General features: G+C 61.7%; 98 protein-coding genes, 1 tRNA gene, 1 rRNA gene and 1 pseudogene (1 of these 101 cut by a window edge). 56 read left to right on the forward strand and 45 right to left on the reverse strand.

Annotation, left to right across the window (positions count from 1 at the left end):
• The 7 genes from rrf to I5S59_RS04475 form a co-directional block, all read left to right on the forward strand.
• Positions 1-100, forward strand: a 5S ribosomal RNA gene (gene rrf, locus I5S59_RS04445); the annotation flags it as partial.
• A 128-nt stretch (positions 101-228) separates the two neighbouring features.
• A complete protein-coding gene (gene recC / locus I5S59_RS04450) occupies positions 229-3,708 on the forward strand; it encodes an exodeoxyribonuclease V subunit gamma (protein WP_197875568.1) in 3,480 nt (1,159 codons plus the stop codon).
• Positions 3,705-7,385 (forward strand): exodeoxyribonuclease V subunit beta, encoded by a 3,681-nt coding sequence (recB, locus tag I5S59_RS04455; RefSeq protein ID WP_197875569.1) that lies wholly within the window; start codon positions 3,705-3,707, stop codon positions 7,383-7,385. The genes recC and recB overlap by 4 nt, the downstream gene beginning before the upstream one ends.
• Positions 7,382-9,463: an exodeoxyribonuclease V subunit alpha gene (gene recD / locus I5S59_RS04460; RefSeq protein ID WP_197875570.1), complete on the forward strand. Its 2,082-nt coding sequence runs from the start codon at positions 7,382-7,384 to the stop codon at positions 9,461-9,463. Before recB ends, recD begins: the two co-directional genes overlap by 4 nt.
• Before the next feature lie 193 nt (positions 9,464-9,656).
• Complete coding sequence (locus I5S59_RS04465) at positions 9,657-10,232, forward strand: YfiR family protein (RefSeq protein ID WP_197875571.1); 576 nt, start codon at positions 9,657-9,659, stop codon at positions 10,230-10,232.
• Positions 10,229-11,500 carry a diguanylate cyclase domain-containing protein gene (locus I5S59_RS04470; protein WP_197875572.1) on the forward strand — a complete coding sequence of 424 codons (1,272 nt, stop codon included), beginning with the start codon at positions 10,229-10,231 and terminating at the stop codon, positions 11,498-11,500. Before I5S59_RS04465 ends, I5S59_RS04470 begins: the two co-directional genes overlap by 4 nt.
• Before the next feature lie 3 nt (positions 11,501-11,503).
• Positions 11,504-12,004, forward strand: coding sequence for an OmpA family protein (locus tag I5S59_RS04475; protein ID WP_197875573.1), 501 nt, complete (start codon positions 11,504-11,506; stop codon positions 12,002-12,004).
• Here the strand turns inward: I5S59_RS04475 and I5S59_RS04480 are convergent.
• Positions 12,001-12,948: a LysR family transcriptional regulator gene (locus tag I5S59_RS04480; protein WP_197875574.1), complete on the reverse strand. Its 948-nt coding sequence runs from the start codon at positions 12,946-12,948 to the stop codon at positions 12,001-12,003. The two genes, I5S59_RS04475 and I5S59_RS04480, sit on opposite strands and share 4 nt — an antisense overlap.
• A 137-nt stretch (positions 12,949-13,085) precedes the next feature.
• Here I5S59_RS04480 and I5S59_RS04485 point away from each other — a divergent pair, with 137 nt between their 5' ends.
• Together I5S59_RS04485 and mmsB are read left to right on the forward strand one after the other, a co-directional pair.
• The gene (locus I5S59_RS04485) at positions 13,086-14,612 is read left to right on the forward strand and encodes a CoA-acylating methylmalonate-semialdehyde dehydrogenase (RefSeq protein ID WP_197875575.1); all 1,527 of its coding nucleotides are present in this window, start codon (positions 13,086-13,088) and stop codon (positions 14,610-14,612) included.
• Positions 14,613-14,622: 10 nt separating this feature from the next.
• On the forward strand, positions 14,623-15,510 hold the full coding sequence (mmsB, locus tag I5S59_RS04490) for a 3-hydroxyisobutyrate dehydrogenase (protein WP_197875576.1): 888 nt from the start codon (positions 14,623-14,625) through the stop codon (positions 15,508-15,510).
• A gap of 92 nt (positions 15,511-15,602) precedes the next feature.
• Here mmsB and I5S59_RS04495 read toward each other — a convergent pair whose 3' ends face one another.
• Positions 15,603-16,526: a LysR family transcriptional regulator gene (locus tag I5S59_RS04495; RefSeq protein ID WP_197875577.1), complete on the reverse strand. Its 924-nt coding sequence runs from the start codon at positions 16,524-16,526 to the stop codon at positions 15,603-15,605.
• Between the two features lie 77 nt (positions 16,527-16,603).
• On the opposite strand from I5S59_RS04495, the gene I5S59_RS04500 reads away from it, so the two are divergent.
• Complete coding sequence (locus I5S59_RS04500) at positions 16,604-17,368, forward strand: sulfite exporter TauE/SafE family protein (protein ID WP_197875578.1); 765 nt, start codon at positions 16,604-16,606, stop codon at positions 17,366-17,368.
• On the opposite strand, the gene I5S59_RS04505 is transcribed toward I5S59_RS04500, so the two are convergent.
• The gene (locus tag I5S59_RS04505; RefSeq protein ID WP_197875579.1) at positions 17,358-17,672 is read right to left on the reverse strand and encodes a putative quinol monooxygenase; all 315 of its coding nucleotides are present in this window, start codon (positions 17,670-17,672) and stop codon (positions 17,358-17,360) included. The genes I5S59_RS04500 and I5S59_RS04505 overlap by 11 nt on opposite strands.
• Before the next feature lie 197 nt (positions 17,673-17,869).
• Between I5S59_RS04505 and I5S59_RS04510 the strand changes: the two genes are divergently transcribed.
• From I5S59_RS04510 to ggt, 3 genes are all read left to right on the forward strand, one after another.
• Positions 17,870-18,460 carry an NAD(P)H-dependent oxidoreductase gene (locus tag I5S59_RS04510; RefSeq protein WP_128322878.1) on the forward strand — a complete coding sequence of 197 codons (591 nt, stop codon included), beginning with the start codon at positions 17,870-17,872 and terminating at the stop codon, positions 18,458-18,460.
• A 67-nt stretch (positions 18,461-18,527) separates the two neighbouring features.
• Positions 18,528-19,424: a LysR substrate-binding domain-containing protein gene (locus tag I5S59_RS04515; protein WP_197875580.1), complete on the forward strand. Its 897-nt coding sequence runs from the start codon at positions 18,528-18,530 to the stop codon at positions 19,422-19,424.
• Between the two features lie 123 nt (positions 19,425-19,547).
• On the forward strand, positions 19,548-21,215 hold the full coding sequence (gene ggt, locus I5S59_RS04520) for a gamma-glutamyltransferase (RefSeq protein ID WP_197875581.1): 1,668 nt from the start codon (positions 19,548-19,550) through the stop codon (positions 21,213-21,215).
• 142 nt (positions 21,216-21,357) lie between these two features.
• On the opposite strand, the gene I5S59_RS26645 is transcribed toward ggt, so the two are convergent.
• From I5S59_RS26645 to I5S59_RS04530, 3 genes and pseudogenes are all read right to left on the reverse strand, one after another.
• Positions 21,358-22,221 carry a methyl-accepting chemotaxis protein gene (locus I5S59_RS26645; RefSeq protein ID WP_420066437.1) on the reverse strand — a complete coding sequence of 288 codons (864 nt, stop codon included), beginning with the start codon at positions 22,219-22,221 and terminating at the stop codon, positions 21,358-21,360.
• Positions 22,213-23,277: pseudogene (locus I5S59_RS26650) on the reverse strand (methyl-accepting chemotaxis protein); the annotation flags it as partial. The gene I5S59_RS26645 and the pseudogene I5S59_RS26650, both read right to left, overlap by 9 nt.
• 201 nt (positions 23,278-23,478) lie before the next feature.
• Positions 23,479-24,360: a neutral zinc metallopeptidase gene (locus tag I5S59_RS04530; RefSeq protein WP_197875582.1), complete on the reverse strand. Its 882-nt coding sequence runs from the start codon at positions 24,358-24,360 to the stop codon at positions 23,479-23,481.
• A 200-nt stretch (positions 24,361-24,560) separates the two neighbouring features.
• Here I5S59_RS04530 and pcaH point away from each other — a divergent pair, with 200 nt between their 5' ends.
• Positions 24,561-25,280: a protocatechuate 3,4-dioxygenase subunit beta gene (gene pcaH / locus I5S59_RS04535; RefSeq protein ID WP_197875583.1), complete on the forward strand. Its 720-nt coding sequence runs from the start codon at positions 24,561-24,563 to the stop codon at positions 25,278-25,280.
• 10 nt (positions 25,281-25,290) lie between these two features.
• Positions 25,291-25,896 carry a protocatechuate 3,4-dioxygenase subunit alpha gene (pcaG, locus tag I5S59_RS04540; protein ID WP_197875584.1) on the forward strand — a complete coding sequence of 202 codons (606 nt, stop codon included), beginning with the start codon at positions 25,291-25,293 and terminating at the stop codon, positions 25,894-25,896.
• A gap of 142 nt (positions 25,897-26,038) precedes the next feature.
• Here pcaG and I5S59_RS04545 read toward each other — a convergent pair whose 3' ends face one another.
• Complete coding sequence (locus I5S59_RS04545) at positions 26,039-27,757, reverse strand: FAD-dependent oxidoreductase (protein ID WP_197875585.1); 1,719 nt, start codon at positions 27,755-27,757, stop codon at positions 26,039-26,041.
• Positions 27,758-27,932: 175 nt separating this feature from the next.
• Between I5S59_RS04545 and I5S59_RS04550 the strand changes: the two genes are divergently transcribed.
• The 3 genes from I5S59_RS04550 (at position 27,933) to I5S59_RS04560 (ending at position 30,536) form a co-directional block, all read left to right on the forward strand.
• Complete coding sequence (locus I5S59_RS04550) at positions 27,933-28,709, forward strand: IclR family transcriptional regulator (RefSeq protein ID WP_197875586.1); 777 nt, start codon at positions 27,933-27,935, stop codon at positions 28,707-28,709.
• Between the two features lie 116 nt (positions 28,710-28,825).
• A complete protein-coding gene (locus I5S59_RS04555; protein WP_197875587.1) occupies positions 28,826-29,641 on the forward strand; it encodes a sugar phosphate isomerase/epimerase family protein in 816 nt (271 codons plus the stop codon).
• Between the two features lie 16 nt (positions 29,642-29,657).
• Complete coding sequence (locus tag I5S59_RS04560) at positions 29,658-30,536, forward strand: DMT family transporter (protein ID WP_197875588.1); 879 nt, start codon at positions 29,658-29,660, stop codon at positions 30,534-30,536.
• Here the strand turns inward: I5S59_RS04560 and I5S59_RS04565 are convergent.
• Positions 30,533-31,873, reverse strand: a complete 1,341-nt coding sequence (locus tag I5S59_RS04565) for an MFS transporter (RefSeq protein WP_197875589.1) — start codon at positions 31,871-31,873, stop codon at positions 30,533-30,535. The two genes, I5S59_RS04560 and I5S59_RS04565, sit on opposite strands and share 4 nt — an antisense overlap.
• Before the next feature lie 300 nt (positions 31,874-32,173).
• Between I5S59_RS04565 and quiC the strand changes: the two genes are divergently transcribed.
• A complete protein-coding gene (gene quiC, locus I5S59_RS04570; RefSeq protein ID WP_197875590.1) occupies positions 32,174-34,081 on the forward strand; it encodes a 3-dehydroshikimate dehydratase QuiC in 1,908 nt (635 codons plus the stop codon).
• Between the two features lie 77 nt (positions 34,082-34,158).
• Complete coding sequence (locus I5S59_RS04575; RefSeq protein ID WP_197875591.1) at positions 34,159-34,827, forward strand: TetR/AcrR family transcriptional regulator; 669 nt, start codon at positions 34,159-34,161, stop codon at positions 34,825-34,827.
• 34 nt (positions 34,828-34,861) lie between these two features.
• On the opposite strand, the gene I5S59_RS04580 is transcribed toward I5S59_RS04575, so the two are convergent.
• On the reverse strand, positions 34,862-35,722 hold the full coding sequence (locus tag I5S59_RS04580; protein WP_197875592.1) for a shikimate dehydrogenase: 861 nt from the start codon (positions 35,720-35,722) through the stop codon (positions 34,862-34,864).
• A gap of 159 nt (positions 35,723-35,881) precedes the next feature.
• Between I5S59_RS04580 and I5S59_RS04585 the strand changes: the two genes are divergently transcribed.
• Positions 35,882-37,054, forward strand: coding sequence for an alkaline phosphatase family protein (locus I5S59_RS04585; RefSeq protein WP_197875593.1), 1,173 nt, complete (start codon positions 35,882-35,884; stop codon positions 37,052-37,054).
• Here I5S59_RS04585 and I5S59_RS04590 read toward each other — a convergent pair whose 3' ends face one another.
• From I5S59_RS04590 to I5S59_RS04605, 4 genes are all read right to left on the reverse strand, one after another.
• A complete protein-coding gene (locus I5S59_RS04590; RefSeq protein ID WP_197875594.1) occupies positions 37,055-37,501 on the reverse strand; it encodes a cupin domain-containing protein in 447 nt (148 codons plus the stop codon).
• A gap of 100 nt (positions 37,502-37,601) precedes the next feature.
• Positions 37,602-38,507 (reverse strand): LysR family transcriptional regulator, encoded by a 906-nt coding sequence (locus tag I5S59_RS04595; RefSeq protein WP_197875595.1) that lies wholly within the window; start codon positions 38,505-38,507, stop codon positions 37,602-37,604.
• 70 nt (positions 38,508-38,577) lie between these two features.
• Entirely contained in the window at positions 38,578-39,663 is a 1,086-nt protein-coding gene (gene trmA / locus I5S59_RS04600; protein ID WP_197875596.1) for a tRNA (uridine(54)-C5)-methyltransferase TrmA, read from the reverse strand.
• Positions 39,660-40,955 (reverse strand): NCS2 family permease, encoded by a 1,296-nt coding sequence (locus I5S59_RS04605; protein ID WP_197875597.1) that lies wholly within the window; start codon positions 40,953-40,955, stop codon positions 39,660-39,662. Before I5S59_RS04605 ends, trmA begins: the two co-directional genes overlap by 4 nt.
• Before the next feature lie 228 nt (positions 40,956-41,183).
• Between I5S59_RS04605 and I5S59_RS04610 the strand changes: the two genes are divergently transcribed.
• Positions 41,184-41,732 (forward strand): DJ-1 family glyoxalase III, encoded by a 549-nt coding sequence (locus I5S59_RS04610; protein WP_197875598.1) that lies wholly within the window; start codon positions 41,184-41,186, stop codon positions 41,730-41,732.
• 5 nt (positions 41,733-41,737) lie between these two features.
• Here the strand turns inward: I5S59_RS04610 and I5S59_RS04615 are convergent, their stop codons facing one another.
• Entirely contained in the window at positions 41,738-42,961 is a 1,224-nt protein-coding gene (locus tag I5S59_RS04615; protein WP_197875599.1) for an MFS transporter, read from the reverse strand.
• 357 nt (positions 42,962-43,318) lie between these two features.
• Here I5S59_RS04615 and I5S59_RS04620 point away from each other — a divergent pair, with 357 nt between their 5' ends.
• The 3 genes from I5S59_RS04620 to I5S59_RS04630 are packed head-to-tail and all read left to right on the forward strand — an operon-like array spanning position 43,319 to position 45,937.
• The gene (locus I5S59_RS04620) at positions 43,319-44,758 is read left to right on the forward strand and encodes a cytochrome ubiquinol oxidase subunit I (protein ID WP_128322856.1); all 1,440 of its coding nucleotides are present in this window, start codon (positions 43,319-43,321) and stop codon (positions 44,756-44,758) included.
• Between the two features lie 3 nt (positions 44,759-44,761).
• On the forward strand, positions 44,762-45,769 hold the full coding sequence (gene cydB, locus I5S59_RS04625; RefSeq protein ID WP_197875600.1) for a cytochrome d ubiquinol oxidase subunit II: 1,008 nt from the start codon (positions 44,762-44,764) through the stop codon (positions 45,767-45,769).
• Positions 45,770-45,781: 12 nt separating this feature from the next.
• Entirely contained in the window at positions 45,782-45,937 is a 156-nt protein-coding gene (locus I5S59_RS04630; protein ID WP_197875601.1) for a DUF2474 domain-containing protein, read from the forward strand.
• Between the two features lie 96 nt (positions 45,938-46,033).
• Here the strand turns inward: I5S59_RS04630 and I5S59_RS04635 are convergent, their stop codons facing one another.
• On the reverse strand, positions 46,034-47,158 hold the full coding sequence (locus I5S59_RS04635; protein ID WP_197875602.1) for a methyltransferase: 1,125 nt from the start codon (positions 47,156-47,158) through the stop codon (positions 46,034-46,036).
• Between the two features lie 209 nt (positions 47,159-47,367).
• Here I5S59_RS04635 and I5S59_RS04640 point away from each other — a divergent pair, with 209 nt between their 5' ends.
• Positions 47,368-48,144, forward strand: a complete 777-nt coding sequence (locus I5S59_RS04640; protein WP_197875603.1) for a ferredoxin--NADP reductase — start codon at positions 47,368-47,370, stop codon at positions 48,142-48,144.
• 47 nt (positions 48,145-48,191) lie between these two features.
• Here the strand turns inward: I5S59_RS04640 and mscL are convergent, their stop codons facing one another.
• Positions 48,192-48,605 (reverse strand): large-conductance mechanosensitive channel protein MscL, encoded by a 414-nt coding sequence (gene mscL / locus I5S59_RS04645; protein ID WP_197875604.1) that lies wholly within the window; start codon positions 48,603-48,605, stop codon positions 48,192-48,194.
• Positions 48,606-48,780: 175 nt separating this feature from the next.
• Here mscL and radA point away from each other — a divergent pair, with 175 nt between their 5' ends.
• A complete protein-coding gene (gene radA / locus I5S59_RS04650) occupies positions 48,781-50,148 on the forward strand; it encodes a DNA repair protein RadA (RefSeq protein WP_128322850.1) in 1,368 nt (455 codons plus the stop codon).
• Between the two features lie 71 nt (positions 50,149-50,219).
• Here radA and I5S59_RS04655 read toward each other — a convergent pair whose 3' ends face one another.
• Positions 50,220-51,740: a nucleobase:cation symporter-2 family protein gene (locus I5S59_RS04655; protein WP_197875605.1), complete on the reverse strand. Its 1,521-nt coding sequence runs from the start codon at positions 51,738-51,740 to the stop codon at positions 50,220-50,222.
• Positions 51,741-52,003: 263 nt separating this feature from the next.
• Complete coding sequence (locus I5S59_RS04660; RefSeq protein WP_128322848.1) at positions 52,004-52,369, reverse strand: PilZ domain-containing protein; 366 nt, start codon at positions 52,367-52,369, stop codon at positions 52,004-52,006.
• A 196-nt stretch (positions 52,370-52,565) separates the two neighbouring features.
• On the opposite strand from I5S59_RS04660, the gene I5S59_RS04665 reads away from it, so the two are divergent.
• The 3 genes from I5S59_RS04665 to yjiA all read left to right on the forward strand — a co-directional run bounded on the left by I5S59_RS04665 (position 52,566) and on the right by yjiA (position 55,898).
• On the forward strand, positions 52,566-54,632 hold the full coding sequence (locus tag I5S59_RS04665; RefSeq protein WP_128322847.1) for a carbon starvation CstA family protein: 2,067 nt from the start codon (positions 52,566-52,568) through the stop codon (positions 54,630-54,632).
• Between the two features lie 18 nt (positions 54,633-54,650).
• Entirely contained in the window at positions 54,651-54,848 is a 198-nt protein-coding gene (locus I5S59_RS04670; RefSeq protein WP_028944033.1) for a YbdD/YjiX family protein, read from the forward strand.
• An 84-nt stretch (positions 54,849-54,932) separates the two neighbouring features.
• On the forward strand, positions 54,933-55,898 hold the full coding sequence (yjiA, locus tag I5S59_RS04675) for a GTPase (RefSeq protein ID WP_197875606.1): 966 nt from the start codon (positions 54,933-54,935) through the stop codon (positions 55,896-55,898).
• A 72-nt stretch (positions 55,899-55,970) separates the two neighbouring features.
• On the opposite strand, the gene I5S59_RS04680 is transcribed toward yjiA, so the two are convergent.
• The 3 genes from I5S59_RS04680 to I5S59_RS04690 form a co-directional block, all read right to left on the reverse strand.
• Complete coding sequence (locus I5S59_RS04680) at positions 55,971-56,510, reverse strand: hypothetical protein (RefSeq protein WP_197875607.1); 540 nt, start codon at positions 56,508-56,510, stop codon at positions 55,971-55,973.
• 152 nt (positions 56,511-56,662) lie between these two features.
• Positions 56,663-57,916 (reverse strand): serine hydroxymethyltransferase, encoded by a 1,254-nt coding sequence (gene glyA, locus I5S59_RS04685; protein ID WP_128322844.1) that lies wholly within the window; start codon positions 57,914-57,916, stop codon positions 56,663-56,665.
• Positions 57,917-58,100: 184 nt separating this feature from the next.
• Complete coding sequence (locus I5S59_RS04690) at positions 58,101-61,928, reverse strand: EAL domain-containing protein (protein WP_197875608.1); 3,828 nt, start codon at positions 61,926-61,928, stop codon at positions 58,101-58,103.
• A gap of 267 nt (positions 61,929-62,195) precedes the next feature.
• On the opposite strand from I5S59_RS04690, the gene ettA reads away from it, so the two are divergent.
• Together ettA and gdhA are read left to right on the forward strand one after the other, a co-directional pair.
• A complete protein-coding gene (ettA, locus tag I5S59_RS04695; protein ID WP_128322842.1) occupies positions 62,196-63,860 on the forward strand; it encodes an energy-dependent translational throttle protein EttA in 1,665 nt (554 codons plus the stop codon).
• 245 nt (positions 63,861-64,105) lie between these two features.
• The gene (gdhA, locus tag I5S59_RS04700) at positions 64,106-65,443 is read left to right on the forward strand and encodes an NADP-specific glutamate dehydrogenase (RefSeq protein ID WP_197875609.1); all 1,338 of its coding nucleotides are present in this window, start codon (positions 64,106-64,108) and stop codon (positions 65,441-65,443) included.
• On the opposite strand, the gene I5S59_RS04705 is transcribed toward gdhA, so the two are convergent.
• The 4 genes from I5S59_RS04705 to I5S59_RS04720 all read right to left on the reverse strand — a co-directional run bounded on the left by I5S59_RS04705 (position 65,440) and on the right by I5S59_RS04720 (position 68,895).
• The gene (locus I5S59_RS04705) at positions 65,440-65,937 is read right to left on the reverse strand and encodes a GreA/GreB family elongation factor (protein WP_197875610.1); all 498 of its coding nucleotides are present in this window, start codon (positions 65,935-65,937) and stop codon (positions 65,440-65,442) included. The two genes, gdhA and I5S59_RS04705, sit on opposite strands and share 4 nt — an antisense overlap.
• Positions 65,938-66,003: 66 nt before the next feature.
• On the reverse strand, positions 66,004-66,360 hold the full coding sequence (locus tag I5S59_RS04710; protein ID WP_197875611.1) for a hypothetical protein: 357 nt from the start codon (positions 66,358-66,360) through the stop codon (positions 66,004-66,006).
• Positions 66,361-66,475: 115 nt separating this feature from the next.
• A complete protein-coding gene (locus I5S59_RS04715; RefSeq protein ID WP_197875612.1) occupies positions 66,476-68,329 on the reverse strand; it encodes a DUF4105 domain-containing protein in 1,854 nt (617 codons plus the stop codon).
• 77 nt (positions 68,330-68,406) lie between these two features.
• Positions 68,407-68,895 carry a DUF3015 domain-containing protein gene (locus I5S59_RS04720; protein WP_128322837.1) on the reverse strand — a complete coding sequence of 163 codons (489 nt, stop codon included), beginning with the start codon at positions 68,893-68,895 and terminating at the stop codon, positions 68,407-68,409.
• A 278-nt stretch (positions 68,896-69,173) separates the two neighbouring features.
• On the opposite strand from I5S59_RS04720, the gene I5S59_RS04725 reads away from it, so the two are divergent.
• The 5 genes from I5S59_RS04725 to I5S59_RS04745 all read left to right on the forward strand — a co-directional run bounded on the left by I5S59_RS04725 (position 69,174) and on the right by I5S59_RS04745 (position 73,882).
• A complete protein-coding gene (locus I5S59_RS04725; RefSeq protein ID WP_197875613.1) occupies positions 69,174-71,612 on the forward strand; it encodes a Lon protease family protein in 2,439 nt (812 codons plus the stop codon).
• Between the two features lie 159 nt (positions 71,613-71,771).
• A complete protein-coding gene (locus tag I5S59_RS04730) occupies positions 71,772-72,113 on the forward strand; it encodes a hypothetical protein (protein ID WP_197875614.1) in 342 nt (113 codons plus the stop codon).
• 122 nt (positions 72,114-72,235) lie between these two features.
• Complete coding sequence (locus I5S59_RS04735; RefSeq protein ID WP_038614811.1) at positions 72,236-72,724, forward strand: TIGR00645 family protein; 489 nt, start codon at positions 72,236-72,238, stop codon at positions 72,722-72,724.
• A gap of 148 nt (positions 72,725-72,872) precedes the next feature.
• A complete protein-coding gene (locus I5S59_RS04740; protein ID WP_197875615.1) occupies positions 72,873-73,178 on the forward strand; it encodes a DUF6482 family protein in 306 nt (101 codons plus the stop codon).
• A gap of 86 nt (positions 73,179-73,264) precedes the next feature.
• Entirely contained in the window at positions 73,265-73,882 is a 618-nt protein-coding gene (locus tag I5S59_RS04745) for an FKBP-type peptidyl-prolyl cis-trans isomerase (protein ID WP_128322834.1), read from the forward strand.
• 114 nt (positions 73,883-73,996) lie between these two features.
• On the opposite strand, the gene I5S59_RS04750 is transcribed toward I5S59_RS04745, so the two are convergent.
• The 3 genes from I5S59_RS04750 to I5S59_RS04760 all read right to left on the reverse strand — a co-directional run bounded on the left by I5S59_RS04750 (position 73,997) and on the right by I5S59_RS04760 (position 75,789).
• Entirely contained in the window at positions 73,997-74,245 is a 249-nt protein-coding gene (locus I5S59_RS04750; RefSeq protein ID WP_197875616.1) for a hypothetical protein, read from the reverse strand.
• A 135-nt stretch (positions 74,246-74,380) separates the two neighbouring features.
• Positions 74,381-74,722 (reverse strand): zinc ribbon domain-containing protein YjdM, encoded by a 342-nt coding sequence (locus tag I5S59_RS04755; protein WP_128322832.1) that lies wholly within the window; start codon positions 74,720-74,722, stop codon positions 74,381-74,383.
• Between the two features lie 98 nt (positions 74,723-74,820).
• Positions 74,821-75,789 carry a polyprenyl synthetase family protein gene (locus I5S59_RS04760; RefSeq protein WP_197875617.1) on the reverse strand — a complete coding sequence of 323 codons (969 nt, stop codon included), beginning with the start codon at positions 75,787-75,789 and terminating at the stop codon, positions 74,821-74,823.
• Positions 75,790-76,040: 251 nt separating this feature from the next.
• Between I5S59_RS04760 and rplU the strand changes: the two genes are divergently transcribed.
• From rplU to I5S59_RS04785, 5 genes are all read left to right on the forward strand, one after another.
• Positions 76,041-76,352, forward strand: coding sequence for a 50S ribosomal protein L21 (gene rplU, locus I5S59_RS04765; RefSeq protein WP_038614793.1), 312 nt, complete (start codon positions 76,041-76,043; stop codon positions 76,350-76,352).
• A 31-nt stretch (positions 76,353-76,383) separates the two neighbouring features.
• Complete coding sequence (rpmA, locus tag I5S59_RS04770) at positions 76,384-76,641, forward strand: 50S ribosomal protein L27 (RefSeq protein ID WP_128322830.1); 258 nt, start codon at positions 76,384-76,386, stop codon at positions 76,639-76,641.
• Between the two features lie 193 nt (positions 76,642-76,834).
• Positions 76,835-78,058, forward strand: coding sequence for an Obg family GTPase CgtA (cgtA, locus tag I5S59_RS04775; protein WP_197875618.1), 1,224 nt, complete (start codon positions 76,835-76,837; stop codon positions 78,056-78,058).
• 75 nt (positions 78,059-78,133) lie between these two features.
• Positions 78,134-79,252, forward strand: coding sequence for a glutamate 5-kinase (proB, locus tag I5S59_RS04780; protein WP_128322828.1), 1,119 nt, complete (start codon positions 78,134-78,136; stop codon positions 79,250-79,252).
• Entirely contained in the window at positions 79,249-79,722 is a 474-nt protein-coding gene (locus I5S59_RS04785; protein WP_420066438.1) for a CreA family protein, read from the forward strand. The genes proB and I5S59_RS04785 overlap by 4 nt, the downstream gene beginning before the upstream one ends.
• 112 nt (positions 79,723-79,834) lie before the next feature.
• Here I5S59_RS04785 and mksF read toward each other — a convergent pair whose 3' ends face one another.
• Genes mksF through mksB form a run of 3 tightly spaced genes read right to left on the reverse strand, consistent with a single transcriptional unit; the run spans position 79,835 to position 84,631 of the window.
• The gene (gene mksF / locus I5S59_RS04790; RefSeq protein ID WP_197875619.1) at positions 79,835-82,666 is read right to left on the reverse strand and encodes an Mks condensin complex protein MksF; all 2,832 of its coding nucleotides are present in this window, start codon (positions 82,664-82,666) and stop codon (positions 79,835-79,837) included.
• Entirely contained in the window at positions 82,663-83,364 is a 702-nt protein-coding gene (mksE, locus tag I5S59_RS04795) for an Mks condensin complex protein MksE (protein WP_128322826.1), read from the reverse strand. The genes mksF and mksE overlap by 4 nt, the downstream gene beginning before the upstream one ends.
• Positions 83,354-84,631 (reverse strand): Mks condensin complex protein MksB, encoded by a 1,278-nt coding sequence (mksB, locus tag I5S59_RS04800; RefSeq protein ID WP_197875620.1) that lies wholly within the window; start codon positions 84,629-84,631, stop codon positions 83,354-83,356. Before mksB ends, mksE begins: the two co-directional genes overlap by 11 nt.
• Positions 84,632-84,810: 179 nt before the next feature.
• On the opposite strand from mksB, the gene I5S59_RS04805 reads away from it, so the two are divergent.
• The 4 genes from I5S59_RS04805 (at position 84,811) to I5S59_RS04820 (ending at position 87,416) form a co-directional block, all read left to right on the forward strand.
• The gene (locus I5S59_RS04805; protein ID WP_197875797.1) at positions 84,811-85,602 is read left to right on the forward strand and encodes an energy transducer TonB; all 792 of its coding nucleotides are present in this window, start codon (positions 84,811-84,813) and stop codon (positions 85,600-85,602) included.
• The gene (rimI, locus tag I5S59_RS04810) at positions 85,595-86,047 is read left to right on the forward strand and encodes a ribosomal protein S18-alanine N-acetyltransferase (RefSeq protein WP_128322824.1); all 453 of its coding nucleotides are present in this window, start codon (positions 85,595-85,597) and stop codon (positions 86,045-86,047) included. The genes I5S59_RS04805 and rimI overlap by 8 nt, the downstream gene beginning before the upstream one ends.
• A 47-nt stretch (positions 86,048-86,094) precedes the next feature.
• A complete protein-coding gene (can, locus tag I5S59_RS04815; protein ID WP_128322823.1) occupies positions 86,095-86,730 on the forward strand; it encodes a carbonate dehydratase in 636 nt (211 codons plus the stop codon).
• Positions 86,731-86,801: 71 nt separating this feature from the next.
• The gene (locus tag I5S59_RS04820) at positions 86,802-87,416 is read left to right on the forward strand and encodes a D-Ala-D-Ala carboxypeptidase family metallohydrolase (RefSeq protein WP_197875621.1); all 615 of its coding nucleotides are present in this window, start codon (positions 86,802-86,804) and stop codon (positions 87,414-87,416) included.
• On the opposite strand, the gene I5S59_RS04825 is transcribed toward I5S59_RS04820, so the two are convergent.
• Entirely contained in the window at positions 87,404-88,282 is an 879-nt protein-coding gene (locus tag I5S59_RS04825) for a LysR substrate-binding domain-containing protein (RefSeq protein WP_197875622.1), read from the reverse strand. The genes I5S59_RS04820 and I5S59_RS04825 overlap by 13 nt on opposite strands.
• A 126-nt stretch (positions 88,283-88,408) precedes the next feature.
• Between I5S59_RS04825 and I5S59_RS04830 the strand changes: the two genes are divergently transcribed.
• Positions 88,409-89,026 carry a LysE family translocator gene (locus I5S59_RS04830; protein WP_197875623.1) on the forward strand — a complete coding sequence of 206 codons (618 nt, stop codon included), beginning with the start codon at positions 88,409-88,411 and terminating at the stop codon, positions 89,024-89,026.
• Between the two features lie 62 nt (positions 89,027-89,088).
• On the opposite strand, the gene I5S59_RS04835 is transcribed toward I5S59_RS04830, so the two are convergent.
• Together I5S59_RS04835 and I5S59_RS04840 are read right to left on the reverse strand one after the other, a co-directional pair.
• Positions 89,089-89,165: transfer RNA gene (locus tag I5S59_RS04835), tRNA-Met, on the reverse strand.
• A gap of 124 nt (positions 89,166-89,289) precedes the next feature.
• Positions 89,290-90,234 (reverse strand): FecR family protein, encoded by a 945-nt coding sequence (locus I5S59_RS04840; protein ID WP_197875624.1) that lies wholly within the window; start codon positions 90,232-90,234, stop codon positions 89,290-89,292.
• Between the two features lie 182 nt (positions 90,235-90,416).
• On the opposite strand from I5S59_RS04840, the gene I5S59_RS04845 reads away from it, so the two are divergent.
• The 4 genes from I5S59_RS04845 to I5S59_RS04860 all read left to right on the forward strand — a co-directional run bounded on the left by I5S59_RS04845 (position 90,417) and on the right by I5S59_RS04860 (position 93,973).
• Entirely contained in the window at positions 90,417-91,634 is a 1,218-nt protein-coding gene (locus I5S59_RS04845) for an MFS transporter (RefSeq protein ID WP_197875625.1), read from the forward strand.
• A 77-nt stretch (positions 91,635-91,711) separates the two neighbouring features.
• The gene (locus tag I5S59_RS04850; protein WP_197875802.1) at positions 91,712-91,855 is read left to right on the forward strand and encodes a hypothetical protein; all 144 of its coding nucleotides are present in this window, start codon (positions 91,712-91,714) and stop codon (positions 91,853-91,855) included.
• A gap of 131 nt (positions 91,856-91,986) precedes the next feature.
• Complete coding sequence (locus tag I5S59_RS04855) at positions 91,987-93,144, forward strand: MFS transporter (RefSeq protein ID WP_197875626.1); 1,158 nt, start codon at positions 91,987-91,989, stop codon at positions 93,142-93,144.
• A 73-nt stretch (positions 93,145-93,217) separates the two neighbouring features.
• On the forward strand, positions 93,218-93,973 hold the full coding sequence (locus I5S59_RS04860; RefSeq protein WP_197875627.1) for a FadR/GntR family transcriptional regulator: 756 nt from the start codon (positions 93,218-93,220) through the stop codon (positions 93,971-93,973).
• A gap of 70 nt (positions 93,974-94,043) precedes the next feature.
• On the opposite strand, the gene I5S59_RS04865 is transcribed toward I5S59_RS04860, so the two are convergent.
• Together I5S59_RS04865 and I5S59_RS04870 are read right to left on the reverse strand one after the other, a co-directional pair.
• Positions 94,044-94,892, reverse strand: coding sequence for a phosphatase PAP2 family protein (locus I5S59_RS04865; RefSeq protein WP_197875628.1), 849 nt, complete (start codon positions 94,890-94,892; stop codon positions 94,044-94,046).
• Between the two features lie 2 nt (positions 94,893-94,894).
• Positions 94,895-95,584: a histidine phosphatase family protein gene (locus I5S59_RS04870; RefSeq protein WP_420066435.1), complete on the reverse strand. Its 690-nt coding sequence runs from the start codon at positions 95,582-95,584 to the stop codon at positions 94,895-94,897.
• Positions 95,585-96,156: 572 nt separating this feature from the next.
• On the opposite strand from I5S59_RS04870, the gene I5S59_RS04875 reads away from it, so the two are divergent.
• The 4 genes from I5S59_RS04875 to I5S59_RS04890 all read left to right on the forward strand — a co-directional run bounded on the left by I5S59_RS04875 (position 96,157) and on the right by I5S59_RS04890 (position 100,385).
• A complete protein-coding gene (locus I5S59_RS04875; RefSeq protein ID WP_232239590.1) occupies positions 96,157-98,142 on the forward strand; it encodes a TonB-dependent receptor in 1,986 nt (661 codons plus the stop codon).
• Positions 98,143-98,275: 133 nt separating this feature from the next.
• On the forward strand, positions 98,276-98,845 hold the full coding sequence (locus I5S59_RS04880) for a GNAT family N-acetyltransferase (protein WP_197875631.1): 570 nt from the start codon (positions 98,276-98,278) through the stop codon (positions 98,843-98,845).
• A gap of 77 nt (positions 98,846-98,922) precedes the next feature.
• Entirely contained in the window at positions 98,923-99,792 is an 870-nt protein-coding gene (gene tesB, locus I5S59_RS04885) for an acyl-CoA thioesterase II (protein WP_197875632.1), read from the forward strand.
• The gene (locus I5S59_RS04890; RefSeq protein ID WP_197875633.1) at positions 99,789-100,385 is read left to right on the forward strand and encodes an HAD family hydrolase; all 597 of its coding nucleotides are present in this window, start codon (positions 99,789-99,791) and stop codon (positions 100,383-100,385) included. The genes tesB and I5S59_RS04890 overlap by 4 nt, the downstream gene beginning before the upstream one ends.
• Before the next feature lie 10 nt (positions 100,386-100,395).
• Here I5S59_RS04890 and I5S59_RS04895 read toward each other — a convergent pair whose 3' ends face one another.
• From I5S59_RS04895 to I5S59_RS04925, 7 genes are all read right to left on the reverse strand, one after another.
• Positions 100,396-101,979 carry an aldehyde dehydrogenase (NADP(+)) gene (locus tag I5S59_RS04895; protein ID WP_197875634.1) on the reverse strand — a complete coding sequence of 528 codons (1,584 nt, stop codon included), beginning with the start codon at positions 101,977-101,979 and terminating at the stop codon, positions 100,396-100,398.
• A gap of 106 nt (positions 101,980-102,085) precedes the next feature.
• A complete protein-coding gene (gene garD / locus I5S59_RS04900; protein WP_197875635.1) occupies positions 102,086-103,639 on the reverse strand; it encodes a galactarate dehydratase in 1,554 nt (517 codons plus the stop codon).
• A gap of 69 nt (positions 103,640-103,708) precedes the next feature.
• The gene (locus I5S59_RS04905) at positions 103,709-105,085 is read right to left on the reverse strand and encodes an MFS transporter (RefSeq protein WP_197875636.1); all 1,377 of its coding nucleotides are present in this window, start codon (positions 105,083-105,085) and stop codon (positions 103,709-103,711) included.
• Positions 105,086-105,191: 106 nt separating this feature from the next.
• Complete coding sequence (kdgD, locus tag I5S59_RS04910) at positions 105,192-106,103, reverse strand: 5-dehydro-4-deoxyglucarate dehydratase (RefSeq protein ID WP_128322812.1); 912 nt, start codon at positions 106,101-106,103, stop codon at positions 105,192-105,194.
• A 248-nt stretch (positions 106,104-106,351) separates the two neighbouring features.
• On the reverse strand, positions 106,352-107,782 hold the full coding sequence (locus tag I5S59_RS04915) for an aldehyde dehydrogenase family protein (protein ID WP_197875637.1): 1,431 nt from the start codon (positions 107,780-107,782) through the stop codon (positions 106,352-106,354).
• A 13-nt stretch (positions 107,783-107,795) separates the two neighbouring features.
• A complete protein-coding gene (locus tag I5S59_RS04920) occupies positions 107,796-109,295 on the reverse strand; it encodes a purine-cytosine permease family protein (RefSeq protein WP_128322810.1) in 1,500 nt (499 codons plus the stop codon).
• 93 nt (positions 109,296-109,388) lie between these two features.
• Positions 109,389-109,775 carry a nuclear transport factor 2 family protein gene (locus I5S59_RS04925; protein ID WP_241653151.1) on the reverse strand — a complete coding sequence of 129 codons (387 nt, stop codon included), beginning with the start codon at positions 109,773-109,775 and terminating at the stop codon, positions 109,389-109,391.
• Positions 109,776-110,006: 231 nt separating this feature from the next.
• Between I5S59_RS04925 and metE the strand changes: the two genes are divergently transcribed.
• A complete protein-coding gene (metE, locus tag I5S59_RS04930) occupies positions 110,007-112,295 on the forward strand; it encodes a 5-methyltetrahydropteroyltriglutamate--homocysteine S-methyltransferase (RefSeq protein ID WP_197875638.1) in 2,289 nt (762 codons plus the stop codon).
• Positions 112,296-112,412: 117 nt separating this feature from the next.
• Here the strand turns inward: metE and ychF are convergent, their stop codons facing one another.
• Both ychF and pth read right to left on the reverse strand, forming a co-directional pair.
• The gene (gene ychF / locus I5S59_RS04935; RefSeq protein WP_197875639.1) at positions 112,413-113,513 is read right to left on the reverse strand and encodes a redox-regulated ATPase YchF; all 1,101 of its coding nucleotides are present in this window, start codon (positions 113,511-113,513) and stop codon (positions 112,413-112,415) included.
• 21 nt (positions 113,514-113,534) lie between these two features.
• On the reverse strand, positions 113,535-113,680 hold the 3' end of the coding sequence (pth, locus tag I5S59_RS04940; protein WP_128322799.1) for an aminoacyl-tRNA hydrolase. Its footprint extends 439 nt past the window's final position; only the last 146 of its 585 coding nucleotides appear in the window; its start codon lies beyond the right edge, outside the window; the stop codon is at positions 113,535-113,537.

Raw genomic sequence — 113,680 nt, forward strand, 5'->3', positions numbered from 1 at the left:
CATTGGAACCACCTGATCCCATCCCGAACTCAGCAGTGAAACGATGCATCGCCGATGGTAGTGTGGGGTTTCCCCATGTGAGAGTAGGTCATCGTCAAGATTAAATTCCGAAACCCCTATCTGCGTACGCAGGTAGGGGTTTTGTCTTTCTGGTGTTTACCTCGACCTCATCGCGGGACACCTTCGTGGTAAGGTTTCCCCCAGTTTGCAAGCCGCCAGGGAAGCCCTATGCCACACAGCCGTACTCTTCAGCCAGGATTCATGGTGGTCCATGGCAATCGTCTGGATGAACTGCGCAGTCTGGTGGTGAGCTGGATGCGCCGCTATCCGCTGGCCCCCCTGGAAAATGAAATCGCCCTGGTGCAGAGCAACGGCATCGCCCAGTGGCTCAAGCTGGCTTTGGCTGAAGATCCGGAAGTGGATGACCAGGGCGGCTGCGGTATTGCGGCGGCCGTCGAGGTGCAACTGCCGGGCAGTTTTATGTGGCAGTTGTACCGCCGTGTGCTGGGACGGGATGAGATCCCCGAGACTTCCCTGCTGGACAAAGCGCCACTGACATGGCGACTGATGCGCCTGCTGCCCGAGGTCATCGACAAGCCTCACTTCGAGCCCCTGCAGCGCTTCCTTACCGACGACTCGGACCTGCGCAAGCGCTATCAGCTTGCCGAGCGCCTTGCCGACCTCTTTGACCAGTATCAGGTTTACCGGGCCGACTGGCTCAAGGACTGGGCTGCCGGTCGCCATGTCTTGAACACCGCGCGCGGTGACGCCAAGCCACTGCCCCCCGCCAACTGCTGGCAAGCCGAGCTGTGGCGTGCGCTGTTGCTGGATGTCGGCGAGGCCGGCATGGCGCAGAGCCGCGCCGGCGTACACCAGCGCTTTATCGAGCGCATCAACACCCTCGAGCAAGCCCCGGCCGGGCTCCCTTCGCGAGTAATCGTTTTCGGCATTTCATCGTTACCGGCCCAGGCACTTGAGGCATTGGCCGGCCTGGCCCGCTTCAGCCAGGTGCTGCTGTGTGTGCACAATCCGTGTCGCCATCACTGGGCGGACATCGTCGCCGACAAGGACCTGTTGCGTCACCAGTACAAGCGCCAACAGCGCAAGAAGGGCATGCCCAGCCTGATCGACGCCCAATCCCTGCACCAGCACGCCCATCCGCTGCTGGCTGCCTGGGGCAAGCAGGGCCGTGACTACATCAACCTGCTCGACAGCTACGATGACCCTGCCAGCTACCGCACAGCGTTCAGTGACGGACGTATCGACCTGTTCAGCGACAGCGAGCCGGAGAACCTGCTCAACCAGTTGCAGGACGACATTCTCGAACTTCGGCCATTGGCTGAAACCCGTGAGCGCTGGCCGGCGGTCGACCCGGCCAAGGACCGCTCCGTGCGCTTCCACATTGCCCACAGCCCGCAGCGCGAAGTGGAAATCCTGCATGACCAGTTGCTTGCACGCTTCAGTGCCGATCCGCAGCTGCGCCCCCGTGACGTGATTGTCATGCTGCCGGATATCAATACCTATGCGCCGCATATCCGCGCAGTGTTCGGCCAGTTGGGGCGTGATGATTCGCGCTTCATTCCCTTTACCCTGACGGACCAGGGGCAGCGAGGCCGCGACCCGCTGCTGATTGCGCTGGAACATCTGCTCAAGCTGCCAGACAGCCGTTTTGCGGTCAGCGAGATTCTCGATCTGCTAGACGTTCCGGCCTTGCGCGCACGTTTTGCGATAAAGGAGAGCGACCTGCCGACCCTGCATCGGTGGATCGAAGGTGCCGGCATTCGCTGGGGGCTTAATGCCGAGCAGCGTGCATCCCTGGGGTTACCGGCGGGTCTTGAGCAGAACAGTTGGCGCTTTGGCCTGCGCCGCATGCTGCTCGGTTATGCCGTAGGCGCAGGCGAAGCCTGCGACGGAATCGAACCGTTCGATGAGATTGGCGGTCTGGACGCAGCACTGATCGGTCCGCTGGTCGCACTGCTCGACGCCCTGGAAATCGCCTGCCAGCAGCTCTCCGAAGCGGCAACCGCCGCGCAGTGGGGCGAGCGTCTGCGTGCGCTGCTGCAGGTGTTCTTCCTTGCCGAAACCGAGCACGACGATTACCTCCTGGTGCAGTTGCAGGGCCTGCGTGAAACCTGGCTTGAGACCTGCGAATCGGTTGGCCTTAACGACTTGTTGCCATTGACCGTGGTTCGCGAAGCCTGGTTGGCCGGGCTCGACCAAGGGCGCTTGTCGCAACGCTTCCTGGCCGGCTCGGTCAACTTCTGCACCTTGATGCCCATGCGTGCCATTCCGTTCAAGGTAGTCTGCCTGCTGGGCATGAACGATGGCGACTACCCGCGTGCGCAACCACCATTGGACTTTGACTTGATGGGCAGTGACTACCGCCCGGGCGATCGCTCGCGCCGCGAGGATGATCGCTACCTGTTGCTGGAGGCGCTGCTCTCGGCCCGCGATCAGCTGTATGTCAGCTGGGTCGGCCGCAGTATTCGCGACAACAGTGAACGCCCGGCCTCGGTGCTGATTGGCCAGCTCCGCGACCATCTGGCTGCTGGATGGCAGTTGCACGGTGCCAAGGCAGACGACAAGCGCGATGGAGGCGAACAACTGCTGCACGCGCTGACGGTCGAGCATCCCCTGCAACCCTTCAGTGCCCGCTATTTCCACAAAGGCAGCAATCTGTTCAGCTACGCCCGGGAATGGCGCGCACTGCATGTGCCCGACACCGGGCAGCCCAAGGCCGGCGACGTGCTTGCCGCCTATGCCAGCGATGAAGCGTTGACGCTGAACGTGCTGCAGGACTTTCTGCGCCACCCTGTGCGTCACTTCTTCCGTCAGCGCCTCAATGTATTTTTCGAGTCAGCCGAGGCGCCAGTGGCTGACGAAGAACCCTTTGTGCTCGACGCTTTGCAACGCTACAGCCTCAGCGAGCGGCTGCTGGCCGCTGCCCTGACGGCGCCGGCTGACAGCGGCTTGACCCTGCATGCTCAGGCGCGCCGCTTGCAGGGCTACGGCATGTTGCCGCTGGCCGGATTCGGACAGTGCCTGCAGGAAGAACTGATCGAGCCTTTACCGGATCTGTTACAGCGCCATGACCAGCTGTTGCGGCGATGGCCCACGGTGTTGGACAGTGCCTTGCCGATCCGTTTCGAGTACCGCCAGCTGAGACTGGAAGGCTGGCTCGGGCGGGTTTACCAGGGCGACGATCAGTCGTTGTTGAGCATCACACCGATACCCAATGCCATCAGCAGTGGTCGTTCGCTGAAATGGCACCGACTGACGGCTACCTGGGTCATGCACCTGTCGGCCTGCGCGGTAGGGCTGCCGCTACACAGTGCCGTGGTGGCCACCGACATCACCTTGATGCTGGCTCCTATTGAGCAGGCACGTGCTGCCGAATTGCTTGGCGACCTGCTACTCGCGCGTCAGGCCGGTATGACCGCACCGTTGCCGGTAGCGGTGAAAACCGCTTTTGCCTGGCTGTCCCACAGTGATTCCGACAAGGCGCTTGCCGCTGCCGCCAAGGCCTACGAAGGGGATGGTCAGAACAGTTCTGGCGAGCGTAGCGAAAGCACCGCGCTGGTTCGCCAGTTCAACGATTTCGCCGCCTTGAGCGCCAGCGAAGAATTCGAGGGGTGGTGTGAAGCCTTGTACCGCCCGATGTTCGATGCGCCCTGGCAGACGCTGGGCAATGAGGAAGACGGCCAATGACCCGCACTGTTCCCCTGGCCCTGAGCTTCCCGCTGCACGGCAGTCAGCTGATCGAAGCCAGTGCCGGTACTGGCAAGACCTTTACCATCTCTGCGCTGTACCTGCGCCTGGTGCTCGGCCATGGTGGCGAGCAAGGCTTCGATCGTGAACTGCTGCCCCCTCAGGTGCTGGTGGTCACCTTTACCGATGCCGCTACCAAAGAGCTGCGCGAGCGAATCCGTACCCGCCTGGCGGAAGCGGCGCGGTTCTTTCGCAACGAACTGAGCGAGGCCGATCCGCTCCTGCAGCAGTTGCGTGACGACTACCCGCAAGACCTTTGGCCTGCCTGCGCCAACCGTCTGGATGTGGCGGCACAGTGGATGGACGAAGCGGCTGTTTCGACGATCCACAGTTGGTGCCAACGCATGTTGCGTGAGCACGCTTTCGACAGCGGCAGCCTGTTCACCCAGAGCCTGGAAACAGACCATAGCGAACTGCTGGGCCAGGTAATGCGCGATTACTGGCGGCAGTTCTGCTACAGCATGCAAGGCGAAGCCTTGAGCTGGGTGCGCAGTCACTGGGGCAGCCCTGATGCGCTGTTACCTCGGGTGCGTGCGCTGTTCGGGCGTCAACACATCGAAAACAGCGCCGAAGAACCACAGGCCCTTATCGATGCGGTGTTGCAACAACGTGCCGAACAGCTTCAGCGCCTCAAGGCACCATGGGCGCAGTGGTCTGCCGAGCTGTTGCAGCTTTGCCGCGATGGGCTGGCTGCCAAGCAAGTGGACGGGCGCAAGATGCAGGCCCGCTACTTTGAGCCCTGGTGTGAAAAACTCGCGGCATGGGCTGTCGACCCGCAAGCGCTGGAACTTGATCTGGGCACCGGGTTCACGCGACTGACCCGTGTCGGCATGGCCGAAGCCTGGAAAGGTGAACCACCCAGCCACCCGGCATTGCAGGCCATGGAAACCCTGCGTGACCAGATTCAGGCGTTGCCGACGCCCGATGCTTGCCTGCTCGAGCATGCGGCGGCGTGGGTCGGTGCGCGCTTTGAGCAGGAAAAGCGTCGCCGCGCTGAGATGGGTTTCGACGACATGCTGGTGCGCCTTGATCATGCGCTGCACGGTGACACCGGTGAGCGTCTGGCCGGGTTGATCCGCGAGCAGTTTCCGGTGGCCCTGATCGACGAATTCCAGGACACCGACCCGGTGCAGTACCGCATTTTCCAGCGTATCTATTGCATCGAGGAAAATGTCCGCGACACCGGTCTGTTCATGATCGGCGACCCGAAACAGGCGATCTACGCCTTTCGCGGTGCCGACATTTTTACCTACCTTGGCGCCCGTCGCGCCACGGCCGGGCGATTGCACAGCCTGGATACCAACTACCGTTCCAGTCAGGCCATGGTCAGCGCGGTCAACCATGTGTTCATGCAAGCCGAGTTGCGCGCATCGGGGCGAGGAGCGTTTCTGTTCCGTGACGGCGACGACAACCCGGTGCCCTTTGTCGAAGTCAAGGCCAAAGGCCGTAGTGAGCAACTGCAGGTGGAGGGGCAGCCGCTTGCAGCATTGAATTTCTGGCAGCTGGGCAGTGAAGAGCCGGTCTCGGGTGCGGTTTACCGCCAGCAGCTGGCGGCCAGTTGTGCCAGCCAGATCGTGGCCTTGCTCAATGGCGGGCAGCAGGGACGTAGCGGGTTTGTCCAGGCCGATCAGTCGTTGCGTGGTTGCATGCCGTCGGACATTGCCATCCTGGTTCGTGATGGTCGCGAAGCGCAGTTGATCCGTAGCGAACTGGCCGCCCGCGATGTGCGCAGCGTCTACTTGTCAGACAAGGACTCGGTGTTCGCCGCCCAGGAAGCCCAGGATGTCCTGGCCTGGCTCAAGGCCTGTGCCGAGCCGGATGTCGAGCGCCTGCTCAAGGCGGCATTGGCCAGTATCACCTTGAACCTGCCGCTGTCCGAGCTGGAGCAGTTGAACCAGAACGAGCGGGTATGGGAACGCTGGGTCATGCAGTTCCGCCAGTACCGGCTGATCTGGCGCACTCAAGGTGCGTTGCCGATGCTGCATCGGCTGCTGCATGACTTCGACCTGCCGCAGGTGGTGATGGCACGCAGTGATGGTGAGCGGGTACTGACCAACCTGCTCCACCTGGCTGAACTGCTCCAGCAGGCGGCCACCGAGCTCGATGGCGAACAGGCGCTGATTCGCCATTTGGGCGAGCACCTGGCCAGTGCTGGCCAGGCGGGCGAGGAGCAGATCCTGCGCCTGGAAAGTGATGAGCAACTGGTCAAGGTGGTCACCATTCACAAGTCCAAGGGACTTGAGTACCCGCTGGTGTTCCTGCCGTTCATCTGCACCAGCAAACCTGTGGACGGCCAGCGCTTGCCGCTGGCCTGGCACGACAGCGAAGGCCGCGCGCACCTGACCCTGACACCGGATTCCGAGCAGATTGCCCGGGCCGACGATGAGCGTCTGGCTGAAGACCTGCGCTTGCTCTATGTGGCCTTGACCCGTGCCCAGCATGCGTGCTGGCTGGGGGTTGCAGACCTCAAGCGCGGTACCGGCAAAACCTCGTTATTGCACCGTTCAGCCCTGGGTTACCTGCTGGGGGGCGGTGCGCCGCTGGCCGCTTCTACTCAATTGAGTGAATGGCTGCAGGCGATGCAGGCCGATTGTTCTGCCATTGCCAGCAGTGCAATGCCTGAGCCTGACGAACAACGCTACAGCGCGCCACGCAACCAGGCCGAGCTGTTGCCTGCGCGTCAGCCCAAGCGCCGTGCTGCCGAAAACTGGTGGATCGCCTCCTACAGTGCCCTGCGCATCGGCGAAGAATCGCAGAACCTGGCTACGGATAGCTCCCAGGCCCAGCAACTGCTCGATGACGAGCGTCCGGACCCGCAGCAGCTGCGTGAAGTGATGCCTGGCAGTGGCGATATCCACCGCTTCCCGCGTGGCCCGAATCCCGGCACGTTTCTGCACGGCCTGCTCGAGTGGGCCGGTCATGAGGGATTTGCCCAGGTCACAACGGACAATCAGGCGCTGATGACGATGGTGGCCCAGCGCTGCAATCGGCGTGACTGGAGTGGCTGGATCAATACGCTCGGCCCTTGGCTGCAGCAGTTGCTGGTGCAGCCGCTGGTGCTGAGCGCGGAGGGTGCACCTGTGGCCTTGCACCAGCTCAGCCAGTATCAGATCGAGATGGAGTTCTGGTTTGCCAGCCACAAGGTCGATGTCGGCCAGCTGGATCGTCTGGTCTGTGAGCATACCCATCAAGGTGCCGCCCGCATCGCGGCACAGTCGGCCCAGCTCAACGGCATGTTCAAGGGCTTCATTGACCTCGCCTTCGAACATGATGGTCGCTATTACGTGGCTGACTACAAATCCAATTGGCTCGGGCCTGACGACAGCGCCTACAGCGAGCTGGCGATGGAAGCGGCGATACTCAGTCACCGCTATGACTTGCAGTATGTGCTGTACCTGCTGGCCATGCACCGTCAGTTGCGTGCACGCCTGCCCGACTATGACTACGACCGGCACATGGGCGGCGCATTGTTCATCTTTTTGCGCGGTGTGCACTCGGCATCGGGTGGGGTGTACTTCGTGAAACCGCCGCGAGCGTTGATCGAACGCCTGGATGCGCTGTTTCGTGGTGTCAATGCACCACAGCAAAACGACCTGTTCCTGGGGGATGCACCATGAGCCGTACTCTCGACGACCTGTTGCCGACGCCGCTGGATGCCGGGCATCTGGCAGCGCTCGAACCGTTGAGCCGCAGTGCAGACCTGCTGGCGCTGCTCGACCGCTGGGTGGAGCGCGGCTGGCTGCGCGCCCTGGACCGGGCGTTTGTCGGGTTTCTCGAAGAGCGCGACCCGCAAGGCGACTCGCTGGTGCTGCTGGCCGCTGCATTGGCCAGCCACCAATTGGGGCATGGCCATGTGTGTCTGGATCTTGGGGAAACCCTCGCCGAGCCCGACTTTGCCCTGTCCTTGCCGCCCGAAGGCGACGCTCTGGCAGGCCCTTTGCTGCTGCCCTCGCAACTGCTTGAGCAACTGGCGCTGACAACCTGGCTGCAGCGCCTGGCGAGCAGCCGGCTGGTTGCCCACGGCGACAACACAGAGCAGGCTTCTCGTCCCCTGGTGCTCAGTGGCCAGCGTTTGTACCTGCGTCGCTATTGGGCCTACGAGCGGCAGATCGATAGTGCATTGCGCCAGCGCCTGGAACAGGCCGAACCCACACCCTCCGACCTGCCTGCGCGCTTGGCGCACCTGTTCGACGGCGGCAGCCAGGCGGGGCAGGTGGACTGGCAGAAGCTTGCCTGTGCCCTGGCGACCCGTGGCGCCTTCAGCATCATTACCGGCGGTCCCGGTACCGGCAAAACCACGACAGTGGTGCGTTTGCTGGCGTTGCTCCAGGTGCCGGCGGTGGAGACGGGGCGACCGTTGCGTATTCGTCTGGCCGCGCCCACCGGCAAGGCGGCAGCACGGCTGACCGAGTCGATCGGCCAGCAGGTCGAGCGCCTGGCTGTCGATCCTCAGGTTCGCGAGAACATTCCCACGGATGTATCGACGGTTCACCGATTGCTGGGCAGCCGTCCGGGGTCGCGGCACTTTCGCCACCATGCGGGCAACCCGTTGCCGCTGGATGTGCTGGTGGTCGACGAAGCGTCGATGATCGACCTGGAAATGATGGCCAATTTGCTGGCCGCCATGCCACCACATGCCCGGCTCGTGTTGTTGGGGGACAAGGACCAGCTCGCTTCGGTCGAGGCCGGTGCCGTGCTGGGTGACCTGTGCCGGGATGCCGAGGCCGGTCGTTACAGTGCCCAGACGCAAGCCTGGCTGGAACAGGTCAGCGGAGAAACCTTGGCCGGGAGCGAACTGCAGCCCGGCAGCAACGAACACTACCCGTTGGCCCAGCAGGTCGTGATGCTGCGGTTTTCCCGACGCTTCGGCGAGACCAGTGGTATCGGCAAACTGGCACGCCTGGTCAACCTGCAGGACGCCGACCAGGCCCGCGCTTTGTTGAAGCAGACCCAGGATGATGTGTTGGGCCTGACCCTGCGCGGTGAACAGGACCGTGCGCTGGATCGCCTGATCCTTGAAGGGCTTGGCCGCGGCAGCGAGGGGCCGCAAGGCTATCGCAGCTATCTGCAGATCATTGGCCGGCAGCGTCCGTCGCCAACGGTGCCAGGTGATGATCCGCGCTGGGAGGCGTGGGCCATGGCGGTGCTGCAAGGCTTTGAAACCTTCCAGCTGCTGTGCGCTGTGCGAAGAGGCCCCTGGGGCGTTGAAGGGCTGAACCAGCGGGTTGGCCGGGTGCTCGGTAACGCTGGCCTGATCGATGTCGAGCAGCCCTGGTATGAAGGCCGTCCGGTATTGATGACTCGCAACGACTATGGTCTGGGCCTGATGAATGGCGATATCGGCATCGCTCTGCGGCTGCCCGATGAGCAGCAACCCGACCAGCAGGTGCTGCGCGTGGCCTTTGCCCGCAATGATGGCCGTGGCGGGGTGCGTTTTGTCTTGCCCAGCCGGCTCAATGAAGTGGAAACGGTGTATGCCATGACCGTGCACAAGTCGCAGGGCTCGGAGTTCAGCCACACGGCGCTGGTGCTGCCGGATGCGCTCAACCCGGTGTTGACCAAGGAGTTGATCTACACCGGCATTACGCGCGCAAAACACTGTTTCACGCTTATCGAGCCGCGTGCGGGAGTGTTCGAGGAGGCTGTGCGACGCAAGGTCAAACGCCTGTCCGGGCTGATGCTTGAGCAGGTATGACGCAGAGATTGGCTGTAGGCGCCGGCAGTTGTAGGCGCTTACAGCCCACTCGTGATCTCGGGGCTGCTACGCAGCCATCGCCGGCAAGCCTGGCTCCTACAAGCTCACGCGTAGGGCCTGCGCACTCGCTGAAAAAACGGCCGCTGTGCTATCGTTGCGACATTATCCCTCTAGCTTGTAAGAGATTTCCTTAATGAATGTGGCCGCCCCGAAAACGGGACGTGTGACCTGCTGGGCGCGCGCGCTGGTGGCCGCGTTGTCGTTGCTGTTCGCTGCGTTGGCCTGCGCGCAGACGCCAGAACCGCCGACGATGGCCGAGCAACGGGCGGCTGCCGTGACTCAGGTGGTGTTGGGCATTCTCAGCTATGCCCGCTGGCCGGTGGAGCCCACGCAGTTGCGCTTGTGCCTGGTCGGCCCGACCGAATATGCCGATGACCTGATAAAGGGTACCCAGCAGCCCTCGGGGCGGCCGGTGCTGGTGCAGCGCTTGCTGACAGGCGACAGCCGTATCGCCACTGCCTGCGACGCGGTTTACCTGGGGCAGTTGAACCAGGACGAACGCAGCCAGTTGTTCAGCACCATCAGCGGTCACCCGGTACTGACCATCAGCGAAGCCGGTGACCCGTGCACAGTGGGCAGTGTGTTCTGCCTTCGGGTCAGCGAACAGCAAGTGGCGTTCGACGTTAACCTCGACTCGGTGGCGCGCAGCGGCGTGCGTATACACCCGAGCGTGTTGCAGCTGTCGCGGCGGCGGGCGGCGCAGCCATGATCGCGTTCAATCGCAAGCGCGAGCGCCCGACCCTGCGTGCGGTGCTGGGGCGTCGTCATCTGAGTGTGGCGTTGCTGGCAGTCGGCCTGGCAGGTATTTCGCTGACAGTGCTCGGCGTGCTGGCGCTGCGTGTGTATGCCAATCACAACCTGCACCTGATCGCCCGCTCGATCAACTACACCGTCGAAGCCGCCGTGGTGTTCAATGACAGCAGCGCCGCCAATGAAGCCCTGGCGCTGATCGCCGCCACCGAAGAAGTCGCTGATGCCAAGGTATTCGACGATAACGATCAGTTGCTGGCCCGCTGGGAGCGCAGTGATGAAGGCCTGCTGGCACAGATGGAACAGCAGGTAGCGAGCAGCCTGCTCGAAGAGCCGATCATTTTGCCAGTGCTGCATCAGGGCCAGCAGGTCGGCCGAATCGAGCTGGTCGGTCAGGGCGGCAGCCTGTTGCGCTTTCTGCTCAGCGGCCTGGCTGGCATCCTGCTGTGTACCGCACTCAGTGCTGCGGGTGCCTTGTACCTGTCGCGGCGAATGTTCGGCGATATTGTCGGCCCGTTGCGCAGCCTGGCTACCGTGGCGCATGCCGCGCGGCGCGAACGCCGTTTCGACCGTCGTGTGCCGGCCGCGCAGATCGCCGAGCTCAATGAACTGGGCAATGACTTCAATGCCTTGCTCGATGAACTGGAGAGCTGGCAGAGCCATCTGCAGAGCGAGAACGAAACCCTGGCCCACCAGGCCAGCCACGACAGTTTGACCGGGTTGCCCAACCGCGCCTTTTTCGAAGGCCGGCTCAGCCGCACGCTGCGTAATGCCAGCAAGCACCAGGAACAGATGGCGCTGTTGTTCCTCGACAGTGACAACTTCAAGGACATCAACGACACCCACGGCCATGCTGCCGGCGACGAAGTGCTGGTCAGTGTCGCCACCCGGGTGCGTGCACAACTGCGCGAGCATGATCTGGTGGCCCGCCTGGGCGGTGACGAATTTGCCGTGTTGCTGGCGCCCCTATACAGCCGCGAAGATGCCCAGCGCATTGCTGAGAAAATTATCGCCAGCATGCGGCTACCTATTCGTTTGGCGGAAGGCCCGAGCATCGTCACCTCTCTGAGTGTCGGCATTGCCTACTTCCCGGATGACGGCAAAACACCGGCTGACTTGCTTAATGCGGCAGACGCGGCGATGTATCAGGCCAAACGCAACAGCGGTGGCCAGTGGCAAACGGCAGAGTCGGAGCACTCTGCCAATCAAGTAGAAAACAGGAGCTAAACCGTGTTTCAGCTGAACCGATACCTGCGATTCCACTTTGTCTGGCTGGCGTTGATACTGCTGGCCTTGACCGGCTGCCAGAGTGTGCCGCCCAAAGGCCTGACAGCCGCGCAGATCGCCGTGCTCAAGCAGGAAGGTTTCCGCCTGACTGACGAAGGCTGGGAGTTTGGCCTGTCGGGCAAGGTGCTGTTCGGCAGTGACCTGGATTCGCTCAACAGTGAGAGCCGTACCATCGTCGAGCGTATCGGCAAATCGTTGCTCTCGGTGGATATCCAGCGGGTGCGGGTCGACGGCCACACCGATGCCTCGGGGCGCACTGCCTATAACGAGCAGTTGTCGCTTCGACGAGCCAACAGCGTCGCCAGCGTCCTGACTGGAGTTGGCATGCAACCGCAGAACATCGACATCCGTGGCCTGGGCAGTCGCGCACCGGTTGCCAGCAACGACACCCCGGCGGGACGCATGGAAAATCGTCGTGTGGCGATTGTGGTCGCCTCGGATTAATCGGCAAAATTCATCGCGCGCGACTCGCCCATCAACAGCGGCGCGTTGCGCTCTGTCACCTCGCGGATGTAATCCCACAGCAGGGTAATGCGCTTCAATTTGCGCAAATCTTCCCGGCAGTACATCCAGAACTGCCGGGTAATTTCCACTTCCTCGGGCAGGATCGCAATCAGGCGCGGGTCTTGTGCCGCCAGGAAGCAGGGCAGGATGGCCAGGCCGCGTCCTTGCAGCGCCGCCACGTACTGGGCGATCACGCTGGTGCTGCGCAGGTTGGCGCTGGCGCTGGGAATTACATTGGCCAGGTACAACAGCTCGGAGCTGAAGGCCAGGTCGTCGACGTAACTGATGAACTGATGATCGGCCAGGTCGCTGCTGCGGGTGATCGGTGCGTGGGTGTCCAGGTAGTCCTGGGTTGCATACAGGCGCAGGCGGTAGTTGCACAGCTTGCAGCACACATAGGGCCCGTGCTCCGGGCGCTCCAGGGCAATGACGATGTCCGCTTCGCGCTTGGACAGGCTGATGAAATGCGGCAACGGCAGGATGTCGACCGAGATCGCCGGGTAGGCATCGACGAAGTGGCTCAGTTGCGGGGTGACGAAGAAGGTGCCGAAGCCTTCGGTACAGCCCATGCGGACATGCCCGGATAACGCTACGCCAGACCCCGATACCTGCTCGCACGCCATGTGCAGGGTGCTTTCGATCGACTCGGCGTAGCTGAGCAGGCGCTGGCCTTCGGCGGTCAGGATAAAGCCGTTGGTCCGTGACTTTTCGAACAGCAAGGTACCCAGGGCCACTTCCAGCGAGCTGATTCGCCGCGACACCGTGGTGTAGTCCACCCCCAGGCGTTTGGCAGCGCTGCTGGCCTTGCGGGTACGGGCCACTTCAAGAAAAAACTTCAGGTCATCCCAGTTCAGGGCGCCGAGCGAGGTGATGTTTTTTTGCATGTTGGTCCGGATTTTATGTGCGTTTTTATTGGATCTTTGCACATCTATACTCCAAATCAGCCCCTAGACCCAAGCGTCCGTCGTGGCTGATCCGGCGGCGTCGATCTCTCCCATACAACAATTTCAGGAGAACGCACATGAACGCATCCCTCACTCCCGACCAGACCAAGGTCGAGCAGGTCAAGCTGCTGATCGACGGCCAGTGGGTCGAATCGAAAACCACCGAATGGCGCGACGTCGTCAACCCGGCCACCCAGCAAGTGCTGGCCCGCGTGCCGTTTGCCACCAGCGAAGAAGTCGATGCCGCCATCGCGGCGGGCCAGCGTGCTTTCAAAACCTGGCGCGACACTCCGATCGGTGCACGCATGCGCATCATGCTCAAGCTGCAAGCACTGATCCGTGAGCACTCCAAGCGAATCGCCGTGGTCCTCAGTGCCGAGCAAGGCAAGACCATCGCCGACGCCGAAGGCGATATTTTCCGCGGCCTGGAAGTGGTCGAACACGCGTGCAGTATCGGTAGCCTGCAGATGGGCGAGTTTGCCGAGAACGTCGCCGGCGGTGTCGACACCTACACCCTGCGCCAGCCTATCGGGGTCTGCGCCGGTATCACCCCGTTCAACTTCCCGGCGATGATCCCGCTGTGGATGTTCCCGATGGCTATCGTTTGCGGCAACACTTTCGTCCTCAAGCCGTCCGAGCAGGACCCGCTGTCGACCATGATGCTGGTGGAGCTGGCGCTGGAAGCCGGCGTACCGGCCGGCGTACTGAACGTCGTCCACGGCGGCAAGCAGGTGGTCGACGCCCTGTGCACGCACACCGACATCAAGGCGATCTCCTTTGTCGGCTCCACTGAAGTCGGCACCCACGTCTATAACCTCGCTGGTCAGCACGGCAAGCGCGTGCAGTCGATGATGGGCGCGAAAAACCACGCCGTGGTGCTGCCGGACGCCAACCGCACGCAGACGCTCAACGCCCTGGTCGGTGCCGGCTTCGGCGCGGCCGGCCAGCGTTGCATGGCCACCTCGGTGGCGGTGCTGGTGGGCAAGGCCCGCGAGTGGCTGCCGGAACTCAAGGCACTGGCCGCGAACCTCAAGGTCAATGCCGGGAGCGAGCCGGGTACCGATGTCGGCCCGCTGATCTCCAAGCGTGCCAAGGAGCGTGTGCTGGGCCTGATCGAAAGCGGCATCAAGGAAGGCGCCACGCTTGAGCTCGATGGCCGCGATGTAAGCGTGCCAGGTTATGAGCAGGGCAACTTCGTCGGCCCGACCCTGTTCTCCGGGGTGACTACCGACATGCAGATCTACACCCAGGAAATCTTCGGCCCGGTACTGGTGGTGCTCGAAGTCGACACCCTCGACGAAGCCATCGCCCTGGTCAACCGCAACCCGTTCGGCAACGGCACCGGCCTGTTTACCCAGAGTGGCGCCGCCGCACGCAAGTTCCAGAATGAAATCGATGTCGGCCAGGTCGGGATCAACATTCCGATTCCGGTGCCGGTACCGTTCTTCAGCTTCACCGGTTCCCGTGGTTCCAAGCTCGGCGATCTGGGCCCGTACGGCAAACAAGTGGTGCAGTTCTACACGCAGACCAAGACCGTCACCAGCCGCTGGTTCGATGACGACAGCGTCAACGACGGTGTGAACACCACCATCAGCCTGCGCTAAGGAGTCCATCATGCGTATTGCATTTATCGGTCTGGGCAACATGGGCGCGCCGATGGCGCGCAACCTGATCAAGGCCGGTCATCAACTGAACCTGTTCGACCTGAACAAGACCGTGCTGGCCGAGCTTGCCGAACTGGGTGGGCAGATCAGCGCCTCGCCCAAGGAAGCGGCCGGCGCCAGTGAGCTGGTGATTACCATGCTGCCGGCCGCTGCCCATGTGCGTAGCGTGTACCTGAACGAAGACGGTGTGCTGGCAGGCGTCAAGGCCGGCACCCCGGTCGTGGATTGCAGCACCATTGATCCACAGACCGCCCGTGATGTGTCGGCTGCCGCAGCGAAGCAGGGTGTGGACCTGGCCGATGCACCGGTCTCCGGCGGCACCGGTGGCGCGGCAGCAGGTACCCTGACCTTCATGGTCGGTGCCAGCGATGAGCTGTTCGCCACCCTGCAGCCGGTACTGGCGCAGATGGGCCGCAACATCGTGCATTGTGGTGCAGTGGGTACCGGGCAGATCGCCAAGATCTGCAACAACCTGCTGCTGGGCATCTCGATGATCGGGGTGTCTGAAGCCATGGCCCTGGGCAATGCCCTGGGTATCGACACCCAAGTGTTGGCGGGCATCATCAACAGCTCCACCGGGCGTTGCTGGAGTTCGGATACCTACAACCCCTGGCCGGGCATCATTGAAACCGCACCGGCCTCGCGGGGTTACACCGGTGGTTTCGGGGCCGAGCTGATGCTCAAGGACCTGGGCCTGGCCACTGAGGCGGCGCGTCAGGCGCACCAGCCGGTGATCCTCGGTGCCGTGGCCCAGCAGCTGTACCAGGCGATGAGCCTGCGCGGTGACGGTGGCAAGGATTTCTCGGCGATTGTCGAAGGTTATCGCAAGCCCGAGTAGTCGCCATCGCCCGTAGGCGCAAGGCTTGCCCGCGAAGAACGATAACGCGGTACCGCTGAAGCACTGCGGTGTTTCACCGGCAAGTCTGGCGCCTACGGATCATTGTCAGGGGGCGACGTCGACTGCTGGATATGCGCCGAGCCCAAGTGTTTCACAAGGGCACGGCTATGGCCGGGCAACCCCGTAAAGTCGCGGGCACACAGCAGTAGCTGGCGCTGCGCCCAGGCCTCCTCCAGCGCGATGCTGTGCAATGCCAGCACGCCTTGCCAACGGCGTACCGCCGCCAGCGGTACCACCCCCAACCCGGCGCCATGGGCAACCATGCGGATGACGCCGTCAAAGCCCTCGGCGCGCACCCTGATGTGAAGGCGTCGCCCCAGGTGCAGGGCTTGCTCCTCCAAATGCAGCGACAGGGCGCTTTCGGGCGCCAAGCCGACGTAGCCATGGCTAAGCGTGTCGGCAAAGCGCAGGTTCGTGTGCGTGGCCAGGGGATGCTCCGGGGGCATGATCAGCACCAGCGGATCGTCGCGAAACGGCACCGTTTGCAGGTGTTCACTGGTGACAGCGGTGGAGATGATGCCGATATCCGCCGCCCCCTGGGTAATGGCCTGGACGATGCGCAGGCTGGGCAGTTCCTGGATGTCGAGGGCAATGGCGGGGTAATCGGCGAGAAAGCTGGCGAGCAGCTCCGGCAGGTATTCGCTCAGCGCCGCCGTGTTGCACAGCAACCGCACCTGGCCTTGGAGGCCTTGAGCGTACTGGGCCAGGTCGAACTGCAAGCGCTCCACCTGCTGGCCAATCAATCGCGCGTGTTGCAACAAGGCCTGACCGGCGGGCGTCGCCTGCACGCCACGTCGGTTACGTTCGAGCAAAGGCGTGCCCAGCGAGGCTTCCATGGCCCGAATGCGGGCACTGGCAGCCGGTAGCGACAGATGGCTGCGTTGGGCGCCGGCGGTGATGTTGCCGCACTCCAGCGTGTGCTGGAACAGCCGCAGGTCAATCAGATCGAAATGCATGTGCCTCTGCCTGAGCAATAGTCTGGCTCAGTATATGGCAGATTTTCAGCTGTTCGTGCTGCAGGCAGCATGGGGGCATGACGAGCGTATTGAGTTTCTATCACGACATCGGTCCAGCCTTGTCACTGCTGGTGGTACTGACATTTGTGCTGGCTGGCGCGGTGAAAGGGGTGATCGGTCTTGGGCTGCCGACCGTCGCCATGGGGTTGCTCGGTCTGGCTATGTCGCCGGCACAGGCAGCCGCTTTGCTGATCGTGCCTTCGACGCTGACCAACCTCTGGCAACTGGCTGCGGGCGGACACCTGCGAGCCTTGTTGCGCCGACTGTGGCCAATGCTGGTGGCGATCTTTTTAGCCACCTTGCTGGGCAGTGCCTGGCTGGGTATCGACAGTGGGCCCTGGGCTGCACACGCCTTGGGTGGCGCGTTGCTGGTGTATGCGCTCTACGGCCTGGGCGGTCCCGAGTTGCATCTCAACCCCGCGCGGGAACCCTGGCTGGGCCCGCTGTGCGGCCTGCTCACCGGGCTGGTGACGGCCGCCACCGGCGTGTTTGTGATTCCGGCAGTGCCCTATCTGCAGAGCTTGCGCCTGAGTCGCGACGAAATGTTTCAGGCTCTGGGCCTGTCATTCACAGTGTCGACCCTGGCGCTGGCGCTCGGGTTGGCCGGCCAGGATGCCCTGGGTGCTCAGGCACTTGGCGCGTCGTTGCTGGTGCTGGTACCCGCGCTGCTGGGCATGCTCGGCGGTCAGTGGTTGCGCCAGCGCATCAGTGCCGCGCTGTTCAGGCGCTGCTTCTTTATCGGCCTGGGCGCGCTGGGCGCCCACTTGCTGGTTAACGGCTAGCGGACGACGGGCTGAGCATGTCGATCAGTTGAATGTCAAAGTCGCGCTCCAGGTAGTCCATGCGTGTTTCAAAGAACGCCTGCATATGTGGCAGCGCCGAATGCACATCCAGCGCTTGCTTGCTGGCCCAGATCTCGTAGAACACGAACAGGCTCGGGTCTTTCTTGTCGCGCAGCATGTGGTACTCGATGCAGCCAGGTTCGGCACGGCTGGGTTGCACGTAGGCGCGGAACAGGGCTTCGAAGGCCTCGGCTTTTTCCGGGCGGGTCTTGGCTTTGAGAATGAAGCCGTAGGGTTCGCTCATGGGGTCAACCTCTGGTGGGGATGAGCTGATTTTATTTCAATAATTCATGTTCAATTCGTGCTTTTAGGTCAAAAGTATTTTGCCCGAACGACGGTTTTTCCCTCGCGCTCCTTCCCCTAATCTGCCGCCATCCAAATTCAACCGGTCCCAGGCTGCAGCAAACAGCGCAGCGGATCGAACGACAGATGAGGCAAGTGATGAAAAAAGTCCTGTTGCTCAACGGCGGTAAAAAATTCGCCCACTCCGATGGCCGTCTGAACGAAACCCTGCACGAAGCCGCGCTGGCATTTCTTGACCGCGCCGGTTTCGACATCAAGACCACCTACATCGACGGCGGTTACGACAACGCTGAAGAAGTGCAGAAGTTTCTCTGGGCCGACGTGATCATTTACCAGATGCCAGGTTGGTGGATGGGCGCGCCGTGGACGGTCAAGCAATACCTGGACGAAGTCTTCACCGCCGGCCATGGCAGCCTGTACGCCAACGACGGCCGCACCCGCTCCGATGCGTCGCAGAAGTACGGCAGCGGCGGTCTGATCCACGGTAAGCAGTACATGCTCTCGCTGACCTGGAACGCACCGCAGCAGGCGTTTGACGACCCGAGCGACTTCTTCGAAGGCAAAGGTGTGGACGCGGTGTATTTCCCGTTCCACAAGGCCAACCAGTTCCTCGGCATGACCGGCCTGCCAACCTACCTGGCGGTGGATGTGATGAAACGCCCGAACGTGGCTGCCGCTGTTGCCGCCTACGAGCAGCACCTGGCCCGGGTTTTCCAGATTCCGGCCTGATGAAGCCTTGCGTTGATCGCGCCAAGCGGCTATCTATCACGGCTATTGCTCACCCCGGGGTACAGCCGTGAAAGCCAGGTCCGATGAATTGCAGGTGTTCGTCTCGGTCATCGAGTGCGGCTCGATTTCCGCTGCCGCCGAGCAGAGCGAACAGACGCCGTCGGCAATCAGCCGCACACTGTCGCGCCTGGAGACCAAGCTGGGCACTACGCTGATCAACCGCACGACCCGGCGCATGGACCTGACCGAAGAAGGCCGGTTTTTTTTTGAACGGGCCAAGTCGATCCTGCAGCAGATGGAAGACCTGGAAGCACACTTGTCGGTGCATCACCAGACGCCTTCCGGGCGCTTGCGCATCAACGCGGCCTTGCCGTTCATGCTGCACGCCATCGTGCCGTGGGTCGGCGAGTTCCGTGCGTTGTACCCGCAGATTCAGCTGGAGCTCAACACCAGCGACCTGATCATCGATCTGCTCGAACAAAGCACCGATGTCGCCATTCGCATCGGCGAGCTGGCCGACTCCAGCCTGCATGCGCGTTCGCTGGGCTGCAGCCCGTTGAATGTGCTGGCCAGCCCCGAGTACCTCGCACGCCATGGCACACCGGAGCGGGTCGAAGACTTGCAGGCGCATTCGCTGCTCGGTTTTACCCAGACCGAAACCCTCAACCACTGGCCATTACGCCATGCCGAGGGTGATCGCCTGCTGATCCGCCCGAGCCTGTCGGCGTCCAGCGGAGAGACCTTGCGCGAGCTGGCTTTGGCCGGCGAGGGAATCGCCTGCCTGTCGCATTTCATGACCCATGAAGATATCCGCGCCGGCCGTCTGCTGGTGGTGTTGCCCGAGCACAACAGCGGCTATCGCCAACCGATCAACGCGGTGTACTACCGCAACTCGCAACTGGCCCTGCGCATTCAATGCTTCCTCGATTTCATCCAGCACAAGCTGGCGGCCTACGCCTGCTGATCGGGACTGCTTCGACTGCGACAAAACCTTTCTACAAGCGGCGGATTCTCCTGCGGTGTTTGATTGTTTTTCGGACATCAGCCTTAATGGCTGTTCAACGAAAACAACACCAAGGACGCTCTCATGCACGTTGTGATGTTCCGAACCCTGGGCCTGGGCGCCGCTATCATCGCCAGTTCATCGGCTTACGCGGTAACGCTGGAGGGTGGCGCGGTGGCCGCACCCGATCAATATGGTGCACAGGTAGCCGCCGAGGTACTCAAGAAAGGCGGTAACGCGGTGGACGCTGCTGTCGCCACCGCCTTCACCCTGGCCGTGACCTACCCCGAAGCGGGCAACCTCGGTGGCGGCGGTTTCATGACCCTGTACATGGACGGCAAACCCTACTTCCTAGACTACCGCGAAATCGCCCCCAAGGCCGCCAGCCGCAACATGTACCTGGACGACAAGGGCGAGATCATCGAGAACCTGAGCCTGGTCGGTGCTCGCGCAGCGGGCGTACCGGGCACTGTGATGGGGTTGTGGGAGGCGCATCAGAAATTTGGCAAACTGCCCTGGTCCGAACTGATCACCCCGGCGGTGGGCTACGCCAAAAACGGTTTCAAGATTGCCGAAAAGCAATACCAGTACCGCGAAGATGCCTTGGGGCTGTTCAAGGACAGCACCAACTTCAATGACTACTTCGGCAACATGAAAGTCGGCGAAACCTTCAAACAGCCGGAGCTGGCGCAAACACTGGAACGCATCGCCGACAAAGGCGTGAGCGAGTTCTACCAGGGCAAGACCGCCGACTTGCTGGTCGCGCAGATGGAGGCCGACAAGGGCCTGATCACCAAGGACGACCTCAAGGATTACAAAGCCGTCTGGCGTGAGCCGATGGGCATCCAGTGGCGCGGCAATGTGGTCTACACCGCACCGCTGCCAAGCTCCGGCGGCGTTGCGCTGGCACAACTGCTGGGCATCAAGGACAACCGTGAGGCCGATTTCAAGGGCGTTGAGCTGAACTCGGCCCGCTACATCCACTTGCTGGCGGAAATCGAGAAGCGCGTGTTCGCCGACCGTGCCGACTACCTGGGCGACCCGGCGTTTTCCAAGGTGCCTGTGGATAAACTGATTGCCAAGGACTACCTGGCCAAACGGGCTCAGGAGGTCAATCCGACGGCCATTTCCGAGACCGAGAAAGTCCGTCCGGGCCTGGAGCCGCACCAGACCACGCACTTCTCCATCGTCGACAAGCAGGGTAACGCGGTCAGCAACACCTACACCCTGAACTGGGACTATGGCAGCGGCGTAGTGGTCAAGGGCGCGGGCTTCCTGCTCAACGACGAGATGGACGATTTCAGCTCCAAGCCGGGTGTCGCCAACGCCTTCGGTGTGGTCGGTGGTGATGCCAACGCGATCGAGCCGGGCAAGCGCATGCTCTCGTCCATGGCGCCGACGCTGGTCACCCGTGACGGCCAGGTCACCCTGGTACTCGGTACACCGGGTGGCTCGCGGATCTTCACCTCGATCTTCCAGGTGCTGAACAACCTGTACGACTACAACCTGCCGCTGGAAAAAGCCGTGGCGGCGCAGCGCGTGCACCACCAGTTGCTGCCCAAGGACACCATCTATTTCGACGCCTATGCGCCGCTCACCGGCAAAGTCGCCGATGAGCTGAAGAAGATGGGCTACACCCTGGAAGATCAGGGTTGGGAGATGGGTGACATCCAGGCGATCCGGGTTAACGGCACGGCACTGGAAACCGCATCCGACCCGCGTGGACGGGGTGTTGGCCACGTAGTCAGGTAGGATTCACCGGACGCCGGATCGCCTACAGGTCTGGAGTGCATCTCAACCTGTAGGCGCGTGGCTTGCCCGCGAAAAACGATGACGCGGTGCACCAGAGGCACCGCGGTGCCTGGTTCGCCGGCAAGCCTGGCTCCTGCAAATATCAGACGCGGAAGTGGCTGACCATGGTCTGCAACTGATTACCCAGCCGCGCCAGCTCAACGCTGGACGCTGCTGTTTCATCGCTGGCCGCTGCGGTCTGTTCAGACACATCGCGGACATTGATGATGCTGCGGCTGATCTGTTCGGCCACAGCGCTCTGCTGTTCGGCCGCCGCAGCAATCTGTTGGTTCATCGACTGGATGTTCGACACAGTGCGGGTGATGCTTTCCAGCGATGCACCGGCCTTGCGCGTGAGTTCAACACTACTGTCGGTGAGGTTGCGGCTGCCGAGCATCACATTGGCCACCTGCTGGGTACCGCTTTGCAGGCCTGCGACCAGCTCTTCGATTTCTTCGGTGGATTTTTGCGTCCGCTGGGCCAGGCCGCGCACTTCGTCGGCAACCACGGCAAAGCCACGTCCGGCTTCACCGGCGCGGGCGGCCTCGATGGCGGCGTTCAACGCCAGCAGATTGGTTTGCTCGGCCACCGACTTGATCACGTCCATGACGCTGCCGATCTTCTGGCTTTCCTGCTGCAACTGACCCATGGCTTCGGTGGAGCGGTGCACTTCTTCGGCCAGGCGCTCGATCTGGCTGATCGCTTCGGCAACCACCTGGTCACCGGCACGCGCCTGCGCGTCGGCATCGGTAGCGGCTTCTGAGGCGTGCTCTGCGTTGCGTGCAACTTCCTGCACCGTGGCCGCCATTTCATGCATGGCGGTAGCAACCTGGTCGGTCTCGACTTTCTGGCTGTTGACGCCCGCGCTGGTTTCTTCGGTCACGGCCGAGAGCTCTTCGGCTGCGCTGGCGATCTGGGTAACGCCGTCACGAATGCCGCTGATCAGATCACGCAAGGTTTCGCCCATGCGCTGGATGCCTTGTTGCAGCACACCCAGTTCGTCGCGGCGGGTAACGCGCAGGTTGTGGGTGAGGTCACCGGAGGCGATCTTTTCCACCACGGCCAACGTGTCGCGCAGAGGGCGGGTAATCTGGCGGGTGATGATCACTGCAGCCAGCACACCGACCAGCAGCGCCAACAAGGTTGCGGTCAATTGCAGGGTACGGGCCTGAGCGCTTTCGTTGTCTCGGCGTTCGAGCTGCAGGCTGTACAGGGCATTGCTGATCTTGACGATGGTGGCCCCTTGAACCGTCATCTCTTGCCTGGCCACGGCAACATCGGCGGTGGCGGCGCTGAACTGACGCACGGCGTCGCGATAGGCCATGACAGCGCTTTCGAATTGCTTGATGCGCGTGGTCTCGTTTGGCATCTGACGGTTCAGGTTGGCAATTTCAGCCAGCGCACCATCCAGCTGACGCAGGGCCAGTTGTTCGGTTTCGCTGCTGATATCGGCAATGTAGCTGCGCACGGCCAGACGCACCTGGAACAACTGGTCCTTGGCCTGGGTGACGGTGCGGAACTGCTCCAGGCGGCTGGCGTCTCCTTCAGGCAGGGCGAGGATGTCGCGGTTGATCGCGTCGATCAGTGCAACGGCCTGGTTGGCCGCCTGGTTCATGGCATCGCGCGCCGCCAGGCTGGTCTTGTAGCCGGCACGCATCTTGTTGATCGACACCTGATAGGCGTCGATTACTTGCCCCAGTTCCTGGAGCAGCTTGACGTTCTCCGGGCTCTTGAAGCTTTTCAGCAGCTTTTGCTGCTGTTCGCTGAAGGCGTTCAACTTGACCTGGACGCTGCCGGCAGCTGCGTCATCGCCGTTGGTCAGCATGTACTGCAGGCGCGTGATGCGCAGGTCGGTGAGGTCGCTGTTGAGCTGGGTGATATCGCTCATCCAGTTACTGCGATCGATCAACCCGCTCATGCTGTTCCAGCCGGTCAGCGCCAGCAGGCTGGTGAGCAGCAGTACCAGGCCGAAGCCCAGGCCGAGTTTCAGGTTGACGCTGATGTTGGCAAACCAGCTGTTCATGTATTCCCTCCAGGAACGTAAGGCGTCGTTATCCGTATCGCTGGAAGATTTTTGTTTTTGGTGGCCAGCCGATGTGCTTGAGCACGGGTTATCGGCGGCTTGGGCCGTAGCTGAAACGCTTTTTCAGCAAAAGTTATCGGTGGAAGTAACCAGGTGTGTCTGCGGCAGCGGGAAGGGCTGCCGCAGACAGGGAGGAGGGGGTTATAGCGAACGGGTGCTGAAGGTGTCGCACTGGTTGATGTCACCCTTGGCAAAGCCGGTCTTGAACCAGCGCACACGCTGTTGCGAGGTGCCGTGAGTGAACGAGTCGGGCACCACCCGGCCCTGGCCCTGCTGCTGCAGACGGTCGTCGCCGATGGCATTGGCGGCGTTCAGGGCCTCTTCGATGTCGCCGGGCTCCAGCCAGTTCAGGCGTTGTTGCGCCTGGTAGGCCCAGACGCCGGCGAGGCAGTCGGCTTGCAGTTCCTGGCGCACCAGCAGGCCGTTGTCGCCCTCCATGCGTTCGCCACGTTGCCGGGCCGCCTGGACCTTGGCCGAAACACCGAGCAGGGTCTGCACATGGTGACCGACTTCATGGGCGATGACGTAGGCCTGGGCGAAGTCGCCGGCGGCAGCAAAGCGCTGCTCCATCTCGCGGAAGAAACTCATGTCGAGGTAGACCTTCTGGTCTGCCGGGCAATAAAAGGGGCCGACAGCGGAGGAGGCAAAACCACACGCCGAGTTGATCTGGCCGCTGAACAGGGTCAGGGTCGGGTCTTTGTACTGGCGTCCGGCCTGGGCGAAGATTGCCCGCCAGGTGTCTTCGGTATCGCCGAGGATCGAGGCGACGAATTCGGCCTGTTCGTCGTTGGCCGGTGGCGCCTTGCCGGTGTCGGTGCTCATCGGCGCGCTTTGCTGGCCCATCTGCCCGGTCAACTGGCCGAGGATCTGCAGCGGGTCTTGCCCGGTCATCCAGCCGATACCGACGATCAGCAGGATGGCGCCGATGCTCAGGCCCTTGCCACCGCCAAAGCGCATGCCGCCACCACCCTCGCCACGGGCATCGACCACATTGTCGCTGCGCCTGCCTTTTCGCCATTGCATGAGCGCTCTCCAGAGCTTGTAAACATGAGCTCAAAGATTAGTTCACTGCGCGTTGCTCCGTGGGATTACTGAAGTAAACATAACCATTTGGTTATCTGTGGTGGCGTTCTTTTCAATATTCGTCGCCGCGCTCATGCCGGAAACTGCATGCACGTCTGCCACGCCCAGGCGTTCCAATAATTCCAAGACAGGAGAACGGCATGTCTGCGCAAGACACAAGTCGCTTCGCTATCCGTGATCGCAACTGGCACCCGAAAGCCTTGACCCCGGATTACAAAACTTCCATTGCCCGTTCGCCGCGTCAGGCGCTGGTGAGCATCCCCCAGTCGATCAGCGAAAGCACCGGTCCGGACTTTTCCCACCTGAAGTTCGGCCAACACGACCACGACCTGCTGCTCAACTTCAACAACGGCGGGTTGCCCATCGGTGAGCGGATCATCCTCGCCGGCCGTGTCTGTGATCAGTACGGCAAGCCGATCCCGCATACCCTGGTAGAGATCTGGCAAGCCAATGCCGGTGGCCGTTACCGCCACAAGAACGACCGCTACCTGGCGCCGCTGGACCCGAACTTCGGTGGTGTCGGCCGGGCGTTGACCGACAGCGAAGGCTTCTACAGCTTCCGCACCATCAAGCCGGGGCCGTACCCGTGGCGCAACGGCCCGAACGACTGGCGTCCGGCGCATATCCATGTGTCGATCAGTGGCCCGTCGATCGCCACCCGCCTGATCACCCAGCTGTACTTCGAAGGTGACCCGCTGATCCCGATGTGCCCTATCGTCAAGTCGATTGCCAATCCGGAAGCGGTGCAGCGCCTGATCGCCCGGTTGGACATGAGCAACGGCAACCCTATGGACTGCCTGGCGTATCGCTTCGACATCGTGTTGCGCGGTCAGCGCAAGACCCACTTCGAAAACTGCTGAGGAGGTGACCATGCCTATTCAATTGCTGCCGGAAACCCCTTCGCAGACGGCCGGCCCTTATGTCCACATCGGCCTGGCCCTTGAAGCGGCCGGCAATCCGGGCCGCGACCAGGAAATCTGGAACCGCATGGCCCGCAAGGATGCGCCGGGCGAACATATTCTGGTGTTCGGCAACGTCTATGACGGCAACGGCCACCTGGTTCGTGACTCGTTCCTGGAGTTCTGGCAGGCCGATCACAATGGCCAGTACCAGAGCGATTTCGACCTCGAGCGGCCGTTCAACAGCTTTGGTCGCACAGCGACTACCTTCGATGCTGGCGAGTGGACCCTGCATACCGTCAAGCCTGGCGTAGTGCGCAATGGCGCCGGTGTGCCGATGGCGCCGCACATCAACGTCAGCCTGTTTGCACGCGGCATCAATATCCACCTGCAAACGCGTCTGTACTTCGATGATGAGGCGCAGGCCAATGCCCAGTGCCCGGTGCTCAACCTGATCGAACAACCGCAGCGTCGCGAGACCCTGGTGGCGACCCGTTGCGAAGTGGATGGTCAGTTGGCGTATCGCTTCGACATCCGAATCCAGGGTGACGGCGAGACGGTGTTCTTCGACTTCTGATCGCTGGCTGATCCTGCCCCGACGCGCGTAGGAGCCGGCTTGCTGGCGATGGCGTCACCGCAGAGTCACTGATTCTGCGGCGTCTGCATCGCTGGCAAGCCAGCTCCTACAGATCTGCGCGATGCAGCATGTGTTGCTGCAATCATTCGTAGTCTTTCACTTCGGCAATATGCCGCCCCGCGATGTAGCCGAAGGTTGCTGCCGGCCCCAGGTTGATACCCCCGGCCGGGTAATAGCCGCCCATGATGCTGGCCATGTCCGTACCCACCGCATACAAGCCGGCAATAGGTTGACGCTGATTGTCGAGGACCTGGGCGTGTTCATTGGTCCTGAGCCCGGCGAAGGTGCCAAAGCATCCTGGCTCGACTTTCACTGCGTAGTACGGTCCTTGTTCGATGGGGGCCACGCAGGGATTGGGGCCATGCAAGGCGTCGCCCTGTTTGCGGTTGTAGAGGGTTGAGCCGCGGCCAAACAGCGGGTCTTCGCCCTTGCGGGCATGGCGGTTGAACTCGGCTACCGTGTCGCTCAAACCCTGGGGGTCGATACCACAGGTGATGGCTAACGCCTCGAGGCTATCTGCTGTTTTCAGGTAGCCGCTGTTAACGAAGGGGCGCACAGGCAACGGGAAGGGGCGCGACATGCCCAGGCCGTAGCGGCGCTGGAAGGGATGGCTACAGATCAACCAGGATTCGACCCGCTCACCGGGTGCCTTGGCAACCATGGCGCTGACATAGTCGTAGTAGCCGTCGGCTTCATTGACGAAGCGCCTGCCGTCGGCCAATACCCCGATGATGCCGGGCTTGCCGCGTTCGATGATGTGCGGGAAGTGCCCGACGCTGCCGTCCTTGTGCGCCACCCGTGAAACCGGGGCCCAGGCCACCGGGCTGTACAGATCGTCCGCCACCTGGCCGCCGACGCTTTCACCCAGACGCAGACCATCACCGTTGACGCCCAGCGGCGGCAATGCCAGGTGCTCATGGCCGGTCGGAGTACGTGGAAACAGTGCCTTGCGCCGTTCGATATCATTGGCAAAGCCGCCTGCGGCAAGCACCACCGCCTTGCGCGCATGAATGGTCACCGGGCCGCGCGCCGTGTCGATCACCGCACCGGTGACGCGGCCATCTTCCTCGATCAGCGAACGGGCTGGCGCCGACTCCCACAGCAACACCCCGAGGTCTTGCGCCGACTTGGCCAGGCGCGCCACCAAGGCGACGCCGTTGACCAGTTGCAGGGCCCGACCGTGCAAGGCAAGGTCGAGCAGGTGGCGACTGAAGCGCTTGCCCACATGCAGCAGCGAGCGCCAGGAACGCGTCAGGGTCAGGAAGGCGCCAAGATCACTGCCGGCCATGATCGGCATACCGATGAAAGAGGTTTCGCGCAGGGTCTTGCGCAGGCGCTTGAGCAACTTGCCGACCTGGCGACCGTCGTAAGGTGCGGCGATCACCGAGCGCCCACCGGTGCCGGCGCCGGGGGTGTTGCCGTGGATATCGGCAATAGCGTTGCCGTCAGCAAACTGCAGTGCGGTATGACGTTCGAAAAACGACACCATGTGCGGCGCGGCGTCGAGAAAGGCATCGATCATCGTGGCGTCAAAGCGCTCACCCAGTTCGTGCTCGAGGTAAGTGCGCACTTCAGAGCGCTCCTCGCAGATGCCAGCACGCTGTGCCAGCGGATTGCGCGGCACCCACATCCAGCCACCGGACCAGGCGGTAGCGCCACCGAACACCGGGTCTTTTTCGACGACGATGACCTTTTGCCCATGCCAGGCTGCGGTGACGGCTGCAGACAGGCCGGCAGCACCAGAACCGATCACCAGCACGTCGCAGTCGTGGCGGGAGGGTGGGGGGACAATCGCAGTCATGGGCAGCGTCTCCTGAGGCATAAGTTTGTTATATTGTGGAACGTGATTCCATATTCTATGTTTTCAGGCCTTTCCCGGCCAAGCGCCCGGAAGACAAAGTGGGCGAAGATCGGACAGTGTTTTGCGCTTTGCCCAAGGCTCTTTAGAATCGGCAAAATTTTCAGGGACCGTGACCATGGCCGGCAGTCAGATTGAGCGTGCGTTCAGCCTTGTTGAACGCCTTACCAGCGAACCGCGCGGGCTGCCTTTGCAGACCCTGGCCGAGGAGCTGGACATTCCCAAGAGTGCGACGCATCGCATGCTCGCCGAGCTGATGCGCCTGGGCTATGTACGTCAGAACCCGGAGAGCAACCGCTACTACCTGAGCACCCGGCTGGTGGCCATGGGCTTTCGCTACCTCGCCACCAGTGGCGCCGACGTGGTGCAGCCGATACTCGATCAACTGGCCTTGCAAAGCGGCGAGCTGGTGCGCCTGGGGGTGATTGAAGACGACCGCCTGACCTGGATTGCCAAGGCCCAGGGCGCGCGTTCCGGCCTGCGCTACGACCCTGACATGGGTCGTGAGGCGCCGCTGTTCTATACCGCCTCCGGGCATGCCTGGTTGTCGAGCCTCAGCGATGCCCAGGCGTTGCTGTTGGTCGAGCGCCAGGGCATTGCCCGGCGGGAGGACTTCGGGCCCAACGCCCCGGCCTCCAATGCCGAACTGCTCGAGCGCCTGCGCATGGCGCGCGAGCTTGGCTACGCGTGGGTGGTGGAAAGCTCGGCGGTCGGTACCTCGGCGCTGGCAGCGGTGGTGCGTCATCCGCTGGATGGCCATGCGGTGGGTGTGCTCAGTGTGGCGGGGCCCAGTGCACGGATCGATGAGGCGCGCATGCATGAACTGGCGCCGATGCTGCTGGCCGCCACGGCAGAGCTGTCGGCCGCGAGCCCTGCGTCAGAGTTGTTCGTTTAACCCCTGTTCCTTGAAGCGGCCCACCTGCAGTCAGGGCAGGGCTGCTATTTTTTTACTTGATTTGAAAATGGAACTAAGTTCTAAATAATGCAAATTCATATGCCGAGATAACAACAATGACTCAACGCGTGATGTCCCTCGCTGCCCTGACAGTGCTTGAGCTGTCACCCGAGGACATGGTTGAAGTGGCCGCGCGTGCCGGCTACAGCCACGTAGGCTTGCGTCTGGAACCGGCGACCGCCGAGGAGCATCACTTTCCCCTGGTGGCGGATGCCGGCTTGCGTCGGCGTACCGCTGCGCGTCTACGTGATACCGGCATTCAGGTGCTGGACGTGGAGATACTGCGGCTCAAGCCGGAAACCCGCGTCGCCGACTTCGAGGCGCTGCTGGCGGTGGGCGCCGACTTCGGTGCGAGCGAACTGCTGGTGGCGGGTAACGACCCTGACGAACAGCGCATGACCGACAACTTCGCTGCCTTGTGTGATCTGGCTGGGCGCTATGGTTTGCACCCGCACCTGGAGTTCATGCCCTGGACCGATGCGCGCAACCTGACCCAGGCGCTGCGTGTCGTCGAACAGGCTGGCCGCGACAATGGCTGCGTGCTGGTGGATGCCTTCCACTTCGATCGCTCGGCGTCGTCCCTGGGTGACTTGCGCGAGGTGGCGCCAACGCGTCTGCGATATGCTCAACTGTGCGATGTGGCGGGACCGCGTCCTGATGACATGGCAGAGATTTTGCGTCAGGCGCGTAACGAACGGCGCTTCCCCGGTGATGGCGATTGTGATCTAGCTGGATTGTTGAGCAGCTTGCCAGCCGGGATTGCGCTGAGTCTGGAGATACCGACCCGGCAGTTGTACGAACAGGGTGTCAGTGCCCTGCAGCGGGCACAAATGGCCCTGGACAAGACCCGCACGCTGCTGGCGCAGCATTAACCTACGAGCTCATTTCATGCCCCGTCCCACTGCGCTTACCGATCCCAGCCAGCCACTGCGGGGCATTCTTCTGGTAGTGCTGGCGACCTTCCTGTTTGCCAGCCATGACGCCTTGTCCAAGTACCTGGCGGGGTTCTATCCGATTCTCTGGGTAGTCTGGGCGCGCTACCTGGTGCACACCCTGTTGATGATGGCGATCTTCCTGCCGCAGTCCGGGTTACGCGTTTTGCGCACCCGGCGGCCGGGCCTGCAGACGTTGCGCGCGTTGTGCCTGCTGGGCACCAGCCTGTTGTTCACCACGGCCCTGCAGTACATCCCGCTGGCCGAAGCCACGGCGGTCAACTTCCTTGCGCCGTTGCTGGTCACGGCCCTGTCATTGCCGCTGCTGGGCGAGCGGGTGACCCGCGGGCAGTGGGTGGCAGTGCTGGTGAGCTTTGTCGGGGTGACGGTGATCATTCACCCGGGCGGCGCGCTGTTCACGCCCGCGGTGCTGCTGCCTTTTGGCTCGGCGATGTGCTTTTGTTTCTACCAATTGCTGACGCGAATGCTCAGCCAAACCGATAGCCCCACTACCAGCAACTTCTTTACCGGCTTGCTCAATACGCTGGTGATGAGTGCCATCGTACCGATGTTCTGGCAAACGCCGAGTCTGCTTCATGGCGTCATGGCGATTGCGCTGGGCACCTGCGGGATGACCGCGCACCTGTTTCTGACCCAGGCCTTCCGGCATGCGCCGCCGGCCATGCTGGCGCCGTTCAGTTACTGCCAGATCGTGTTCGCCGGGATTCTCGGCCTGGTGCTGTTCGGACACAGCCCGGACATGGCCGGGCTGGTCGGTATTGCCTTGATCTGCCTGAGCGGGCTGGGCGCTGCCTGGTTGCAGCGCAAGCCTTAGGCTTCGACTTTCGGCACTTTGCGTGGCGCCATCAGGTACATCCAGGTCAGGGCGATGAAGTACATCGCCGGGATGATGGTGAACAGCACGGTGTAGTTGTTGTTCGTGGTGGTCAGGATGTAGCCGACGATCTGGGTCATGAACATCCCGCCGATAGCGGCGCACATGCCGCCAAAACCGAACACGGTGCTCATCATGTGCTTGGGCGTGTAGTCCATCACCAGGCTCCAGATGTTGGCAGTCCAGGCCTGATGCGCGGCAATCGCCAGGGAAATGGCCAGCACCGCAACCCACAGGCTGCTGGCGCCCGCGGCGAAGATCACGCTGATGATGGTCAGTGCAAACAGCAGCATCGACAACAGCCGGGCCTTGACCGGGGCCATGCCACGGCCGATCAGGAACGATGAGAGGATACCGCCACCGATGCTGCCGAAGTCGGCGCTGAGGTAGATGACGATCAGTGGAATGCCCATCTGGGTCACGCTGATGCCCAGGTTGTACTGCTGGTTGAGGAACGGCGGCAGCCAGTACAGGTAGAACCAGAACACTGGTGCGGTCATCGAGTAGGCCAGGGCAAACGCCCAGGTGCCACGCATACGCAGGATGCGTGAGAACGGCACGCGCGCCTGGTCGGGCTCTTGCTCACTCTGAACGTAGGCCAGTTCGGCTTTGCTGACAGTGGGGTGGTCTTCCGGGTTGAAGTACTTCAGGCCCCAGAAAGTCACCCACACCAGGCCCAGTGCAGCCATGCCCATGAACGCAGCCTGCCAGCCCCAGACGGTGAGGATCAGCGGCAGCAGCATGGGGGTGAACATCGCGCCAACGTTGGTGCCGGCGTTGAAAATGCCGGTGGCCACCGCCCGTTCGCCAGCCGGGAACCACAGGCGGGTGGTCTTGACGCACGCGGGGTAGTTGGCCGCTTCGGTCAGGCCAAGAATGAACCGGCAGACCATAAAGCCCACCGCCGAGGTCGCCAGGCCGTGGGCGCCGGTGGCCAGGCTCCAGAGCAGCACGGCGAAGAAGAACACGCGTTTGACGCCGATCCGGTCGATCAGGCGGCCTTGCAGCACGAAGCCGATGGCATAGCCGACCTGAAACCAGAAGTTGATGTTGGCGTAATCCATCGCCGTCCAGCTCATTTCCTTGGCCAGGATTGGCTGCATGACGCCCAGTGCGGCGCGATCGATGTAGTTCAGGGTAGTGGCGAAGAACACCAGGGCGAGCATCGCCCAACGGGTCTTGCCGACTGCCATGGCGCCACGGATCTTGTCGCCGATGCCGGCGTGCGGGGTGCTGGCCAGCGGCTGGGCCATGCGGGTGCTGTGCGAATGGATCATGGGAGGGTTACCCGTATTTTTATGTTTATGGGTCAAGCCTGGACTACGCAACGCTAAGGACGTCGGGATGCTCGCCGTCGTTATCAATGACAGGTGCCGACGAACTTTTGGTCCTTCAGCAGCACTGCCCCGTGTCGAAATGGTGCGCCTGTGGTCAAAAAAGGGTCAATTCGTAGAACGCTATTATGGGCGATAATCGAACACAAAACTAACTGGTTAGTACCTTTTTGATTGAGCAAAAAATGTTCGCCGCCAATAATTGCAGCATCCGGGTTTTGCCTACCCTACGGAGCCATAAAAATGCAGCGTTCGATTGCCACCGTATCCTTGAGCGGTACCTTGCCTGAAAAACTCGAAGCCATTGCCGCCGCAGGCTTTGACGGGGTCGAGATCTTCGAAAACGACTTGCTCTACTACGCCGGCAGCCCGCGCGAAATTCGTCAGCGCTGTGCCGACCTGGGGCTGGCGATCACCCTGTTTCAGCCGTTCCGTGACTTCGAAGGCTGCCGCCGCGACCGCCTGGCGCGCAACCTCGATCGGGCCGAACGCAAATTCGATCTGATGCAGGAACTGGGCACCGATCTGGTGCTGGTGTGCAGCAACGTTGCGGCCGACTCACTGGGCGACCGCCAGGTGCTGGTCGATGATCTGCGCCTGCTGGCCGAGCGTGCCGGCGCACGCGATCTGCGTATTGGCTACGAGGCGTTGGCCTGGGGACGTCATGTAAACACCTGGGAGCAGGTGTGGGACATCGTTAAGGCCGCTGATCATTCAAGCCTCGGGATGATTCTCGACAGTTTCCATACGCTGTCGATCAAGGGCGATCCCCAGGCAATTGCCCAGATCCCCGGTGACAGGATCTTCTTCGTGCAAATGGCCGACGCACCCATACTGGCGATGGATGTGCTGGAGTGGAGCCGGCATTTCCGCTGCTTCCCGGGGCAGGGTGAGTTCGACCTTGCGGGTTTCCTCGCACCGATTCTGGCCACGGGGTACCGTGGGCCGCTGTCGCTGGAAATCTTCAATGACGGTTTCCGCGCCGCGCCGCCACGGGCGAACGCTGCCGATGGCCTGCGCTCGTTGCTGTATCTGGAGGAAAAAACCCGTCTGCGCCTTGAGCAACAAGCGCAAGCACCGCAGGATGATCTGCTGTTTGCGCCGCCGGCTGCGAGCGCTTACGACGGCATCGAGTTTCTCGAGTTTGCCGTGGACGATGCGCTGGGCGCCAAGCTTGGCAACTGGCTTGAGCGACTCGGGTTCACCCGTGCCGGTGTGCACCGTTCGAAGAACGTCAGCTTGTTGCGCCAAGGCGATATCAACATCATCCTCAACGCCGAACCGTATTCGTTTGCCCACAACTTTTTCGAAAGTCACGGCCCGTCCCTGTGCGCCACGGCCATCCGGGTCAGGAACAGTGCCCAGGCCCTGGCGCGTGCCGTGGCCTTTCACGGCCAGCCTTACCGGGGCCTGGTCGGGCCCAACGAACGGGAACTGGCGGCAGTGCGTGCACCCGATGGCAGCCTGATCTACCTGGTCGACCAGGATGCGCAAGGCCGGACCATCTACGACACCGACTTCAGCCAGTTGCAGCCCTCGGTCAACAGCCTCGGTCTTACCCGTATCGACCATATGGCCCTGGCGTTGCCGGCCGATGGCCTGGACAGCTGGGCGCTGTTCTACAAGAGCCTGCTGGACTTCACCGCCGATGACGAAGTGGTGTTGCCGGACCCTTACGGCCTGGTAAAGAGCCGCGCCCTGCGCAGCCGTTGCAGCTCGATTCGCCTGCCGTTGAACATCTCGGAAAATCGCAACACCGCCATCGCTCATGCGCTGTCGCACTATCGTGGTTCAGGTGTGCATCACATCGCCTTTGAGTGCGACGACATCTTTGCCGCGGTCAAGCAGGCCAAGGAGGCGGGCGTGGCGTTGCTCGACATTCCGCTCAATTATTACGACGACCTCGCCGCGCGCTTTGATTTCGACGACGAGTTCCTCAGCGAACTGGCCTACTACAACGTGTTGTATGACCGCGATGCCCAAGGCGGCGAGTTGTTTCACGTGTACACCGAGCCGTTCGAAGAGCGCTTCTTCTTCGAAGTCTTGCAGCGGCGTAATGGTTACAGCGGCTACGGTGCTGCCAACGTGGCCGTGCGCCTTGCTGCAATGGCCAAGGCGCGGGCCGGAGCACCGACCCAGGCCCGTTTATAAGGCGCGAGTCGACAGGCTTTCTTCCTGTTCCCTCGGGGCTCATAATCACCGCGTTAACCGTTGGCCACGAGTCCCGTATGACAACTACACCAGCACCCTTCGCTGTCCCTGAACCGGCGCAGCGCAAGGGTCGCAAGAACAACCCGGAAAAGACCCGCGAGAGCATTCTGCAGGCGGCCATCACTGAGTTCGTCCAGCAGGGGCTGGCCGGTGCCCGTGTGGATGCAATCGCCGAGCGCACCCAGACCTCCAAGCGCATGATCTACTACTACTTCAACAGCAAGGAGCAGTTGTACGTCGAGGTGCTGGAGAAACTCTACGGTGATATCCGCAACACCGAAAGCAATCTGCACCTGGCTGAACTGGAACCGCGCATGGGTATCCGTCGCCTGGTGGAGTTCACCTTCGATCACCATGATCTGAATGTCGACTTCGTGCGCATCGTCTGCAACGAGAACATGCACCACGGCGAGTACGTGAAGCGTTCTTCGGCCATTCGCTCGATGAACAAGACCGTACTCACCGCGCTGGATGAAATCCTGCGCCGCGGGGCAGCCGAAGGCGTGTTCCGTCAAGGGCTGGACGCGCTGGATGTGCACCTGTTGATCAGTTCGTTCTGCTTTTACCGGGTATCGAACCGTCACACCTTTGGCGAAATCTTCCAGGTTGATTTCGAAGAGGCGGCGATCAAGCAGCGTCACCGCGAGATGATCTGCGAGTCGGTGTTGAAGTTTTTGCAGGCATAAGCCGAATGGGCCGCGATGCGGCCCAAGCAGGCGTTCAGGCGCCGAGGCTGTTGAAGTGCTGGAGCATGCGCCCCGCATCGGCCTGCACGCCACTGAACAGCTCAAACGCTTTCACTGCCTGAAACACGGCCATGTTCGACCCGTCCAGGGTGCGGCAGCCCAAGGCTCGGGCTTCCCTTAGCAGTTCAGTCTCCAGCGGGAAGTAGACAATTTCCGCCACCCACAACTCCGCCCGCAGCAACGCTTTGGGCACCGGCATGCCCGGCAGTTTGGCCATGCCCATGGGCGTGGTGTTGACCAGGCCATCGGCTTCGATCAATGCACTGGCCAGGTCATGGCCGACGCGGGCAGGGGCGCCGCTGAAGTGCGCATTGAGGTTGTCCACCAAGGCCTGGGCGCGCGCCGTTTCGACGTCGAATACGGTCAGCTGTTCGACACCTTCAGCCAGCAGAGCATGAGCTACCGCAGCCCCGGCACCGCCAGCGCCCATCTGTACCACCTGGCGGCGCGGTGCATCGTTCAGCCCGCGGCGAAAGCCCTCGGCAAAGCCCAGGCAATCGGTGTTGTGACCGATACGTTTGCCTTCCCTGAGCACCACCGTGTTGACCGCGCCGATGCCTCTGGCCTCGGGCGACAGGTCGTCGAGCAGGGGTAATATCGCCTGTTTGCACGGGAAGGTGATGTTCAGGCCGGTGTAGCCCATCGATTCAGCCGCAGTGAGCAATTGCTCGAGCGCGCTGCTGTCGAGTTTGAGCTGGTCGAGGTCAATCAGCCGGTACAGGTAGTTGAGGCCTTGGGCGCGGCCTTCGCGCTCGTGCAGTGCCGGGGTACGCGAGGCCTGGATACCTGCGCCGATCAAACCGGCGAGGATGCCGAAAGGAGGGGCCGAATGCATGGGAAACTCCGTTATTGTTCTTGGTAAGCGACTGACATTGAAAATGTACCGAATGGTTAATTTGGTCAATCGCCGAATCCGCCATGCAACGCTTTTCTGTGCGCTGATCGCACAGCCTGTGCTACACCTGATGCTTTGCACCCGACCATGAACGGAGACATGGCCATGCCGTTGAGCGATCCGCAGTTGCAAAGGGAAACGTGGCCGGGCCTGGCCACGCTCACCCAGTCGACCTTCGCTGCCCTGGGGTGTCAGGGGTTTCGCAACAGTTTCAAGCTCGAGCGCACGCACGCGACGTGCCTGTTTTTGGTTGATGGCCTGGGCTGGAACCTGTTGAGCGCCCACGCCCGACATGCCCCGTTCCTGGCTTCGCTGATGCAGCCTGATGGCTACTTTCGCTGCGGATTTCCAGCCACTACGGCTACAAGCCTGACCTCGGTCACCACAGGGCTGGGCAGCGGTGCACATGGCATTGTCGGCTGCAGTTTTGCCCTCGACGAGCAGACCGAGCTGTCTCCGTTGTCCTGGACCACTGCTGCCTTTCACGCGCAAGCGCAGCCGAGCGCAGCACCGGCGCCCGCAGCATTTATCACCCCTCCCGATGCCTGGAGCCTTGCCAGTGCGCAGGGCATTGCCATCAGCACGGTGATGCTCGGGCGGTATGCCAACTCAGCGTTCAGCCAGGCGATCTACAAGGCCGGGCAGATTCTCCCGGCCCCTGCCTATGACGCTTATCCGGGTCTGATCAATGCCGCGCTGACCACGGGCGAGCCTGCTTTCTGCTTTGCTTATTTTGGCGACCTGGATTTTGCCGGGCACCTGTTCGGCCCCGGCTCGCCCGAGTGGATCAAACAGCTGGAAACGGCCGACCACCTGGCCCGGAGCATCGCCTACGCGTTGCCTGAGCAGGTTCAACTGATGGCAATTGCCGACCATGGCATGCTCGCGCTGGACAACGAGCAGGTCCGTGATTTTGACCTTGAGCCGGCATTGCAGGAGGGTGTTCGGGCCATTGCCGGTGATATCCGCGCCCGCTACCTGTACACCTGTGAGCACCAGCAAGATCGCGTGCACCAGCGTTGGCAAGATCACCTGGGGGAGGGCTACAGGGTCTGGAGCAAGGCCCAGGCGATTGCCAAGGGCCTGTTTGGTGACGTGATGCTGAGCCAGGCCGAAGCACACATTGGCGACCTGATCGTGGTGCCAACCGGCGCTGGCGGGATCATCCGCAGCGAAGTAGAGCCGCACGCCAGCCAGTGGCGTGGGCATCACGGGGCGTTGACGGATGACGACCAGCAAGTACCGCTGCTGTTGTGTCGGGGGCGAGGCTGATCAGCCTTTTGCCGGCACCAGGTCGAACGCGTCGCTCTGGTACTGGAACAGCAGGCAATCGGCAGCGGCAGTGCAGCCGCTTTCATGCACCAGGTTGGCGGGCAGGTTGTAGTACGAGCCGGCCGGGTACTCGGTGCGGACCTTGTCGATAACAGCGTAGAAGGTGCCTTTCAGGACTACCGTCGGCAGGCTTTTGCCGTGGGTGTGCAGGCCGTTGTCGGTACCGGCCTTGAAGGTGACAAAGGCCGAGTAGTCGCCTTTGCCGAAGAGATCGCCTTCGGTGTTGGCGTAGCTGACCGCGCCGTGGGTGCCGGGCACATCCTGCCACTGCAGGGAGGGCTTGGGGTACGAAACCAGCCCGTCTGCAGCAGGCTTGCTCTGGGCCACCGCGCCAGCGGTAAAGACGGCCAGGGCAAGGCTGGCCAGGGTGATGTTCAGGGTTTTCATGGCAGGAACCTTCGTTGGTTGAGTTGAACGAAGGTTAAGGGAACGGGTTCTGCAGAAATACGCACACAAATGGCCATGACTTGTGCGATATCAGCACAAATTACGTCGGCCAGCGCGGCAGGCGATAGTAGTCCTGCACATAATCCAGCAGTGCCCGGACCTTGGGCGCGAGGTAGCGGCTTTGCGGATACAGCGCATACAGGGTGCGCGCCGGTTGCTGCCAGTCCGGCAGCAGTTGCACCAGGCGCTGATCCTGCAACGCATCGTGAACGATGAATCGATCAAAACTGGCAATACCCAGCCCGGCAATGGCTGCCGCACGCAAGGCCATCGGTGAATTGGCACTGACCCTCGTGGGCATCAGCACATCGCGCTGACTGCCCGTGGGGCCCGTCAATCGCAGGCGTTGCGGTTGCGCGAGACGGTTGTAACCGAGCAACGGGTGCTCGCCCAGATTGTCGGCGGTCATCTGCGTCGGCAAGCGCTTGAGGTACGACGGCGCTGCCACCAGTACCACATCGCTCGGCGCCAGTGTGCGTGCTACCAGGCTTGAGTCCGGCAGATGGTCGGTCACCCGCAGGCACAGGTCGATGCCCTCTTCGAGCATGTCGACGAAGCGGTCCGTGCAGCTCAGCTCGATCTGCAGCAGGGAGAAACGTTCGACGAAGCCCGGTAGCCAATGCCCCAGTTCCAGTTCACCAAAGGCGCTGGATACGCTCAGGCGCAAGGTGCCACACGGTTGCTGCTGGTGCTCGGAAAGCTCCAGGGTCATGGCGTCCATCTGATCGAGAATTTCTACGCAGTGGCGGTAGAACAGGGTGCCCGCTTCGGTCAGTTGCAGGCGGCGGGTGGTGCGGTTCAGCAATTGGCTGCCGAACTGGCGCTCGAGGTTTTTCACCTGGCGCGACAGCACCGTGTGGGATTGGCCTGTGAGGTTTGCTGCAGCACTGAAGCTGCCCTGCTCGACGACCCGACGGAAGGCCTGCATGGCGCTGAACTGGTCCATCGGGGCAGTGCTCCTTGAGGTTAACAGCATGTTGTGGGCGCCGGGGGAGCCGACGCCCGCAACACGTGAATCAACGCCGAACCAGCAACACCCCGCTTTCCATGTGATGGGTGTAGGGGAACTGGTCGAACAGCGCACAGCGTTCGATACGGTGCGTATCGTGCAACTGGGCGATGTTCGCTGCCAGGGTTTCCGGGTTGCAAGAGATGTACAGGATGTTATCGAAGCGCCGGGTCAGTTCACAGGTGTCCGGGTCCATGCCGGCACGGGGCGGGTCGACGAAGACGCTGCCGAAGTCGTAGCTCTTCAGGTCGATGCCTTCCAGGCGACGGAACGGCCGCACTTCATTCAGCGCCTCGGTCAACTCTTCGGCTGACAGGCGCACCAGACGCACGTTGTCCACCGCGTTGTCGGCGAGGTTGTGCAATGCAGCATTTACCGACGTCTTGCTGATCTCGGTGGCCAGCACCTTGCGTACGCGGGTGGCCAGCGGCAGCGTGAAGTTGCCATTGCCGCAGTACAACTCCAGCAAGTCGTCCTGACGCTCGCCCAGGGCCTCATAGGCCCAGTTGAGCATCTTCTGGTTCACCGCACCGTTGGGCTGGGTAAAGGCGCCTTCTGGCTGGCGGTAGCGAAAGCTGCGTCCGGCGATCTGCAGCTCTTCAACCGCGTAGTCACGGCCGATCACCACGCGCTTGCCTTTGGAGCGTCCGATAATGCTCACGCCCAGGTCGCTGGCCAGTTGCTGCGCAGCCGTTTCCCAGTGCTCATCCAGCGGCCGGTGGTAGCACAGGGTGATCATCGCATCGCCCGCCAGGGTGGTGAGGAATTCCACCTGGAAAAGTTTGAAGCTCAGCGCCGAGCTGGCCATCCAGGCGGCCTTCAGCCGCGGCATCAATTCATTGATGCGCAGGCTGGCAATGGGGAAGTCTTCGATCAGGATTGGCGTGTGCTTTTCGCCCGGGGCGAACATCGCATAGAAGCGCTGCTCGTTCTCGCGCCACAGGCGGAACTCGGCGCGCAAGCGATAGTGCTCGCGCGGGGAGTCGAATACCGCAGGCTCCGGGGCGTCAAATGGTGCCAGCAACTCACGCAGGCGGGCGGCCTTGGCGTCGAGCTGCTGGGTGTAGGTCGAAGGGTCTAAAACAGCACTCATGCGTTGAACCAGCCCAACTTGATTACGAACAGGATCGACAGGATAACCAGCGCCGGGTTCAGGTCACCACGACGGCCGGAGAGCAGTTTGATCGCCGTCCAGGAGATGAAACCGAACGCGATGCCGTTGGCGATCGAGTAGGTCAGTGGCATCGCCAGCGCGGTGATCACCACGGGGGCGGCTTCGGTGACGTCGTCCCAGTTTATTTCCGCCAGGCCAGACGCCATCAGCACGGCGACGAACAGCAAGGCCGGGGCGGTGGCGAAAGCAGGAACGCTACCGGCCAGCGGGGCAAAAAACAGCGCCAGCAGGAACAGGATGGCGACCACGATGGCGGTCAGGCCGGTACGGCCGCCAGCACTCACGCCCGCTGCCGATTCGATGTAGCTGGTGGTGGTCGAGGTGCCCAGCAGGGAACCGGCCATGGCGGCAGTACTGTCGGCGATCAGCGCGCGGCCCATTTTCGGCATGTGGCCGTCCTTGCGCATCAGGCCGGCGCGCTTGGCGACGCCGATCAGGGTGCCGGAGTTGTCGAACAGGTCGACGAACAGGAAGGCGAAGATCACGCTGATCAGGCCCACATCCAGAGCGCCCTTGATGTCCAGCTGGAGGAACGTCGGCGCCAGCGATGGCGGCATCGAAACCACACCGGCGAACGGTGTGAAGCCCATTACGATGGAGGTCACGGTCACCGCCAGGATGCCGATCAGCACCGCGCCACGGACCTTCATGGCTTCAAGGGCGACGATCAGGAAAAAGCCCAGGGTGGCGAGAATCGGCGCCGGTTGCTTGAGGTCGCCAAGGCCTACCAGCGTGGCCGGGTTATCGACGACGATACCGGCATTGTGCAGGGCGATCAGTGCCAGGAACAGGCCGATACCCGCAGCAATGGCCGAGCGCAGCGGCAACGGGATGCTGTTGACGATCCATTCGCGGATACGAAAGATCGACAACAGAAAGAACAGCACCGCCGAAATGAACACCGCACCCAGTGCCACCTGCCAGGTGTGGCCCATGTGCAGGACCACCGTGTAGGTGAAGAACGCGTTCAGGCCCATGCCCGGCGCCAGGGCGATCGGGTAGTTGGCGATCAGGCCCATGGTGGTCGAGCCGATGGCCGCTGCCAGGCACGTGGCGACAAACAGCGCGCCTTTGTCCATGCCGGTTTCGCCGAGGATGCTCGGGTTGACGAACAGGATGTAGGCCATGGCCAGGAAGGTGGTGACGCCCGCAAGAATCTCGGTGCGCACGTTGGTGTTGTGTGCCTTTAGTTGAAACAGCCTTTCCAGCATGCCTGCTCCCCGTGGCGCGCCCCGGCGCCGTGAATGTATCGACCCCATCAGCAAAGCACAGCCCCTCGCGGGTGGTGTGTGGAATTTGCCTGGGTCGGAAAAAAGCCGCGCATCATACCAGCATGCTCGCCCGGCGGTAATTAATGTCGCGATACACAGCAGATGTACGCAGTTTCAGGGTGTTTTTCCGATCAACTACGCTTGAAAGACAGACACAGGAGAACGCCCATGAGCCACAGAGCATTGATCGTAGTAGCTGAAGGCGTCGATGACTTGCAATGCGTGACCTTGATCGACGTGTTGCGCCGCGCCGAGGTGGAGGTGGTGGTGGCCAGTATCGAGGGGCGGCGGATGCTCACGTGCGCCCGTGGCACGCGCCTGACGGCCGACGGCATGCTGGTGGACCTGCTTGCCCAGCCGTTCGACCTGATTGTGTTGCCCGGCGGTGAGAAAGGTGTGCAGCACATGGCGGCGCATCAACCGCTGAACCAGCGGGTGGTGGATCAGGCCAAAGCCGGCAGTTTTTTTGCCGCGATTGGCGAAGGCCCCTTGGTGTTGCAGGCGTTCGGTCTGTTGCGTCAACGACGCATGACCTGTCATCCGGATGTCAGCCAGCGGTTGTCCGGTTGCAGTTTCGTCGATCAGCCGGTGGTGGTGGACGGCAATTGCATCACTGCCCAGGGTTCGGCAGCGGCGTTGGCGTTTGCCCTGACGCTGGTCGAGCAGGTGGCGGGTAGGGCGGTGCACAAGCGGGTGGCGGCTCAGCTAGGTGTGTGACGTGCCTACCGGGCCCGGGTGTGCATATGATCGCGCCCGGCCAGAGTTGGAAACAGCTTGATCCACACCCCGGTCACCAGCAGGGTTCCGACGCCACCCAGCACCACCGCTGGCGCCGTGCCGAACCAGTGCGCGGTCAGCCCCGATTCGAACTCACCTAGCTGGTTCGACGCACCGATGAACAGCCCGTTCACCGCGCTGACCCGGCCACGCATTTCGTCCGGCGTCTCCAGTTGCACGAAGGCACCGCGAATCACCATGCTGATCATGTCGGCAGCGCCCAGCACCGCGAGGACGGCCAGGGAAAACCAGAACGAGGTCGACAGGCCGAAGGCAATGGTCGCTACACCGAAGATTCCCACGGCGGTGAACATCACCCGGCCGACATTGCGTTCCACCGGAAAGCGCGCCAACCACAGTGACATCAGCAAGGCACCCACGGCCGGGGCCGAGCGCAGTAGCCCCAGGCCCCAGGGGCCGGTCAGCAGGATGTCTTTGGCGAATACCGGCAACAGCGCGGTGGCGCCGCCCAGCAGCACGGCAAACAAGTCCAGGGAAATGGCGCCGAGAATGTCCGGGCGACTGCGGATAAAGCGGATGCCGGCCAGCAGCGAGTCCAGGCTCGCGCGCCCTTGCTGCGGGTGTTGCGGGCGGACCTTGAGGCTCAAGGTCAGCAGGCAGGCCGTCACATACAGCAGCACGGTCGGGCCGTACACCCAGGTACTGCCAAGGGCATACAGAAATCCGCCGACTGCCGGCGCGACGATGGTCGCTGATTGCATGGCCGACGCCGAGGCGGCCACAGCACGCGGAAACAACGCGCTGGGGACGACGTTCGGCAACAGTGCCTGGGTAGCCGGCATTTCAAAAGAGCGGGTGCTGCCCAGCAGGAAGGCGAGGATGAAGATCAGCTCGCGGCTGACATTGTCGGTGCTGCTGCCGATCACCAGCGCCAGTGCAATCAAGGCCTGCGCACTCTGGCACAGCGCCGCCACGCGCCGCCGGTCATAGCGGTCAGCGACGTGCCCGGTGTGCAGCATGAACAGCACCCGCGGGGCGAACTCCACCAGGCCCACCAGGCCCAGGTCCAGCACGTTGCCAGTCAACTGATAGAGGTGCCAGCCAATGGCCACGGTGAGCATCTGAAAACCACTGGCGGTACACACGCGCGCCAACCAGAACGCAAGGAAGGGACGGTGCTGGCGCAACAACAGCGGCTGGTCTGACATCGGCGAAACAGCGCCTCGGCGAGGGGAACGGCTGCGCAGATTATCACTAGTTTGTAACAAGCGGTTGCGAGGAGTTTGCCAAAGTTGCGTTTCGTGCACTGTTTTGGGGCGCACAAAAAAGGTGACAACTGATCTGCGGCAATGAACCACACAACTGCGCGGACGGTTCAGGACTATCCTTTCTGGCAACCGTTGATCCAGATCAATAGTTTCATCCGCAACGGTTGGCCATACGGTCGAATTCCCTGCGTTGTGATGTTTTTAGAACAATTCCAACTCGCCGCACTCAACTACCGTGGGGGCAGTTGGCGCCAAGGCGTAACGCCTGACGCCGGATTACCTGACAGAGGAAGCACTATGTTCGGATTAGAGGCTCTAGATCTCGCCCGAATTCAGTTCGCGTTTACCGTGTCCTTTCACATCCTGTTTCCGGCCATCACCATTGGCCTGGCGAGTTACCTGGCGGTACTCGAAGGGATGTGGCTCAAAACCAATAACAGTGTCTACCGCGACCTTTACCATTTCTGGTCGAAAATCTTTGCCGTGAATTTCGGTATGGGGGTAGTGTCTGGCCTGGTCATGGCCTATCAGTTCGGCACTAACTGGAGCAAGTTCTCCGACTTCGCCGGCTCCATCACCGGACCGCTGCTGACCTATGAAGTGCTTACCGCCTTCTTCCTCGAGGCTGGCTTCCTGGGCGTCATGCTCTTTGGCTGGAACCGTGTCGGACGAGGCCTGCACTTCTTCGCAACCGTCATGGTGGCGATCGGCACCATCATTTCCACCTTCTGGATTCTCGCCTCCAACAGCTGGATGCAAACCCCGCAGGGCTACGAAATCGTCAATGGCGTGGTGGTCCCGGTGGACTGGTTCGCGGTGATCTTCAACCCGTCGTTCCCGTACCGGCTGCTGCACATGGCCACCGCGGCCTTCGTTGCCACCGCGTTTTTCGTTGGCGCTTCGGCGGCCTGGCACCTGCTGCGCGGGCGTGACAACCCGGCGATCCGCAAGATGCTCTCGATGGCAATGTGGATGGCCCTGATTGTTGCGCCGATACAGGCCGTCATCGGTGACTTCCATGGCTTGAACACCCTCAAGCACCAGCCGGTGAAAATCGCCGCCATTGAAGGTCACTGGGAAAATGTCGGTGACGAGCCGACTCCGCTGATCCTCTTCGGCATTCCAGACATGGAGGCCGAAACCACCCGCTACAAACTGGAAATTCCGGCCCTGGGCAGCCTGATCCTGACCCACAGCCTGGACAAGCAAGTACCGGCGATGAAGGAGTTCCCGAAAGAAGACCGGCCTAACTCCACGGTGGTGTTCTGGTCGTTCCGGATCATGGTCGGCCTGGGGATGTTGATGATCTTTGTCGGCCTGTGGAGCTTGTGGCTGCGCAAGCGCGACAGGATCTACAGCTCGCGGCCGTTCCTCTACCTGACCCTGTGGATGGGGCCGTCCGGCCTGATCGCAATCCTTGCCGGCTGGTTCACCACCGAGATCGGCCGTCAGCCCTGGGTCGTTTATGGCCTGATGCGTACTGCCGATGGGGTCTCCAACCATAGCTATACCCAGCTGGGCGTCACTCTGGTGATGTTCGTGGTGGTCTATTTCGCCCTGTTCGGTGCGGGCCTGGGGTACATGATGCGACTGGTGCGCAAGGGGCCGAAAACTGGCGAAGGCGAGGAAACCATCACCGGTGGGCCGGGCCAGCACCGTACGCCTGCACGGCCGCTTTCTGCTGCCGATGACGATCACGACGATGGTCAGCACACCAGCCTGAGCAAGGGGAACTGAGTCATGGGTATTGATCTTCCACTGATCTGGGCCGTGATCATCATCTTCGGCATCATGATGTACGTGGTCATGGATGGTTTCGACCTGGGGATCGGCATTCTTTTCCCCTTCGTCAAAGGCGAACAGGACCGTGACGTGATGATGAACACTGTCGCGCCGGTCTGGGACGGTAACGAAACCTGGCTGGTACTGGGCGGGGCGGCGCTGTTCGGCGCCTTCCCGCTGGCCTATGCGGTGGTGCTTTCGGCACTTTACCTGCCGTTGATGCTGATGCTGGTCGGCTTGATCTTCCGCGGTGTGGCCTTCGAGTTCCGCTTCAAGGCCACTGCCGAAAAACGTCACCTATGGGACAAGGCGTTTATCGGCGGTTCGCTGGCGGCGACATTCTTCCAGGGCGTGGCTCTGGGTGCCTTCATCGAAGGCTTCAAGGTGGTCGACCGCAGTTTTGTCGGCGGTTCCCTCGACTGGCTGACGCCGTTCAGCCTGTTCTGTGGCCTGGGGCTGATCGTTGCTTATGCCTTGCTCGGCTGCACCTGGCTGATCATGAAAACCGAAGGCAGGCTGCAACTGCAGATGCATGATCTGGCGCGGCCATTGGCCCTGGTGTTGTTGGCAGTGACCGGTATCGTCAGTATCTGGACGCCGCTGGCTCACCCGGAAATTGCCTCGCGCTGGTTTACCCTGCCCAACCTGTTCTGGTTCCTGCCGGTGCCGATCCTGGTATTGGTGACCCTGTACGGATTGCTCAAGGCCGTGGCACGCAATGCGCACTACACCCCGTTCCTGTTGACCCTGGCGCTGATCTTCCTGGGCTACAGCGGCCTGGGCATCAGCTTGTGGCCGAACATCATCCCGCCATCGATCTCGATCTGGGAGGCGGCTGCGCCACCGCAGAGTCAGGGTTTCATGCTGGTGGGGGCGCTGTTCATCATTCCGTTCATCCTGGGTTACACCTTCTGGAGCTACTACGTGTTCCGCGGCAAGGTGACCCACGAGGATGGCTACCACTAGGAGGGCCCGCGCATGACTGGCAAACAAACCGTCGATGAAGAGAAAAAGCCGCTCTGGCAACGGCTGGGCTGGCTGGCCGTGATCTGGGCCGGGAGCGTGACGGCGCTGGGAATTGTGGCCTGGCTGATGCGCATGTTCATGGCAGCGGCAGGTCTGAGCACCCACTAACGCGTCATTTCCATCTCGCCTTACGGCGAACTTCAGCCCTTCACGGCTTGCGCTGTGAAGGGCTTTTTTTGTGGGGTTACGGCAGCGGCCCGGTGATTACTTGCGTGCCTTGAGCACCACGAATTTTGGCGTCGCCGCCACTTGCTCGACGCCGCGGAACAAACGCGCCAGTTTGCTGTGGTAACCCAGGTGGCGGTTACCCACGATGTACAGCGCTCCGCCAACCACCAAGGCTTCACGGGCCTGCTGGAACATGCGCCAGGCAAGGAAGTCGCCGACCACCTGCTGCTGATGGAAGGGCGGGTTGCACAGCACAACGTCAAGCGACTGTGCCGGCTGTGCAGCCAGGCCGTCGTCGGCACGCACGTTGACTTCCCGATCGCCCAGCGCGGCGTGCCAGTTCTCCAGTGCCGATTGGGTCGCCATGTAGGACTCATCGACCAAGGTGTACTGCGCCTGCGGGTTGTTCAGGGCGCTGGCAATGGCGAGCACGCCGTTGCCACAGCCCAGGTCGGCAACCCGGGCGCTTCCAAGGTTGTCGGGCAAGTGCGGGAGGAAGGCGCGGGTGCCGATGTCCAGGCCTTCGCGGCAAAACACGTTGGCGTGATTGAGCAGTTCCAGGCGAGGCGTGTCGAGGGTATAGCGGGTGGGGTAGGGCGAGACAAACGGCCCTTTGTCCTGTGCCGTGGCGATCAGCAGGCGAGCCTTTTTCTTCGCCAGCGATGCCTGTACCGGGCCTATGTACTTTTCCAGCAGATCACCGGCAGCACGTGGCAAGTGCTTGATCATCGCGCCAGCAACCACCTGGGTACCGGGTGCCAGATGGGAGTGCAGGCGAATCAATTGTTCTTCGAGCAATGCCAGGGTCTTGGGTACGCGCAACAGCACGCAGTCGAACGGCCCTTGCCAGTGAGCGCTGGCGGGAATGAACGGCACGCTGTCGAACGGCTGGCCATTGCGTACCAGGTTCTTTTCCAGGGCCAGCCGCGCCAGGTGCGAGTCACCGCTGCTGATAACGTTCATGTAGCGGCTCAGGCTAATGCCCAGTGCGCCGAAACTGTCGTTCAATACCAGCACGCGCGTGGCGGCACTGGGTGCCTGTTCAGCCAGGTGTTCCAACAGGTACTCATCGGCCGCATCGAAGGCTTGCAAGGGGTCGTTGGCTTGCTCTGGCTGGCGGAGCAGGTCGAGTTCGGCGAAGGGGCTGGTCAACAAGGGCATGGCTTAAGGCTCTGAGGCAGGGGCACGCGGCACAGTCGGCGGCGATTTACAGAGCAGTGATTCTACAGGGCTTGGGCGGCAAGGGGTTACTCGAGAAGGCCGTTCACGGCCGCATCGGCCATGTCACCGGCTTTTGCCACTACATTCCAGCGGTGTTTATCTGCGCGCGTTTGCGCGACACTGGGCGTATCTGTTTTTTGGAGCAAGTCATGACTGCCAGCGCTGAAAATTTCACTCGCCAGACGTTGCTTGACGTCGAGCCGCTGACCCCCAGCCTGTTCAGCCTGCGTACCACGCGTGATCCGGGGTTCCGTTTCCGCTCCGGGCAGTTTGCCCGTCTCGGCGTGACCAAGGCGGACGGGAGTGTGGTCTGGCGTGCCTACTCCATGGTCAGCGCCCCCCATGATGAGCACCTGGATTTCTTTTCCATCGTGGTGCCGGGTGGTGAGTTCACCAGTGAACTGAGCCGCCTGAAAACGGGCGACAGTTTGCTGATTGATCGCCAGTCATTTGGCTTTCTGACCCTGGATCGCTTTGTTGATGGCCGTGATCTGTGGCTGCTGGCCACCGGTACCGGCATTGCGCCGTTCGTCTCGATCCTGCAGGACTTCGAGGCCTGGGAGCGATTCGATTCGATCAAGCTGGTGTACTCGGTGCGTGAAGCCAAAGAGCTGGCTTATCTGGATTTGATTGCCGGCCTTGAGCAGCGCGACTACCTGGCCGAGCATGCCGGCAAACTGCAGTTCATTCCGGTGGTCACCCGGGAGCAACACCCTGGGGCGCTGAATGATCGCATTACTACGCTGATCGAGAACGGCGAACTGGAACGCGCAGCCGGGCTGGCGCTGACGCCGGAGTCTTCGCGGGTAATGCTGTGCGGCAATCCGCAGATGATCGATGACACACGCCAGGTGCTCAAACAGCGCGGCCTCAACCTGAGCCTGAGCCGGCGACCCGGGCAGGTGGCGGTGGAAAACTACTGGTAAGTCAGCTACGCAAAACGGCGCCTCAGGGCGCCGTTTGTGGTGTGGGGTCAGGGTTGCCGATTCTGCGATTTGAGCAAGTCGCGGATTTCGGTCAGCAGTTCTTCTTCCTTGGTGGGCACCGGCGGCAGGGTCGGTGCTTCGGCTTCTTCGCGTTTCAGGCGGTTGATCGCCTTGACGCCCATGAATATCGCGAAGGCGACGATGATGAAGTCGAGCACGGTCTGAATGAATTTGCCGTAGGCCAGCACCACGGCCGGCACATCGCCTTCGGCCGCTTTGAGGGTGACGGCAAGGTCGCTGAAGTCGACGCCGCCGATCAGCAAACCGATGGGTGGCATGATTACGTCGCCAACAAAGGATGAAACGATTTTGCCAAAGGCGGCGCCGATGATGATACCGACGGCCATGTCGACCACATTCCCTTTGACCGCGAAGGCCTTGAATTCACTAAGCACGCCCATGGTTTATTCCTTGTAACAGATGAGGTTGGTAAACGCAGTGTAATTCAGCTACGCGCTTCATGCGCCGCGCTGCCACTACAGACTGCGGTTATACCGAATAGTTTTGTCGTTTTCTGTGGCGGCTCCGCCCACCGAGGTCGGCTATGATGGTGCCTTTTTCCAGAGGACCGTCCCCATGGCCAAGGCCAAGCGCATGTACGGCTGCACCGAGTGCGGCGCGACCTTTCCAAAATGGGCCGGGCAGTGCAGCGAGTGCGGTGCCTGGAACACACTGGTCGAGACCGTGCTGGAGAGTGGCGCGGCAGCGGCACCCAGCGGGCGCTCCGGTTGGGCCGGGCAACAGGCCCAGATCAAGACCCTGGCCGAAGTCAGTGTCGAGGAAATTCCGCGCTTCACCACCGCCAGCGCCGAGCTCGACAGGGTGTTGGGCGGGGGACTGGTCGACGGCTCGGTGGTGTTGATCGGCGGCGACCCTGGCATTGGCAAATCGACCATCCTCCTGCAAACCCTGTGTGCCATCGCTACACGGATGCCGGCGCTGTATGTCACCGGGGAAGAATCCCAGCAGCAGGTGGCGATGCGGGCGCGGCGCCTGGGGTTGCCTCAGGACCAATTGCGCGTGATGACTGAGACCTGCATCGAGGCAATCATCGCCACCGCGCGGGTCGAAAAGCCCAAGGTCATGGTCATCGACTCGATCCAGACCATTTTCACCGAGCAGTTGCAGTCAGCGCCGGGCGGCGTGTCCCAGGTGCGCGAGAGCGCGGCCTTGCTGGTGCGTTATGCCAAGCAGAGCGGCACGGCGATCTTCCTTGTCGGTCACGTTACCAAGGAGGGCGCGTTGGCTGGTCCGCGGGTGCTGGAGCATATGGTCGATACCGTGCTGTACTTCGAGGGCGAGTCCGATGGTCGCCTGCGTTTGTTGCGGGCGGTGAAGAACCGCTTCGGCGCGGTCAACGAACTGGGTGTGTTCGGCATGACCGATCGCGGCTTGAAGGAAGTGTCCAACCCCTCGGCGATCTTCCTCACCCGCGCTCAGGAGGAAGTACCCGGCAGTGTGGTCATGGCTACCTGGGAAGGTACCCGGCCGATGCTGGTGGAAGTGCAGGCGCTGGTCGACGACAGCCACCTGTCCAATCCCCGACGGGTCACTCTGGGCCTGGATCAGAACCGCTTGGCCATGCTGTTGGCGGTACTGCATCGGCATGGCGGAATCCCGACCCATGACCAGGATGTGTTTCTCAACGTGGTGGGCGGGGTCAAGGTGCTTGAGACCGCGTCCGACCTGGCGTTGATGGCGGCAATCATGTCCAGCCTGCGCAACCGTCCACTGGACAACAGCCTGCTGGTGTTTGGTGAAGTCGGCCTGTCGGGCGAGGTTCGTCCGGTGCCCAGTGGCCAGGAGCGTTTAAAGGAAGCGGCCAAGCATGGCTTCAAGCGCGCTATCGTGCCCAAAGGCAATGCGCCCAAGGAAGCGCCGCCCGGGCTGCAGGTGATTGCGGTGACCCGCCTTGAGCAGGCGCTGGATGCACTGTTCGAGTAACGGTGCGGCACACAGAAACGAAAAGGCCGGTGCATGTGCACCGGCCTTTTTTATTTGTATCCCAGTAGTCGTCAATGCTCTGAAACGGCCTCTCGTCGAACCGAGGTTCCGCCATGTTCATCGTCGACCATCACCGGTACCTCCTTGCCTTCGGCGTTGAACAGCTTGCCATCCTGGAAGTAGTCACCGTCACGCAGGGCAGAGATGTCCTGGTAGTTGATGGTGCGCTCGTAGGCGGCAGCAAAGACCGATTGCTGGTCGGAGTTGCCCTTGGTGAAGTGGTTGAAGACCAGGTTGAGGATGATCGCCATGATCGCTGCCGAGCTGATGCCGGAGTGGAAGATGGTGCCGAACCAGCCCGGGAAGTGATCGTAGAAGTTCGGGGCGGCGATCGGGATCATGCCGAAGCCCAGCGAGGCGGCAACGATGATCAGGTTGACGTTGTTGGTGTAGCTGACTTTGGACAGGGTACGGATACCGCTGGCGGCCACGGTGCCGAACAGCACGATACCGGCACCACCGAGTACCGAGGTCGGCACAGCGGCAATCACCCGGCCCATGATCGGCAGCAGGCCAAGTACCACCAGGATCACACCACCGGTCGCCACGACGTAGCGGCTTTTCACCCCGGTCACGGCGACCAGGCCTACGTTCTGGGCAAAGGCGCTCTGGGTGAAGGAACCGAAGACCGGCGCCAGGATGCTGGAGGCCATGTCGGCGCGCAGGCCGTTGCCCAGGCGCTTGGAGTCTACCTTGGTGTCGATGATCTCACCGACGGCGAGGATGTCGGCCGAAGTTTCCACCAGGGTCACCATGATCACGATGCACATCGAGAGGATGGCGGCGATCTGGAAGGTCGGCATGCCGAAGTGGAAAGGTGAAGGCATCGCCACCAGCGGGCCGTCGAGGACCCGGCTGAAGTCGGCCATACCCAGTGACCAGGCGATCAGGGTACCGATGACCATTGCCAGCAGGATCGACAGGCGCGAGATGGTCGCGTTGCCCAGTTTGCTCAGGACCAGCACGATCACGAAGGTCAGCGCTGCCAGGCCGATGTTGGCCATGCTGCCGAAGTCCGGTGCCTTGCTGTTGCCGCCCATGACCCAGCGCGCGGCAACCGGCATCAGGGTCAGGCCGATAGTGGTGATCACAATCCCGGTTACCAGCGGCGGGAAGAATTTGGTGATACGCGAGAACACCGGGGTAATCAGAAACCCGATCAGCGACGCTGCCATGACTGCCCCGAACACCCCGGGCAGGCCACCGCCACCTTCTGTGCTGAGAATCGCGCCCATGGTCGCCACGCCGGCAAAGGAAACCCCTTGCACCAGCGGCAGCTGACAACCGAACCACGGCAGGCCCAGGGTCTGCAGCAGCGTGGCCAGGCCACCGGCAAACAGCGAGGCGGCAATCAGCAGGCCAATATCCGCCGGGCTTAAGCCAGCGGCTTGCCCCAGAATCAGAGGTACGGCAACGATACCTCCGTACATCGTCAGAACGTGTTGCAGGCCGTACGCCAGGTTGGCACCTAGGCCCAGGTTCTCGTCTTCGGGACGTGAGGCTGAAGACGTGCTAGAGGAGGACGTATTCATGGGGCGGGGTCTCTGTTTTATTGTTGTGGCGCTACTGTAGACAAGTACTACCGGTTAACGCCAGAGCAATTGTATACAATTTTTAGATTTGCGTAGGAACAGTCTTACGCAAGGTTTGGGCTCACAGGTGGATGCAGGTTCTGTTCCAACCGTCGAGGCGCAGGCCTTGCACGGCTGCATTGGGAAGGGGGACGAGCGTGCGGAAGCTGTCCAGGTGGACAGAAAAATGTGGCGAAGGGTTTTAGGTAGCCGGCTAACAGTTTTTAAACTTCGATCAGTTCTCGCAATTCACGCATCATCTTGGTGCTGTCGCCCAGGTTGAGCTCCACCAAACGGTGCAGATGAGTGATTGAGTCGATATCGATGTGCAGACAGACAAAGCCGAGTTTGTCCGGCTCTTCGTGGCGCAGTTCGACCTGCATCTGCACCCGGGCTTCGGGGCCCAGGTGGACAACGGCGTCGAAATCCTGGGTCAGGTCGGCCAGCCAGGGCTCCGGGCGCTCGATCAGCATCCCTTTGAGGGACAGGTCGAGCAGGTTGACTTCCCAGCACTCACTGCCCTGGCGCAGCTCGGTGGGGGCATCGAAGGCCACACGCTGGAAATGTCGACGTTCTTGATGGTCGCTCATGTTCAGGCACTCCGGGGTTCTACCTGGCAGGTTCTACCTGACTATAGCTCAGCACTTGCCAAGGCTCGCGCAAGGGCGCATAACGACTGTTGTTCAGTCCGCGTTGAAGGCTCTAGACCAACGTGGGGGCTGGTCTTTCCCGTCAGTATCGCTAGACTCGAAAGGCTGTCTTTTATCCACTAGCTGGAAGCAAACCATGAACAACAATAATAGCCTGCTACGTCACATTCCGTGGCTGGCGCTGGCAGTCATAGGAGCCTGTGCGCTGGGTGTGGTCGCCCTGCGTCGTGGCGAGGCCATCAACGCCTTGTGGATTGTCGTCGCTTCGGTGGCCATCTACCTGGTCGCCTACCGCTACTACAGCCTGTTTATCGCCACCAAGGTGATGCAGCTGGACCCTCGTCGGGCTACCCCGGCAGTGCTCAACAATGATGGCCTGGACTATGTCCCGACCAACAAACACATTCTATTCGGTCACCACTTTGCCGCCATTGCCGGTGCAGGTCCCCTGGTGGGCCCGGTGCTGGCAGCGCAGATGGGCTACCTGCCCGGCACGCTCTGGCTGATCGCCGGCGTGGTGCTGGCCGGTGCGGTGCAGGACTTCATGGTGCTGTTCATGTCCACCCGCCGCAACGGTCGCTCGCTGGGTGACATGGTGCGCGAGGAAATGGGCCGGATTCCGGGCACCATCGCCCTGTTCGGCTGCTTCCTGATCATGATCATCATCCTCGCGGTGCTGGCCCTGATCGTGGTCAAGGCCCTGGCCGAGAGCCCATGGGGCATGTTCACGGTGATGGCGACCATACCGATCGCGATGTTCATGGGCATCTACATGCGCTACATCCGTCCGGGCCGCATTGGCGAAATCTCGGTGATCGGCGTGGTGCTGTTGCTGTTGTCGATCTGGCTGGGGGGCCAGGTTGCCGCAGATCCGGTCTGGGGCCCGGCATTCACCTTCACCGGCGTGCAGATCACCTGGATGCTGGTAGGTTACGGTTTCGTTGCCGCCGTGCTGCCGGTCTGGCTGGTGCTGGCGCCACGTGACTACCTGTCGACCTTCCTCAAGATCGGCACCATCGTTGGCCTGGCCATCGGTATCCTGATCATCGCACCCGAGCTGAAAATGCCGGCGCTGACTCAGTTCACCGACGGTACCGGCCCGGTGTGGAAAGGTACCCTGTTCCCGTTCCTGTTCATCACCATCGCCTGTGGCGCGGTGTCGGGCTTCCACGCGCTGATCTCCTCGGGCACCACGCCCAAGCTGCTGGATAACGAAACCAATGCCCGCTACATCGGTTACGGCGGCATGCTGATGGAGTCGTTCGTGGCGATCATGGCCATGGTGGCTGCCTCGGTGATCGAGCCGGGTGTCTACTTTGCCATGAACAGCCCGGCCGCCGTGGTCGGTGCCGATGTCGTGTCGGTTGCCCAGACGGTCAGCAGCTGGGGCTTTGCGATTACCCCTGACGCCCTTGAAGCGGTTGCCAAGGACATCGGTGAGCACACCATCCTGGCCCGTGCCGGTGGTGCGCCGACCCTGGCGGTAGGTATTGCTCAGATCCTCCACCAGGTGCTGCCGGGTGAAAACACCATGGCCTTCTGGTACCACTTCGCGATCCTGTTCGAGGCGCTGTTCATCCTGACCGCTGTCGACGCCGGTACTCGTGCCGGTCGTTTCATGCTTCAGGACCTGCTGGGCAGCTTCATTCCGGCCCTCAAACGCACTGAATCCTGGGGCGCCAACCTGCTGGCCACCGGCGGTTGCGTGGCCCTTTGGGGTTACTTGCTGTACCAGGGCGTGATCGATCCACTGGGTGGTATCAACACCTTGTGGCCACTGTTCGGCATCTCCAACCAGATGCTCGCCGGTATCGCCTTGATGCTCGGCACCGTGGTACTGATCAAGATGAAGCGCCAGCAGTACATCTGGGTCACCCTGCTGCCAGCTGTCTGGCTGCTGATCTGCACCACCACTGCCGGTTTCATCAAGCTGTTCGATCCGAACCCGGCCGTTGGCTTCCTGGCCCTGGCCAACAAGTACAGCGTGGCGCTCGACGCCGGGCAGGTACTGGCACCGGCCAAGGACATCGGCCAGATGCAGCACGTGATCTTCAACGCCTACACCAACGCTGGTCTGACCATCCTGTTCCTGTTCGTGGTGTTCAGCATTCTGTTCTTCGCTCTGAAGGTCGGCATCGCCGCCCTGGGCAAGAAAGAACGCACCGACAAGGAAACCCCGTTCCAGGCTCAACCGGATGCGTAACCCAAGAGGAATGCAGTGATGTTCAACGATCTGGGTCGACTGGGTAAGTACCTGGGGCAGGCAGCCCGCCTGATGGTCGGCATGCCCGACTACGACAACTATGTCGAGCACATGCAGACCAAACACCCGGACAAGCCGGTGATGAGCTACGAGGCGTTTTTCCGCGAACGCCAGGAAGCCCGTTACGGTGGCAAGGGTGGGCCGAAGTGCTGTTGATCTACAGCGCCTGACGCCCGTAGAACCTGTGGGAGCACGGCTTGCCGTGCTCCCACAGTCATTTTCAGTTCAGGAGATTTTCGTTTGCACGCGCCCATTCCCGTAACAGTGCTCAGCGGCTTTCTGGGGGCCGGCAAGACCACCTTGCTGCGCTATCTGCTCAAGGCCGAACACGGCCTTAAGATCGCCGTGATCGAGAACGAATTCAGTGATGCCGGCATCGATACCCAGCTGTTGGGCGATGAACCGGTACAGGTCATGACCCTGGCCAACGGCTGCGTTTGCTGCACCATCCACACCGACCTGACCAAGGCTTTGTTCCTGCTGCTGGAGCGTCTGGACGCTGGCGAAATTGCCTTCGACCGCCTGGTGATCGAATGCACGGGCCTGGCCGATCCTGCACCGGTGGCACAAACCTTCTTTATCGACGAGGAGTTGCGCGAGCGCTACATCCTCGACGGCATCATCACCCTGGTCGATGCCGCGCACGCCGACCAGCACCTGACCCAGGCCATTGCCCAGGCGCAGGTGGGGTTTGCCGACCGTTTGCTGGTGAGCAAGACCGACCTGGTCGAACCGGCTGACTTCCAGGCCCTGAGCGAGCGTCTCGCGCGCATCAACCGCCGAGCGCCGATCCGGGTGGTTGAGCACGGTCGCATTGACCTGGCCGAACTGCTCGATGTACGCGGTTTCAACCTCAATGCCGACCTTGGTGGCGGCCTGAGCTTGCGTCCGGTCAGCCAGGCTGTCACCCCGGACCGCATCTCCAGCATGGTGCTGCGCACCGATACCCCGCTGGACATCGATCGGCTCAGCGACTTCATGAACCAGTTGCTGGAAGACCATGGCAAGCAGTTGTTGCGATACAAAGGCGTGCTCAACATCGCCGGGGAAGATCGGCGCCTGGTCTTCCAGGGCGTGCTGAAGCTCTATGGTTTTGACTGGGATACCGAGTGGGTCCAAGGCGAGAGGCGCGAGAGCGTGATGGTGTTTATCGGCGATGAGCTGCCGGAGGCGAAGATCCAGGAGGGATTCAAGGCGTTGAACTGATTATCGACAGATGAAGCCCGCGCAATGACGAGGGCTTCTCGATTATCACAGGCGTCAAAGCACTCTTTCGCCTCAAATGTTGCGTTCGAGAATTTTGACCCTGAAGGGTAACTGCTCGTTTTGGTTGGAAAACAGGTAGATGTGGCTGGAGTCGTGACGCCTCGAACGGTGCACGCAATTGCCTGATTTATGGTCCCTCAAAAGACAGGTGAACTGGCTTGCGCCTATATCGGATAGCGTCACAGGCCCTTTCGGTCCGACTATTTCAAAGTGAGTTGGTGCCACTTCGTCGGGATGAAAGGCCCCAATCGCACCTGAGGGGCAGCTGCTGATAGCTTTGTCAAATTGCGGGCCGCTTGATCTGACATAAAGCAGGTAACCCTTATCGGTATGGGAAAAGTACAGCGTCAGGACCGGCGGTGACTGCGTACTGGCTTGATGGCTGAGCAGATGTGAATCATCACGGTAGTTGAAGCGACCACTGAATACGCCTCCCCCCGTACCCGGAAGCATGATTTTCACGGGCTGGCCGAGCAGGACATCCAGAAAGTTGAGGTCAGCCCCTGGGCTGCTTACCTCGGCGATGAAGGATTGTTGCTGGTGAGTGAGCATCTTGGAACGTCCTCGAGTGGGCACCTGGGGCGTTCAGGTGCGGGATCTCAGACTAGGTTTATCGCAGCGTAGTGGGCAGTGGGAATGTGTATACCGTCAGGGCAAAAAAAAGCCCGCATCGCTGCGGGCTTTTTCACCTCTGCTAACTGCGATTACTTGCCGTAAACCGGCAGCTTTTTGCAGATGGCCTTGACCTTCTCACGAACGGCATCGATCACCGCTTCGTTGTTCAGGTCAGCCAGGATGTCGCAGATCCAGCCGGCCAGTTCTTTACACTCGGCCTCTTTGAAACCACGGGTGGTCACAGCCGGGGTGCCGAAGCGCAGGCCGGAAGTGACGAACGGGGAACGTGGATCGTTCGGTACCGAGTTCTTGTTAACGGTGATGAAGGCGCGACCCAGAGCAGCGTCGGCGTCTTTACCGGAGATCTCTTGCTTGATCAGCGACAGCAGGAACAGGTGGTTCTGGGTACCGCCGGAAACGACGTCGAAACCGCGCTCGATGAACACGCCGGCCATGGCCTGGGCGTTCTTCACCACTTGTTGCTGGTAGGCCTTGAACTCAGGCTGCAGTGCTTCTTTGAAGCAGATCGCCTTGGCGGCGATAACGTGCTCCAGTGGGCCACCCTGGGCGCCCGGGAATACTGCGGAGTTCAGCTTCTTCTCGATGTCGGCGTTGGCACGGGCCAGGATCAGGCCGCCACGTGGACCGCGCAGGGTCTTGTGGGTAGTGGTGGTTACCACGTCGGCGAATGGAACCGGGTTCGGGTAAACGCCTGCAGCGACCAGACCGGCAACGTGGGCCATGTCGACGAACAGGTAGGCACCGACCTTGTCGGCGATTTCGCGGAAGCGCGGGAAGTCCAGCACTTGCGAGTAGGCCGAGAAACCGGCAACGATCATTTTTGGCTTGTGCTCGACAGCCAGGCGCTCGACTTCGTCGTAGTCGATCAGGCCGTTGCCGTCGATGCCGTATTGAACGGCGTTGTACAGTTTGCCCGAAGAGCTGACGCTGGCGCCGTGGGTCAGGTGACCACCGTGGGCCAGGCTCATGCCCAGGATGGTGTCACCGGCCGACAGCAGGGCCAGGTAAACGGCAGCGTTGGCTTGCGAGCCTGCATGCGGCTGGACGTTGGCGTAGTCGGCGCCGAACAGTTCCTTGGCGCGGTCGATGGCCAGTTGCTCAACCACGTCGACGTATTCGCAGCCGCCGTAGTAACGCTTGCCTGGGTAGCCTTCTGCGTATTTGTTGGTCAGAACCGAACCCTGGGCTTCCATGACAGCCGGGCTGGTGTAGTTTTCCGAAGCAATCAGCTCGATGTGCTCTTCCTGACGCTGGGCTTCTTGCTCCATAGCGGCAAAGAGATCGGCGTCGTACTTGGCAATGGTCAAATCACGGCTGAACATGGCGGTCCTCAAGGATCGTGCTGAAATAGGCGGGCATTCTACCTCATCAGGTTTTGTCTGGCATATGAAAGGGCATCATGTCGCAGACAAGTGGGCTTCATTCTGAGATGGAAGGTGTTTCCATCGCCGGCAAGCCGGCTTCTACAAAGTGGCTTGCCAGCGATGAGGCCGGATCGGCACAGCATCACTCGAACATGAACAGCGTTTCGTTGCTGAACTGCGCTTCGAACTGGTTGGCTGGCATCGGCCGCCCGAACAGGTAGCCCTGAACTTCGTCGCAGCCGTGTTCGCGGAGAAACTCCAGTTGCTCGTGGGTTTCCACGCCTTCGGCGATTACCGCCAGGTTCAGGCTGTGCGCCATGGCGATGATTGCGCGGGCGATTTGCGCGTCCTGTTCGCCTTCGGGGAGACCGTCGACGAAGGTGCGGTCGATTTTGAGCACATCGATGGGGAACTGTTTGAGGTAGTTGAGCGATGAGTAGCCGGTACCGAAGTCGTCGACCGCAATGCTCAGGCCGAGTTTCTTCAGGGTATCGAGGATCACCATCGCTTCGTTGACCTCGCGCATCAGGATACTCTCGGTCAGTTCCAGTTCCAGGCACGCCGGCGGCAGCCCGGTTTGTTCAAGGATGGTGGCAATCCTGGTACCCAGCTGGCCATCGGAGAACTGCCGCGCCGAGATGTTCACCGACACCTTGGGCACCCGCACTTTGTCCTGGTGCCAGGCCTTGAGCTGGCGGCAGGCTTCCTTGAGCACCCAGTCGCCGACATCCACCACCAGGCCCAGCTCTTCGATCACCGGGATAAAGTCGCCCGGCGGCACCAGTCCGCGGCGCGGATGGCGCCAGCGCAGCAACGCCTCGGCACCGGTCAGGCGCTTGCCGTCACCGCTGAACTGAGGCTGGTAATAAAGGATGAATTCGTTTTGCTCCAGGGCATGGCGCAGGTCGCTTTCCAGCTCCAGGCGCTCCAGGGCACTGGCGTTCATGTCGGCCTGGTAGAACTGGAAGTTGTTCTTGCCACGTTCCTTGGCGTGGTACATGGCGGTGTCAGCGTTCTTCATCAGCTGGCTGAGTTCGCTGCCGTCCTGTGGGCTCAAGGCAATGCCGATGCTGGCGGTGACAAAGAACTCGCGGTTCTCCAGCACGAATGGCCGCACCAGGCTGTTGAGAATCTGCTCGGCCACATTGATGGCGCGGTTGAGGGCCATCTCACGGGTTGCCCGTGGTTGCAGCAGCAGGGTGAACTCGTCGCCGCCCATGCGTGCCACGGTATCGTCGTCATCGACGCAGTCGAGCAGGCGCTCGGCCATGTCCTTGAGCATGCGGTCGCCGGCGGCGTGGCCGAGGGAGTCATTGATCGGCTTGAAGCGGTCCAGGTCGAGGAACATCAGCACCACCCAGGCTTTCTGCCGCTCGGCCTGCTGCAGGGCCGTATGCAGGCGGTCCTGGAACAGGGTACGGTTGGGCAGGTGGGTCAGGGCGTCGTAATAGGCCAGGCGATGGATGCGCTGTTCACTGGCTTTGCGCTCGCTGATGTCGGTGAAAAAGCACACGTAGCTGGCCAGGTCGCCTTCATCGTCGAGCACAGCGGTGATGCCGACCCAGGCCGGATAGTGTTCACCATTGCGCCGCTTCAGCCAGACTTCGCCTTCCCAGGTGCCGCGCTGGTTGAGCTGCTTGAGCACATAACGCAGGTGCGCTTCCTGTTGTTCATCCACTGTCAACATGCCCGGCAACTGGTCGAGCACATCGGCCACGGCATGGCCGCTGACCCGGCTGAAGGCTTCGTTGGCCTGGACGATGTAGCCGGCCGGGTCAGTGATCAGGATGGCCGAGGTCGAGTGTTCGAATACCGTGGCCGCCATGCGCAGGTCTTTTTCGGCACGGCGCTGCTGGCTGATATCGCGGCCGACACCAAGGATGCCCTCGAAATGTTCCTGGTCATCCCAGACCAGCACCAGCCGCAGTTCGATGGGGATCTTGCGGCCGTCGGCGCGCAGGCAATCGAACAGGAACAACTGGTTGGGCAACTGGGTACGCAATTGCGCCAGTTGCTGCGGATTGCCCAGGGCGCGATTGACCCGCTCGATCAGGTTGTAGATACCGGTCAACTGCGCCGGGTTGGCAATGGTCGACTGCCAGCCGTTCTCGAAGATCCACTCCACTTCATAACCCAGCACCGCCAGTACGGAAGGGCTGACGTAGTTGAGCTGGAGCTGGCTGTCGGTCGAGAAGATCACGTCACTGATGCTTTCGGCGAGCATGCGGTAACGTTGTTCGCTGTCGCGCAGCGACTCGCTGGCCTCAATCTGATCGGTGACGTCTTTGCCCACGCCGATGATTCGCGTGACAACACCGTTGCCATCGCGGCTCAGGGCCTGTTCGCGGATGTCGAAGCGCAGCCAGCGTTGATCGCGGTGACGGAAGCGCAATTGGCAATGCAGCTGGTCGACGCCGCCAGGTTCGCGCTGCTTCTCGCGCATGTGTCGGTACAGTTCGGCGTCGTCCGGGTGCAGCAGGATCTCCCAGAAGCGTTCGCCCATTTGGGCCAGTTGCGTGCGGTCATAGCCCAGGGTCTGGCCCAGGTGGCGGTTGCTGAAGATCATCTGCTGGCTTTTGACATCCTGCACATACAGTTGATCAGGCACGGTACGGACCACATCCGACCAGAAGCTTTCGCGCTCAAGCAACGACAACTCGACCTGCTTGCGGCTGGTGATGTCACTGATGCTGAGGATCACGGCCTGGTAATCCTGTTGCTGCTCGGGGAACCTGACCATCAGCCACAGGTGCAGGTCCTGGCCGTCGCTGCCAGGCAGGCGAACCTCCAGCTCCAGTTGCTGCTGGTTGTCCAGCACGGCTTCGAGCAACTGCACGCCGATGCCTTCGGTGCCGGCTTGCGCGCCTTCCACCAGGTAATGCCAGGCCTGGTTGCAGCAATTGACGCCCAGCAACTGCAGCGCCACCTGATTGACCTCGGTGACCCTCAACTCCTGCAGCAAGACACGACGCAGTGGCAAGTCGTACGCCAGGCGTTGTTGCAGGGCCTGGCGGCTGCGCAGGCGGTGACGTTCCAGCAGGGCGGGCAATCCGGAAAGGTCCAGCACGCACAGGGCAACGCCGGTGCCCTCGAAAATGTCGTGATAGCGCCGACGGCTTTCGTGCAGCATGCGATGGCGCCGGCGCATGTTGAACAAGGCCAGCAGCGGGAGCAGGGCACAGAACAGGCCAAGCAGGCACTTGCCCACCAATGCTGGCAGCAGTTGTTGCCGGGCGAGCCCTGCGTCGAACAGGCCGCGCAATTGCCAGGTACTGTTATCCAGAAATGCCAGCATCACGCTTTGCAGGGGTTCGTCACTGCCTGGGGTTGGCTGGTGGCGATTGATGATCTCGCCGGTGCGGCTGTTTTCCAGAAGCCACAGGGGGTGGTTGGGGCGGTCAAGGTGCGACGTCAGCTCGCCGTAGTAGGTCGAGTTCAGGCGCAACAACCAATAACCCGGTGTATCGCCAGACTGACGAAGCAATAGATAGACGTGCTGATTGTCCGCTGAGTTGCTGAAAAAGTAGTCGTGGCCCTGATTCAGCCGCACGATCTCATCCAGGGTACTGCGGTCAGGTGTCTGGCCAAGGCTGTCGGCCAGTACCTGTCCCTGGGCATCGACCCAGGCCAGGCTATGCAGGGCCGGCATCTGCTGCTGCAACTGCGTCAGCACCGCAGGCAGTTGCCCGGGACTTGGCGACGAACGGTAAGGCTGGACGATGTTGTGCGCCACCTGAGCCTTGAGCGACATGTTCAGGGCCATGTGGTCGGCCAGCTCGGCGCTGGCATTGAGGCTGTGCTGGTACTGGTCGGCCTGGGTGTGGCGGTACTGGTCGAACAGTTGCCATAGCAGCAGGCCGAGCAGCAGCAGGACCAGCAGGGCCAGCGCGCTTTTCAGCGAGCCGCGTAAAGGCGAGCCGGACGCGCTGGACGGTTTGCGCAAAGGTGTCGGCTGAGAGAGATTGGTCAAACGGTGATCCTGCGGTATGGCTGGATGGCAGGTTTAGAGTTGCTGGCTGGCAAGGGCCGCGGTCCTGGCGGCGACTCCGGATGCGCACTATAAGCCCGACGCCCGGAGGGCGGCTAGCATGCCCGCAAATGTGGCAAAGTGCCAGCCCTGTTCGTCGGCGGTTTGCCCAACCGGGCGCATTACGGTAGCTTTGGCCCTTTCCAGGACGCTACGGCTTCCTTCATCTGCATTGCACCCATTTTTTCGTCTCTGACGCTAGGTTTTTCCATGGCTCAATACGTCTATACCATGCATCGGCTGGGCAAGGTTGTCCCGCCGAAGCGGGAAATCTTGAAGAACATCTCCCTGTCGTTTTTCCCGGGCGCCAAGATCGGCGTGCTGGGCCTGAACGGCTCGGGTAAATCCACCCTGCTGAAGATCATGGCGGGTGTCGACACCGAGTTCGACGGCGAAGCGCGTCCGATGCCTGAGCTGAACATCGGTTACCTGCCGCAGGAACCACAGCTGGACCCGACCAAGACCGTGCGCGAAGTGGTCGAAGAAGCGGTCAGCGTCATCAAGGACGCTCAGGCGCGTCTGGATGAGGTCTACGCGGCCTATGCCGAACCGGATGCCGACTTCGACAAGCTGGCGGCCGAACAGGCCAAGCTTGAAGCCATCCTGCAGGCCAGCGATGGCCACAACCTTGAGCGCCAGCTGGAAGTCGCGGCCGACGCCCTGCGCCTGCCGGCCTGGGATGCCAAGGTCGAGCACCTGTCCGGTGGTGAAAAGCGCCGTGTGGCCCTGTGCCGCCTGCTGCTGTCCGCACCTGACATGCTTCTGCTCGACGAACCGACCAACCACCTGGATGCCGACTCCGTCGCCTGGCTGGAACACTTCCTCCACGACTTCCCGGGCACCGTGGTAGCGATTACCCACGACCGTTACTTCCTCGACAACGTCGCCGGCTGGATCCTCGAGCTCGACCGCGGCGCCGGTATCCCGTACGAAGGCAACTACTCGGGCTGGCTTGAAGCCAAGTCCGATCGTCTGGCCCAGGAATCCAAGCAGCAGTCGGCCCACGAAAAGGCCATGAAGGAAGAGCTGGAGTGGGTGCGCAAAGGCGCCAAGGCCCGTCAGTCCAAGTCCAAGGCCCGCCTGCAGCGCTTCGAAGAAATGCAGTCGCAGGAATTCCAGAAGCGCAGCGAAACCAACGAGATCTACATTCCGGCCGGTCCGCGCCTGGGTGACAAGGTCATCGAGTTCAAGAACGTCACCAAGGGCTATGGCGATCGCGTGCTGATCGACAACCTGTCGTTCTCCATGCCCAAAGGCGCCATCGTCGGTGTGATCGGCGGTAACGGCGCCGGTAAGTCGACCCTGTTCCGCATGCTCATGGGCAAGGAACAGCCGGACTCGGGCAGCATCGAAATCGGTGAAACCGTGCAGCTGGCCTGTGTTGACCAGAGCCGCGAAGACCTCGACGGCAACAAGACCGTGTTCCAGCAGATCTCCGACGGTTCCGACCAGCTGCGTATCGGCACCTACGAGATTCCGTCGCGTACCTACGTCGGCCGCTTCAACTTCAAAGGCGGCGACCAGCAGAAGTTCGTCAAAGACCTCTCCGGTGGTGAGCGTGGCCGTCTGCACTTGGCCCTGACCCTCAAAGAGGGCGCCAACGTCCTGCTGCTCGACGAACCGTCCAACGACCTCGACGTGGAAACCCTGCGTTCGCTGGAAGAAGCCCTGCTGGATTTCCCGGGCGCTGCCATTGTGATCTCTCACGATCGCTGGTTCCTGGACCGTGTGGCCACCCACATCCTGGCGTACGAAGACGACTCGCAAGCGGTGTTCTTCGAAGGCAACTACACCGAGTACGAAGCTGACCGCAAGAAGCGCCTCGGCGAAGCTGCTGCCCAGCCGCATCGGGTACGGCACAAAAAACTGGCATAAGCCTTCGGGTTTTTGCACTGAAACGGGGCCTTCGGGTCCCGTTTTTTTTGCCGGGCAAACCCTTTCAATGCGCGAAGGGAAAGGCGTTGCGGCGATCCGGTTTGGCGAATGAACATGTATACACTTATACAAATGCACCATTTAATTTCATAAAAACGACATGTCGCTCTGTTCCGGTGCGACCGGTTCTTGGTAGAGTCTGGAAAAAAACCAATAAGTCCAAATCTCTATCTGGTGAAGTGTCTATGATCGAATCCGTCGAAGATTTCCTTGCGCGCCTGAAACAGCGCGACCCTGCCCAGCCTGAGTTCCACCAGGCCGTTGAAGAAGTTCTGCGCAGCCTCTGGCCTTTCCTTGAGGCCAATCCGCATTACCTGCAGGCCGGCATTCTCGAGCGCATGGTCGAACCTGAGCGCGCGATCCTGTTCCGCGTTTCGTGGGTCGACGATGCAGGCAAGGTCCACGTCAACCGTGGCTACCGTATCCAGATGAGCAGCGCCATTGGTCCGTACAAGGGCGGCCTGCGTTTCCACCCGTCGGTGAACCTTGGCGTGCTCAAGTTCCTGGCCTTCGAGCAGGTATTCAAAAACTCCCTGACCTCGTTGCCAATGGGCGGTGGCAAGGGTGGTTCGGACTTCGATCCGAAGGGCAAGAGCGACGCTGAAGTCATGCGCTTCTGCCAGGCTTTCATGAGCGAACTGTACCGCCACATCGGAGCAGACCTGGACGTACCGGCCGGTGACATCGGCGTCGGCGCCCGCGAGATCGGCTTCATGTTCGGCCAGTACAAGCGCCTGGCCAACCAGTTCACTTCGGTACTGACCGGTAAGGGCATGACCTACGGCGGCAGCCTGATTCGTCCGGAAGCTACCGGCTACGGCTGTGTGTATTTCGCCGAAGAGATGCTCAAGCGTCAGGACCTGCGTATCGACGGCCGTCGGGTGGCCATCTCGGGTTCCGGCAACGTCGCCCAGTACGCTGCACGCAAGGTCATGGACCTGGGCGGCAAGGTGATCTCGCTGTCCGACTCCGAAGGCACCCTGTTCTGTGAAGCGGGCATGACCGACGAGCAGTGGGATGCCGTGATGGAGCTGAAGAACGTCAAGCGCGGTCGCATCAGCGAACTGGCCGAGCGTTTCGGCCTGGAGTTCCGCAAGGGCCAGACCCCGTGGAACCTGCCGTGCGACATCGCCCTGCCGTGCGCAACGCAGAACGAGCTCAACGCCGAAGACGCCCACACGCTGCTGCGTAATGGCTGCATCTGCGTCGCCGAAGGCGCGAACATGCCAACCACCCTCGAGGCTGTGGATATCTTTATCGACGCGGGCATCCTGTTTGCCCCGGGTAAAGCCTCCAACGCCGGCGGCGTTGCCGTCAGTGGCCTGGAAATGTCGCAGAACGCCATGCGCCTGCTGTGGACAGCGGGTGAAGTCGACAGCAAGTTGCACAACATCATGCAGTCGATTCACCACGCGTGCGTGCACTACGGCGAGGAAAATGGCCGGGTCAACTACGTCAAAGGCGCCAACATCGCCGGCTTCGTCAAAGTCGCCGATGCCATGCTGGCGCAAGGCGTGGTCTAACCCTCGGGTGTAATGGCGACGATCTCGATCAACTGATCGCCCGCAGGTCGTCGCCACAGCACTTCGTCACCGGGCGCAGCACCCAGCAGCGCCCGGCCAAGGGGCGAACCCCAGTTGACCAGGCCATGCGCAGCATCGGCCTGGTCTTCGCCCACCAGTTGCACCTGATGCGACTGATTGTTTTCATCGACAAAACTCACCCAGCTGCCAATCTGCACCTTGTCCGTGGCGGTTGCCTTGGGCACGACGTGGGCGCTCTGCAGGCGCGCGCTGAAGTAGCGCAGGTCGCGCTCGGTGTCGGCCAAGTGCTGCTTGTCGGCGTGTTCACCCTGGGCCTGCAGTTCGCTGCGCAGCCTGTTCAACTCGCTGACCCGTTGCTGCAACTGAGCAAGCCCGGTGGCGGTAACATGATTGGGCTGATCGCTGATCCGGCGCTCCACGGGCTGGTCGGCCTGGGCTGCGGCCTGGTCTTCATTGACGAATGCTCGACTCATGGTGGTCTCCTGTGCAGTGAGACCATGCTGACAGATCCCGCGTCGAACGGGCTGCCTGCTTGCGACCTATTTGCGTCGATAGGCGCGGGCGGCGTCGCGATCCTTTTCTTCCTGCCATTGCTCGTCGCGCTCGTCCCAGTGGCGTGCCTGGTACTCCTGCAGGTCCTGGCTCTCCTGCATGGCGTGGCACTGGCGAAAGCCATCGTCCCAACCGGTTTCGTACTGACGGTTGTGCAGATAGCGCGGCACGTCTTTGCGAAAATCCCCGGCCATCACCCCGGCCGCCTGGCGGCCGCTGCTGCAGCCGTCCTGAAAGCCGTCAGCATACGCCGGTGGATAGCCTTGATTGATCAATTGCTCGTGGGTTGTCTGGCAACCCGTCAGCAGCACCGCCATCCCCAACAACACGCCATACCGCCACATAAGTCAGACTCTCCGTTTGCCGGGGAAAGTCTAGTGGGGGAGTTGTCGGTGCCGTGTCAAAAGGACGTGAAGCCATCGCGCAAAACCCGTGGGAGCGGATTTATCCGCGACCGGCTCAATAGTGATACCACTTCACCTCCAGCATCACCTCATTTTGCGCGGTGGCCAGCTGGCTGAACTCGCGTTTGGCACTGAGTCTCAGGCCCAGGTTGCGTGACAGCTCCCATTGCTGGTTCAGACTCAGGCTGCGGCGCACCTCGCCATTGGTGAAGTAGTCCCCCTTGGCTTCCAGGGTGAAGTTACCCAGCGGGTTGCGCCAGAGCAGCCCGGTATTGAAGCCGGCTGCGGGAGCAATGAACTGGGCGAAGTCGTTGTTGTGCTCGACCCGAACCGTACCCAGGGCAAACCCCAGCATATCGTCGGTCAGTTGCCAGGTACTGCCGGCGCCGCCGTTGACGTGGCTGACCAGCACTTCATCGTCATGCTTGCCCAGCACCCGCTCCAGGCCGCCGGTAACCTGCCACGACCAGGGTTGCAGCAGGTCGTTGCGTGGCGTTAGCGAGCGGATGGTGGCGAGGTCTAATCGCTGGACCTGCCAGTCGTTGTTCTCGTACTGACGCACCTTGAGCTGAAGAATCTCGATCTGTGCACCCAGCGGGAAGCCATAGGCATTGTCGTTGAGGTCGTGATAAGCCATGCGCAGGCCGTACTCCGCAAACGCGCGGTCTTCGCGAGTGCCAGCGCCCAACTGCCAGGTGCGTGAGTCGTGGCCGTCCTCGGGCAGTCCCGGGCGTTCAACCTCCAGCTCCGGCGGCGGATTGCGGTTGATCGCCCGCAGCAGTTCGAAGCTGCGCTTGCTGCGCTCGGGGTCGCGCTCGCGGCCGTTGGCGCGGTAACGCTCTAGACGGTAGGCGGCGTCTTGCACCAGCGCCTGACGTTCCCGGGGCAGGGCGGTGAATTCAGGGCTTTGCAACTGTGCGGTGTCGGCACTGACGGCCAGTACCTGTTGTTGTTCGTTGTCGTCCAGCGGTTTGGCCCGTTCCAGCAGCTCGCGCTCGCGGGACGGGCGGTAATCGATACGTTCGACAAGGCCGGACTCCTTCACCGCCTTGACCGTGTCGGTAGGAATCGCCGTCAGCGGGAACTGCGAGGTCAGGTCCAGGCTCGGGCGGGCGACCTGGAGCAACTCCAGCAGACGGTAGGAGCAGTTCTCGTCGAAAAAGAAGTAGTCGAACTGGATCTGTTTGAGCTCCCAGACATGCTCGACCATGCGCCCGGTTTCTTCCGGGGTCAGGTTCAGCCGGTATTCCCACAGGTCGCGGTTTTCCAGGCTGCGGTACTCGGAGAGCTTTTCCTGGTAGGGCACCAGGGCGAACAACCCGGGGTAGCCGCCCATCAAGCCCTTCCAGGCGTAGAGAATACTGTTGTCGCTACCTTCGATGTAGGCACCAAAGTTGATCGCGTAGCTGAGCAGGGCGGTGTCGTTGGTTTGCACGTCGGCCTGGTCGATGCGCAGCAAAGTGTGGCCGAACATCGAGGAGGGGCTATTGAGGTAGGCCGCGGGGAAGATCATCACTGCGCTGTGCGGGGCAATGTCCTTGAACCACTGGGTGTATTCCTTGCAATCCGGTGCCGGCAGGTCGTCGAGCTGCAGTTGCTCGCGTAGCCAGCGGGTACGCGCAGGGAACACGCACTGTGCGTGTTTGTCGCCGAGGCTGGCTGGCGCATACAGGGCCTGGAGCGTAGCGCGCAACTCCTGGTCGGGGTGGTGCGCACCGTCTTCGGCAAGGAAAAACTGCCGGTCATCGACGTAGCTGCGCCAGCCACCAAGCTTGGCCGTTTCATAGTGCCCCAGGGCGATCCAGTAACGGTCGGCCGCCAGTTGCGCAAGGCGTGCATCATCGAACGAAGGGGTAGCGTGGAGCGGGGCGCAAACACAGAGCGCCAGGTAAGCAAGGCGTTTGAGCATGTCGGGCAACTACGTCTGAATGATGCCGATAGAGGCAGGAAACATCCCGCCCCCCGGGAGGGGCGGGAAGGCCGAGCTTAAGCCGGGGTTGCGTATTTGGCCAGGCGTGGATCGGCCTTGAGTACGGCCAGGGTGTTGCTGTGGACATCGTCGGCGGTGGCGTCTGCCGAGGTGAAGATCTGCTGGAAGTGCTCGTGGGTGACAGCGGCGAAGTGCGCGCGGTCTTGCGGAGCGACACCGAGGACCACGGCATAGGTCGTCAGGGCTTCGCCCTGGCCTTTGGCCATGTCTTCGGACAGTTCGTTCATCATGCCATTCATGGCAATCCAGGATTTGCCACCGTAGGTCAGCGCGGCGTTGGTCGAGCAACCGTTGGTGCCCGAGGTCATGCCGAAGGTGGCGTTGCCGGAGGTGCCGTTGGTGGTGGAGGCGAGGAAGTGGGCGGGGGTGCCGCGCTGGCCCTCGAACAGCATGTTGCCCCAGCCGCAATCCGGGCCGCCCGGGGCCTGGGCCATGGCATTGATGGAAACCGCGGTGAACAGAGTACCCAGAAGAATCCGTTTCATAGCTTTGTTCTCATTCTAGTCATCGATAGCAAAGGTCAGGGTTGTCTGGCACCTGGATCGGTACCAGTTGCCAAGGGCCGGGCAGGTCTATACCCGGCCGCGCAGCTTGGAGTTTAGGCACGATCTAAGGGTTCCGTGGTTTATTGCCAAAAATTGCTTGAAAAAATTGACGCCGGACAGGTTTGGGACATGCGACATATTGTGCCGATGAGCCTTGCAAGGCGCGGGCAGGCGGCGCCAGAATGCCGTCATCTGCCCCGCCGAAGTAAGGAAGCCCGATGCCCGATCCTGTTGCTGCGAGCCTGCGTCTTGCGCCAGAAGCCTTGACCCGGCCGTTTTCCGCCGAACAGTTCGCCTTTTCCACCACCAATGATCTGGAGCCTTTTCGCGGTGTGCTTGGCCAGGAACGTGCTGTCGAAGCCTTGCAGTTTGGCGTCGCCATGCCCCGTCCCGGATACAACGTGTTTGTCATGGGTGAGCCCGGCACCGGGCGTTTTTCGTTCGTCAAACGTTACCTCAAGGCGGAAGGCAAGCGCCTGCAGACGCCAGCCGACTGGGTGTACGTCAACAATTTCGACGAGCCCCGTGAGCCGCGCGCCCTGGAGCTGCCGCCAGGCAGCGCGGGCGCGTTCATCAGTGATGTTGGCGGGCTGATCGACAACCTGCTGGCGACCTTCCCCGCAGTGTTCGAACACCCGTCGTACCAGCAGAAAAAGAGCGCTATCGATCGCGCATTCAACCAGCGTTATGACCGTGCTCTGGATGTGATCGAACGGGCTTCGCTGGAAAAAGACGTGGCCCTGTACCGCGACAGCAGCAATGTCGCCTTTACCCCGATGGCCGACGGCAAGGCGCTGGACGAGGCAGAATTCGCCCAGCTGCCGGAAGCCGAGCGTGAACGCTTTCATGACGACATCGCCGAACTGGAGGAGCGCCTTAACGAGGAGCTGGCCAGTCTGCCGCAATGGAAGCGCGAGTCGAACAATCAACTGCGTCAGCTGAACGAAGAAACCATCACCCTGGCACTCCAGCCGTTGTTGTCCCCGCTGTCGGAAAAGTATGCGGAGAACGCTGCGGTGTGTGCCTACCTGCAGGCCATGCAGGTCAACCTGTTGCGCACCGTGGTCGAGCAACTGGTCGATGACAGCAAGACCGACGCCCAGGCGCGCAAGCTGCTGGAAGAGCAGTACGCACCGAGCCTGGTAGTGGGGCATCACGTCAGCGGCGGTGCGCCGGTGGTGTTCGAGCCGCACCCGACCTACGACAACCTGTTCGGCCGTATCGAATACAGCACCGACCAGGGCGCGCTGTACACCACTTACCGGCAACTGCGCCCGGGCGCCTTGCACCGGGCCAACGGTGGTTTCCTGATCCTTGAAGCGGAGAAGATGCTCGGTGAGCCGTTCGTCTGGGATGCGCTCAAGCGCGCCCTGCAGTCGCGCAAGCTGAAGATGGAATCGCCGCTGGGTGAGTTCGGTCGCCTGGCGACCGTCACCCTCAACCCGCAGATGATCCCGCTCAACATCAAGGTGGTGATCATCGGCTCCCGCCAGCTGTATTACGCCTTGCAGGACCATGATCCGGACTTCCAGGAGATGTTCCGGGTACTGGTGGACTTCGACGAAGACATCCCGATGGTCGACGAGAGCCTGGAGCAGTTCGCCCAGTTGCTCAAGACACGCACCAGCGAAGAGGGCATGGCACCGCTGAGCGCCGACGCCGTGGCGCGCCTGGCGACGTACAGTGCACGCCTGGCCGAACACCAGGGGCGGTTGTCGGCACGCATTGGCGACCTGTTCCAGCTGGTCAGCGAGGCGGACTTCATTCGCCACCTGGCCAACGACGAGATGACCGATGCCGGGCACATCGAACGTGCCCTCAAGGCCAAGGCCACCCGCACGGGCCGCGTGTCGGCGCGGATTCTGGACGACATGCTGGCCGGGATCATCCTGATCGATACCGAAGGCGCCGCAGTGGGCAAGTGCAACGGTCTGACCGTGCTGGAAGTCGGTGATTCGGCCTTTGGCGTACCGGCGCGCATCTCGGCCACGGTGTACCCCGGCGGCAGCGGCATCGTCGATATCGAGCGTGAGGTCAACCTCGGCCAGCCAATCCACTCCAAGGGCGTGATGATCCTGACCGGCTACCTGGGAAGCCGCTATGCCCAGGAGTTCCCGCTGGCCATTTCGGCGAGTATCGCCCTGGAGCAGTCCTACGGTTATGTGGACGGCGACAGTGCGTCGCTGGGCGAGGCCTGCACGCTGATTTCGGCGTTGTCGAAAACCCCGCTCAAGCAGTGTTTCGCCATTACCGGTTCTATCAACCAGTTTGGTGAAGTGCAGGCGGTCGGCGGGGTCAACGAGAAAATCGAGGGCTTCTTCCGGCTCTGCGAAGCACGCGGCCTGACCGGTGAGCAAGGGGCGATCATCCCGCGGGCCAACGTCGCCACCCTGATGCTTGATGAACGGGTATTGCAGGCCGTGCGTGCCGGTATGTTCCACGTCTATGCAGTCAGTCAGGCCGATGAGGCGCTGAGCCTGCTGGTCGGTGAACCGGCGGGTGAGCCGGATGCCGACGGCGAGTTTCCCGAAGGCAGCGTCAACGCCCGGGTGGTCGAGCGCTTGCGGGACATCGCCGAAATGCTCAGCGAGGAAGAACTCAAGGAGGCCGAAAAGGAACAGGCCGAGCAAGCCCTGGCGCAGGTCAAACCAACCTGAGTCAATTAACCGGCGCCTCAGCGGTCATGACCGCTGGGCGCCGGTAATCCCACGCAGCAGCAGTTTTCTTCTATTCTTCAGTGCAAGGATCGTAGTCATTCCAGGACAGAAACAGCCCTGCCTGCGGGGTTGACTCAGGGTTTATCGAGGATCGACGCCATGCCGCGCAGCCTCAGCCTCACCCGCCAATGCCTGGGCCTGGTGACCCGCATTGAATGCAGCATTCGCCCACTGTCCGGCGACAACGGCATGTGGACCCTTTTGTTTGCCGCCGGCATGGCTGGCGAGCAGCCATCCGCAATCAAGGCCCAAGGGCCGTTTCACGGACCTTTCGTAGCCGAATCGGTGCTCGATGCCATTGTCGACAGCCTGACCCTGCACGGTTATCAGGTGGCGGATGATCCACAGATATGGTGTGTGCATCTGCAGGCGCAGCTTCGGCGGATCAATGGTGAGCGTGTGCATCACGTCGGTGACTTCCAGTTCCATCCGGAAACCTGACGCTTCACCGCACCACGGCAACACGCCGCGTAATCCTCCTGTGGCAGCGTGCCACGGGCTTTTTCTGTTATGGCTGGCTGTTATACTCGCGCTCGCTTTTTTCGCCACCTGACGAGTTTTCAATGGAACGTATTATCGAAAATGCGATGTATGCCTCGCGCTGGCTGCTCGCCCCGATCTATTTTGGTCTGTCGTTGGGCCTGCTGGCACTGGCACTGAAGTTCTTCCAGGAGATCTTCCATGTGCTGCCCAATATCTTCTCCCTTGCCGAAGCCGACCTGATCCTGGTCATCCTGTCGCTGATCGACATGGCCCTGGTGGGCGGCCTGCTGGTGATGGTGATGATTTCCGGTTACGAGAACTTCGTCTCGCAACTGGATATCGACGAGGACAAGGAAAAGCTCAACTGGCTGGGCAAGATGGACTCGTCTTCGCTGAAGATGAAAGTCGCGGCCTCCATCGTGGCAATCTCCTCGATCCATCTGCTGCGGGTGTTCATGGACGCGCGCAACATCGAGACCGAGTACCTCATGTGGTACGTGATCATCCACATGACCTTCGTGGTTTCGGCGTTCGCCATGGGTTATCTGGACAAGCTGACCAAGCACTGATCCGGCATCCATGCCTGAAACACGACCGCCCGTCCGTTGCAAAACGGACGGGCGGGTGCGTTTTTACCTTGTGCTTTGGCGCGTGCTGTACAAAAAATGAACGGTCACTCGTAGTACCCGCTCAACGTTCCAGTAGCGAGGTATCACCATGAACCTTCAACAACTGAGCACCGAGGCCAGGGCCGGCCATGTCGAAGAACTCAACCTGATCGCCCTGGAAGGCGGCGACTTCATCATCGAGGCCCGGGTAAACGGGCATGCCCATCCACTGGCTGACAAGCACGGGCAGCGTGTAAAAGTGCACTCGGTGGTTGACGCACAACGTCTGCTTGATGGCTTGCCTACGGTGCCGATGCACATGGTGCACTGGTCAATGGACGACGAGATGGTCGGCGGCAGCAATACCGGTGACGGCGACCTTAAAATACCGATGCCCAGACGTTCTGCCTGGTAGCTGAACAGCACCAGCGCAGTGTGCTAGGCTGCTCGCCCTTTTCATAAAGGGCGCGGTTGTCGTGCGCCCTGCAGCGGAGCAAGCAAATGTCCGAAATCAACCTGTCTACCGACGAAACTCGCGTCAGCTACGGCATCGGCCGTCAGCTGGGTGGCCAACTGCGTGACAACCCGCCACCGGGTGTCAGCCTGGACGCCATCCTGGCTGGCCTGACCGACGCTTTCAACGGCAAAGACAGCCGCGTCAGCGAAGAAGACCTGTCGGCCAGCTTCAAAGTCATCCGTGAAATCATGCAGGCAGAAGCTGCGGCCAAAGCCGAAGCGGCTGCTGGCGAAGGCAAAGCCTTCCTGGCTGAAAACGCCAAGCGTGACGGCATCACCACCCTGGCCTCGGGCCTGCAGTTCGAAGTGCTGACCGCCGGTGAAGGCGCCAAGCCAACCCGCGAAGACAGCGTGCGCACCCACTACCACGGCACCCTGATCGACGGCACTGTGTTCGACAGCTCCTACGAGCGTGGCCAGCCTGCAGAGTTCCCGGTTGGCGGCGTGATCGCCGGCTGGACCGAAGCCCTGCAACTGATGAACGCCGGCAGCAAATGGCGCCTGTACGTTCCGAGCGAGCTGGCTTACGGCGCTCAGGGCGTTGGCAGCATCCCGCCGCACAGCGTTCTGGTGTTCGACGTCGAGCTGCTCGACGTACTGTAAGTGCTTCGAGGGCCTGCGGCCCTCATCGCCGGCAAGGCCGGCTCCCACAGTGACTGCGCTGATCTGACGATCAACGGGGCCTGTGTGGGAGCTGGCGTAGCCAGCGATGCTTTTTCAGTTCCATTCGGTTCCACCGCCAGGGCGCAATGCCCGGGCGTAGCAGAACAGGAACAGGTTGCGCACCAGTTCCTTGAGCACGATAGGCTCGCTTGAATTCAGGCCGGTAAGGTCCAGATCACCTTGGTCGCGCAGTTCATCCAGCGCCTCTTCTTCGAGCACCGCACAGACTTCGCCGGTTTCCCGGTGCAGGATGCGCAGGTAAGGGTGTGGGCGGTCAAGCCAGGCGTCTATCAGATAAGTCATGGCTATTCTCCTTGGAAGCGTCCAATGAGAATAATTCTTATTATCAAAATAGCAAGAGACTATTGTCAAAAAGTCGCCCAATGGTCATGGGCGAGAGGTTCCGAGGCTGGCAGGCAGCCCCGAAACCGGCGGGGTTCAGACCTTGCGGACGAATTCCGATTTCAGCTTCATCGGGCCGATGCCGTCGATCTTGCAGTCGATGTCATGGTCGCCATCACACAGGCGAATGTTCTTGACCTTGGTGCCGACCTTGACCACCAGGGAGGTGCCCTTGACCTTCAGGTCCTTGATCACGGTGATGGTGTCGCCATCTTGCAAGACGTTGCCCACCGAATCCTTCTTGACGGTTTCGTCGCTCACAGCCTCGGCGTCACCGGCTGCAGACCACTCGTGGGCGCACTCGGGGCAGATCAGCTGGGTGCCGTCTTCGTAGGTGTATTCGGAGTTGCATTTAGGGCAGGGTGGCAAAGTGCTCACTAGGGTTCCTCAAGACGTACAGGTGCAAAACCTACATTGTATAGGGTTTTGTCCGTCAGAGGTCAAACAGGCCCATCGAGCGATGGGCCGGGGCGGGATCAGTGCGTGCGAGCGACAGCGAATTCGCTCAGCTCTACCAGGGCATCGCGGTACTCGCTGGCAGGCAGGGCATCCAGGCAGGCAATGGCACGGGCTACGTAGTCGCGGGCCATTTGCGCCGTGTACTCCAGGGCGCCGGCAGCTTCAACGGCGGCACGGATGCTCTCAAGATCTTCGATACCGCCTTTCTGGATCGCCTGGCGTACCAGGGCGGCCTGTTCGGCAGTGCCTTCACGCATGGTGTAGATCAGCGGCAGGGTCGGCTTGCCTTCGGCCAGGTCGTCACCGACGTTCTTGCCCAGGGTCTCGGCATCGCCCTTGTAGTCGAGCAGGTCGTCGACCAGCTGGAAGGCCACACCCAGGTGGTCACCGAAGGTGCGCAGGGCTTCACGCTGCTCAGGGGAGGCTTCGGCCAGTGCGGCGGCGCTGTGGGTCGAGGCTTCGAAGAGCATCGCGGTCTTGCCGCGGATGACTTCCATGTAGACCTCTTCAGTGGTGCTGGCGTCACGGATGCGCGACAGTTGCAGCACTTCACCCTCGGCGATGATCCGGGTGGCCTTGGAGAGGATCTGCATGACCGGCATCGAGCCCAGCTCGACCATCATCTCGAAGGAACGCGAATAGAGGAAGTCTCCCACCAGCACGCTCGGCGCGTTGCCCCACAGGGCATTGGCCGTCGAGCGGCCACGGCGCATGCCGGACATGTCGACGACGTCGTCGTGCAGCAAGGTGGCGGTGTGCAGGAACTCGATGGTGGCGGCCAGCAGACGCACGTCGTCGCCTTCGCGGCCCAGGGCCTTGCTGCACAGCAGGACCAACAGCGGGCGCAGGCGCTTGCCACCCGCTGAAGTGATGTAGTCGCCGATTTTCGATACCAGCGGTACACGCGAAGTCAGCTGTTTCTTGATAATCTCGTCAACGGCGCTGAAGTCGTCCGCTACCGCTCGGTAGAAAGCTTGGGGTTGCATCGGCCACAGGTGCTCCATAAAGGTTGCGCGGCATGCTAGGTCGCGGGTCCCGGCGTGTCAAGGCGCGGTCCCCGCCAGCCGGGGGCGGGACTTGCAAGGGGCGAGCGGCTTGCGTACAATCGCGCACCCTGAACTTCCTGGGCAGCACCTGCCTTACGCAATTGCACTGGGCCGTTCCAGCCCTATGCAGCCATGCCAGCCAATACTCTTCCTATAAAGAGCTGGGTGAGCAGGATTATCGGAGAAATACCATGTACGCAGTAATTGTTACCGGTGGCAAGCAGTACAAAGTCGCCGAAGGTGAATACCTGAAAATCGAAAAACTGGAAGTCGCCACTGGCGAATCCGTGACTTTCGACCGCGTTCTGTTGGTTGCCAATGGCGACGACGTGAACATCGGCGCTCCAGTCGTTGCTGGTGCCAAAGTTGTTGCTGAAGTGATCTCGCAAGGTCGTCACGACAAAGTGCGCATCATCAAGTTCCGCCGCCGTAAGCACCACATGAAGCGTATGGGCCACCGCCAGTGGTTCACCGAAATCAAGATCACCGGTATTTCGGCTTAATCGCCTGAATCCATTTCTGGAGAATTGAACCATGGCACACAAAAAAGCTGGTGGTAGTACCCGTAACGGTCGCGACTCAGAAGCCAAACGCCTTGGCGTGAAGATGTATGGCGGCCAGGCTATCATTCCTGGCAACATCATCGTGCGTCAGCGCGGCACCCAATTCCACGCTGGCTACGGCGTTGGCATGGGCAAGGATCACACCCTGTTCGCCAAGATCGCGGGTAAGATCAAGTTTGAAGTAAAAGGCGAGTTCAATCGTCGTTACGTGAGCGTCGTTGCCGAGTAATCGCGCGAACGCTGGAAAAGCCCTGTCTCGCGACGGGGCTTTTTCGTTTGTGGGGTGAGTCTCTTGCAAAGCTGTTTGTATGGGCTGCCGGCGCTGGTGTTTCGGTCGTTGACGGGGGCCGCCGCGCTCACTTTTGCAAGAGCCTTATGTCTTTGTGTCACTCAGCTCGTCCAGCTGACGAGAGGCGGTTTTTATGAAGTTTGTTGACGAAGTATCGATCCGGGTCAAGGCCGGTGACGGCGGTAACGGTTGCATGAGCTTCCGCCGCGAGAAATTCATCGAGAACGGTGGTCCCAACGGTGGTGACGGGGGTGATGGCGGTTCGATCTACATGGTCGCCGATGAAAACCTCAACACCTTGGTCGACTATCGCTACACCCGTCACTTTGACGCCGAGCGCGGCTCCAATGGCGGCAGCACCGATTGCACCGGCAAGAAAGGCGAAGACCTGATCTTGCGCGTTCCTGTTGGCACCACGGTGATCGACGCCGCCACCCAGGAAGTCATCGGTGACCTGGTCAAGCCTGGCCAGAAGCTGATGGTGGTTCAGGGCGGCTGGCACGGCCTGGGCAACACCCGTTTCAAATCCAGTACCAACCGTGCGCCACGCCAGACCACGCCGGGCAAGCCGGGCGAGCAGCGTGACCTCAAGCTGGAAATGAAAGTACTGGCCGACGTGGGCCTGCTGGGCTTGCCGAACGCCGGCAAAAGTACCTTCATCCGCTCGGTCTCGGCCGCCAAGCCGAAAGTCGCCGACTACCCGTTCACCACCCTGGTGCCGAACCTGGGCGTGGTCAGCGTCGACCGTTGGAAGAGCTTCGTCATCGCCGACATTCCCGGCCTGATCGAAGGCGCCTCCGAAGGGGCTGGCCTGGGTATCCGTTTCCTCAAGCACCTGGCGCGTACCCGCCTGCTGCTGCACCTCGTCGACCTGGCACCGCTGGATGAAAGCAGCAGCGCCGATGCCGCCGAAGTGATCGTTAACGAACTGGCCCGTTTCAGCCCGTCGCTGGCTGAACGTGATCGTTGGCTGGTACTGAACAAGACCGACATGCTGATGGACGACGAGCGTGACGAGCGCGTCAAGGAAGTGGTCGAGCGTCTGCAATGGGAAGGTCCTGTCTATGTGATCTCGGCCATCTCCAAGCAGGGCACCGAGCAGCTCAGCCGCGACATCATGCGTTACCTCGAAGACCGCGCCGACCGCCTGGCCAACGACCCGGCCTACGCCGAAGAGCTGGCTGACCTCGATCAGCGCATCGAAGACGAAGCCCGTGCCCAGTTGCAGGCACTGGACGACGCGCGTGCCTTGCGCCGCAGCGGCGTGAAGAGCGTGCACGACATCGGCGACGACGATGACGACGATTGGGATGATGACGACGAAGACGGTCCGGAAATCATTTACGTGCGCGACTGATTCGTTGCAGTACACTAAACGCCGCTCTCAGGAGCGGCGTTTTAGTATCTAAAGATCTATATAGGTTGGAAGAAGATGCGGAGCAAGGTGACGGGTGCGCAGCGCTGGGTCGTGAAAATCGGCAGTGCCCTGCTGACAGCAGATGGCAAGGGCCTGGATCGCGCGGCCATGGGTGTCTGGGTCGAGCAGATGGTGGCGCTGCATGAGGCAGGTGTCGAGTTGGTACTGGTGTCGTCCGGGGCGGTCGCCGCCGGGATGAGCCGCTTGGGCTGGGCCAAGCGACCGGCTGCAATGAACGAGTTGCAAGCGGCTGCCTCGATCGGCCAGATGGTGCTGGTGCAGGCCTGGGAGTCGAGCTTTGCCGAGCATGACCGGCACACTGCGCAAATCCTGCTGACCCATGACGACCTCTCGGACCGCAAGCGTTACCTCAACGCGCGCAGCACCTTGCGCACCCTGGTTGACCTGGGTGTGGTGCCAGTCATCAACGAGAACGACACCGTGGTCACCGATGAAATCCGCTTTGGTGACAACGACACCCTCGCCGCCCTGGTGGCGAACCTGGTGGAAGCCGACCTGCTGGTGATCCTTACCGACCGCGATGGCATGTTCGACGCCGATCCGCGCAACAACCCCGATGCGCAGCTGATCTTCGAAGCCCGTGCCGATGACCCGAGCCTGGATGCCGTGGCCGGTGGTACCGGCGGTGCCCTGGGCCGTGGCGGCATGCAGACCAAGCTGCGCGCTGCGCGCCTGGCAGCGCGTTCCGGTGCCCATACCATCATCGTTGGCGGGCGTATCGAGCGTGTGCTCGATCGACTCAAGGCGGGCGAGCGCCTGGGTACGCTGCTGTCGCCTGAGCGCGGCATGCTGGCTGCGCGCAAGCAGTGGCTGGCTGGCCACCTGCAGACCCGTGGCACGCTGGTGCTCGATGACGGTGCGGTGAAGGCGCTGCGCCAGGACAACAAGAGCCTGTTGCCGGTAGGTGTCAAGACGGTGCAGGGCAGCTTCCGCCGTGGCGAAATGGTGGTCTGCGTCGGGCCGGATGGCCTTGAGGTTGCGCGCGGCCTGGCCAACTACAGCGCCCTTGAGGCGCAGAAAATCATCGGCCAGTCGTCCGAGGCCATCGAAGGCTTGCTGGGCTATAGCGCGGAGCCGGAACTGGTGCACCGCGACAACCTGATTCTGGTCTGAGGAAAACAGCCGTGCTCAAAGGAATAGTTGCCGCAGCGCTACTGGCGCTGCCGATGCTGGCGGCGGCCGAGGAAATCGGTCAGGTGTCGACCGTGTTCAAGTTTGTCGGGCCGAACGACCGTATCGTCGTGGAAGCCTTCGATGACCCGAAGGTGGACGGGGTGACCTGCTACCTGTCGCGGGCCAAGACCGGCGGCGTGAAAGGTGGCCTGGGCCTGGCAGAAGACCGCGCCGAAGCCTCGATTGCCTGTCGTCAGGTGGGGCCGATCCATTTCAAGGAGCAGCTCAAGGACGGCGACGAGGTGTTCAAGGAGCGCACCTCGCTGGTGTTCAAGACCATGCAGGTGGTGCGTTTTCTCGACAAGAAGCGCAACACCCTGGTCTACCTGGTGTATTCGGACCGCCTGATCGAAGGCAGTCCGCAGAATGCGGTCACGGCGATTCCGATTTTGCCTTGGCCTCAGCAATAAAATCGCGTTGAAACCATCGCCGGCAAGCCGGCTCCCACAACGACCTGTACATGCGGTCTCTGTGGGGGCCGGCTTGCCGGCGATGGGGCCTGAAAGGCCCCTGAAAGAAGTGTCAGGCTGACGCTTCTTCCGCTTCCTCCCGCACCACGGCCTTCTCCACATCCCGGCGGCTGATGTACTTCCAGTCCGCTTCGTCAATGTAGATCCCGTTCGGCCCGCTACCGCCTTCCAGGTCGATGGCGACATGCGCCGACACCTGTGGCTTCACGCTCGCCAGAATCGGTACGAAACCGAGTTGCAGGCTGGTTTCCAGCAGGGCGGCCTGGTTGCGTTCGTCGATGTCCGCTGCCTCGTCGAGGTAGTACGGCAGACGCACACGGCCGGCCAGGTCACGGTCCATCAGGTGCAGCAACAAGTACATGTTGGTCAGCGCCTTGATGGTCATGGTGGTGCCGTTGGACGCCGCGCCGTCGATGTCGGTGTGGATGATCGGCTGGCCACCGACCTTGGTGATCTCGAAGGCCAGTTCGAACAGGTCCTTCAGGCCCAGCTGGTTGTGGTTGGCCGCCACCAGTCGCGCCAGGTATTCCTTGGCCTCTTCGTTCTTGTTGTCCTGTTCGGCACTGGCGCTCAGGTCGAACACCGACAGGGTCTCGCCTTCTTCGTACTGACCGGCGCTGTGGATGATCTGGTCGATGTGCTTGAGCGCTTCCTTGTTCGGCGCCAGGACGATACGGAAGCTCTCTAGGTTGGAGACCTGGCGTTTGTTGATCTCGCGGTTGAACAACGCCAGCTGGTGTTCGAGGCTGTCGTAGTCGCTGCGAATGTTGCGCAGGGTCCGGGCAATGTCAGTCACCGCTGCGCGGCGTGCCTTGCCCAGGGTCAGCGCTTCTTCGGTGCGGTGCGAGTAGGCGTTGATCAGCAGCTGCAGACGGCGCTCCATGTCGTCTTCGCTGTCGAACTTGGCCACGCCCTTGAGGCGTACCTGGGCGTACAGCGCTTCGATCTGGCCATCGACCCGCAGCAGGCCTTGCCAGCTGTCCTGGTAGTCGTTGAGCAGCGGCAGCAGGTTGTCCATGGTGTCGTCGACCGGCTCCATGAACGGGGTGCCGAAGGGCAGGTCGGCAGGCAACAGCTGGCGGCGGCGCAAGGCATCGTCGAGAGTGCGCTGCTTGGCTTCCATGTCGGCGATCTGGCGGCCGACCAGCTGCAGCTTGGCCGACAGCTGCTGGACGCGTTCGGTAAAGGCGTCACTGGAGCGCTTGAGCTCGTCCTGGGCGGCTTCCATCTGCGCCAGTTGTTCGAGCTTGTCGCCTTCTTCGGCAGCCAGGGTCTGGCTGCGGCGGAAGTCTTCCAGGGCTTTTTGCGCGTCCAGTACCTGCTGGTACAGGGCCTCGGTCTGGGTCTTGCTGGCGGCGCGGTCGGCGGCCACCGCCTGCTGGGTCTTGAGCTGCTTGAGCTCTTTCTCCAGGCGTTCTTTCTGGTCACGCAGGGCGGCGCGGTCGGCCAGGGCCTGCAGGGCCGGCGGCTCGATGTGCGAGAGGTCGATGGACAGGCCCGGTGCTTCGAAGCGCTCGCCTTTGAACCCGTCCAGTACCGCTTCCAGGGATTTGACCCAGAGGTCGCTGTCATCCAGCTCGATACCGCGGTCGCCCAGCGGCAGGCTGAACAGGGCGCCGTTGAACAGGCGCATCAGGCGTTCGACGTCCTGCTGCGAGAACTCTTCGCGCAGGCGGGCGTAGCTGTTGTTGTCGGCGTGGTCGAGCTGCTGCTTGACCGACTTCAGGCGCTTCTCGAGATCGCGCAGGCGCTCTTCGAGGTCTTCGGCACTGAACTGACGGGACTGGGCCAGGGCGCCGGCCAGTTCGTCGTGGGCGTCTTTGGCGGCCAGCAGCTGCTGTTCCAGCACCTTGACGTCATCGACCAGGGCAAAGCGGTGCTTGAGTACCGACAGTTCGCCGAGCCAGCGTTGCACACCGGTGATTTCACGTTCCAGGCGCATCAGCTCCTGGGTGCCGCCACGCTGGTCGTTCTGCAGGCTGTCCTGTTCGTTCTTGTAGTGCTCGGCCTGGATCACCAGCTCTTCCTTACGGGCACTGGCGTAGTCCTGCCAGGTGCCCAGCAGCGAGTCGAGCAGGGGCGACAGGCGGTGCAGCTTGCCGCGCAGGATGTCGCGCTGGGCCACGCCGTTGGCCAGGGCCTCGACCAGCGGACCGGCGGCTACCAGCGAGTTGTAGTCCTGCTCCATGCGCCGCACATCGCGGAACGCCTCTTCGCAGGCGGCGATGTAGTCGACGCTGCCCGAACGCAGGCTGTGCTCGAAGGCGTCGAGGAACAGCTGCTTGAGTTTCGCCGCAGTGATCTCGCGCATGTGCAGCAGGTTGATGAACAAGGCGCGGAAGGTCTTCAGGCTTTGTTCGCTGGTAGAGCGCAGCGGGATCAGCGTGAGGTCCAGCGGGATCGAGGTGTGGCCACCGACCAGCAGCCGCCGCAGTTCGTCAGGCTTGAGTTCGTAGGCCTTGAGGCCATTGCGCTCGAGGTTGCTGAACAGCTCTTTCTGGCGCAGGCAGGTGTCGTCTTTCTGGTAATGGGCCAGGTCCAGCTCACCTGCGTAGGCGAAGAACTGATGACCGAAACCGCCACCCGGGCCACGGCCGACCACGCCGATGACGTGCGGGCCGTGCGGCAGGTTGACCTCGCAGAGGATGTAGCTGGTGTCGCTGGCAAAGTAGAAGCGGCGCGACTGCTCCAGGCTGTATTTGCCGAAGCTCATGTCGGACATGCGCGCCAGGATCGGGAACTGCAGGGCGTTGATCGAGGCACTCTTGCCCAGGTTGTTCGCGCCATAGACCGACAGCGGGTGTTCCAGGGGGAACAGGCCCAGGCTGTAGCCGGCGGTGTTGAGCAGTGCGAAGCGGCGAATGCCGTAGCGTTCCTGGCTCATGCGTCAATCTCCTGTTGCTCTTCGGCGATGGCTCGGGCCAAGGCGTCTTCTTCACTTTCTTCGAACGGGGTGAGGTCGAGCGGGTCGTCGGTGCGGTTCAGTTCTTCGGGGCTTTCTTCTTCGACCAGTACCGGCGTTGGCAGCGGCAGTGCGCTGTGCAGGCTGGCGGCGAGGTCACGGTCCTGCTGGACCGACAGGCAGACGTCGAGGAAACGGTGCATCGGCGGCAGGAAGCGGTAGATGCCGTTTTCTTCGTGGGCAAAGCCGAGCTGGGTCATGCGGCGCATGATCTTTTCTTCCAGCTCGTCGGCGGTTTGCACTTCGGCCTGGATGAACAGGTCGCGGTACTTCTCCAGCATCGACGGCAGTTCGTCACGGCCGAGGCTGCCACCGTCAAGTACCGACATCGGGTCGCGGCCCTGGTCGGCGAGGTGCTCAACCAGGATGAAGGTGAACAGCGACAGGCGCTGGGCGGTCTTGTTGACCTGCGCGGCCGCCTGGTCGGGGACGAAGTAGTAGAAGCCACGGGTGTCACAGACCAGCTCGAAGCCCAGGGCCTTGAACAGGCCGCGGTACTGGTCCTGGAAGTTTGACAGCTGGCCGTACAGCTCCGGGTCGCGGCGGCTGATATGGAAGCCCTTGAACAGCTCGCGGAAGATCGGTGCGAGCTGGGACAGTTCGGAAAGATCAAGATGCATGGGCAGGGCTCGCAGTAGGCTCAGGCGATGGTTCGCGGCTAGATGTCAGGGCGAAGGAGCGCAGGCTGACCTGGTGTTCGCGGGTGAGGTAGTCGCGGCGCTCGAGGCGTTCGCGGGTAAAGCGTTTTTCCCGCGACAGGCGCGAGAACCAGTACAGCAGTTCGTCGGTGGCGCCGTCGGGCTCCTGCTCCAGCAGCCAGACCATCAGGTCCGGCAGGGGCAGGGCGCCTTCGCAGCGTTCGAGCATTTCCTTGACCGTGCGCGGCGCCCGCGGGGCATCGCCCTTGTGGCTCTTGTGCGCCTTGGGGAATTTCGCCGGCTTGGGTTCGAAGCGGGCCAGGGCATATACGTAGGCTTCGACCTGACTGGCACTGCCAAGGAAGGTGCTCTGCGGCCGGGTGAACATCGGCATGGCGGCTTGCGGCACTGCGTCCAGGCCCTTGCGGCGGATCACCGAGAGGGCCAGCGCGGCCCCGCGGGTCACGGCGTTGTGGCGGCGGGCTTCTTCACGCAGCGGCAGCAACAGCTCGCGGGCATGGCGCAGGGTCAGTTGGGCGCTGGTCTGCATCTCGAGGATCCGCGCGTGGGTGCGCAGGAGCATGTCGTCATCGACCAGATGGCCCAGGCGCGCCTGCTCGCCAAGCAGGCGCAGCAGCACGGTTTCGACCTTGCGCACGCCTTGCTCGAAGGCGCCGTCGGCGTTCACCAGTTGAATCATCGGTTCGACGTATTCGTCCCAGGTCGCCAGGACTTCGGCGTAGCGCTGGCGCAGGGGGATCTGCCGGTCGCTGGTCTTGGCCCGTTCGGCCACGGCGACCAGCGCCTGTTCGTCATTGTCGAGTTTTTTCAGTACGTCGCGTACGCGCATGTCGAGCAAGCGCAGCTGGCGTGCCAGGTCGTTGCCGTCGCGAATCTCGAAGGCGTCCTGAATGTGCCCGGCCAACCGCTCGAGGTGGCGCAGGTAGGCTTCGATCTCGAGGCACAGGCCCAGGCGGTGTTCGCGGCGCAGGTAGGCGAGGAAGTCGTGGATCTGCGCATTGAGCTCGAAGCGGTTGGGGCTTTTCGCCACCGGCACCAGAATATCCAGGCGAATCCACACGTCGAGCAGGCTGGTAATGTCCTGGGGCGTGCTCTCCAACTGCTGGTTGGCCAATTGCTGACGCAGTTCGGCGAGGCTCAGGGTGCCCCCGTCGAAACGCTCGCACAACGGCTCAAGCAAGGCCCAGTGTTCGGCTAGGGCGCGCAGGACGCGCTTGGGTTCGATCATTGGCGGGTCGACTCGTTGCCAAATAAAAGCGCCGATTGTACTGCATCAGGTGGCTGTCGATTCACCCCTGATCGTTTTGAGCTGCAACCGGGCGCTTTTCTGCCGATCAACAGCGGCGCGCAGCGGCGAACAACGGTAGAATGTCGACCCTGACTTATCCACAGATGGCCGATCCTTCTTTGTTAATCGAGTCCCGCCGCCGCGCTTACCTGAACGCCATGCAAGTGGTGCACTGGCTGCCGCGTACCGAACTGCCGTTCGCCGCGCCGTCGCGCCCGGAGCTGTTGCTGCCGCTGGCGCCGATGGACGAGCCGGTGTTCGATGCGCCGCCCGAGCAAGCGGTGCCGGCTGCGGTCAGTGTACCGGTGGCCCGCAGTGGCGAGCGGCCGAAGATCGAGATTCCGCGCCCAGGCAGTACGCCCAAGGTGGTGAGCAAGCCCGTGGAAGAGGCCGAAAAGGCCGCGGTGGCCGCCAAGCCGGTGCCCGTTGCGCCACCGCGCTTTGCCTTGCAGCTGCTGCGTGCCGGCAATTGCCTGCTGCTGGTGGAGCTGGCCACCGGCGAGCCGTTCCAGAGCCGCGACCCTTCCTACCTGTTGCTCAAGGACATGCTGCGCGCCGCCGGGTTGCCCGACAGCCCGCAGATCATCGGCGAGCCGGTACGCTGGCCGTTGCTGGTGCGTGGCAACCTCGACCAGGGGCCGCAGGCCGCCACCGATTTTGTACAAGGCTTCATCCAGGCGCGCCTGGAAGAAGCGCCTTGTGTCTGCCTGTGGCTGATCGGTCTGCCAGCGGTGCGGTTTGCCGGTGAGGCCGATGCACACAGTTATTACCGCGAGCTGCCGGTAGATGGCCTGGGCACCGCCTGGGCGTTGCCGGGCCTCGAATTGTTGATGGACGAGCCGCAACGCAAGGCGGACGTCTGGCAAGCCATGCGCCGGCTGATGGCGCGCTGGAAACCAAGTGATGAGTGACACGATCAGCTTCCGCCGGATGACCGAGGCGGATCTGGATGCTGTACTGAAGATCGAATACGCCGCCTTCAGCCACCCCTGGACCCGGGGCATTTTCCTCGACGGGCTCAAGTCCTATGAAATCTGGCTGATGTTCGAAGGTGAGCAGCAGGTCGGCCATGGCGTGATCAACGTGATCATCGACGAGGCGCACCTGCTCAATATCACGGTCAAGCCCGAGAGTCAGGGGCGGGGCCTGGGCTTGCGCCTGCTGGAAGAACTGATGAAGCGTGCCTACGCGCTGAACGGGCGCGAGTGCTTCCTCGAGGTGCGCGCCAGCAACCAGTCGGCGTATCGCCTGTACGAGCGTTACGGTTTCAACGAGATCGGTCGTCGTCGCGATTACTACCCGGTTGCCGGTGGTCGCGAAGATGCCCTGGTCATGGCGTGTACCTTGATCGACTGAACAAGCGTCACTGTAGCCAGGCAACGAAACCCTGATGAGAAGCGACCATGCACGATCTACAAGAACTGATTGATAACAACGCGCGCTGGGCTGACTCGATCAAGCAAAAAGACCCGGACTTTTTCGCCAAGCTTGCGCGCCAGCAAACCCCGGAGTTCCTCTGGATCGGTTGCTCGGATGCACGGGTCCCGGCCAACGAGATCGTCGGTATGCTGCCGGGCGACCTGTTCGTTCACCGTAACGTCGCCAACGTTGTGCTGCACACCGACCTGAACTGCCTGTCGGTAATCCAGTACGCGGTGGACGTGCTCAAGGTGAAGCACATTCTGGTCACCGGCCACTATGGTTGTGGCGGTGTGCGGGCGTCGATGCAGGACCGTCAGCTGGGCTTGATCGATGGCTGGCTGCGTTCGATTCGCGATCTGTACTACGAGAAGCGTGACGAGCTGGCAGCCCTGGAAGGCGAAGCCAAGGTCGACCGCCTGTGCGAACTCAACGTCATCCAGCAGGTGGCAAACGTCGGCCACACCAGCATTGTGCAGAACGCCTGGCACCGTGGGCAGAGCCTGTCGATCCACGGCTGCATCTATGGCATCAAGGACGGCCGCTGGAAGAGCCTGAACACCACCATCAGCGGCTTTGAGCAACTGCCACCGCAGTACCGGCTGCGCCCGCAAGACTGATGTAAGCGCCGGCTTGCCGGCGATTCATGCTTAACTCCTGATAAGCCCAAGGCAGGGAAGGAGTGAGGCTGATGGCAGCGTTGAGGGTGGTTACCGGCGTAGGGGTTCTTCTTGCGCTGTTGTCCAGCGCACAGGCGCACGCCGATGAGCGGGACCTGTACCTGTTTGCCCAGTGGGCAGGCGACCATGAAACCCGGACGTTTCGCCAGATGCTGGTCGACGCACGGCTGTACGGCATCGTGCCGATCCATCAGTTGCTGCGTTCGGCCAGTGACTGGCGCCAGTGTTCGGCGCAGCCCTTTGCCGTGGCGCCGGTCGCGCAGTGGCCTGCGGTACGCTCGACCCTGCAATTACTCAAGACCCTGAGTGACCGCGGCGTGCTGCCGCGTTATGAAGTGGTCTCGGCCTACCGCAATCCAACGCTCAACCGCTGCGCCGGCGGCGCTGTCGACAGCGCCCCCACCCGTGCGTTTGCCGTTGATGTGTTGCTGCCGTCGTGGGCTGATCCCAATCCGTTGTGCCAGTTCTGGCAGACACAAGGCAAGGCCTGGAACATGGGCCTGGGCCGTTACCCATCGGGGCGCATTCATATCGACACGGCCGGTTTTCGCACCTGGGGTGGGGACTTCAGTGCGGGCTCATCCTTTTGCGCATTGCCGGGTGCCGGCAGTCCTCAGAGCAAGTGAGCCAGGCAAGCTTCGGCTTGTGCCTTGACCCACGTGGCGAAGCGCTGGCAGTGCTCATTGGCGAGCATCGGCGGCGGGCAGATCAGGTGGTACGCCGACTGGTCCTGCACAAAGCTGCGCGGGGCGTGCAGCTGGCCGCCATCAATTTCGTCCTGAACCATCAGAAATGACGCCATCGCCACGCCCAGGCCTGCGGCGGCCGCCTGAATGCACAGGTAGAAGTGTTCGTAATCGGCGCGGGTGGTGTCGTTAGCCGATTCGCCGGTAAGGCGCAGCCAGGTGTTCCAGGCCGCGGGCCGTGATGCGCTGTGCAGCAGGCGCATGCCCTGCAGGTGGTGCGCGGGCAAGGTCTGCTGAGTGCTGCACACAGGTCCCACCCATTCGTCGCAGATCTTCACGCTGTGCAGGTCGGGGCTCCAATGAAAATCATCGCGGCGCAGGGCCAGGTCGACACCGCTGCGGGCGAAGTCGATGGGGCCACCCGCCGCGACCAGGTGCAGCTGAATGTCCGGGTGGGCGGCATGAAACGCCGGTAGCCGGGGGATCAGCCATTTCATCGCGATGGTCGGCTCGCAGGACAGCGCCAGCACGTTCTCTTTGGCCTGCTGTTGCACGCGATACACCGCGCTTTCCAGTTGTTCGAACACCGACAGGGTCGTGCCCTGCAAGGCCCGGCCCGCCGGGGTGAGGAAAATAGCCCGGTTTCGCCGCTCGAAGAGTTGCACACCAAGCGATTCTTCAAGCTGACGCACCTGACGGCTCACGGCGCCGTGGGTGACGTTGAGCAGTTCGGCGGCGCGCACAAAGCTTTGCGTCTGGGCGGCGACGTCGAAATAGCGGAAGGCGCAGAGGGAGGGCAGCTTCATAATGTCTGTGAGGAAAACTAGCGGATTTGACTCACTATAAATCGCTTTTTAACCGGCATGCAGCTTTCGATAATAAAGCGCTACAGAGCTATCTGTTCTTTTTCCTAGCAGATCGAGGCGCTTTACTTGAACGAACTTATCGCCGTTGCCCTTTTCACTGTTCTGGCAGTCATCAGCCCGGGCGCCGACTTTGCCCTGGTCACCCGCAGCAGTTACGGCGCCGGGCGTCGTGCCGGCTTGTCTGCAGCGTTGGGTATCGCGCTGGGGGTGCAGGTGCATGTGCTGTACACGGTGCTGGGCATTGCCCTGGTCATAAGCCAGACCCCATCGCTGTTCCTGCTGATGAAGGTACTTGGCGCGGGGTATCTGATTTATTTGGGCTACCAGTCGTTGACCAACACCACGCGCATCAAGCTGGAGAACACCGATTCCGCCAGTGGGGCGGGAGTGGGTGTCGCTTTTCGCGCAGGCTTTCTGACCAATGCACTCAACCCCAAGACCATGTTGTTCGTGGTCAGTGCCTATACCCAGGTGGTGCAGCCGGGCAGTGCGCTGGCGACAGATTTTGCCTATGGCGCCTTCATGTCGTTTGCCCACTGGCTGTGGTTCAGCCTGGTTGCGGTGTTTTTCTCCCGCGCTGCACTGCGTCGGGCCATGCTGGAGCGTCAACGGCTGGTTGACCGGGTGATCGGCGTGGCGCTCATCGGGCTCGGGCTGGCGGTGGTATTTGCCAGTGCGCGCTAGGTGGAGCAAAAAACGCAGGCAAGAAAAAAGGGCTTACCTTTCGGTAAGCCCTTTTTAGTACTTGGTGGCTACACAGGGACTTGAACCCCGGACCCCAGCATTATGAATGCTATGCTCTAACCAACTGAGCTATGTAGCCAAGTGGCGCGCATTATTCGCTCGAAACGGATTGCTGTCAACACTCTTTTTCAAAAAAAATTATCGAACGATCAACCGCTTAGCCATTTCAGGGGTTCAGAGGCCATTTTTCGCGGGGTGTCGCCTCAGCGAACGATGATCAGCTGCCCCGCCAGGTGGTTGGCTTTCAGTTGCTGGCTGCTGATCAGGGCGTCGAAGGCGGTGTTGGCCTGGTCGAGGTCGAAGCTGCCGCTGACCCGTTTCTCTCCCGAATGGTCGTCGAGCAGCAGCAGGCGCGCCCCCTGGTAGTCGGCCAGTTTCTGCAGCACCTCACGCAACGGCACCTCGCTGACCCGCAGTTGTCCTTCTCGCCAGGCCAGCAAACGCTCGGCATCGACCTTCTCGACCTGATCCAGGCGCCTGCGATTGAAGGTCAGGCGCTGGCCGGCGGCGAGCAGGCGCTTATCGCCATTACTGCTGACCTCGACGTTGCCGTTGAGCAGTACCACCTCGTTGTGGTCGTGGCCCCGGCTGACTGAAAGGCGCGTACCCAGTACCTGCACCTGGGCCTCATCGATGTCGACGACAAACGGCCGGCCATCGCGAATAACCTCGATGTACACCTGCCCCTGAACCAGTCGCACCCTGCGCACCGGGCCGCGCAGGTCGACATCCACGGCGCTGGCGCTGTCGAGGGTCAGGCGGGAGCCGTCGGCCAACTGCACCTGACGGCGTTCGCCGGGTGCCGTGGCGACATTGCTGTTCGCCCGTTGCACCGCAGGCCACTGCGCCAGCAGCACCAGCCCAGCGATCAACAGCACACCGGCCGCCACCGCCCAACCTCGCCAGGCGCGTGCAACCGTGCGCGGCGGAGCCCGACGCGCACGGCGTGGGGGAACCTGCAGCTGTTGCCAGAACAGCTGCACCTCGGCAAAGGTCCGCGCGTTTGCAGGGTCTTCGAGCCAGTGTTCGAAGGTCCGACGCTCATCAGGCTTCAGGTTGTCGGCACGCAGGCGGCTGAACCAGTCGAGGGCCTGTTGTTCGCGGTCGTCTGATTCGACAGGTTGAGCGGGAGCGGGCGAAGGATTCATAGAGGATCGGTCTTGTTTCAGCGTGCAATGAGGCCGCGTCGTTGTTGTTCATTCCGAAAAGATGCTAAAGCTATTGAGAATTATTAACAAGTACGACATTTGCACGCTCGTCGAAAAGAATAGTGCGCTTGCTAACGAATTCTGGATAATTGGATCCCAACCCACCGACGGATGTCCTAGTCATGGCTGTGAGCAGTGTCGCGTCAACTTCACCCACCCCTAGCGCTGCTGCCCAGAGCAGTCCGCTGGTCATGCGGATCATTGCCGCCTGTGCCCTGGCGCACCTGATCAACGACCTGATCCAGGCAGTACTCCCGTCGATCTACCCGTTGCTCAAAGCCAACTACGGCTTGAGCTTTGCCCAGGTGGGCATGATTACTCTGACCTTCCAGATCACCGCTTCCTTGCTGCAACCCTGGGTAGGCTTTTATACCGACCGCAAGCCGATGCCGAACCTGCTGCCGCTGGGCACGCTGTGTACGCTGGTGGGCATTGTCATGCTGGCGTATGTCGGCAGTTTCCCGATGATCTTGCTGGCGGCGGCGCTGGTCGGTATTGGCTCGTCGACCTTCCACCCGGAAACCTCGCGTATTGCACGCCTGGCTTCGGGCGGGCGTTACGGGCTGGCGCAGTCTTCGTTCCAGGTTGGCGGCAATGCCGGCTCGGCGCTGGGCCCGTTGCTGGCGGCGGCGATCATCATTCCGTTCGGGCAGGGCAATGTGGTCTGGTTCGGTCTGTTCGCAATCTTTGCGGTACTGGTGACCTACGGCCTGAGCCGCTGGTACCGTGAACACCTGAACCTGTTCAAGGCCAAAGCCGGCCAGGCGGCCACCCACGGCCTGTCGCGCGGGCGGGTGATCGGTGCGCTGGTGGTACTGGGCCTGTTGGTGTTTTCCAAGTACTTCTACATGTCCAGCCTGACCAGCTACTACACCTTCTACCTGATCGAGAAGTTCGACCTGTCGGTGGGCAGCTCACAGCTTCACCTGTTCCTGTTTCTTGGCGCGGTAGCGGCGGGCACCTTCTTCGGCGGGCCGATCGGTGACCGTATCGGCCGAAAAGCGGTGATCTGGTTCTCGATTCTCGGTGTCGCCCCGTTTACCCTGGCGCTGCCGTACGCGGACCTGTTCTGGACCAGTGTCCTCAGTGTGATCATCGGTTTCATTCTGGCTTCGGCGTTCTCGGCCATCGTGGTGTATGCCCAGGAGCTGGTACCGGGCAATGTCGGCATGATCGCCGGGATTTTCTTCGGCCTGATGTTCGGCTTTGGTGGTATCGGTGCGGCATTGCTCGGTTACCTCGCCGACTTCAAAGGGATCGAGTACGTCTACAGCATTTGCTCCTATCTGCCGCTGTTCGGTTTGCTGGCCATCCTGCTACCGTCTACCGGAAAGCGCTGAGGCCTCAAGATAGAGCTATTGACGGGTGGCATGGGTTCTCCTAGAGTGCCGCCCATTCTTTCCTGTGTAACCGACGTATGAGCCGCTTCAGCCTTACATTCGCGCAACGCCAGCCGGTCATCCTGACCCGTTGCTGCGATTGGCCGAGCGATACCGTGCTCAAGCGTCGGCGCAGCGTGCTGTTCGCCTTCACCTTCTCCCCACCCGTCCGCGCCCACTGATCAGGCTGTTGCGTGCCCGGCTTCCTGCCGTGGCCGAGCCTTTGTACATCTGAATTTTTTCGGTCGTGTTTGCGCGCGCCCGGGGCAATGTCGTCGCGATGTTGCCCCGGGGCGGCGGTTGTGGAGTGGTGATGAACAAGCGTTTTCTGGCGGGCCTGTTGTTCGCGGTGTCCGTTGTCGGTTTCAGTCTCGGTGCGAGCCTGCCCCTGGTGTCGTTGCGTCTGCTCGAGGCGGGGGCCAGTACCCTGCAGATCGGTATTCTTTCGGCCATCCCCGCGGCGGGCATGATGCTCTCGGCGTTCATGGTCGATGCCTGCTGTCGCCACCTTACCCGGCGTACCATCTACCTGCTGTGCTTTGGCTTGTGCACCTTGAGCATCGGCCTGCTGGAGTGGGCGTTTTCTTCCATCTACCTGCTCGGGCTGCTGCGGTTGGGGTTGGGGATCGGCATGGGCATTGCGATCATCCTCGGCGAGTCCTGGGTCAATGAGCTGAGCCCGGAGCACAACCGCGGCAAGATCATGGCGCTGTATGCCACGGCGTTCACCGGCTTCCAGATGCTTGGCCCGGCGATGCTGGCGCTGCTCGGGGCGCAGAGCGTCTGGGTGACCGCGGTGGTGACCGGCTGTTATGGCCTGGCACTGGTGTGCATCATGCTGACGGTGCCAGACGACCACGTCGAGCACGGCGAAGAAGGCGAAAAGAGCTTCTCCCTGGCCGGCTTCTTCCGCGTCGCGCCGGCCTTGTGCATGGCTGTGCTGTTCTTCTCGTTCTTCGATGCGGTGGTGCTGTCGTTGATGCCGGTGTACGCCTCCAGTCATGGCTTTGCCGTGGGCGTGGCGGCCTTGATGGTGACGGTGATCCTGACCGGCGACATGCTGTTCCAGTTGCCGCTGGGCTGGCTGGCCGATCGCAGTGAGCGGACCCTGGTACATCTGGTGTGCGGCGTGGTGGCGATGCTGATCGGCCTGGCCTTGCCCTGGCTGTTGCAGGTGCAGTGGTTGCTGTGGCCGGCGCTGGTGGTGCTGGGCGCGGTGGCCGGTGGGGTCTATACCCTGGCGCTGGTGCTGATCGGGCAGCAGTTCAAGGGGCAGGACCTGGTCACGGCCAACGCCAGTGTCGGGTTGTTGTGGGGTGTGGGCAGCCTGGTGGGCCCTCTGGTCAGTGGTGCGGCGATGGATGTTGCCCCGCATGGGCTGCCGATGGCGCTGGCGATCATGGCCGCACTGTTTGTGTGTTTTGCCCGGGGCGCCAATCGCAAGGCGTATCGTCTGAGGACAGCGGAATAAGCCGGGCGCATGTGATCGTACAACCAATTGCGCTATGATCCGGGCTGAAGAACATTCGGGACAAACGTTCGATATGAAAGACCAGAGCGCACTGCCACGCGCCCGTAGAAAGCCCCGTAGCCTGGCTCAGGAACTGGTGACCATCCTCACCGAGCGTATCCGTGATGGTCACCTCAAGCGTGGCGACAAGCTGCCGACCGAATCGGCCATCATGGAAGAACAGGGGGTCAGCCGCACCGTGGTGCGCGAGGCGATCTCACGCCTGCAGGCGGCCGGCCAGGTGGAGACTCGCCATGGCATCGGCACCTTTGTGCTGGATACCCCGAGCCCGAGTGGTTTTCGTATCGACCCGGCGACGATCGTCACCCTGCGCGAGGTGCTGGCGGTGCTCGAGTTGCGTATCAGTCTGGAGGTCGAGTCCGCCGGCCTGGCGGCCGTTCGCCGTAGCGCCGAGCAACTGGCCGCCATGCGTGAGGCGCTCGATGCCCTGAACGAGAGCGTGGCCCATGCCAGTGATGCGGTGGCATCGGACTTTCAGTTCCACCTGCAGATTGCCATGGCCACCGGCAACCGTTACTTCACCGATATCATGACTCACCTGGGTACCAGCATCATCCCGCGTACGCGGCTGAACTCGGCGCGCCTGGCCCATGATGACCAGCAGCATTACATGAGCCGGCTCAGCCATGAGCATGAGGCCATCTACGAGGCCATTGCCCGCCAGGACGCCGAAGGCGCCCGCGCGGCCATGCGCCTGCACCTCACCAACAGCCGCGAACGACTGCGCCTGGCGCATGAGCAGGCCGAGGCGCAAGAGCAACGCCCCTGATTGCTGGCACGCCGGGTCACTTTCGCTAAAACTTCAAGTGTCATACCCGGCGTGACTTTGCCCAGGCATATCACTCTGAGCGCAGTGATGCTGGCAGAGTGCTGAGGGACGGCTCCGGCCGTTGGGGGGCGCTACGTCGTGCAGGCGCCTGCAGGGCCAGCCGTCCATAGAAACACAGCGCGGTCAGCCAGGTGCTGAACCATACGAAGATCCCTGCCCAGAACGTATGCGACATGTAGTGCCAGCCTTGCAGCACGCGGGTGGTGCCATAGACAAAGCCCAGCAGCAGGATCGCAACCAGCAGCTTGCGTGCATGCGGCCAGCGATGGCGCAGGGCGACGAAGTACAGGGCCAGCAGGGTAAATCCGCTGGAAGCATGGCCGCCGGGCCAGCATCGACCGTCACCGGCCTTGCTGAACCAGGTGAAGTTTTCATACCACTCCATGTGCAATTGCGGACCCCCATACAGCGTGGTTTCAACCGGGCAGTACACGCTGGTGTGGCTCTTGAGGTAGTGAATCACGGTGGTGCACAGCGCAAAGGCCACGACCACGAAGAGGAAGTCACGGCGATGCTGCGTGGTAAAGCGCAGTACCGGGGCAATGCGTGCTTTTTCCAGAAAACGCACCGGAGCAGCATGCGTATGGCCCGCCAGGCGTGGCCAGACAAAAGACAGCAATGACCCGATGATTGCCGCTTCGCCGGTCCAGTTCGGCAGCACCCGTGGCCATTTATGCGTGACCTTCTCGAACCACTGGTCATGCAGCAGCGGGAACTGGCCGCTGACCGGATCGAGCAGCAGATTGCTGATCCATTGATCCAGCCGGGTCAGGTCGAACATCAGGAAGACCATGACCGCGATCAGCAGCGGCAGGCCCAGGTTGTTCAGGTAGAAGGCAGTGCGTGAACCTTGTTGCATGCTCAATTCCTTGTGCTGGCCAGCAGCTTTTGCCACTCGGGGGCATTCATCTGGCCGAGGATTCTTGGTTTGCCATTGGCACCGACAGACACAAACAAGGCACTGGCATAGGCGCTGGAGCGCTCACCACCGGGCACATTCAACTGTCGCTCAAGTTGGTCGATGCAACCGCTGTGGGTGACCAGCACGAGGTTCTGCTCGGGCGTTTTATGCGCGAGGGCGGCTGCGTTGAAATTTTTGTCGCACTGCTGAACCCAGTCCTCGGTGGCAATCGCTTTGCCGAACATGAAGTGAGCGGTTTGTCGGGTTCTGACCTCAGGGCTGCTCAGCAGCCTGGCATTGCCCAGGCCCAGCGTCTGCAAGCCGTCGCCGACCCCTTTGGCTGCCTGGCTACCGGCGGTGGTAATGCCGGCAGGATCATTCAGGCAAGGGCTGCGTGAACGGTCGCAGCGTTCGGCGTGGCGTACCAGGACAATCACTGCGCCTTTTGCCCATTCGCTGTACACACCGCTGCGATTCATCTGGTTATCGCTACCTAGGTCCACAACCTGAGTCCTCGTTGCTACCCACGTGGTGATGCTTGCCAGTGCGCCAAGCAGGCACAGGCTGATAAGGATGGATCTGGCCGAGGGCAGGTTTCGTCGCCGGTTTGGCGTCGCCAGGACCACTTTTTCAATTGAGCTGTTGAACATACGGCTACTCCACGACGCTGAGCGGGGCCGGGTGGCTGTCTACTGAACAGGCACCGCGAACGTGCCAGCACTCTAGAAGGGCGGCTGTGGTGAGCAGGTGAAGTGGTTGTGAAAAAAACCTTGGGGGTGACGGCTACGGTTAGCCGTTTGTGCAGCTCTTTCTGGCGATGGTTCGAACCCAAACGCAATGCGCCTGTCAGAAGGCGTTACTGAGTCAGTAAGCGATTGTTTATGATGCGGTTGTAACTAGATATATGTAACTTTTTATATCTTTAGAAATAAACTGTTACTCGGCGTAAATTATGTAAATACGCTTCGTCTGATAATTACTCCTAAATAGTATTGCGCATCATTTTCTAATGGTGGCAATCCTGATGGCACATAAGGTTGAAACAATACGTCGTTCTGAGTCTGGTCATCTTTATACTGCGCTGGGTTTGGCAGTAGCATCCTGGTCTTCCGTCAGCCTGGCTGAAACATCCAGTGCGCCGGTTGCCGCATCGGCTAAAACGCTGGAACTGGATGCGACCAATATTTCTGGGAAACATCACGAAACATTTAAGGTCGACGAAATGTCGTCGCCAAAGTTCACCGCACCGCTTCGAGAAACCCCGAAGTCGATCACCATTATTAATGAAGCATTGATGAAAGAGCGGGGCGTTACTTCGCTGACTGATGTGCTGCGTACAACGCCAGGTATCACCCTGGGCGCCGGCGAGGGTGGTACACCACTGGGGGATCGCCCGTTCATTCGCGGTTTCGAATCCAGTACCGACATTCAGATTGACGGTGTCCGCGATCTGGGGCGGATGTCTCATGAAGCCTTCAACGTCGAGCGGGTAGAAATCGTCAAAGGCCCGGGCTCTGCCTACAGCGGCCGCGGCTCGACCGGCGGCACGATCAACCTGGTGAGCAAGTCGGCGAAAATGGAGGATTCCATTGGTGGCAGCGTCACCATGGGTACCGACCAGCTATGGCGCAACACCATCGACATCAACCAATACCTGCCTGACCAGGACATAGCCTTTCGCCTGAATGCCATGAAGCATGAAGCCGACACTCCCGGGCGTGACGATGTCGAAGTAAAACGTTGGGGTATTGCCCCGACTATTACCTGGGGGCTGCAAGGACCTACCCGGGTAACGGCAAGTTACTACCACCTTGAAACTGACGATATCCCGGATCAGGGTCACCCGATTTCGCTGATTACCAATAAACCGGCAGATGTTGATCGTGACAACTTCTATGGACTGGTAGACCGCGACTTCCGCAAAACGTCTGCCGACCTGGCAACATTGATACTCGAACATGACTTTACTGAAGAACTGACGCTGCGTAACACCTTGCGCGGTGGCCGCAGCATGCAGAACTACGTCATGAGCCGTCCGGTGTTTGCCAACGAGGCGCAAGAAGAAAGTGGCCAGGTAGGGCGTGGCTTCCGCCCGCGCAACGTGGTCAACACCACGCTGGTGAACCAGACCGACCTGTTTGGCTCTTTCCATACCGGAACTATCAAGCACACCTACGCTGCCGGCATGGAACTCAGCCGCGAAACCATTACCGACAAGAATAAATATGTCGGCAATAACGGCCGTCCGGCGGATTTGTACAATCCCAACCCCCACGACGGTGGCTGGACCCTGCTGCCAGGCACCGGTGAAGTCACCAGCAAGAACCAGACCGAGGTCAAGTCGCTGTATGCCTTCGACACCCTTGGCCTGCACGAGCAATGGGACCTCAACCTCGGCCTGCGCTATGACGACTATGACGTGAAGAACCGCGTTGCTGGCGGCGCCGAGTCGTCCAGCGAGCTGTGGAACTACCAGGTCGGCGTGGTGTACAAGCCGATGCCCAATGGCAGCATCTATCTGTCGTACGGGACCTCGTCCAACCCGTCGGGTGAAAACACCCAGTCTGGTGGTGCCGACGGTGCCGGTGCCGGCAACCTCAACGGTAACAAGGCCAACCTGGACCCTGAAAAGTCCCGCAGCGTGGAGCTGGGTACCAAGTGGGACGTGTTCAACGAACAGCTGTCGTTGACCGCTGCAGTGTTCCGCACGGAAAAAACCAACGCACGGGTCACCGATCCGCTCACCGGGCTGGTGGCGCTGGATGGCGATCAACGGGTGACCGGTATCGAGCTGGAAGCCACAGGGCGCATTACCGATGCCTGGGCAATCTGGGCGGGCTACACCTATCTGGATGCAGAAGTCGTGAAGTCGGGTGGCGATCGCAGCAACGACGGCAATCAGTCCAAGTTCATCGCGCCTAACAGCTTCAGCGTGTGGACGTCCTACGACATCGACGATCGCTGGACGGTCGGCGCGGGCGCCAACTACATGGACGAGCGCTACATGAACGATGCCAACACCATCACCGTGGATGACTACTGGCGCTACGATGCGATGCTCGGCTACAAGGTCAACAAGAACCTCGACCTGCAGCTCAACGTCCTCAACCTGACCGATGAAACGATCTACGACGCTTCCCACGTCGGGTTGTTCGCGACCGTCGCGCCGGGTCGCTCCGCTGAGCTGACCGCCAACTTCAAGTTCTGATTGGTCCCGCCCCACGGCGGCAGCATCGGCCAGGCCCGTGCTGTCGCCGCTGTGATTTTTCTGCTCCCGCGTCGCCACGGCGCCTGCCTCTGCCTACGCTGTACACTGCAGGCGGTGTGTTCAGGAGCAACCGATGACCCCCATACGTGAATTGGAAAGCGCACGTCTCGTGCTGCGCCAATGGCAGGACGACGACCTCAACGAATTTGCGGCCATGTGCGCTGACCCGCAGGTGATGCGTTATTTCCCCGCCCCTTTGACGCGCCTGGAAAGTGCCGCGCTGATCGGACGCCTGCGCGGTCATTTCAATGAATACGGTTTTGGCATGTGGGCGCTGGAGCGCAAGGACTCCGGTGCATTCATCGGCATGACCGGCCTGCTCAATGTCGGTTTCGACGCCGCGTTCACCCCCGCAGTGGAAATCGGCTGGCGCCTGGCACGGCGTCACTGGGGCCTGGGCTTTGCCAGTGAGGCAGCCTGGACCAGCCTGCGCTGTGCCTTTGCCCAGTTGGGGCTGACAGAGGTGGTTTCATTCACTGCGCACAGCAACCTGCCGTCACAAAAGGTCATGCAGGCCATTGGCATGCAACAGGACCTCGAGGGCAGCTTCCTGCACCCCAAACTGGCCGAGGACCATCCGCTGCGTGCGCATGTGCTCTACCGTATCAACCGGGCGCAGTGGCAACAGACACTGCGCGGCTGAATTGCACAACATACGGGAGAGCTATGACAAACCCTGTATCATTTGTCGCAGTTGCGCATTGCTTTGGAGAATCTTGAATGAGCCACGTGTTGGACGATCTGGTTGACCTGCTGAGTCTGGAAGCCATCGAGGAAAATCTGTTCCGCGGACGCAGTCAGGACCTGGGGTTTCGCCAGCTGTACGGTGGCCAGGTGCTGGGGCAATCGCTGTCGGCAGCCAGCCAGACGGTGGAAGAGGCGCGTCATGTGCATTCGTTGCACGGCTACTTCTTGCGTCCGGGTGATGCGGCCATGCCGGTGGTGTACTCGGTTGACCGGGTTCGCGACGGTGGCAGTTTCAGTACCCGGCGGGTGACGGCCATCCAGAAAGGCCAGCCGATCTTTACCTGCAGTGCGTCGTTCCAGTACGACGAAGAAGGTTTTGAACACCAGACACAGATGCCAGCGGTAGTCGGCCCGGAAAACCTGCCTTCGGAAGTGGAGTTGTTCCAGCGTATGGCTGATCGCCTGCCTGAGTCCATCCGCGACAAGATGCTCTGCGCCAAGCCGATCGAGATGCGTCCGGTCACCGAAGAAGACCCGTTCAACCCCAAGCCGGGCGATCCGGTGAAGTACATCTGGTTCCGTGCCGACGGCACCCTGCCGGACGTACCGGCGCTGCACAAGTACATGCTTGCCTACGCGTCGGACTTCGGTTTGTTGACCACCTCGCTGCTGCCTCACAGCAAGTCGGTGTGGCAGAAGGACATGCAGATCGCCAGCCTCGATCATTCACTGTGGTTCCACGGCAACCTGCGTGCTGACGAGTGGCTGCTGTACGCCATGGATAGCCCATGGGCCGGCAATGCCCGCGGTTTTTCCCGTGGCAGCATCTTCAACCAGGCCGGACAACTGGTCGCTTCGTCCTGCCAGGAAGGCCTGATTCGCCATCGCAAGGACTGGACATGAGCCTGAAGGATATTCGTCACTGGGTGTTCGACATGGATGGCACCTTGACCGTCGCGGTGCATGACTTCGCGGCGATTCGAGAGGCACTGGAGATCCCGCCGGATGACGACATCCTTACCCATCTGGCCGCGTTGCCGGCAGCAGAAGCAGCCGCCAAGCACGCCTGGTTGCTGGAGCACGAACGTGACCTGGCAATGGGTTCGCAGGCGGCGGCCGGCGCGGTGGAGCTGGTGCGCGAGCTGGCTGCACGTGGCTGCCAGCTGGGCATTCTCACCCGCAATGCGCGTGAACTGGCGCATGTCACGCTGGAGGCCATCGGCCTGGCCGACTGCTTTGCCGCGCCGTATGTGCTGGGGCGCGATGAAGCGCCGCCCAAGCCGCATCCCGGTGGCTTGCTGAAGCTGGCGCAAGCCTGGGAAGTGGCGCCCGGCGAAATGGTCATGGTCGGCGACTATCGCTTTGACCTCGACTGCGGCCGCGCAGCGGGCGCCCGCACCATCCTGGTCAACCTGCCGGACAACCCCTGGCCGGAGCTGACCGACTGGCATGCCGCTGATTGCCGGGCACTGCAGGCGTTGCTCGGCAACCCGTAGCGGATACCGGTCAGGCGATCGGTGCTGCCGACCACTCACCGTTGACCAGGCGCTTGAGACCCAGCGGATTGCTGTTGCGCAGCGCCTCGGGCAGCAAGGCTTCAGGGTAGTTCTGGTAGCACACCGGACGCAGGAAGCGATCGATCGCCAAGGTGCCCACCGACGTGCCTCGGGCATCGGAGGTGGCCGGGTAAGGGCCGCCATGCACCATGGCATCACACACCTCGACACCGGTCGGGTAACCGTTGACCAGGATGCGCCCGACCTTCTGCTCCAGCAGCGGCACCAGCCACTGATAAGCCTGGAGGTCGCCCGGCTCGCCGATCAGGGTGGCGGTCAACTGGCCACGCAAGCCCTGCAGGGCTGCCTTGAGCTCGGCGTCATCGCGTGCTTCGACGATGATGGTGGCAGGGCCGAAGACCTCTTCCTGCAGCAGTTCGTCGCCGTTCAGCAGTAGCGCAACGTCGGCCTTGAACAGTTGTGGGCGGGCCTGGTTGCCTTCTTGCGGTTGACCCGCCAGGTGGCTGATCCCGTTGTGCCCGTGCAGGTGCTCAAGGCCTTTGCTGTAGCTGCGCAGCCCGCCGGCATTGAGCATGGTTTGCGGCGCCTGGGCAGCCATCTGTTCTTGCAGGTGGGTCTGGAATGCGCTGAAGGCTGGCGAGCTGATACCGAGCACCAGGCCTGGGTTGGTGCAGAACTGTCCACAGCCCATGACCACCGATGCGGCCAGCTCGCGAGCGACGGTTTCGCCTCGCTGTGCCAGGGCACCCGGCAGCAGGATCACCGGGTTGATGCTTGACATTTCTGCGAACACCGGAATCGGCTGTGGGCGCTCGGCGGCCATCTTGCACAGGGCATTGCCGCCACTGAGCGAGCCGGTGAAGCCGACGGCCTGGATTGCCGGGTGCTTGACCAGGTACTCACCTACGCCAGCACCGAAAATCATGTTGAACACACCCTTGGGCATGCGGGTGCGCTCGGCGGCACGGATTATCGCGCAGCCCACCAGGTCGGCTGTGGCCATGTGTCCGCTATGGGCCTTGAACACTACCGGGCAGCCGGCTGCCAGCGCTGCAGCGGTATCGCCACCTGCCGTGGAAAAAGCCAGGGGGAAGTTGCTGGCGCCGAACACCGCCACCGGGCCGACGCCAATGCGCATCTGGCGCAGGTCAACACGAGGCAGGGGCGTGCGCTCGGGCAGGGCGAGGTCGATACGTGCGCCGAGGAAGTCGCCACGCTGCAAGACCTGGGCGAACAGGCGCATCTGGCCGCTGGTGCGACCGCGTTCGCCCTGGATACGGGCAGCGGGCAGGGCGGTTTCCTGGCAGACGATGGCAACAAAATCATCGCCCAGCGCATCCAGTTCGTCAGCGATGGCCAGCAGAAATTCGCCGCGACGCTGCGGGCTCAGTTGCCGGTACTCGACAAAGGCGGCTTCAGCGGCACGGGCAGCGCTGTCGACTTCGTGCTCGGTGGCTTGAATGAAGGTGAAGGGCAGTGCCTGACCCGTGCTGGCGTCGAGGCTTTTCAATGGCTGTGTACCGGCCGCGCTACGCGTACCGGCAATGAAGTTATGACCAAGAACGGTGGGCATGAGGCTCTCCGGGTTCTGTGAGTGAAGCTGGATGACGGACATCGTATGACTTGGCTCAGGCCTGTACACGCTCCTCCCAGCGCCCTGGGGCGCTGGGGGACTGGCCTCAGGTAATGGGCGCCGGGTTGAACAGGGTGATGTCGTTGTGCAGTTTGTAACGTTCGGCCCAGGTCTGTTTGCGGCCGCTGGCTACGTCCAGGTAGTAGTGGAACAGCTCCCAGCCCAGTTCTTCGATGCTGGCGCGGCCAGTGGCAATGCGCCCGGCATCGATGTCGATCAGGTCGGGCCAGCGCTCTGCCAGCTCGGTACGGGTCGAGACCTTGACCACCGGTGCCATGGCCAGTCCGTACGGCGTGCCGCGACCGGTAGTGAACACGTGCAGGTTCATCCCGGCGGCCAGTTGCAAGGTGCCGCAGACAAAGTCGCTGGCCGGGGTGGCGCAGAACACCAGGCCCTTGCTGGCCACGCGTTCGCCCGGGCCGAGCACGCCATTGATGGCGCTGCTGCCGGACTTGACGATCGAGCCCAGCGACTTTTCAACGATGTTGGACAGGCCGCCTTTCTTGTTGCCCGGTGTGGTGTTGGCGCTGCGGTCGGCTTCGCCGCGCTGCAGGTACTGGTCGTACCAATCCATTTCGCGAACCAGGGCGGCGGCGACTTCCGGGGTTTCGGCGCGGGAGGTGAGCATGTAGATGGCGTCACGTACTTCGGTGACTTCCGAGAACATTACCGTCGCCCCGGCGCGAATCAGCAAGTCGGAGGCATAGCCCAGTGCCGGGTTGGCGGTGATCCCGGAAAATGCATCGCTGCCCCCGCACTGCATGCCAAGGATCAGCTCAGCGGCCGGGACGGTTTCGCGACGGCGCTGGTCGAGCTTCTTCAGGCGGGTTTCGGCCAGTTCCATGATCTGCTCGACCATCTCGGCAAAGCCGTGGCTGGCGTCCTGCAGGCGGTACAACCAGGGCTCGCTGAGGTCGACCGAGGTGTCGTTCTCGTGCATCACCTGGCCGGCCTGCAGCTTCTCGCAACCGAGGCTGATGACCAGCGCTTCGCCGCCCAGATTGGGGTTGCGCGCGAGGTTGCGCACGGTGCGGATCGGAATGTAGGCGTCGCGGGCATTGATCGCCACGCCACAGCCATAGCTGTGGGTCAGGGCCACCACGTCATCGACATGCGGGTACTTGGGCAGCAGCTCGTCGCGAATGCGTTTGACGGCATGGTCGAGTACGCCGGTTACGCATTGCACGGTGGTGGTGATGCCGAGAATGTTGCGCGTACCGACCGTGCCGTCGGCATTGCGGTAGCCCTCAAAGGTGTAGCCTTCCAGCGGCGGCAGGGGCGCGGGGACGGCGTCGGCCATCGGCAGGCTGTCCAGCGGCGGTGCCGAGGGCATGGCCAGCTGGGTTTCCTTGACCCAGCTGCCTTGTGCCAGGTCTTGCAGGGCGTAGCCGATCACCTGGCCGTAGCGCACCACTTTATCGCCCTTGGCGATGTTCACCAGAGCGACCTTGTGGCTCTGGGGGATGCCTTCGGTCACCGTCAGGCCGTCGGCAAAGCGGCTGCCTTGCGCGACTCCCTGATCATTCACCACGACAACAACGTTGTCCTGTTCGTGCAGGCGCACGTAGCGGGGTGAATCGGCGTGTTCGATCATGTGCATGGGGTGGCCCTTCTTGTGCTTTGTTCAGGCTGATCAGCACGCCTGCGGCCGAAGCCGCAGGCGTTTTACTCAACGGCGGGATTCGGCGAGTGCGGCAGCGCCAGGCTGTGCGTGCTCATTGCCGTTCTTGTTGGCACCTTCGCGCAATTCGATGCGCTTGATCGGACCGACGATCACCAGGTAGCTGAACACCGCGACCAGGGCGTTGGCGCCGACATACACCAGTGCCCATTTGAACGAGCCGGTGGCGCTGATGATGTAGCCGATGATAATCGGCGTGGTGATCGAGGCGATGTTACCGAAGGTGTTGAACATGCCCCCGGACAGGCCGGCGATCTGCTTCGGCGACGTGTCGGAAACCACTGCCCAGCCCAGCGCACCAAGGCCTTTGCCAAAGAAGGCCAGGGCCATGATGCCCACCACCATCCATTCGGCATCGACGTAATTGCAGATGATCATCGAGGTCGACAGCAGCAGGCCGATGACGATCGGCGCCTTGCGGGCAAAGGTCAGCGAGTTGCCGCGACGCAGCAGGTGGTCAGAGATGATCCCGCCGAGGACGCCACCGACAAAGCCGCAGATCGCCGGCAGCGAGGCGATGAAGCCAGCCTTGAGGATCGACATGCCGCGCTCCTGCACCAGGTACACCGGGAACCAGGTCAGGAAGAAGTAGGTGATGGCGTTGATGCAGTACTGGCCCAGGTAGATACCGAGCATCATGCGGCTGCTGAGCAGCTGCTTGATGTAGCCCCATTTCGGACCGCTGCTGCCGGCCTGGCGTGGTTTGTCCATGTCCACCAGACCGCCGTTCTGCTCGATGTGCTCAAGCTCGGCGGCACTGATCATCGGGTGCTCTTTGGGGTTGTAGATCAACTTCAGCCAGGCGATGGAGAACAGGATGCCCAGCACGCCCATGACGATGAACACATGCTCCCAGCCCCAGGCGTGGACAATCCAGCCCATCAAGGGCGCGAACAGTACCGTGGCGAAGTATTGCGCGGAATTGAAAATGGCCGATGCGGTGCCGCGTTCGGCGGTGGGAAACCACGCCGCAACAATGCGTGCGTTACCCGGGAAAGACGGGGCTTCGGCGAAGCCGACCAGAAAGCGCAGCATGAACAGCGCAATGATTGCATTGGCCACCGGCAGGTAGCCGACAAAGCCTTGCAGCACGGTGAAGGCCGACCAGGTGAAGATGCTCAGTGCGTAGATTTTTTTCGAGCCGAAGCGGTCGAGCAGCCAGCCACCGGGGATCTGTCCCAGGACATAGGCCCAGCCGAAAGCGGAGAAAATATAGCCAAGGGTAATGGCATCGATGCCCAGGTCCTTCTGCAAGCTCGAGCCTGCGATGGAGATGGTCGCGCGGTCGGCGTAATTGATCGTGGTCACGACGAACAGCATGAACAGGATCAGGTAGCGTACATGCGTCTTTTTGGTCGCTTGCATGCAGGTGTACTCCCACTAATTATTTTTGTGCGGGGTTCTGTTTTTGGGGAGCCGAAGGGGCAGGTTTCGGCTCCGGCGACTTGTGGTCGCGTGGGTGCGTCAGGCGTTATTGCGCACCCTGCTTGTCCATCAGTGCCGCGAGCATTTCGTACTCGTCCGGCGTCAGGTCGGTCAGCGGCGTGCGCACCGGGCCTGCGTCGTAACCGGCGATCTTCGCCCCTGCCTTGACGATGCTGACGGCATAACCGGCCTTGCGGTTACGGATGTCCAGGTACGGCAGGAAGAAGTCGTCGATGATCTTGGCGACGGTGGCGTGATCGTCGCGGGCGATGGCGTGGTAGAAGTCCATCGCGGTTTTCGGGATGAAGTTGAACACCGCCGACGAGTACACCGGCACGCCCAGGGCCTTGTACGCCGCGGCATAGACTTCTGCAGTCGGCAGGCCACCCAGGTATGAGAAGCGTTCACCCAGGCGGCGACGGATCGACACCATCAGCTCGATATCACCCAGGCCATCCTTGTAGCCGATCAGGTTCGGGCAGCGCTCGGCCAGTTGTTCCAGCTGCACGGCATTGAGTCGGCAGACGTTGCGATTGTAAACCACCACACCGATATCCACCGACTTGCACACCGCTTCAACGTGAGCGGCGACGCCGTCCTGGCTGGCTTCGGTCAGGTAATGCGGCAGCAGCAGCAGGCCTTTGGCGCCCAGACGCTGGGCTTCCTGAGCATATTCGATGGCCTGGCGGGTCGAGCCGCCAACGCCGGCGAGGATCGGTACGCTGGTGGCGCAGGTGTCGACGGCGGTCTTGATGATTTCCGAGTATTCACTGGCAGCCAGGGAGAAAAACTCACCCGTGCCGCCGGCGGCGAACAGGGCGCTGGCGCCGTACGGGGCCAGCCATTCCAGGCGCTTGATGTAACCGGCGCGATTGAAGTCGCCCTGGGCATTGAAGTCGGTAACCGGGAAGGACAACAGGCCGTGGGAGAGGATGGATTTCAGTTCTTGTGGATTCATTGTTGTAGAACACCCTGTAAGACACATTGGAAGACGCAGCGGTACTCGAGTAGAGATACGTTATCGTACAACTTAAAATGTGACTAGCCCCACTGGTCCTCTTTTTTGGTTGATGCACGTCGTTCTTCGCGGGCAAGCCTCGCTCCTATAGGGACGGTGATGTGATCCCGTAGGAGCCAGGCTTGCCGGCGAACCAGGCGCCGCGGTGTGCCTGCTACACCGCGGCCATAGCGATTTAGGTCTGGGTCTTAACCAAGGCAGCGCGTTACGTGTTTCACCGACTGGTACGACGACAATCCCCAAGGCCCGAGCTCGCGGCCGATGCCGCTGCCTTTGGTGCCGCCCCATGAGGTTTCGACGAACACCGCCTGGATCGAGTTGATCCACACATGGCCGACTTCCAGGGCATCGGCGACGCGCTCGGCACGGACCAGGTCGCTGGAGCAGACGGTGGCCACCAGGCCAAAACGGCTGTCGTTGGCCAGCGCAATTGCTTCTTCCTCGGTGCTGAAGCGACGGCTGCACAGTACCGGGCCAAAAATCTCCTCGGTCCACAGGCGGCTATCGGTCGGCACGTCGGTGTACAGCGTCGGGCTGACGAACCAGCCTTCACGGTCCACAACCTGGCCGCCGGTGAGGCAATGCAGGCCTTCTTCGCGGGCGACGTCGAAGTAACTGGCAACCTTGTGCCACTGCGCCTGGCTGGTCAGCGGGCCCATGTCGACTTCTTCGGTCAGCGGGTTACCCACGCGGAATTTTTCCAGTGCCGCTTGCAAGCGTGGCAACAGGGCATCGGCGATGCCGTCCTGGACCAGCAGGCGCGAGGTCGCCGAACACATCTGCCCGGCGTTCCAGGTGATGCCGGCGACGATCCACTCCACGGCCTGGTCCGGGTCGCAGTCATCGAACACCAGGATCGCCGACTTGCCACCCAGTTCCAGGGTGACCGGGCGGCAGTGATCGGCAGCACTGCGCATGACCTGGCTGCCAACGCCATTGCTGCCGGTAAAGGACAGTTTGTCCAGGCCGTTATGGCTGCTCAGCGCTGCCCCGGTTTCGGCTTTGCCGTTGACGATGTTGAGCACGCCGGCAGGCAAGCCCAGGGCGTCGGCGATCTGGCCGTAGGCCTGCTCGATCAGCGGCGTGACCTCGGACGGCTTGAGTACCACGGTGCAACCTGCGGCCAGCGCCGGTGCGAGTTTCCAGGCACTGGTCACCAGCGGGAAGTTCCACGGCACGATCAGGCCGACCACGCCGACCGGCTCAAGGCGAGTGCGGGCGCTGAAGCCTGGCGCGGCCAGTGCCACATCGCGGTTTTTCTGTGGCAGCTGCTCGGCAAGATCGGCGTAGTAGTTGAAGGTGGCGATGGCATCATCCAGGTCGATCTCAACCTCGTGACGCGGCTTGCCGTTGTTCTGCATCTGCAGCGCGATCAGCGCTTCGCGGCGTTGCCCCAGTTGCGTGGCAAAGCCCCGCAGGCAGGTGGCACGCTCGCCCGGGCTGGTAAGCTTCCAGGTTGGCAGCGCCTGGCGGGCAGCAGCCACGGCCTGGTCGACCTGAGCGGTACTGGCCGAGATCAGCTCGGCGAAGGGTTGGCCCAGCGACGGGTCGAAGACGGCAATGCAATCGCTGCCTTGGCCCTCGACCCAGCGGCCGTCAATGTAATGAGGAGTGGTCATGGCATAGCTCCGGTCAGGCCATCTCGGCAGTGCTCAGCGGTACGCTCGAGGCGCTTTTGCAGCGTACCCAGCGCGGACCGCGAGGGCCGTAGACACCAGCAGGTTCAGGGAAAAGGTTGAGCAGGGTCAGGTACAGCGCGCCAGCCAGGCCGAGGGTCACCGGCAGGCTCAGGTCGATGCCGCCGGCCAGGTCGCCCAGCGGGCCGACAAACTGCCCGGGCAGGTTGACGAAGCACAGGCCGACCACCGCGCTCGGGATCCAGGCACCCATGCCGCGCCAGTTCCAGCCGTGCTGGAACCAGTAGTGGCCGCCGCGTTCGCCACGGGTGAACACTTGCAGGTCATCGGCGTGGTAGAAGCCACGGCGGGTGATCAGGCCGAGAATCATGATCACCATCCACGGGCTGGTGCAGGTAATGATCAGGACGGCGAAGGTGGACACGCTCTGCACCAGGTTGAAGGTGAAGCGGCCGATGAAGATGAAGGCGATGGCCGCGACACCGATCAGCACGGTCGCGCTGGCGCGGCTGAGCAGGCGCGGGAACACGCTGGACATGTCCAGGCCGGTGCCATACAGCGCGGTGGTGCCGGTGGACATGCCGCCGATGACGGCAATCAGGCACACCGGCAGGAAGAACCAGGTGGGCGAAATGGCCAGCAGGCCGCCGACATAGTTGTTCGCCTCGATGTACTGCGGTGCCTGGGTGGCCACCAGGGTGGCGGTGCACAGGCCGAACAGGAATGGAATCAGGGTACCGGCCTGGGCCGCAATGACCGCCAGCATGATCCGCGACTTGGGGGTTTGCCGCGGAATGTAGCGCGACCAGTCACCGAGAAAGGCACCGAACGACACCGGGTTGCTCATGGCCAGAATGGCGGCGCCCATGAAGGCGGCCCAGAAGCCCGGCTGACCGAGGTTGACGCTGCCGGCAAAGCGGGTGTCGAACGGGCCGGCAAAAGCGACGATGCCCAGCAGGAACAGCAGGCTCGAGGCCGAGACGGCGACCTTGTTGACCCACAGCATGAAGCGAAAGCCGTAGATGCAGACGATCAGTACCAGGATGGCGAACAGACCGTAGGCCAGGCCCAGGGTCAGGTCGGTTTCGGGCAGGCCGACCAGGCGCTTGGCGCCGCCGACCAATGCATCACCGGAGCTCCACACCGACAGCGAGAAAAACGCCACGGCGGTCAGCAACGACAGGAACGAGCCGACGATGCGCCCGTGCACGCCAAAGTGCGCGCCGGACGATACGGCATTGTTGGTGCCGTTGAGGGCACCGAACAGGCCCATCGGGGCAAGGATCAAGGCGCCGACCGCGACGCCGAGAATGATCGACCACAGGCCCGCCTCGAAAGACAGCCCGAACAATACCGGGAAGCTGCCCAGTACAGCGGTGGCGAAAGTGTTGGCGCCGCCGAAAATCAGGCGGAACAGGTCGGTTGGGGTGGCGTGGCGTTGATCGTCAGGGATCTGTTCCACACCGTTGGTTTCGATACCACTCGATTGCGTCATCGTAGGGCTCCAAGCGCTGTTGTTGTCGGCCGTCGCTCAGGCGCGGACCATTTTTTGGGTGCGTTGGCAGTAGCGGCAATGCCGCTGAAAAGGTTAAGCGGGGCTGACGACTGACAGGTGCTCGTGGCAGGCCAGCCAGCGTTCGCCTTCGCGGCGGAAAACAATGGTTTCCCGCTCTTCGAGCTGGTGTTCTTCACCCGCCAGGCGAATGTGGGTGGCGACGTCGTGCATGAAGATCGCTACATCACCCTGCAGGCTGACCTGGGCGTTGCTTGAACGGCAGCCGAGCACGGCGAAGCCTTCGGCCTGCCATTGCTGCCAGACCTGCTCATAGGCGTGGCGCGAGAGCAGCGGCTCGGGGAGGGTATGGAAGAGGAAGCTGGCGTCTTCGCTGAAGCAGGCGAAGTAGCGCGCGGTGTCGTTGCTGGCAAACGCGTCGACGAGATCGGCGGCAGCTTGGCGCACCTGATTCTGGAGAATTGGGTCCACGAGGGGGCCTCACGGTTATTGTGATTATCGTGGCGCGATTCTGGTGAGGGCCAGCGGCGGGAAGAATCGCTGACTGCAAATAATCAGTTCAGAAATTTCTGAACCAATCGCCGAGGTGCTGTTCATCATGAGGAATATTTGAGTTGATCTAAAAAATAATGAGTTTGTCTCACTATCGCGACCTGCCGACAATGGCGCCATTAAACGAATTGGAGTTTTGTCATGGCATTGGCCCATTCCCTTGGATTCCCGCGCATTGGCCGCGATCGCGAACTGAAGAAAGCCCAAGAGGCGTTCTGGAAGGGCGAGCTCAATGAAGCGGGCCTGCGTGCGGTGGGCAGTGAACTGCGCAAAACGCACTGGGCACTGCAGAAACAGGCCGGGATCGAGCTGTTGCCGGTGGGCGATTTCGCCTGGTACGACCAGGTGTTGACCCACTCGCTGATGTTCGGCGTGATCCCTGAGCGCTTCCGTCCACACGACGGCAAAGCCACCCTGCAGACCCTGTTCGGCATGGCGCGTGGCGTCAGCGACAGCTGTTGCGGTGGTGCCCATGCGCAGGAAATGACCAAGTGGTTCGACACCAACTACCACTACCTGGTACCGGAATTCAGCGCCGACCAGCAGTTCCAGCTGGGCTGGGAGCAACTGTTTGAAGAGGTTGCAGAGGCCCAGGCATTGGGCCACACGGTCAAGCCGGTAATCATCGGCCCGCTGACCTACCTGTGGCTGGGCAAAGCCAAAGGTGCGGCATTCGACAAACTTGAACTGCTCGATCGTCTGTTGCCGCTGTATGGCCAGATCTTCCAGCGTCTGGCGGCCCAAGGCGTCGAGTGGGTGCAGATCGACGAGCCGATCCTGGTACTGGACCTGCCGCAGGAATGGAAGAACGCTTTCGAGCGTGCCTACAACCAGATCCAGCGCGACCCGCTGAAAAAACTGCTCGCTACGTACTTCGGTGGCCTGGAAGAGAACCTGGGGCTGGCGGCCAACCTGCCGGTGGACGGTTTGCACATCGACCTGGTGCGTGCCCCTGAGCAGTACCCGACCATCCTCGATCGCCTGCCTGCCTACAAGATTCTGTCGCTGGGCCTGGTCAACGGTCGTAACGTCTGGCGCTGCGACCTGGAAAAAGCCCTGGAGGTACTTCAGCACGCCAACGAACGGTTGGGCGAGCGCCTGTGGGTAGCGCCTTCCTGTTCGCTGCTGCACAGCCCTGTAGACCTCGGGCGGGAAGACAAGCTGGATGCCGAGCTCAAAAGCTGGCTGGCCTTTGCCGTACAAAAATGCGAAGAAGTCGCCCTTCTTGCCCGTGCTGTCAACGAGCCGGAAGCGCAACCGGTGCTGGAGGCTTTGGCCCAGAGCCGTGCAGTACAAGCCAGCCGTGCTGCCTCGACACGTATTCACAAGCCGGCGGTGCAGGCGCGCGTTGCAGCTATCACCGGCAGTGACAGCCAGCGCCACTCGGCGTTTGCCAGCCGTATCACCAAGCAGCGCGCGGGGTTGGACTTGCCGCTGTTCCCGACCACTACCATCGGCTCGTTCCCGCAAACCGGGGCGATTCGCCTGGCGCGCCAGTCGTACAAGCAAGGCAAGTTGACCGAGGCGGAATACACCGAAGCGATGCACAGCGAAATCCGTCACGCCGTTGAAATCCAGGAGCGCCTCGGCCTGGACGTGCTGGTACACGGCGAAGCGGAACGCAACGACATGGTCGAGTACTTCGCCGAGCAGCTGGACGGTTACCTGTTCACCCGTTTTGGCTGGGTCCAGAGCTATGGTTCACGCTGTGTAAAACCTGCGGTGATCTTCGGCGACCTGAGCCGCCCGAACGCCATGACGGTGGAGTGGATCCGCTATGCCCAGGGTCTGACCGACAAAGTCATGAAGGGCATGCTCACGGGCCCGGTGACCATGCTGATGTGGTCGTTCCCGCGAGAAGACGTGACCCGTGAGGTGCAGGCACGCCAACTGGCGCTGGCCATTCGTGATGAAGTCGTCGATCTGGAAGCGGCGGGTATCAAGATCGTGCAGATCGATGAAGCCGCCTTCCGTGAAGGCCTGCCCCTGCGCCAGGCGCAATGGCAGCCTTATCTGGACTGGGCCACCGAGGTGTTCCGCCTGTGCGCCTCGGGTGTGCGAGACGAAACCCAGATCCACACCCATATGTGCTACAGCGAGTTCAACGATGTCATCGAGTCCATAGCTGCCATGGATGCCGACGTCATCACCATTGAAACATCGCGTTCGGACATGGAATTGCTGGAGGCGTTCGAGGCCTTTGCCTACCCGAACGAGATCGGCCCGGGGGTCTACGACATCCACTCGCCCCGCGTTCCGGATGTCGCGGAAATGGCCAACCTGCTGCGCAAGGCTGCCAAGCGTATCCCCGCCGAGCGCTTGTGGGTCAACCCCGACTGCGGCCTGAAAACCCGTGGTTGGCCAGAAACCGAGGCGGCCCTGGTGCACATGGTCAATGCGGCTCGGCAACTGCGTAAAGAGTGGGCATAAAGATATTGGCACCACGTCTGCTCTCATGACGTGTGATGTACGCAAAAACAAAAAGCCCCTTGAAGGTCAGGCCTTCAAGGGGCTTTTGTCGGTCGGGATCCGACGTTTGGTCAAGCGTTAGACGTTGAAGCGGAAGTGCATCACGTCGCCGTCTTTGACGATGTAGTCCTTGCCTTCCAGACGCCATTTACCGGCTTCTTTCGCGCCGCCTTCACCGTTGTACTTGATGAAGTCGTCATAGGCGACGACTTCGGCACGGATGAAGCCTTTTTCGAAGTCGGTGTGGATCACGCCGGCTGCCTGAGGTGCAGTGGCGCCAACGCGTACGGTCCAGGCGCGGACTTCCTGAACGCCGGCAGTGAAGTAGGTCTGCAGGTTCAGCAGCGAGTAACCGGCACGGATCACGCGGTTCAGGCCAGGCTCTTCGAGGCCCAGGGCTTCGAGGAACATGTCTTTCTCTTCGCCTTCGTCGAGCTCGGCGATTTCAGCTTCGATCTTGTTGCACACCGGCACCACGATCGCGCCTTCTTCTTCGGCAATGGCACGCACCACATCCAGGTGCGGGTTGTTGTCGAAGCCGTCTTCGGCAACGTTGGCGATGTACATCACCGGCTTGCTGGTCAGCAGGTGGAAGCCACGGATCACGGCCTTTTCGTCGTCTGCCATGTGCTTCATCAGGCTGCGCGCAGGCTTGCCTTCAGTGAAGTGCGGGATCAGCTTCTCGAGGATGGCTTTCTGTGCCAGGGCATCCTTGTCACCGCCCTTGGCGTTACGCGCGACTTTCTGCAGTTGCTTCTCGCAGCTGTCGAGGTCGGCGAAGATCAGTTCGAGGTCGATGATCTCGATGTCGCGCTTGGGGTCGACGCTGTTGGAGACGTGAATCACGTTCTCGTCTTCAAAGCAGCGGACCACGTGGGCGATGGCATCGGTTTCACGGATATTGGCCAGGAACTTGTTACCCAGGCCTTCGCCTTTCGACGCACCGGCCACCAGGCCTGCGATGTCGACGAATTCCATGGTGGTCGGCAGAACCTTGTTCGGCTTGACGATGGCCGCCAGCGCATCCAGGCGCGGATCAGGCATCGGCACGATGCCGCTGTTCGGCTCGATGGTGCAGAAGGGGAAGTTCTCCGCAGCAATACCGGACTTGGTCAGGGCGTTGAACAGGGTGGACTTGCCGACGTTGGGCAGACCGACGATGCCGCAATTGAAACCCATGGTGAATCCCTCTTCGTGGAGTCAAGCCTTCTGGCTGTGCAGCTCTCTCATCGCACGCGTCCAATCACCGGCGAGGATATCCGGCAGCACGCCGAGGGCAAAATCGATACTGGCGTCCAGTTTTTCCTGTTCGGCGCGCGGCGCCTTGCCCAGGACAAAACCGGAGA

Origin of the sequence: Pseudomonas alkylphenolica, assembly GCF_016009175.1 — a bacterium.
GTDB classification, from domain to species: Bacteria; Pseudomonadota; Gammaproteobacteria; order Pseudomonadales; family Pseudomonadaceae; genus Aquipseudomonas; species Aquipseudomonas alkylphenolica_B.

Bases quoted from the DNA above. Each gene is read 5' to 3' on its own strand.
- recC (WP_197875568.1), top strand. From the start codon at position 229: ATGCCACACAGCCGTACTCTTCAGCCAGGATTCATGGTGGTCCATGGC.
- recB (WP_197875569.1), top strand. From the start codon at position 3,705: ATGACCCGCACTGTTCCCCTGGCCCTGAGCTTCCCGCTGCACGGCAGT.
- recD (WP_197875570.1), top strand. From the start codon at position 7,382: ATGAGCCGTACTCTCGACGACCTGTTGCCGACGCCGCTGGATGCCGGG.
- I5S59_RS04465 (WP_197875571.1), top strand. From the start codon at position 9,657: ATGAATGTGGCCGCCCCGAAAACGGGACGTGTGACCTGCTGGGCGCGC.
- I5S59_RS04470 (WP_197875572.1), top strand. From the start codon at position 10,229: ATGATCGCGTTCAATCGCAAGCGCGAGCGCCCGACCCTGCGTGCGGTG.
- I5S59_RS04480 (WP_197875574.1), bottom strand. From the start codon at position 12,948: ATGCAAAAAAACATCACCTCGCTCGGCGCCCTGAACTGGGATGACCTG.
- I5S59_RS04485 (WP_197875575.1), top strand. From the start codon at position 13,086: ATGAACGCATCCCTCACTCCCGACCAGACCAAGGTCGAGCAGGTCAAG.
- mmsB (WP_197875576.1), top strand. From the start codon at position 14,623: ATGCGTATTGCATTTATCGGTCTGGGCAACATGGGCGCGCCGATGGCG.
- I5S59_RS04495 (WP_197875577.1), bottom strand. From the start codon at position 16,526: ATGCATTTCGATCTGATTGACCTGCGGCTGTTCCAGCACACGCTGGAG.
- I5S59_RS04500 (WP_197875578.1), top strand. From the start codon at position 16,604: ATGACGAGCGTATTGAGTTTCTATCACGACATCGGTCCAGCCTTGTCA.
- I5S59_RS04505 (WP_197875579.1), bottom strand. From the start codon at position 17,672: ATGAGCGAACCCTACGGCTTCATTCTCAAAGCCAAGACCCGCCCGGAA.
- I5S59_RS04510 (WP_128322878.1), top strand. From the start codon at position 17,870: ATGAAAAAAGTCCTGTTGCTCAACGGCGGTAAAAAATTCGCCCACTCC.
- ggt (WP_197875581.1), top strand. From the start codon at position 19,548: ATGCACGTTGTGATGTTCCGAACCCTGGGCCTGGGCGCCGCTATCATC.
- I5S59_RS26645 (WP_420066437.1), bottom strand. From the start codon at position 22,221: ATGGGCGAAACCTTGCGTGATCTGATCAGCGGCATTCGTGACGGCGTT.
- I5S59_RS04530 (WP_197875582.1), bottom strand. From the start codon at position 24,360: ATGCAATGGCGAAAAGGCAGGCGCAGCGACAATGTGGTCGATGCCCGT.
- pcaH (WP_197875583.1), top strand. From the start codon at position 24,561: ATGTCTGCGCAAGACACAAGTCGCTTCGCTATCCGTGATCGCAACTGG.
- pcaG (WP_197875584.1), top strand. From the start codon at position 25,291: ATGCCTATTCAATTGCTGCCGGAAACCCCTTCGCAGACGGCCGGCCCT.
- I5S59_RS04545 (WP_197875585.1), bottom strand. From the start codon at position 27,757: ATGACTGCGATTGTCCCCCCACCCTCCCGCCACGACTGCGACGTGCTG.
- I5S59_RS04550 (WP_197875586.1), top strand. From the start codon at position 27,933: ATGGCCGGCAGTCAGATTGAGCGTGCGTTCAGCCTTGTTGAACGCCTT.
- I5S59_RS04555 (WP_197875587.1), top strand. From the start codon at position 28,826: ATGACTCAACGCGTGATGTCCCTCGCTGCCCTGACAGTGCTTGAGCTG.
- I5S59_RS04560 (WP_197875588.1), top strand. From the start codon at position 29,658: ATGCCCCGTCCCACTGCGCTTACCGATCCCAGCCAGCCACTGCGGGGC.
- I5S59_RS04565 (WP_197875589.1), bottom strand. From the start codon at position 31,873: ATGATCCATTCGCACAGCACCCGCATGGCCCAGCCGCTGGCCAGCACC.
- quiC (WP_197875590.1), top strand. From the start codon at position 32,174: ATGCAGCGTTCGATTGCCACCGTATCCTTGAGCGGTACCTTGCCTGAA.
- I5S59_RS04575 (WP_197875591.1), top strand. From the start codon at position 34,159: ATGACAACTACACCAGCACCCTTCGCTGTCCCTGAACCGGCGCAGCGC.
- I5S59_RS04580 (WP_197875592.1), bottom strand. From the start codon at position 35,722: ATGCATTCGGCCCCTCCTTTCGGCATCCTCGCCGGTTTGATCGGCGCA.
- I5S59_RS04585 (WP_197875593.1), top strand. From the start codon at position 35,882: ATGGCCATGCCGTTGAGCGATCCGCAGTTGCAAAGGGAAACGTGGCCG.
- I5S59_RS04590 (WP_197875594.1), bottom strand. From the start codon at position 37,501: ATGAAAACCCTGAACATCACCCTGGCCAGCCTTGCCCTGGCCGTCTTT.
- I5S59_RS04595 (WP_197875595.1), bottom strand. From the start codon at position 38,507: ATGGACCAGTTCAGCGCCATGCAGGCCTTCCGTCGGGTCGTCGAGCAG.
- trmA (WP_197875596.1), bottom strand. From the start codon at position 39,663: ATGAGTGCTGTTTTAGACCCTTCGACCTACACCCAGCAGCTCGACGCC.
- I5S59_RS04605 (WP_197875597.1), bottom strand. From the start codon at position 40,955: ATGCTGGAAAGGCTGTTTCAACTAAAGGCACACAACACCAACGTGCGC.
- I5S59_RS04610 (WP_197875598.1), top strand. From the start codon at position 41,184: ATGAGCCACAGAGCATTGATCGTAGTAGCTGAAGGCGTCGATGACTTG.
- I5S59_RS04615 (WP_197875599.1), bottom strand. From the start codon at position 42,961: ATGTCAGACCAGCCGCTGTTGTTGCGCCAGCACCGTCCCTTCCTTGCG.
- I5S59_RS04620 (WP_128322856.1), top strand. From the start codon at position 43,319: ATGTTCGGATTAGAGGCTCTAGATCTCGCCCGAATTCAGTTCGCGTTT.
- cydB (WP_197875600.1), top strand. From the start codon at position 44,762: ATGGGTATTGATCTTCCACTGATCTGGGCCGTGATCATCATCTTCGGC.
- I5S59_RS04630 (WP_197875601.1), top strand. From the start codon at position 45,782: ATGACTGGCAAACAAACCGTCGATGAAGAGAAAAAGCCGCTCTGGCAA.
- I5S59_RS04635 (WP_197875602.1), bottom strand. From the start codon at position 47,158: ATGCCCTTGTTGACCAGCCCCTTCGCCGAACTCGACCTGCTCCGCCAG.
- I5S59_RS04640 (WP_197875603.1), top strand. From the start codon at position 47,368: ATGACTGCCAGCGCTGAAAATTTCACTCGCCAGACGTTGCTTGACGTC.
- mscL (WP_197875604.1), bottom strand. From the start codon at position 48,605: ATGGGCGTGCTTAGTGAATTCAAGGCCTTCGCGGTCAAAGGGAATGTG.
- radA (WP_128322850.1), top strand. From the start codon at position 48,781: ATGGCCAAGGCCAAGCGCATGTACGGCTGCACCGAGTGCGGCGCGACC.
- I5S59_RS04655 (WP_197875605.1), bottom strand. From the start codon at position 51,740: ATGAATACGTCCTCCTCTAGCACGTCTTCAGCCTCACGTCCCGAAGAC.
- I5S59_RS04660 (WP_128322848.1), bottom strand. From the start codon at position 52,369: ATGAGCGACCATCAAGAACGTCGACATTTCCAGCGTGTGGCCTTCGAT.
- I5S59_RS04665 (WP_128322847.1), top strand. From the start codon at position 52,566: ATGAACAACAATAATAGCCTGCTACGTCACATTCCGTGGCTGGCGCTG.
- I5S59_RS04670 (WP_028944033.1), top strand. From the start codon at position 54,651: ATGTTCAACGATCTGGGTCGACTGGGTAAGTACCTGGGGCAGGCAGCC.
- I5S59_RS04680 (WP_197875607.1), bottom strand. From the start codon at position 56,510: ATGCTCACTCACCAGCAACAATCCTTCATCGCCGAGGTAAGCAGCCCA.
- glyA (WP_128322844.1), bottom strand. From the start codon at position 57,916: ATGTTCAGCCGTGATTTGACCATTGCCAAGTACGACGCCGATCTCTTT.
- ettA (WP_128322842.1), top strand. From the start codon at position 62,196: ATGGCTCAATACGTCTATACCATGCATCGGCTGGGCAAGGTTGTCCCG.
- gdhA (WP_197875609.1), top strand. From the start codon at position 64,106: ATGATCGAATCCGTCGAAGATTTCCTTGCGCGCCTGAAACAGCGCGAC.
- I5S59_RS04705 (WP_197875610.1), bottom strand. From the start codon at position 65,937: ATGAGTCGAGCATTCGTCAATGAAGACCAGGCCGCAGCCCAGGCCGAC.
- I5S59_RS04710 (WP_197875611.1), bottom strand. From the start codon at position 66,360: ATGTGGCGGTATGGCGTGTTGTTGGGGATGGCGGTGCTGCTGACGGGT.
- I5S59_RS04715 (WP_197875612.1), bottom strand. From the start codon at position 68,329: ATGCTCAAACGCCTTGCTTACCTGGCGCTCTGTGTTTGCGCCCCGCTC.
- I5S59_RS04720 (WP_128322837.1), bottom strand. From the start codon at position 68,895: ATGAAACGGATTCTTCTGGGTACTCTGTTCACCGCGGTTTCCATCAAT.
- I5S59_RS04725 (WP_197875613.1), top strand. From the start codon at position 69,174: ATGCCCGATCCTGTTGCTGCGAGCCTGCGTCTTGCGCCAGAAGCCTTG.
- I5S59_RS04730 (WP_197875614.1), top strand. From the start codon at position 71,772: ATGCCGCGCAGCCTCAGCCTCACCCGCCAATGCCTGGGCCTGGTGACC.
- I5S59_RS04735 (WP_038614811.1), top strand. From the start codon at position 72,236: ATGGAACGTATTATCGAAAATGCGATGTATGCCTCGCGCTGGCTGCTC.
- I5S59_RS04740 (WP_197875615.1), top strand. From the start codon at position 72,873: ATGAACCTTCAACAACTGAGCACCGAGGCCAGGGCCGGCCATGTCGAA.
- I5S59_RS04745 (WP_128322834.1), top strand. From the start codon at position 73,265: ATGTCCGAAATCAACCTGTCTACCGACGAAACTCGCGTCAGCTACGGC.
- I5S59_RS04750 (WP_197875616.1), bottom strand. From the start codon at position 74,245: ATGACTTATCTGATAGACGCCTGGCTTGACCGCCCACACCCTTACCTG.
- I5S59_RS04760 (WP_197875617.1), bottom strand. From the start codon at position 75,789: ATGCAACCCCAAGCTTTCTACCGAGCGGTAGCGGACGACTTCAGCGCC.
- rplU (WP_038614793.1), top strand. From the start codon at position 76,041: ATGTACGCAGTAATTGTTACCGGTGGCAAGCAGTACAAAGTCGCCGAA.
- rpmA (WP_128322830.1), top strand. From the start codon at position 76,384: ATGGCACACAAAAAAGCTGGTGGTAGTACCCGTAACGGTCGCGACTCA.
- cgtA (WP_197875618.1), top strand. From the start codon at position 76,835: ATGAAGTTTGTTGACGAAGTATCGATCCGGGTCAAGGCCGGTGACGGC.
- proB (WP_128322828.1), top strand. From the start codon at position 78,134: ATGCGGAGCAAGGTGACGGGTGCGCAGCGCTGGGTCGTGAAAATCGGC.
- mksF (WP_197875619.1), bottom strand. From the start codon at position 82,666: ATGAGCCAGGAACGCTACGGCATTCGCCGCTTCGCACTGCTCAACACC.
- mksE (WP_128322826.1), bottom strand. From the start codon at position 83,364: ATGCATCTTGATCTTTCCGAACTGTCCCAGCTCGCACCGATCTTCCGC.
- mksB (WP_197875620.1), bottom strand. From the start codon at position 84,631: ATGATCGAACCCAAGCGCGTCCTGCGCGCCCTAGCCGAACACTGGGCC.
- rimI (WP_128322824.1), top strand. From the start codon at position 85,595: ATGAGTGACACGATCAGCTTCCGCCGGATGACCGAGGCGGATCTGGAT.
- can (WP_128322823.1), top strand. From the start codon at position 86,095: ATGCACGATCTACAAGAACTGATTGATAACAACGCGCGCTGGGCTGAC.
- I5S59_RS04820 (WP_197875621.1), top strand. From the start codon at position 86,802: ATGGCAGCGTTGAGGGTGGTTACCGGCGTAGGGGTTCTTCTTGCGCTG.
- I5S59_RS04825 (WP_197875622.1), bottom strand. From the start codon at position 88,282: ATGAAGCTGCCCTCCCTCTGCGCCTTCCGCTATTTCGACGTCGCCGCC.
- I5S59_RS04840 (WP_197875624.1), bottom strand. From the start codon at position 90,234: ATGAATCCTTCGCCCGCTCCCGCTCAACCTGTCGAATCAGACGACCGC.
- I5S59_RS04845 (WP_197875625.1), top strand. From the start codon at position 90,417: ATGGCTGTGAGCAGTGTCGCGTCAACTTCACCCACCCCTAGCGCTGCT.
- I5S59_RS04850 (WP_197875802.1), top strand. From the start codon at position 91,712: ATGAGCCGCTTCAGCCTTACATTCGCGCAACGCCAGCCGGTCATCCTG.
- I5S59_RS04855 (WP_197875626.1), top strand. From the start codon at position 91,987: ATGAACAAGCGTTTTCTGGCGGGCCTGTTGTTCGCGGTGTCCGTTGTC.
- I5S59_RS04860 (WP_197875627.1), top strand. From the start codon at position 93,218: ATGAAAGACCAGAGCGCACTGCCACGCGCCCGTAGAAAGCCCCGTAGC.
- I5S59_RS04865 (WP_197875628.1), bottom strand. From the start codon at position 94,892: ATGCAACAAGGTTCACGCACTGCCTTCTACCTGAACAACCTGGGCCTG.
- I5S59_RS04870 (WP_420066435.1), bottom strand. From the start codon at position 95,584: ATGTTCAACAGCTCAATTGAAAAAGTGGTCCTGGCGACGCCAAACCGG.
- I5S59_RS04875 (WP_232239590.1), top strand. From the start codon at position 96,157: ATGTCGTCGCCAAAGTTCACCGCACCGCTTCGAGAAACCCCGAAGTCG.
- I5S59_RS04880 (WP_197875631.1), top strand. From the start codon at position 98,276: ATGACCCCCATACGTGAATTGGAAAGCGCACGTCTCGTGCTGCGCCAA.
- tesB (WP_197875632.1), top strand. From the start codon at position 98,923: ATGAGCCACGTGTTGGACGATCTGGTTGACCTGCTGAGTCTGGAAGCC.
- I5S59_RS04890 (WP_197875633.1), top strand. From the start codon at position 99,789: ATGAGCCTGAAGGATATTCGTCACTGGGTGTTCGACATGGATGGCACC.
- I5S59_RS04895 (WP_197875634.1), bottom strand. From the start codon at position 101,979: ATGCCCACCGTTCTTGGTCATAACTTCATTGCCGGTACGCGTAGCGCG.
- garD (WP_197875635.1), bottom strand. From the start codon at position 103,639: ATGCACATGATCGAACACGCCGATTCACCCCGCTACGTGCGCCTGCAC.
- I5S59_RS04905 (WP_197875636.1), bottom strand. From the start codon at position 105,085: ATGCAAGCGACCAAAAAGACGCATGTACGCTACCTGATCCTGTTCATG.
- kdgD (WP_128322812.1), bottom strand. From the start codon at position 106,103: ATGAATCCACAAGAACTGAAATCCATCCTCTCCCACGGCCTGTTGTCC.
- I5S59_RS04915 (WP_197875637.1), bottom strand. From the start codon at position 107,782: ATGACCACTCCTCATTACATTGACGGCCGCTGGGTCGAGGGCCAAGGC.
- I5S59_RS04920 (WP_128322810.1), bottom strand. From the start codon at position 109,295: ATGACGCAATCGAGTGGTATCGAAACCAACGGTGTGGAACAGATCCCT.
- metE (WP_197875638.1), top strand. From the start codon at position 110,007: ATGGCATTGGCCCATTCCCTTGGATTCCCGCGCATTGGCCGCGATCGC.
- ychF (WP_197875639.1), bottom strand. From the start codon at position 113,513: ATGGGTTTCAATTGCGGCATCGTCGGTCTGCCCAACGTCGGCAAGTCC.